Source organism: Bradyrhizobium sp. CCBAU 051011 (genome assembly GCF_009930815.1).
Classification (GTDB): Bacteria; Pseudomonadota; Alphaproteobacteria; order Rhizobiales; family Xanthobacteraceae; genus Bradyrhizobium.
In genome coordinates, this window is record NZ_CP022222.1 from 1546951 (window position 1) to 1659045 (window position 112095).

112 protein-coding genes, 2 tRNA genes and 3 pseudogenes (2 of these 117 cut by a window edge) are annotated in these 112095 nt (G+C 63.4%); 50 read left to right on the top strand and 67 right to left on the bottom strand.

The features are described 5' to 3' along the window. The 6 genes and pseudogenes from ACH79_RS07350 to ACH79_RS07370 all read left to right on the top strand — a co-directional run. Nucleotides 1-480, top strand: the 3' portion of a protein-coding gene (locus ACH79_RS07350; RefSeq protein ID WP_202639195.1) for a hypothetical protein. It extends 273 nt beyond the left edge of the window; only the last 480 of its 753 coding nucleotides appear in the window; its start codon lies off the left edge, out of view; its stop codon occupies nucleotides 478-480. Continuing rightward, a pseudogene (locus ACH79_RS44940) lies at nucleotides 425-592 on the top strand (hypothetical protein); the annotation flags it as partial. The gene ACH79_RS07350 and the pseudogene ACH79_RS44940, both read left to right, overlap by 56 nt. Nucleotides 593-697: 105 nt before the next feature. Then, nucleotides 698-1207: a DUF488 family protein gene (locus ACH79_RS07355; RefSeq protein WP_161850420.1), complete on the top strand. Its 510-nt coding sequence runs from the start codon at nucleotides 698-700 to the stop codon at nucleotides 1205-1207. Nucleotides 1208-1220: 13 nt separating this feature from the next. After that, entirely contained in the window at nucleotides 1221-1952 is a 732-nt protein-coding gene (locus tag ACH79_RS07360; protein ID WP_161850421.1) for a hypothetical protein, read from the top strand. Nucleotides 1953-2257: 305 nt separating this feature from the next. Then, on the top strand, nucleotides 2258-2524 hold the full coding sequence (locus ACH79_RS07365; RefSeq protein ID WP_161850422.1) for a hypothetical protein: 267 nt from the start codon (nucleotides 2258-2260) through the stop codon (nucleotides 2522-2524). 280 nt (nucleotides 2525-2804) lie between these two features. Further along, nucleotides 2805-3104, top strand: a complete 300-nt coding sequence (locus ACH79_RS07370) for a hypothetical protein (protein WP_202639196.1) — start codon at nucleotides 2805-2807, stop codon at nucleotides 3102-3104. A 205-nt stretch (nucleotides 3105-3309) separates the two neighbouring features. On the opposite strand, the gene ACH79_RS07375 is transcribed toward ACH79_RS07370, so the two are convergent. From ACH79_RS07375 to ACH79_RS07445, 15 genes are all read right to left on the bottom strand, one after another. After that, a tRNA-Phe gene (locus ACH79_RS07375) sits at nucleotides 3310-3385 on the bottom strand. A 137-nt stretch (nucleotides 3386-3522) separates the two neighbouring features. Further along, nucleotides 3523-3717 (bottom strand): DNA gyrase inhibitor YacG, encoded by a 195-nt coding sequence (gene yacG / locus ACH79_RS07380; RefSeq protein WP_161850423.1) that lies wholly within the window; start codon nucleotides 3715-3717, stop codon nucleotides 3523-3525. Next, complete coding sequence (locus tag ACH79_RS07385) at nucleotides 3707-4330, bottom strand: Maf-like protein (protein WP_025588490.1); 624 nt, start codon at nucleotides 4328-4330, stop codon at nucleotides 3707-3709. The genes yacG and ACH79_RS07385 overlap by 11 nt, the downstream gene beginning before the upstream one ends. A gap of 293 nt (nucleotides 4331-4623) precedes the next feature. After that, complete coding sequence (locus ACH79_RS07390; RefSeq protein ID WP_161850424.1) at nucleotides 4624-5088, bottom strand: low molecular weight phosphatase family protein; 465 nt, start codon at nucleotides 5086-5088, stop codon at nucleotides 4624-4626. An 83-nt stretch (nucleotides 5089-5171) separates the two neighbouring features. Continuing rightward, entirely contained in the window at nucleotides 5172-5675 is a 504-nt protein-coding gene (locus ACH79_RS07395; protein WP_161850425.1) for a UPF0262 family protein, read from the bottom strand. Further along, nucleotides 5672-6967 carry a histidinol dehydrogenase gene (hisD, locus tag ACH79_RS07400; protein ID WP_161850426.1) on the bottom strand — a complete coding sequence of 432 codons (1296 nt, stop codon included), beginning with the start codon at nucleotides 6965-6967 and terminating at the stop codon, nucleotides 5672-5674. Before hisD ends, ACH79_RS07395 begins: the two co-directional genes overlap by 4 nt. A 161-nt stretch (nucleotides 6968-7128) precedes the next feature. Further along, on the bottom strand, nucleotides 7129-7581 hold the full coding sequence (locus ACH79_RS07405) for a DUF2948 family protein (RefSeq protein ID WP_161850427.1): 453 nt from the start codon (nucleotides 7579-7581) through the stop codon (nucleotides 7129-7131). A 75-nt stretch (nucleotides 7582-7656) separates the two neighbouring features. Beyond that, a complete protein-coding gene (gene murA, locus ACH79_RS07410) occupies nucleotides 7657-8946 on the bottom strand; it encodes a UDP-N-acetylglucosamine 1-carboxyvinyltransferase (RefSeq protein WP_161850428.1) in 1290 nt (429 codons plus the stop codon). Between the two features lie 216 nt (nucleotides 8947-9162). Continuing rightward, nucleotides 9163-9822: an NAD(P)H-binding protein gene (locus ACH79_RS07415; protein WP_161850429.1), complete on the bottom strand. Its 660-nt coding sequence runs from the start codon at nucleotides 9820-9822 to the stop codon at nucleotides 9163-9165. A gap of 17 nt (nucleotides 9823-9839) precedes the next feature. After that, a complete protein-coding gene (locus ACH79_RS07420) occupies nucleotides 9840-10664 on the bottom strand; it encodes an alpha/beta fold hydrolase (RefSeq protein ID WP_161850430.1) in 825 nt (274 codons plus the stop codon). A 122-nt stretch (nucleotides 10665-10786) separates the two neighbouring features. Then, nucleotides 10787-11299 (bottom strand): hypothetical protein, encoded by a 513-nt coding sequence (locus tag ACH79_RS07425; protein ID WP_161850431.1) that lies wholly within the window; start codon nucleotides 11297-11299, stop codon nucleotides 10787-10789. An 843-nt stretch (nucleotides 11300-12142) separates the two neighbouring features. Then, nucleotides 12143-12325, bottom strand: a complete 183-nt coding sequence (locus tag ACH79_RS07430; RefSeq protein WP_161850432.1) for a hypothetical protein — start codon at nucleotides 12323-12325, stop codon at nucleotides 12143-12145. Between the two features lie 83 nt (nucleotides 12326-12408). Continuing rightward, a complete protein-coding gene (locus ACH79_RS07435) occupies nucleotides 12409-12720 on the bottom strand; it encodes a UBP-type zinc finger domain-containing protein (protein WP_161850433.1) in 312 nt (103 codons plus the stop codon). Between the two features lie 27 nt (nucleotides 12721-12747). After that, nucleotides 12748-14454, bottom strand: a complete 1707-nt coding sequence (locus ACH79_RS07440) for an FAD-dependent oxidoreductase (RefSeq protein ID WP_161850434.1) — start codon at nucleotides 14452-14454, stop codon at nucleotides 12748-12750. Nucleotides 14455-14533: 79 nt separating this feature from the next. Further along, nucleotides 14534-14734: a hypothetical protein gene (locus ACH79_RS07445; protein WP_161850435.1), complete on the bottom strand. Its 201-nt coding sequence runs from the start codon at nucleotides 14732-14734 to the stop codon at nucleotides 14534-14536. Nucleotides 14735-15068: 334 nt separating this feature from the next. Here ACH79_RS07445 and ACH79_RS07450 point away from each other — a divergent pair. After that, nucleotides 15069-15143, top strand: a tRNA-Thr gene (locus tag ACH79_RS07450). 50 nt (nucleotides 15144-15193) lie between these two features. Here ACH79_RS07450 and ACH79_RS07455 read toward each other — a convergent pair. Both ACH79_RS07455 and ACH79_RS07460 read right to left on the bottom strand, forming a co-directional pair. After that, on the bottom strand, nucleotides 15194-16225 hold the full coding sequence (locus ACH79_RS07455; protein ID WP_161850436.1) for a hypothetical protein: 1032 nt from the start codon (nucleotides 16223-16225) through the stop codon (nucleotides 15194-15196). A 185-nt stretch (nucleotides 16226-16410) separates the two neighbouring features. Next, the gene (locus ACH79_RS07460) at nucleotides 16411-17397 is read right to left on the bottom strand and encodes an HD-GYP domain-containing protein (RefSeq protein ID WP_161850437.1); all 987 of its coding nucleotides are present in this window, start codon (nucleotides 17395-17397) and stop codon (nucleotides 16411-16413) included. A gap of 313 nt (nucleotides 17398-17710) precedes the next feature. Here ACH79_RS07460 and ACH79_RS07465 point away from each other — a divergent pair, with 313 nt between their 5' ends. Together ACH79_RS07465 and ACH79_RS07470 are read left to right on the top strand one after the other, a co-directional pair. After that, the gene (locus ACH79_RS07465) at nucleotides 17711-18730 is read left to right on the top strand and encodes a family 16 glycosylhydrolase (RefSeq protein ID WP_371419371.1); all 1020 of its coding nucleotides are present in this window, start codon (nucleotides 17711-17713) and stop codon (nucleotides 18728-18730) included. Nucleotides 18731-18742: 12 nt separating this feature from the next. Continuing rightward, complete coding sequence (locus ACH79_RS07470) at nucleotides 18743-20206, top strand: GH1 family beta-glucosidase (RefSeq protein WP_161850438.1); 1464 nt, start codon at nucleotides 18743-18745, stop codon at nucleotides 20204-20206. A gap of 6 nt (nucleotides 20207-20212) precedes the next feature. Here the strand turns inward: ACH79_RS07470 and ACH79_RS07475 are convergent, their stop codons facing one another. Beyond that, nucleotides 20213-20446 carry a hypothetical protein gene (locus ACH79_RS07475; RefSeq protein WP_161850439.1) on the bottom strand — a complete coding sequence of 78 codons (234 nt, stop codon included), beginning with the start codon at nucleotides 20444-20446 and terminating at the stop codon, nucleotides 20213-20215. Between the two features lie 102 nt (nucleotides 20447-20548). Between ACH79_RS07475 and ACH79_RS07480 the strand changes: the two genes are divergently transcribed. From ACH79_RS07480 to ACH79_RS07510, 7 genes are all read left to right on the top strand, one after another. After that, on the top strand, nucleotides 20549-20869 hold the full coding sequence (locus ACH79_RS07480; protein WP_161850440.1) for a DNA-binding transcriptional regulator: 321 nt from the start codon (nucleotides 20549-20551) through the stop codon (nucleotides 20867-20869). Nucleotides 20870-21091: 222 nt separating this feature from the next. Further along, the gene (locus tag ACH79_RS07485) at nucleotides 21092-21817 is read left to right on the top strand and encodes an outer membrane protein (protein ID WP_161850441.1); all 726 of its coding nucleotides are present in this window, start codon (nucleotides 21092-21094) and stop codon (nucleotides 21815-21817) included. Nucleotides 21818-22040: 223 nt separating this feature from the next. Then, on the top strand, nucleotides 22041-24167 hold the full coding sequence (locus tag ACH79_RS07490; RefSeq protein ID WP_161850442.1) for a methyl-accepting chemotaxis protein: 2127 nt from the start codon (nucleotides 22041-22043) through the stop codon (nucleotides 24165-24167). A gap of 257 nt (nucleotides 24168-24424) precedes the next feature. Continuing rightward, nucleotides 24425-25486 (top strand): MBL fold metallo-hydrolase, encoded by a 1062-nt coding sequence (locus ACH79_RS07495; protein ID WP_161850443.1) that lies wholly within the window; start codon nucleotides 24425-24427, stop codon nucleotides 25484-25486. 15 nt (nucleotides 25487-25501) lie between these two features. After that, nucleotides 25502-26158: a HEAT repeat domain-containing protein gene (locus tag ACH79_RS07500; RefSeq protein ID WP_161850444.1), complete on the top strand. Its 657-nt coding sequence runs from the start codon at nucleotides 25502-25504 to the stop codon at nucleotides 26156-26158. 284 nt (nucleotides 26159-26442) lie between these two features. Further along, nucleotides 26443-27672, top strand: a complete 1230-nt coding sequence (gene hemA / locus ACH79_RS07505; RefSeq protein WP_161850445.1) for a 5-aminolevulinate synthase — start codon at nucleotides 26443-26445, stop codon at nucleotides 27670-27672. 109 nt (nucleotides 27673-27781) lie between these two features. Continuing rightward, the gene (locus ACH79_RS07510) at nucleotides 27782-31291 is read left to right on the top strand and encodes a hybrid sensor histidine kinase/response regulator (protein ID WP_161850446.1); all 3510 of its coding nucleotides are present in this window, start codon (nucleotides 27782-27784) and stop codon (nucleotides 31289-31291) included. 344 nt (nucleotides 31292-31635) lie between these two features. On the opposite strand, the gene ACH79_RS07515 is transcribed toward ACH79_RS07510, so the two are convergent. The 3 genes from ACH79_RS07515 to ACH79_RS07525 form a co-directional block, all read right to left on the bottom strand. Continuing rightward, the gene (locus ACH79_RS07515; protein WP_161856257.1) at nucleotides 31636-32307 is read right to left on the bottom strand and encodes a response regulator transcription factor; all 672 of its coding nucleotides are present in this window, start codon (nucleotides 32305-32307) and stop codon (nucleotides 31636-31638) included. A gap of 249 nt (nucleotides 32308-32556) precedes the next feature. Further along, the gene (locus tag ACH79_RS07520; RefSeq protein ID WP_161850447.1) at nucleotides 32557-34689 is read right to left on the bottom strand and encodes a DUF294 nucleotidyltransferase-like domain-containing protein; all 2133 of its coding nucleotides are present in this window, start codon (nucleotides 34687-34689) and stop codon (nucleotides 32557-32559) included. Between the two features lie 70 nt (nucleotides 34690-34759). Continuing rightward, nucleotides 34760-35410, bottom strand: a complete 651-nt coding sequence (locus ACH79_RS07525) for a hypothetical protein (protein WP_161850448.1) — start codon at nucleotides 35408-35410, stop codon at nucleotides 34760-34762. Between the two features lie 252 nt (nucleotides 35411-35662). On the opposite strand from ACH79_RS07525, the gene ACH79_RS07530 reads away from it, so the two are divergent. The 6 genes from ACH79_RS07530 to ACH79_RS07555 all read left to right on the top strand — a co-directional run bounded on the left by ACH79_RS07530 (nucleotide 35663) and on the right by ACH79_RS07555 (nucleotide 41053). Beyond that, a complete protein-coding gene (locus tag ACH79_RS07530) occupies nucleotides 35663-35941 on the top strand; it encodes a DUF4212 domain-containing protein (protein WP_161850449.1) in 279 nt (92 codons plus the stop codon). A gap of 13 nt (nucleotides 35942-35954) precedes the next feature. Next, a complete protein-coding gene (locus ACH79_RS07535) occupies nucleotides 35955-37931 on the top strand; it encodes a sodium:solute symporter family protein (RefSeq protein ID WP_161850450.1) in 1977 nt (658 codons plus the stop codon). A 70-nt stretch (nucleotides 37932-38001) separates the two neighbouring features. Continuing rightward, the gene (locus ACH79_RS42900; RefSeq protein ID WP_202639197.1) at nucleotides 38002-38421 is read left to right on the top strand and encodes a hypothetical protein; all 420 of its coding nucleotides are present in this window, start codon (nucleotides 38002-38004) and stop codon (nucleotides 38419-38421) included. Then, nucleotides 38418-38741, top strand: a complete 324-nt coding sequence (locus ACH79_RS07545; protein ID WP_161850451.1) for a hypothetical protein — start codon at nucleotides 38418-38420, stop codon at nucleotides 38739-38741. Before ACH79_RS42900 ends, ACH79_RS07545 begins: the two co-directional genes overlap by 4 nt. A gap of 97 nt (nucleotides 38742-38838) precedes the next feature. Continuing rightward, nucleotides 38839-39207 carry a hypothetical protein gene (locus tag ACH79_RS07550; RefSeq protein ID WP_161850452.1) on the top strand — a complete coding sequence of 123 codons (369 nt, stop codon included), beginning with the start codon at nucleotides 38839-38841 and terminating at the stop codon, nucleotides 39205-39207. A 223-nt stretch (nucleotides 39208-39430) separates the two neighbouring features. Beyond that, nucleotides 39431-41053, top strand: coding sequence for an MFS transporter (locus ACH79_RS07555; protein WP_371419451.1), 1623 nt, complete (start codon nucleotides 39431-39433; stop codon nucleotides 41051-41053). Between the two features lie 68 nt (nucleotides 41054-41121). Here ACH79_RS07555 and ACH79_RS07560 read toward each other — a convergent pair whose 3' ends face one another. The 3 genes from ACH79_RS07560 to ACH79_RS07570 all read right to left on the bottom strand — a co-directional run bounded on the left by ACH79_RS07560 (nucleotide 41122) and on the right by ACH79_RS07570 (nucleotide 42935). Continuing rightward, nucleotides 41122-41595, bottom strand: coding sequence for a secondary thiamine-phosphate synthase enzyme YjbQ (locus ACH79_RS07560; protein WP_161850454.1), 474 nt, complete (start codon nucleotides 41593-41595; stop codon nucleotides 41122-41124). Nucleotides 41596-41710: 115 nt separating this feature from the next. Then, nucleotides 41711-42250, bottom strand: a complete 540-nt coding sequence (locus ACH79_RS07565; protein WP_161850455.1) for a hypothetical protein — start codon at nucleotides 42248-42250, stop codon at nucleotides 41711-41713. Between the two features lie 61 nt (nucleotides 42251-42311). Further along, complete coding sequence (locus tag ACH79_RS07570; protein ID WP_161850456.1) at nucleotides 42312-42935, bottom strand: 2-hydroxychromene-2-carboxylate isomerase; 624 nt, start codon at nucleotides 42933-42935, stop codon at nucleotides 42312-42314. Nucleotides 42936-43210: 275 nt separating this feature from the next. Here ACH79_RS07570 and ACH79_RS07575 point away from each other — a divergent pair, with 275 nt between their 5' ends. The 5 genes from ACH79_RS07575 (at nucleotide 43211) to ACH79_RS07595 (ending at nucleotide 45805) form a co-directional block, all read left to right on the top strand. Further along, on the top strand, nucleotides 43211-43582 hold the full coding sequence (locus ACH79_RS07575) for an AtpZ/AtpI family protein (protein WP_161856258.1): 372 nt from the start codon (nucleotides 43211-43213) through the stop codon (nucleotides 43580-43582). Between the two features lie 69 nt (nucleotides 43583-43651). After that, nucleotides 43652-44407 (top strand): F0F1 ATP synthase subunit A, encoded by a 756-nt coding sequence (locus ACH79_RS07580; RefSeq protein WP_161850457.1) that lies wholly within the window; start codon nucleotides 43652-43654, stop codon nucleotides 44405-44407. A gap of 56 nt (nucleotides 44408-44463) precedes the next feature. After that, complete coding sequence (locus tag ACH79_RS07585; protein WP_016847054.1) at nucleotides 44464-44694, top strand: F0F1 ATP synthase subunit C; 231 nt, start codon at nucleotides 44464-44466, stop codon at nucleotides 44692-44694. A 57-nt stretch (nucleotides 44695-44751) separates the two neighbouring features. Beyond that, complete coding sequence (locus tag ACH79_RS07590) at nucleotides 44752-45315, top strand: F0F1 ATP synthase subunit B' (RefSeq protein ID WP_161850458.1); 564 nt, start codon at nucleotides 44752-44754, stop codon at nucleotides 45313-45315. A 4-nt stretch (nucleotides 45316-45319) separates the two neighbouring features. After that, the gene (locus tag ACH79_RS07595; protein ID WP_161850459.1) at nucleotides 45320-45805 is read left to right on the top strand and encodes an ATP F0F1 synthase subunit B; all 486 of its coding nucleotides are present in this window, start codon (nucleotides 45320-45322) and stop codon (nucleotides 45803-45805) included. A gap of 52 nt (nucleotides 45806-45857) precedes the next feature. On the opposite strand, the gene ACH79_RS07600 is transcribed toward ACH79_RS07595, so the two are convergent. From ACH79_RS07600 to paoA, 9 genes are all read right to left on the bottom strand, one after another. Further along, nucleotides 45858-46496 (bottom strand): hypothetical protein, encoded by a 639-nt coding sequence (locus ACH79_RS07600; RefSeq protein ID WP_161850460.1) that lies wholly within the window; start codon nucleotides 46494-46496, stop codon nucleotides 45858-45860. Between the two features lie 99 nt (nucleotides 46497-46595). Beyond that, on the bottom strand, nucleotides 46596-47183 hold the full coding sequence (locus ACH79_RS07605; RefSeq protein ID WP_161850461.1) for a GNAT family N-acetyltransferase: 588 nt from the start codon (nucleotides 47181-47183) through the stop codon (nucleotides 46596-46598). Nucleotides 47184-47244: 61 nt separating this feature from the next. Then, nucleotides 47245-48534 carry a pitrilysin family protein gene (locus tag ACH79_RS07610; RefSeq protein WP_161850462.1) on the bottom strand — a complete coding sequence of 430 codons (1290 nt, stop codon included), beginning with the start codon at nucleotides 48532-48534 and terminating at the stop codon, nucleotides 47245-47247. Continuing rightward, nucleotides 48531-49949, bottom strand: coding sequence for a threonine synthase (gene thrC, locus ACH79_RS07615; protein WP_161850463.1), 1419 nt, complete (start codon nucleotides 49947-49949; stop codon nucleotides 48531-48533). Before thrC ends, ACH79_RS07610 begins: the two co-directional genes overlap by 4 nt. A 393-nt stretch (nucleotides 49950-50342) precedes the next feature. Continuing rightward, complete coding sequence (locus ACH79_RS07620) at nucleotides 50343-51614, bottom strand: lipoprotein-releasing ABC transporter permease subunit (RefSeq protein WP_161850464.1); 1272 nt, start codon at nucleotides 51612-51614, stop codon at nucleotides 50343-50345. A gap of 135 nt (nucleotides 51615-51749) precedes the next feature. Continuing rightward, entirely contained in the window at nucleotides 51750-52145 is a 396-nt protein-coding gene (locus ACH79_RS07625; RefSeq protein ID WP_161850465.1) for a cupin domain-containing protein, read from the bottom strand. A 140-nt stretch (nucleotides 52146-52285) separates the two neighbouring features. Then, nucleotides 52286-54490, bottom strand: a complete 2205-nt coding sequence (gene paoC, locus ACH79_RS07630) for an aldehyde oxidoreductase molybdenum-binding subunit PaoC (protein ID WP_161850466.1) — start codon at nucleotides 54488-54490, stop codon at nucleotides 52286-52288. Nucleotides 54491-54493: 3 nt separating this feature from the next. Then, the gene (locus ACH79_RS07635) at nucleotides 54494-55444 is read right to left on the bottom strand and encodes a xanthine dehydrogenase family protein subunit M (protein ID WP_161850467.1); all 951 of its coding nucleotides are present in this window, start codon (nucleotides 55442-55444) and stop codon (nucleotides 54494-54496) included. Then, nucleotides 55441-56085: an aldehyde dehydrogenase iron-sulfur subunit PaoA gene (gene paoA, locus ACH79_RS07640; protein ID WP_161850468.1), complete on the bottom strand. Its 645-nt coding sequence runs from the start codon at nucleotides 56083-56085 to the stop codon at nucleotides 55441-55443. The genes ACH79_RS07635 and paoA overlap by 4 nt, the downstream gene beginning before the upstream one ends. Before the next feature lie 223 nt (nucleotides 56086-56308). Between paoA and ACH79_RS07645 the strand changes: the two genes are divergently transcribed. Continuing rightward, the gene (locus ACH79_RS07645; RefSeq protein WP_161850469.1) at nucleotides 56309-57202 is read left to right on the top strand and encodes a LysR family transcriptional regulator; all 894 of its coding nucleotides are present in this window, start codon (nucleotides 56309-56311) and stop codon (nucleotides 57200-57202) included. A 63-nt stretch (nucleotides 57203-57265) separates the two neighbouring features. Here ACH79_RS07645 and ACH79_RS07650 read toward each other — a convergent pair whose 3' ends face one another. The 4 genes from ACH79_RS07650 to ACH79_RS07665 form a co-directional block, all read right to left on the bottom strand. Then, nucleotides 57266-57481, bottom strand: a complete 216-nt coding sequence (locus ACH79_RS07650; protein ID WP_161856259.1) for a hypothetical protein — start codon at nucleotides 57479-57481, stop codon at nucleotides 57266-57268. Nucleotides 57482-57599: 118 nt separating this feature from the next. Then, nucleotides 57600-57812 (bottom strand): hypothetical protein, encoded by a 213-nt coding sequence (locus tag ACH79_RS07655; protein ID WP_161850470.1) that lies wholly within the window; start codon nucleotides 57810-57812, stop codon nucleotides 57600-57602. Nucleotides 57813-58120: 308 nt separating this feature from the next. Next, complete coding sequence (locus tag ACH79_RS07660) at nucleotides 58121-58291, bottom strand: hypothetical protein (RefSeq protein WP_161850471.1); 171 nt, start codon at nucleotides 58289-58291, stop codon at nucleotides 58121-58123. Between the two features lie 95 nt (nucleotides 58292-58386). After that, complete coding sequence (locus tag ACH79_RS07665) at nucleotides 58387-59031, bottom strand: response regulator transcription factor (RefSeq protein WP_161850472.1); 645 nt, start codon at nucleotides 59029-59031, stop codon at nucleotides 58387-58389. A gap of 85 nt (nucleotides 59032-59116) precedes the next feature. On the opposite strand from ACH79_RS07665, the gene ACH79_RS07670 reads away from it, so the two are divergent. Further along, nucleotides 59117-60463, top strand: coding sequence for a histidine kinase (locus tag ACH79_RS07670; RefSeq protein WP_161850473.1), 1347 nt, complete (start codon nucleotides 59117-59119; stop codon nucleotides 60461-60463). 58 nt (nucleotides 60464-60521) lie between these two features. On the opposite strand, the gene ACH79_RS07675 is transcribed toward ACH79_RS07670, so the two are convergent. The 9 genes from ACH79_RS07675 to coxB form a co-directional block, all read right to left on the bottom strand. After that, on the bottom strand, nucleotides 60522-60875 hold the full coding sequence (locus ACH79_RS07675) for a nuclear transport factor 2 family protein (protein WP_371419452.1): 354 nt from the start codon (nucleotides 60873-60875) through the stop codon (nucleotides 60522-60524). Between the two features lie 207 nt (nucleotides 60876-61082). Continuing rightward, nucleotides 61083-61853, bottom strand: a complete 771-nt coding sequence (locus tag ACH79_RS07680) for an SURF1 family protein (RefSeq protein ID WP_161850475.1) — start codon at nucleotides 61851-61853, stop codon at nucleotides 61083-61085. Next, nucleotides 61850-62236 (bottom strand): DUF983 domain-containing protein, encoded by a 387-nt coding sequence (locus ACH79_RS07685; RefSeq protein WP_161850476.1) that lies wholly within the window; start codon nucleotides 62234-62236, stop codon nucleotides 61850-61852. The genes ACH79_RS07680 and ACH79_RS07685 overlap by 4 nt, the downstream gene beginning before the upstream one ends. An 84-nt stretch (nucleotides 62237-62320) precedes the next feature. Further along, on the bottom strand, nucleotides 62321-63211 hold the full coding sequence (locus tag ACH79_RS07690) for a cytochrome c oxidase subunit 3 (RefSeq protein ID WP_161850477.1): 891 nt from the start codon (nucleotides 63209-63211) through the stop codon (nucleotides 62321-62323). A gap of 101 nt (nucleotides 63212-63312) precedes the next feature. Then, nucleotides 63313-63957, bottom strand: a complete 645-nt coding sequence (locus ACH79_RS07695) for a cytochrome c oxidase assembly protein (RefSeq protein WP_161850478.1) — start codon at nucleotides 63955-63957, stop codon at nucleotides 63313-63315. Nucleotides 63958-63962: 5 nt separating this feature from the next. After that, complete coding sequence (locus tag ACH79_RS07700) at nucleotides 63963-64127, bottom strand: CoxF protein (protein ID WP_161850479.1); 165 nt, start codon at nucleotides 64125-64127, stop codon at nucleotides 63963-63965. 18 nt (nucleotides 64128-64145) lie between these two features. Then, nucleotides 64146-65105: a heme o synthase gene (locus ACH79_RS07705; RefSeq protein ID WP_161850480.1), complete on the bottom strand. Its 960-nt coding sequence runs from the start codon at nucleotides 65103-65105 to the stop codon at nucleotides 64146-64148. A 59-nt stretch (nucleotides 65106-65164) separates the two neighbouring features. Beyond that, the gene (ctaD, locus tag ACH79_RS07710; protein ID WP_161850481.1) at nucleotides 65165-66784 is read right to left on the bottom strand and encodes a cytochrome c oxidase subunit I; all 1620 of its coding nucleotides are present in this window, start codon (nucleotides 66782-66784) and stop codon (nucleotides 65165-65167) included. A gap of 83 nt (nucleotides 66785-66867) precedes the next feature. Further along, entirely contained in the window at nucleotides 66868-67704 is an 837-nt protein-coding gene (coxB, locus tag ACH79_RS07715) for a cytochrome c oxidase subunit II (RefSeq protein ID WP_161850482.1), read from the bottom strand. A gap of 490 nt (nucleotides 67705-68194) precedes the next feature. Here coxB and ACH79_RS07720 point away from each other — a divergent pair, with 490 nt between their 5' ends. After that, on the top strand, nucleotides 68195-68731 hold the full coding sequence (locus ACH79_RS07720) for an invasion associated locus B family protein (RefSeq protein WP_246738463.1): 537 nt from the start codon (nucleotides 68195-68197) through the stop codon (nucleotides 68729-68731). A gap of 15 nt (nucleotides 68732-68746) precedes the next feature. On the opposite strand, the gene ACH79_RS43750 is transcribed toward ACH79_RS07720, so the two are convergent. Together ACH79_RS43750 and ACH79_RS07735 are read right to left on the bottom strand one after the other, a co-directional pair. After that, nucleotides 68747-69862 carry a redoxin domain-containing protein gene (locus ACH79_RS43750; RefSeq protein ID WP_246738464.1) on the bottom strand — a complete coding sequence of 372 codons (1116 nt, stop codon included), beginning with the start codon at nucleotides 69860-69862 and terminating at the stop codon, nucleotides 68747-68749. A gap of 10 nt (nucleotides 69863-69872) precedes the next feature. Next, complete coding sequence (locus ACH79_RS07735; protein ID WP_161850485.1) at nucleotides 69873-70265, bottom strand: DoxX family protein; 393 nt, start codon at nucleotides 70263-70265, stop codon at nucleotides 69873-69875. 135 nt (nucleotides 70266-70400) lie between these two features. Between ACH79_RS07735 and ACH79_RS07740 the strand changes: the two genes are divergently transcribed. Continuing rightward, complete coding sequence (locus tag ACH79_RS07740) at nucleotides 70401-70796, top strand: helix-turn-helix domain-containing protein (RefSeq protein WP_161850486.1); 396 nt, start codon at nucleotides 70401-70403, stop codon at nucleotides 70794-70796. Nucleotides 70797-70803: 7 nt separating this feature from the next. Here the strand turns inward: ACH79_RS07740 and ACH79_RS07745 are convergent, their stop codons facing one another. Continuing rightward, nucleotides 70804-71298, bottom strand: coding sequence for a GNAT family N-acetyltransferase (locus ACH79_RS07745; RefSeq protein ID WP_161850487.1), 495 nt, complete (start codon nucleotides 71296-71298; stop codon nucleotides 70804-70806). Nucleotides 71299-71386: 88 nt separating this feature from the next. Between ACH79_RS07745 and tldD the strand changes: the two genes are divergently transcribed. From tldD to ACH79_RS07765, 4 genes are all read left to right on the top strand, one after another. Next, a complete protein-coding gene (gene tldD, locus ACH79_RS07750) occupies nucleotides 71387-72811 on the top strand; it encodes a metalloprotease TldD (protein ID WP_161850488.1) in 1425 nt (474 codons plus the stop codon). Next, a complete protein-coding gene (gene lepB, locus ACH79_RS07755; RefSeq protein WP_371419372.1) occupies nucleotides 72811-73599 on the top strand; it encodes a signal peptidase I in 789 nt (262 codons plus the stop codon). Before tldD ends, lepB begins: the two co-directional genes overlap by 1 nt. A 114-nt stretch (nucleotides 73600-73713) precedes the next feature. Then, complete coding sequence (locus ACH79_RS07760) at nucleotides 73714-74055, top strand: MmcQ/YjbR family DNA-binding protein (protein WP_161850489.1); 342 nt, start codon at nucleotides 73714-73716, stop codon at nucleotides 74053-74055. Nucleotides 74056-74152: 97 nt separating this feature from the next. Continuing rightward, nucleotides 74153-74719, top strand: coding sequence for a nucleotidyltransferase family protein (locus ACH79_RS07765; RefSeq protein WP_161850490.1), 567 nt, complete (start codon nucleotides 74153-74155; stop codon nucleotides 74717-74719). A 99-nt stretch (nucleotides 74720-74818) separates the two neighbouring features. Here ACH79_RS07765 and ACH79_RS07770 read toward each other — a convergent pair whose 3' ends face one another. The 3 genes from ACH79_RS07770 to ACH79_RS07780 all read right to left on the bottom strand — a co-directional run bounded on the left by ACH79_RS07770 (nucleotide 74819) and on the right by ACH79_RS07780 (nucleotide 77478). Next, nucleotides 74819-75376 carry a PAN domain-containing protein gene (locus tag ACH79_RS07770; RefSeq protein ID WP_161850491.1) on the bottom strand — a complete coding sequence of 186 codons (558 nt, stop codon included), beginning with the start codon at nucleotides 75374-75376 and terminating at the stop codon, nucleotides 74819-74821. Between the two features lie 146 nt (nucleotides 75377-75522). Beyond that, on the bottom strand, nucleotides 75523-76893 hold the full coding sequence (locus ACH79_RS07775; protein WP_161850492.1) for a glutamate--cysteine ligase: 1371 nt from the start codon (nucleotides 76891-76893) through the stop codon (nucleotides 75523-75525). A gap of 96 nt (nucleotides 76894-76989) precedes the next feature. Then, a complete protein-coding gene (locus ACH79_RS07780; protein ID WP_161850493.1) occupies nucleotides 76990-77478 on the bottom strand; it encodes a MarR family winged helix-turn-helix transcriptional regulator in 489 nt (162 codons plus the stop codon). Nucleotides 77479-77599: 121 nt separating this feature from the next. Here ACH79_RS07780 and gstA point away from each other — a divergent pair, with 121 nt between their 5' ends. Next, nucleotides 77600-78214: a glutathione transferase GstA gene (gstA, locus tag ACH79_RS07785; RefSeq protein ID WP_161850494.1), complete on the top strand. Its 615-nt coding sequence runs from the start codon at nucleotides 77600-77602 to the stop codon at nucleotides 78212-78214. Between the two features lie 157 nt (nucleotides 78215-78371). Here gstA and ACH79_RS07790 read toward each other — a convergent pair whose 3' ends face one another. The 4 genes from ACH79_RS07790 to ACH79_RS07805 form a co-directional block, all read right to left on the bottom strand. Then, entirely contained in the window at nucleotides 78372-80585 is a 2214-nt protein-coding gene (locus ACH79_RS07790; RefSeq protein ID WP_161850495.1) for an FAD-dependent oxidoreductase, read from the bottom strand. Between the two features lie 151 nt (nucleotides 80586-80736). Then, complete coding sequence (locus tag ACH79_RS07795; RefSeq protein ID WP_161850496.1) at nucleotides 80737-81945, bottom strand: acetyl-CoA C-acetyltransferase; 1209 nt, start codon at nucleotides 81943-81945, stop codon at nucleotides 80737-80739. A gap of 64 nt (nucleotides 81946-82009) precedes the next feature. After that, nucleotides 82010-83800, bottom strand: coding sequence for an acyl-CoA dehydrogenase C-terminal domain-containing protein (locus ACH79_RS07800; protein WP_161850497.1), 1791 nt, complete (start codon nucleotides 83798-83800; stop codon nucleotides 82010-82012). 189 nt (nucleotides 83801-83989) lie between these two features. After that, complete coding sequence (locus ACH79_RS07805) at nucleotides 83990-84376, bottom strand: nuclear transport factor 2 family protein (RefSeq protein WP_161850498.1); 387 nt, start codon at nucleotides 84374-84376, stop codon at nucleotides 83990-83992. Nucleotides 84377-84505: 129 nt separating this feature from the next. Between ACH79_RS07805 and ACH79_RS07810 the strand changes: the two genes are divergently transcribed. The 5 genes from ACH79_RS07810 to ACH79_RS07830 all read left to right on the top strand — a co-directional run bounded on the left by ACH79_RS07810 (nucleotide 84506) and on the right by ACH79_RS07830 (nucleotide 91524). Next, a complete protein-coding gene (locus tag ACH79_RS07810; RefSeq protein ID WP_161850499.1) occupies nucleotides 84506-85102 on the top strand; it encodes a PadR family transcriptional regulator in 597 nt (198 codons plus the stop codon). A 179-nt stretch (nucleotides 85103-85281) separates the two neighbouring features. Beyond that, a complete protein-coding gene (locus tag ACH79_RS07815) occupies nucleotides 85282-88626 on the top strand; it encodes a tetratricopeptide repeat protein (RefSeq protein WP_161850500.1) in 3345 nt (1114 codons plus the stop codon). A gap of 116 nt (nucleotides 88627-88742) precedes the next feature. Beyond that, nucleotides 88743-89546 carry a hypothetical protein gene (locus tag ACH79_RS07820; protein WP_161850501.1) on the top strand — a complete coding sequence of 268 codons (804 nt, stop codon included), beginning with the start codon at nucleotides 88743-88745 and terminating at the stop codon, nucleotides 89544-89546. 272 nt (nucleotides 89547-89818) lie between these two features. Continuing rightward, on the top strand, nucleotides 89819-90745 hold the full coding sequence (locus tag ACH79_RS07825) for a sulfite exporter TauE/SafE family protein (RefSeq protein ID WP_161850502.1): 927 nt from the start codon (nucleotides 89819-89821) through the stop codon (nucleotides 90743-90745). Continuing rightward, nucleotides 90742-91524 (top strand): TIGR02186 family protein, encoded by a 783-nt coding sequence (locus ACH79_RS07830; RefSeq protein WP_202639198.1) that lies wholly within the window; start codon nucleotides 90742-90744, stop codon nucleotides 91522-91524. The genes ACH79_RS07825 and ACH79_RS07830 overlap by 4 nt, the downstream gene beginning before the upstream one ends. A 107-nt stretch (nucleotides 91525-91631) precedes the next feature. On the opposite strand, the gene ACH79_RS07835 is transcribed toward ACH79_RS07830, so the two are convergent. The 3 genes and pseudogenes from ACH79_RS07835 to ACH79_RS07845 form a co-directional block, all read right to left on the bottom strand. After that, entirely contained in the window at nucleotides 91632-92996 is a 1365-nt protein-coding gene (locus ACH79_RS07835; RefSeq protein WP_161850503.1) for an NRAMP family divalent metal transporter, read from the bottom strand. Between the two features lie 92 nt (nucleotides 92997-93088). Next, nucleotides 93089-93867 (bottom strand): annotated as a pseudogene (locus tag ACH79_RS07840) (MBL fold metallo-hydrolase). Beyond that, entirely contained in the window at nucleotides 93864-94796 is a 933-nt protein-coding gene (locus tag ACH79_RS07845) for a DMT family transporter (RefSeq protein ID WP_161850504.1), read from the bottom strand. Before ACH79_RS07845 ends, ACH79_RS07840 begins: the two are co-directional and overlap by 4 nt. Before the next feature lie 96 nt (nucleotides 94797-94892). Here ACH79_RS07845 and ACH79_RS07850 point away from each other — a divergent pair, with 96 nt between their 5' ends. Then, nucleotides 94893-95756, top strand: a complete 864-nt coding sequence (locus ACH79_RS07850) for a LysR family transcriptional regulator (RefSeq protein ID WP_161850505.1) — start codon at nucleotides 94893-94895, stop codon at nucleotides 95754-95756. 12 nt (nucleotides 95757-95768) lie between these two features. Here ACH79_RS07850 and ACH79_RS07855 read toward each other — a convergent pair whose 3' ends face one another. Genes ACH79_RS07855 through ACH79_RS07865 form a run of 3 tightly spaced genes read right to left on the bottom strand, consistent with a single transcriptional unit; the run spans nucleotide 95769 to nucleotide 99495 of the window. Next, nucleotides 95769-96179 (bottom strand): hypothetical protein, encoded by a 411-nt coding sequence (locus ACH79_RS07855; protein ID WP_161850506.1) that lies wholly within the window; start codon nucleotides 96177-96179, stop codon nucleotides 95769-95771. Between the two features lie 10 nt (nucleotides 96180-96189). Then, a complete protein-coding gene (gene pdeM / locus ACH79_RS07860; protein WP_161850507.1) occupies nucleotides 96190-96861 on the bottom strand; it encodes a ligase-associated DNA damage response endonuclease PdeM in 672 nt (223 codons plus the stop codon). Nucleotides 96862-96912: 51 nt separating this feature from the next. Beyond that, entirely contained in the window at nucleotides 96913-99495 is a 2583-nt protein-coding gene (locus tag ACH79_RS07865; RefSeq protein ID WP_371419373.1) for a ligase-associated DNA damage response DEXH box helicase, read from the bottom strand. A gap of 388 nt (nucleotides 99496-99883) precedes the next feature. Here ACH79_RS07865 and ACH79_RS07870 point away from each other — a divergent pair. After that, nucleotides 99884-100824: pseudogene (locus ACH79_RS07870) on the top strand (IS110 family transposase). A gap of 64 nt (nucleotides 100825-100888) precedes the next feature. Here the strand turns inward: ACH79_RS07870 and ACH79_RS07875 are convergent. Further along, the gene (locus ACH79_RS07875) at nucleotides 100889-102118 is read right to left on the bottom strand and encodes an ABC transporter substrate-binding protein (protein WP_161850508.1); all 1230 of its coding nucleotides are present in this window, start codon (nucleotides 102116-102118) and stop codon (nucleotides 100889-100891) included. Nucleotides 102119-102224: 106 nt separating this feature from the next. After that, nucleotides 102225-103151, bottom strand: a complete 927-nt coding sequence (locus ACH79_RS07880) for a class I SAM-dependent methyltransferase (RefSeq protein ID WP_161850509.1) — start codon at nucleotides 103149-103151, stop codon at nucleotides 102225-102227. A 197-nt stretch (nucleotides 103152-103348) separates the two neighbouring features. Here ACH79_RS07880 and ACH79_RS07885 point away from each other — a divergent pair, with 197 nt between their 5' ends. The 5 genes from ACH79_RS07885 to ACH79_RS07905 all read left to right on the top strand — a co-directional run bounded on the left by ACH79_RS07885 (nucleotide 103349) and on the right by ACH79_RS07905 (nucleotide 108522). Then, a complete protein-coding gene (locus ACH79_RS07885) occupies nucleotides 103349-104386 on the top strand; it encodes a ligase-associated DNA damage response exonuclease (RefSeq protein ID WP_161856262.1) in 1038 nt (345 codons plus the stop codon). Beyond that, nucleotides 104383-106038, top strand: coding sequence for an ATP-dependent DNA ligase (locus ACH79_RS07890; RefSeq protein ID WP_161850510.1), 1656 nt, complete (start codon nucleotides 104383-104385; stop codon nucleotides 106036-106038). The genes ACH79_RS07885 and ACH79_RS07890 overlap by 4 nt, the downstream gene beginning before the upstream one ends. A gap of 97 nt (nucleotides 106039-106135) precedes the next feature. Next, nucleotides 106136-106438, top strand: coding sequence for a DUF6460 domain-containing protein (locus ACH79_RS07895; protein WP_161850511.1), 303 nt, complete (start codon nucleotides 106136-106138; stop codon nucleotides 106436-106438). A gap of 25 nt (nucleotides 106439-106463) precedes the next feature. Then, the gene (locus tag ACH79_RS07900) at nucleotides 106464-107198 is read left to right on the top strand and encodes an MBL fold metallo-hydrolase (RefSeq protein WP_161850512.1); all 735 of its coding nucleotides are present in this window, start codon (nucleotides 106464-106466) and stop codon (nucleotides 107196-107198) included. Nucleotide 107199: 1 nt separating this feature from the next. Next, complete coding sequence (locus ACH79_RS07905; protein ID WP_161850513.1) at nucleotides 107200-108522, top strand: MATE family efflux transporter; 1323 nt, start codon at nucleotides 107200-107202, stop codon at nucleotides 108520-108522. 91 nt (nucleotides 108523-108613) lie between these two features. Here the strand turns inward: ACH79_RS07905 and ACH79_RS07910 are convergent, their stop codons facing one another. Together ACH79_RS07910 and ACH79_RS07915 are read right to left on the bottom strand one after the other, a co-directional pair. After that, entirely contained in the window at nucleotides 108614-109711 is a 1098-nt protein-coding gene (locus ACH79_RS07910; protein ID WP_161850514.1) for a quinone-dependent dihydroorotate dehydrogenase, read from the bottom strand. Then, entirely contained in the window at nucleotides 109708-110052 is a 345-nt protein-coding gene (locus tag ACH79_RS07915) for a DUF952 domain-containing protein (RefSeq protein WP_161850515.1), read from the bottom strand. The genes ACH79_RS07910 and ACH79_RS07915 overlap by 4 nt, the downstream gene beginning before the upstream one ends. A 183-nt stretch (nucleotides 110053-110235) precedes the next feature. On the opposite strand from ACH79_RS07915, the gene ACH79_RS07920 reads away from it, so the two are divergent. Together ACH79_RS07920 and ACH79_RS07925 are read left to right on the top strand one after the other, a co-directional pair. Beyond that, complete coding sequence (locus tag ACH79_RS07920) at nucleotides 110236-110889, top strand: helix-turn-helix transcriptional regulator (RefSeq protein ID WP_161850516.1); 654 nt, start codon at nucleotides 110236-110238, stop codon at nucleotides 110887-110889. A 13-nt stretch (nucleotides 110890-110902) separates the two neighbouring features. Then, nucleotides 110903-111406 carry a mismatch-specific DNA-glycosylase gene (locus ACH79_RS07925; RefSeq protein ID WP_202639199.1) on the top strand — a complete coding sequence of 168 codons (504 nt, stop codon included), beginning with the start codon at nucleotides 110903-110905 and terminating at the stop codon, nucleotides 111404-111406. A gap of 161 nt (nucleotides 111407-111567) precedes the next feature. Here the strand turns inward: ACH79_RS07925 and ACH79_RS07930 are convergent, their stop codons facing one another. Further along, on the bottom strand, nucleotides 111568-112095 hold the 3' portion of the coding sequence (locus ACH79_RS07930; RefSeq protein WP_161850517.1) for a class II aldolase/adducin family protein. It continues 255 nt past the right edge of the window; 528 of the gene's 783 nt are visible here — the last part of the coding sequence; the start codon falls outside the window, past its right edge; the stop codon is at nucleotides 111568-111570.

The following is a 112095-nucleotide window of genomic DNA, read 5'->3' on the forward strand; positions in this document are numbered from 1 at the left end:
GCAAAGCTATATTTTTCGCACCTCGCGTTCTTGACCGGGGTTAACCCTCAAGACGTGATTGAAGGAATGATGGCTGCCCAACTCTTTGCCTCGCATTCCGCCTCGATGGAATGTTACCGGCGGGCGATGCTGCCCGATCAATCGCTGGAAGGTCGCACAGCCAACTTAGTACAGGCAGCAAAGCTCACCCGCGCGAATGCGTCTGTTGTGGAAGCGCTGACGAAATATCGAAACAAGGGAAAGCAGAGAATCGTCATCGAGCACGTTCACGTCTATCAGGGCGGCCAAGCGGCCTTCATTGCCACCGGCGCCCCCGGGGAGGGGGTGGCAAAAATTAAGGAGGTTCAACCCCATGCTATTGGACATGCGCCTAGCGCCCCGTTGCGGTGCCAAGACCCGAGCAGGCTCGCCCTGCCAGTCGCCAGGAATGGCAAACGGACGTTGCCGGATGCACGGCGGGCCATCGCCGGGAGCGCCTAAAGGTAATCAGAATGCCCTCAAGCATGGCAGGTATTCGACACAGTCGATCCAGCTAAGGCGCGAGATTGCCTCGCTGATCCGTGAGATGAGGGAGGCCGCGGCTGGGCACTAGGCCGACAATTCGGTTTCATCGCGCAGAGTCTACACAGACAGCGGCGTCCTTACCGCTTGTCAACCTTTGCCGAACATGGTGGAAGCACCGCAGGAGCGTATGCACATGAAGAAGCTTTTTACGGTTGGATACGAGGGCAGCAAACCTTCCGACCTATTTGCGAGCCTCCAAGAGAGCGGCGTTTCCCTGCTGATCGATGTTCGTGACGTCCCGATCTCCCGCAAGCCCGGGTTTTCGAAGACCGCCCTCGCCCGAGGATTGGACGAAGCCGGGATCCGGTACTTGCACTTGAAGGGCCTTGGCGATCCAAAGCCGGGCCGGATCGCCGCACGTGAGGGGCGTTTCTCAGACTTCCGGCGGATTTTCGGTGCCCATATGATGACTACTGCGGCGCAGCAGGGCTTGTCTGAAGCGGTCGCCGCCGCCTCAAAATCCATTGCGTGTTTGCTTTGCTTCGAACAGGATCATACCAATTGCCACCGCTGCATCGTCGCTGAGTCGATGGCCAAGCGCGGAAAATTCAGTTTGGTTCATTTGACCGCCGCGCCGCTCATTGCCCGCACCTCGAAGGTTCGAATTTCCTCGGATGACAGGACACCCGCCTACATCGGGTAGCACTGAGGCCGTCGTGATCGTGAAGGCCGCCCCTCAGGTCGGTCGCCGACACGGTGAAACCGTCTGTTGCGCTGGAATCGATCTGTACGGCAATTGGCTACGCCTCTACCCGGTTTCTTTCCGAACCTTAGAGCAGTCGAAGAAATTCGGTCGCTGGGACCGAATCAAGTTCAACTGGCGGCTGCCGAACGATGATAGGCGTTTGGAAAGTCGGCGCGTTGATCAGCAATCCATCGAAATTGTCGGAAAGCTGCGGAAGCCTGAACGCGAGAAGTTTCTCGGTAAGGCGATCGTCACCAGCCTAGTGCGGGAACGGGAAGCCGGGAAAAGCTTTGCCCTGCTCAAGCCCGAGATAATCGCGTTCAAAATCGAGAAAAAGGACACCGACGAGGTCAAGGCTGAAAAGCAAATGTTCGACGCGATCCGCGCCCAGGACGATCTTTTCTCGAAGCAGGTGACGAACAACTACAACCCGTGTCCGTTCAATTGTAAATATCGATATCGCACCGACGATGGCGTCCGCGAAGGCACCTGCCAAGATTGGGAAATTGAGGCGACCTATCACAACTGGTCGCGAGTGTACGGCGAGCAGAGGACGCTCGCGGACATGGAGCGGGTTTTTGGAAAGGAATACCCTGAAAACGGAATGTTGCTGGCGATGGGGACCCATTCGGTGCATCAGGATACATGGCTGATCAACGGCGTGGTGCGCCAAGACGATATTAGCCAAGGCACCCTCTTCTGACCGCTGGCCGGTGTTGAGTTCATCGCCGAGAATGGCGGGGGCGCTGGCGTGAGGATGATGAAGTAAAAGCGCTGATTTTTTATCAGAAGTACCCCCACCCTTTTGGGGCCCCACGGCTCCGACTACGAATTTGCAAAAGGCGGGTTTCGTGCAGGGAAAGTTGAGCAAGTCAAAAGACGAACTTGAGGAATTGGCACTCAAGCGCATCCGAGCTTGGCCGGGATGCCGCGGAGCCGCGAGAATAGCGCTAACCTTGGACGACGACGGCGAGTGGTCATTCGAGGTGTCCGACGCAGGATCAGCGGATGCTGAAAACGTCCGCCGTGCTGCAATCGCGGTTGGCCACACGATGCACGATGAGTTTGATCTGGCGACGGATCACTAAGCCACCGGACAATGCCGAAAAGGCCAATCAAAATCGAGTTATCCAGGAAGGCGACGAGCGCTTTCTGCTGAAGGGGTACGCCGACGGCAGCGAGGAGCGCGTGCCAATCGTGAAGCTCCCAAGGAAACCGCCACGTTATAGGTACCGGACAGTGACCTTAGACAAGAGCAAGAAGAAGGGGTTTTGATTCTTGAAGGTGCCCGCGGGATCTGGCGAGATCGCTTCGTTCCTGGGAAGTACCGCGTTTGCAGGCGATCGGATCAACAATCAGTCCCAGTCCGTGCAGGGAGGGACGTCGTTCGACATGTCGAACGTTGTCCAGGAGTTCCTGCAGCGTTCGAAGCCGTAGCGCCATGAGGTGAGCCAGATACAACGTTCATTCCGGGGTATCACATGAAAGCCGCTGATCCCGGCCGGTGCGCCGCTGGACCATGTTCCTGTTCGGAAAACCTAGCGAGGAGCGGACAATGCGATCAACAACCATCGCGAAGGTGACCCTGGCTGCGACCATTTTTTCGTTGGTCATCACGCCAAAGTCTGCCCGGGCCGACGAAGGAGGTCTCAGCTTCTGGCTGCCGGGCACGTTCGGTAGCCTCGCGGCAACGCCCGGAACACCCGGATGGTCGTGGGCCACGTTTTATATCCACACCGATGTGGCCTCGGCCGCGGGAGCGCAATTCCCACGCGGCGGTCGGGTCGATGTCGGATTGAGCGGCCGAGGTGACCTGGTGGGGTTCGGGCCATGCTGCGGGTTGCGCATCCCATAAAAGCGGAATTTGAATTATCGGCCGATATCGAGAGTTGTGCCTGATTTCAAAGGCCGAATAATTCACCAGAAAATACCCGGAAATTCGAATTTTTCCGCGGCGGATATCAAATCGCCTACTTGCGTCCCCAGTGCGTCCCCATCACGATTTCGTGTCCGCCCCCACAGGCATACTCGGCACCGACCATTGAAATCATTGATGAAAATGGTGCCCAGGGGCGGGATCGAACCACCGACACTGCGATTTTCAGTCGCATGCTCTACCAACTGAGCTACCTGGGCATCTCGAAGGCCCAAAGGCCGCACCGAGCGGGCGGTTTATAGAGAGGTCGGGCGGCCATGTCCACCCGCCTTCGCCTGCGGCTTCGGCGCGGCGGGCCCGGCTGGTGCCCCATCCCCAAGTTATTGGTGGATATCCCTTATTCGGCGTCTTCGGGGTCGGTGGGGCGGCCGGGGATGACGTAGGTGTCGGAGAGCCAGCGGTTCAGGTCAACGTCGCGGCAGCGGCTGGAACAGAACGGCAGTTTGGCAGGGTCGGCCGGCTTGCCGCAGACCGGGCAAGGCTTTGGCGGCGGCTTGGGTCCGCCGGCCTCCTTGGGGCCGTCAACTGGCATTGAGCCAGCCGAACCGGATCGGGAAGCCCTCGCCGCCCATCAGCGTGACCGATTCGTAGAGCGGCAGGCCGACCACGTTGGTGTAGGAGCCGACCATCTTGACCACGAACGAGCCGGCAATGCCCTGCACGGCATAGCCGCCGGCTTTGCCGCGCCATTCGCCGGAGCCGATATAGGCCTGGATGTCGTCCTCGCTGAGCCGCTTGAAACGCACCCTGGTCTCGATCAGGCGCTGGCGGAACGCCTCCTTCGGCGTCACCAGGCAGATCGCGGTGTAGACGCGGTGGTTGCGGCCCGACAACAGCCGCAGGCACTGCGCGGCTTCATCGACCAGATTGGCCTTGGGCAGGATGCGGCGGCCGACCGCGACCACGGTATCGGCGGCGAGGATGAAGGCGCCGCGCAGCTCGTCGTCGAGCTGGACCGATTTCAGCGCCGCGTCGGCCTTGGCACGGGCGAGGCGGTTGGCGCAGGCGCGCGGCAGCTCGCCCCGCTTCGGCGTTTCGTCGACATCGGCCGGGCGTAGCGCGTCGGGCTCGATGCCGGCCTGGTTGAGCAGGCTGAGCCGCCGCGGCGAACCGGAAGCAAGAACGAGTTTGGGACGGCCAAGCATGCTTGATGTGTCGGGATTTTGGGATTCGGATGGACGCGCGCGCGGAACCTATCGGAAGGCACTCCTTTCCACAACCGGGGAACAAGTGATTGTTGCGACTGCGAATCTCTCCGTCGTCCCTGCCTAGTGCGCAATTGCGCACGGGGCGCAGGGACCCATAACCACAGGCGGTTGTCATGGGGATGACAGTGGGTGGCTGGCACTTTCTCGACTTACCCGACCGCAGGGCCGCGATGAGCGCAAGTGCGCTCACGCTCGGGGTTCCTGCTTTCGCAGGAACGACGGAAAGAGCTTTACCCGCTCGCGGCCCCGACCTTGGCAAAGCGGCGGCGGATGCGCATCAACAGGCCGTCGCAGACCTCACGATAGGCGGCGAGTTTTTGGTCACGGCTGCCCTCGGTGCCGGTCGGGTCCGGCGTCGGCCAGTATTCGACATCGGCGGCCATGGTGCGCGTCAGCTCCAGCGCCTTGTGATGGGCCTCCGGCGACAGCGTGATGATGAGATCGAAATTGAGCCCTTCCCAGTCCTCGAGCTCCTCGAACGTCATCGGCTTGTGGCCGGAAATATCCTGGCCGAGTTCGGCCATCACGGCGACCGCGAACGGATCGAGCTCGCCCTTCCTGGCGCCGGCGGATTTCACGTAGAGCGCCTGCGGGAACATCTGCTTGAGCAGGCTTTCCGCCATCGGCGAACGCACGCTGTTCAGCCCGCATGCGAACAGCACGGCCTGCGGGTTGCGCGCGCCGGGCGCATCCATGCGTTACGAGATCCGGCTGCGCGACATCATGCGTTCATTTTTACGCATGATCTTATCCGAAAACCGCTGCGCACTTTTCGGGATCATGCGTCCTGCCCTTTCCAGTGCAGCACGCAGATCAGCGTGAACAGGCGGCGCGCGGTTTCGAAATCGATTCTTACCTTGCCCTTTAGCCGCTCCTGCAGCGTGCGCGAGCCTTCGTCATGGATGCCGCGGCGGCCCATGTCGATCGCCTCGATCTTGTCGGGCGTAGCTGTCCGGATCGCCTGGTAGTAGCTGTCGCAGATCATGAAATAGTCCTTCACGATTCTGCGGAACGGCGTCAGCGACAACAGATGCGCCACCACGGGCGTGCCGTTCTCGTGGCGGATGTCGAACATCAGGCGGTTGCCGGTAATTGCAATGTGCAGCGTGAACGGCCCCTGCTCCGCGCCATCAGGCGCGAACAAATTCTGCTCGATCAGATCGTAGATCGCGATTGCGCGCTCGTGCTCGATATCGGGACCGGAACGCCCGATCGATTCCTCGTCGAGCGTCACCGCGACGATGCGGTTGTGCTGATCATCGTCTGGTGGCGGTTTGTTCATGGCAAATTGAGGCGCAATCCGACGGAGCGTGAATGGGCATCCAGACCCTCGGCCTTGCCCAAGGTCATCGCGGCGGGCCCCAGCGCGCGCAACTGGTCCGGCCCGCATTTGAGAATCGAGGTGCGCTTCATGAAGTCTAGCACGCCGAGCCCGGACGAAAACCGCGCCGAGCGCGCGGTGGGCAGGACATGGTTGGAGCCGCCGACATAATCGCCGATCGCTTCGGGCGTATGGGGCCCGAGGAAAATCGCGCCGGCATTGCGGACTTTTGCCGACAGCGCTTCGGCATCCGCTGTCATGATTTCCAGATGCTCGGCAGCGATGGCGTTCGCCAGCTCGACCGCCTCGTCGAGCTTTTTCACCATGATGACGGCGCCGAAATCGTTCCACGAGGCCCGCGCGATGTCGCCGCGAGGGAGCGTCGCAAGCTGGGATTCCACCGCGCGCTCGACCTCGGCCGCGAGGGCCGCGCTGTCGGTGATCAGGATCGATTGCGCGCTGGCGTCGTGCTCGGCCTGCGCCAGCAGATCGGCGGCGATCCAGCCGGCGTTACCCGTGTCGTCTGATATGACGAGCACTTCCGAGGGGCCGGCGATCATGTCGATGCCGACCTTGCCGAACACCAGCCGCTTGGCGGCGGCGACATAGGCATTCCCCGGGCCGACGATCTTGGCGACCGGCGCGATCGTCGCCGTGCCATAGGCCAAAGCCGCCACTGCCTGCGCGCCGCCGACGCGATAGATCTCGGAGACGCCGCCGAGATAGGCCGCAGCCAGCACCAGCGGGTTGAGCTTGCCGTCGGGCGAGGGCACCACCATCACCACGCGCGACACGCCGGCGACGCTCGCCGGCACCGCATTCATCAGCACCGAGGACGGATAGGCCGCGGTGCCGCCGGGCACGTAGAGGCCGACCGCATCGACCGCGCTCCAGCGCCAGCCGAGTTCGACGCCCAGCGCATCGGTAAAGCGCTCGTCCTTCGGCAGTTGCCTCCGGTGGAAGGCCTCGATCCGGTCGCGGGCGAATTTCAGCGCTTCGACGGTTTTGGGATCGCAGGCCTTCACCGCGGCATCGATTTCGGCCGCGGTCACGCGCAAGCCGGCGGCGTCGACTTCGAGCCGGTCGAATTTTTTCGTCGCCTCGATCAGGGCGGCGTCGCCGCGCGCGGCCACGTCGTCGACGATGGCCCTGGTGGCGCGCTCGACATCGGCCGAAACCTCGCGTTTGGCGGCGAGGAATTCCTTGAATTTCGGCTCGAAATCGGCGCTGCTGGTATCCAGGCGAACGGGCATGGCGGCTTTCTGGGCGAGATCGAAAGGTCCATGCTCAATGGCGCGGCGGCCAAGGGCCGTCAACCCTGTGGGACCGTCATTCCGGGATGGTCCGCAAGGACCAGACCCGGAATCTCGAGATTCCGGGTTCGCTTCGCGCCCCGGAATGACTTCCCCTCACCTCACCTCTCCGGCCCCAGGGGCGCGATGGCGAGGTCGCTGGTGCCGATATCGTCGGTGCCGAGGTCGGTCAGCTCGCATTCCAGGCATTCGACGTCGAGCCGCAGCGCCCCGCCATGGCTGAACAGCAGCAGCGCGCTGCCGCCCGGAGGCTCGGCGGGGTGGAATTCGATCCCGACCAGTTCCAGCACCGCATCCGGCTGGTCCAGATCGATATTGCGGGACTTGCAGGCCAGGACGCGGTCGAAGCGCAGTGCCGCGATCGAGCGGCGCGGTTCGGTTCCGCCCGACAGTGTCTGCTCCCAGTCCAGCCGGTTCATGCCGACCACCAGCCGCTTTTCATCCTGCCGCCAGACGATGTCGGCTGCGAGGACGCGGGCGTCCTGCACATGGGCGGAGATCACCGCGAGATCGTCGGCGTCGAGCGCAATCAGTTTGAGCAGGTCCGCCGGCATTCCCAAAAAGTCCTTCGCTGATGTTTGGACATGATCTCTTTCGGAAAACCGGTTCCCACTTTTCCGGATCATGCTCTAGTCGCTGATGCGCTCGATCGACGCGCCGCAGGCCGAGAGTTTTTCCTCCAGCCGCTCAAAACCGCGGTCGAGGTGATAGATCCGGTTGACCATGGTTTCACCCTCGGCGGCAAGGCCCGCGATGACCAGCGAGACCGACGCCCGCAGATCGGTGGCCATCACAGGCGCGCCGCGCAATTTGGCCGTGCCGTCGATGGTCGCGGTCTCGCCATCCAGCGATATACGCGCACCGAACCGCGCCAGTTCCTGCACATGCATGAAACGATTCTCAAAGATGGTCTCAGTGATCTGCGAGGAACCGCCGGCGCAAGCCATCAACGCCATCAATTGCGCCTGCAGATCGGTCGGAAAGCCCGGGAACGGCGCGGTCGATACCGTCACCGGGCGGATGCCGGCGCCATTACGCGCGACCCGGATACCGTCATTGTTGACGGTGATAACGGCGCCGGCCTGCGTCAGCACATCGAGCGCCGACTGCAATAGTTCAGGACGGGCACCGGAAAGCTGCACGTCGCCGCCGGTCATGGCGACCGCCATCGCATAGGTACCGGCCTCGATCCGGTCGGGCAGCACGGTATGCCGCGCGCCGTGCAGCTTTTCGACGCCCTCGACCACGATCCGCGGCGTGCCGGCGCCGTTGATGCGCGCGCCCATCTTGTTCAGGCAGTCGGCGACGTCTGTGATTTCCGGCTCGCAGGCGGCGTTGGTGATGATTGTGGTGCCCTTGGCGAGCGTCGCCGCCATCAGCGCCACATGCGTTCCGCTCACCGTCACCTTGGGAAAATCGATCGCAGCGCCGCGCAGGCCGCCCGGCGCCTTCGCCACCACATAGCCACCGTCGATGGTGAGCTCGGCGCCGAGCTTTTCCAGCGCCATGATTAGGAGATCGACCGGGCGCGTGCCGATGGCGCAGCCGCCCGGCAGCGAGACTTTCGCCTCATGCATCCGCGCCACGAGCGGCGCGATCACCCAGAAGCTGGCGCGCATCCGTGACACCAATTCATAGGGCGCCGTGGTGTCGATGATATTGGCGGCCGAGATGTGCAGGGTCTGGCCCTGATAGGCGTGGTCGCCCGGCCGCTTGCCGGCCGACATGATGTCGACGCCGTGGTTCCCGAGGATGCGCTGCAGTTGCGCGACATCGGCCAGCCGCGGCACGTTGTCGAGAATGAGGGTTTCCTCGGTGAGCAGGCCTGCGATCATCAGCGGCAGGGCGGCGTTCTTGGCGCCCGAGATCGCAATGGTGCCGTTGAGCTTGCTGCCGCCGACGATACGAATGCGGTCCATGCCATCCCCCTTTCGACGCACAAATTGTGAGCGCGTGCGTCCACGGCAGAAGCGGCGATCTTTGCGGCGATTTGATGGGGTGGGCTCGAAGCCAACGGCAGTCGTTCCGGGGCGCTCACGACGTGAGCGAACTATGGGGCGCGCCCCTCCCTTGCGCCCCTGAGAACCTCGAGATTCCGGATTCAGCCCTGTGGGCTGCTGCGGAATGACATCCAGCTAAATCGAATTAATATCCGCGCTCTCCAGGATCGGCTTCGGATAGCCGTCGCGCGCCACCTTGATCATGGCGCGGCCGAGCTGCTCGCTGGTTGTCATGTGGTTCGGCGTGGCTCGCACCATCCAGGACAGCAAGGGCGCGGTGACGGCATAGACTGCATTCACCCACGCCGTCTTCGACCTGACGCCATGCAGCGGCTGGATGCCGGACGGCCGGAACATGTAGGCCGCCTTGAACGGCAGCTTGAGCAGATCGTTCTCGGTCTTGCCCTTGACCCGCGCCCATCGGAGCGGGCCCTGCTCGGTTGAATCAGTGCCCTTGCCGGTGACGTAGGTGAACACCATGCCGGGGTTAAGCCGCGCCAGCGTGGTCGCCGCCGCCATGGTGACGTCGTAGGTCAGATGCCGGTAGCGCTCGGCATCCATGCCGATCGAGGAGACGCCGAGGCAGAAGAAGCAGGCGTCGTATCCGGTAAGCTCGGATTCGATCTTCGAGAAATCCGTGAAATCTTCGTGCAGGATTTCACGCAGCTTGGCGTGCTGCACCCCGGCCGGGCTGCGTGAGACCGCCAACACGCTTTCAACGTTGGAATCGACCAGGCATTCGCGCAGAACGCCCTGCCCGACCATGCCGGTGGCGCCGAACAGGATCGCTTTCATGTTGGGCTGAGCTCCGCTCATCCCTTGATGAACGCGAGCAGATCGGCGTTGATGGTCGGAGCTTCGGTGGTCGGCATGCCGTGCGGAAAGCCCTTGTAGGTCTTCAGCGTGCCGTTCTTCAGAAGCTTTGCCGACAACGGTGCGGAGTCCTCATAAGGCACGATCTGGTCGTCGTCGCCATGCATCACCAGCACCGGCACGGTGATCTTCTTGAGGTCCTCGGTGAAATCGGTCTGCGAGAAGGCGACGATGCCGTCGTAATGCGCTTTCGCGCCGCCCATCATGCCCTGACGCCACCAGTTCTGGATCACCGCCTCCGACGGCTTGGCGCCCGGCCGGTTATAGCCATAGAACGGACCTGCCGCGATGTCGCGATAGAATTGCGAGCGATTGGCCGCCACCTGCGCCTGGAAATCGTCGAACACCTGTTTGGGCAGGCCGCCGGGATTGGCCGCCGTCTGCACCATCAAGGGCGGCACCGCGGCGATGATCGCAGCCTTCGCCACCCGGCTCTCGCCATGGCGGGCGATGTAATGCACCACCTCGCCGCCGCCGGTGGAATGGCCGACGTGAACGGCACCCTTGAGATCGAGATGCGCCGTCAGCGCCGCGAGGTCGTCGGCATAATGGTCCATGTCGTGGCCGTCGGCGACCTGGCTGGAGCGGCCATGGCCGCGGCGGTCATGGGCGATGACGCGAAAACCGTTGTTCAGGAAGAACAGCATCTGCGCGTCCCAGTCGTCGGCCGACAGCGGCCAGCCATGGCTGAACACGATCGGCTGGCCCTTGCCCCAATCCTTGTAGAAGATCTCGACGCCGTCTTTGGTTGATATGGTGGGCATTACGAATTCTCCTCTTGTGATGCGGTCATTCCGGGACACGCGTTATCGCGCGGATGCGAAATCCGGATGAGATGGAGATTCCAGGTTCGCGCTGACGCGCGCCCCGGAATGACGAAATCGGGTCAGACGTAGGCCGGCGCCGGGCGGAATCGCCTGAGCACACCTGTTATCACGACGACGAAGAACACCAGCACGATGCCCTGGACGACGGCGAACGGCGGCTCGGCCGGCGGCACGCTCGGCGCCAGCGCGTGCAGCGCCGGCACTTTCAGGAACGACTGGATCACCAGCACGAAGACGTTGAGATAGAGCGAGACCAACGCGGTCAGCGCGTAGATCCAGCGCCAGGCGCCGCTAAGCTTCATGACGTAAAGCGCAAAACAGGCGATCGCCAGCAGCACCAGCGAGACAATGCCGAACATATGCGACGGCAGCAGCTTCTCGGACAGCAGCGGCGGAATCAGAAATCCTGAAACGCTGGTGAGGATCGTGAACAGAAGAAAGATCGCGGTCAGGCCCGGCATCCGCTTCGAGCCGAGCATCCCGAACATCACGACAAGGCCCGCAACGATTGCGATCAGGCTGATGATCACATGCACCAGAACGAATGTCGCCAAGCTCATACCTAAAATCATGTGGGCCCCCGTTTTGAAATCTTCTAGAGGTTACGATGCGTCAGCAAAAATTTCCACACGCATCGCGTGCAGCGTCGTCAGGGCAGGCATGTGCGTGAATAAAGGACGCATCAACGAAAGTAGTATGATGCACGAAATCTTTGCACCGCTGTCATAAACCGGGCAGCGCCAGCGCTGAAGAGTTAGATCTAGAGTGTACTCATGAATTCGGGGATGGCGCGGCCGGCCTCCTATCGGCTCTTACGCCCAAGCGACATCAGTCAGACGCGCGTTAGCATGTCCGCCGGGGGCCAGATGCGGTAGTCGGTTGGCTCTGGTAGAGTTGACTCCTGCCGCCGTCATCGCGGACGCTCCAAGTGCCCGAGGGATTTTCGGATGGGGGAAGCGAAACGAACGTCGTTGGTTGTCCTGCTCGCAGGCCTGCTGGGCTTCGCGCTTGGAGCAGCCACGCTTGGATTCGCGGCTCTGTCGATCGGGATATCGTTTCTCGGTCACGCACAGGGCGGTATTCATAGTGATTGGACCCTCGTCGTGCTCTTCGGAACCCTAGTGAGCTTTGGACTGGGTGGAGTTGCAGGGGGCAGAGGAGCCGTCCGCCTTGCCAAATCCTTGCACGGTTAGAAGCAATAGCCTCGATGCTTACAAATGGGAGCTGTTGCGACTATTCCATAGAATCGTCTCTTTGTCCGCTATGGGTGAGGCTCGGAAGTATCTGGCCGCGAGAACTCGTGTCCGCTTCGCCTCAAGGAGCTGATTAGCCACCGCTTTGAAGATGGGCGGCTTAGCGCCAGGAGCTGTCGGAACGAGCTACGTGGCGTAGTTCGTCGGTTGGTGTTCTAGCCATCACGCTAACAGCTTGTGCAAAAAGTGGCCGGTGATTTGCCCGAGCATCAAACCAATAGCCATGATTGCCAGTGCGCCAAGGGAGCGCAGTTGACGGGCAAGCCGACCAAGGTCCGGGTTTCGTAGCGAAAAGAGTTGGTAGCCAACCGCAAAGCCACCAAATCCGCCAATGACTTGAAGCATTGGAAAGGGACCCATCATCACGGCCGATATCTTAGCTTCGCGCTACAGGCGTTACTCTCAGTCCGGCTTTATCAGTACACGTCCTAATAATAGCGGGGTATCGGACCGTTATGCGGCGTCTTGCGGCGCGACAGATCGAACAGCACTTCGTCGACATAGCACCAGCCCCAGCCTTCCGGCGGATCGTAGCCTTCGATCACGGGATGGCCGGTGGCATGAAAATGCGCTGACGCGTGCTTGTTGGGCGAATCGTCGCAGCAGCCGACATGGCCGCAGGTGCGGCAGATCCGCAAATGCAGCCACCGGCTTCCGCTTTTCAGGCACTCCTCGCAACCGAGCGCGCTCGGCGTCACCGTTTGAATGCCGGCGATATGGCTGCAGCCCTTTTTCGTCACGCTTCAACCTCGCGCGTCTCGAAGAATCTAAAGCGCCGGCTTCATGCTATCGGCGAGAAAGCCGTGCAGCGCCGCCACCACCTGCGCGCCCTCGCCGATCGCGCCGCCGACGCGCTTGACCGAGCCGGAGCGCACGTCGCCGACGGCGAACACGCCGGGCACCGAGGTTTCCAGCGGCGAGGCGGACCGCCCGTCCTTCTGGGTGCATTGCGTGCCCGTCACCACGAAGCCGCCGCGATCGACCATGACGCCGCATCCTTCGAGCCATGTCGTTGCCGGATCGGCGCCGACGAACAGAAACAAGTTACGGATATCGAGCGTGTGTTCTTCCGGGGCGAGGCGGCTGCGCCAGCGCAGGCGCGTCAGCGCCGCTTCGGCGTCGCCTTCGAGGCCGACCACTTCGGTATTGAACATCAATTCGATGTTGGGGGTCGCCTCGATGCGCTCGATCAGATAGCGCGACATGCTGGCGCCGAGCCCGCCGCCGCGGATGATCATGTAGACCTTGCGCGCGTGGGCAGACAGGAACACCGCGGCTTGCCCTGCGGAATTGCCGCCGCCGACCAGCACGACATCCTGATCGACGCACAGCTTGGCCTCGATCGGCGAGGCCCAGTACCAGACGCCGCGGCCTTCGAACTTCGCGAGGTTCTCGATCTCCGGCCGGCGATAGCGCGCGCCGCTCGCCACCACGACGGATTTGGCGCGCATCGTTTTCCCGCAATCGGTCGCCAGCGCAAAGACGCCATCGGGGCGGCTGCAATCGAGCGAATTGATCGAGACCGGGATCAGCATGTCGGCGCCGAATTTCTGCGCCTGGGTGAAGGCGCGCCCGGTCAGTGCCTGGCCGGTGATGCCGGTCGGGAAGCCAAGATAGTTTTCGATCCTGGCGCTGGCGCCGGCCTGGCCGCCGAACGCCCGCGAGTCGAACACCGCGACCGACAATCCTTCGGAAGCCGCATAGACGGCGGTGGCAAGGCCCGCCGGGCCGCTGCCGACGACCGCTACGTCGTAAAGCTTTTCATGATTGTGGTCACCGATCATGCCGATCGCGTAGGCGATCGCCGGCTCCGACGGATTGCGCAGCACCCGCCCGTCGGCAATCACGACCAGCGGCAGCTCGGCGCGCGAGCTGGCATAGCGCGCGACGAGGTCGGCGGCGTCCCTGTCGGTGGCGGGATCGAGAACGTGGTAGGGCTGGCCGTTACGCCCCAGAAAATTCTGCAGCCGCGCCATGTCGCCGAGCGAAGGCGGTCCGATCAATACCGGGCCGCCGGCGCCGCCCTGGATCAGGCTGACCCGGCGCAGGATCAGCGCCCGCATGATCCGCTCGCCAAGTTCGGCTTCCGCGACCAGCAGCGCCCGCAATTGATCCGGCGGGATCAACAGCGTCTCGACATCGCCTTCGGCATGGCCGTCGACCAGTGCGGGACGGCCCGAAAGCTGGCCAATCTCGGCCAAAAATTGCCCCGGCCCCTGATCGATGATGGGCGTGACATGACCGAGGCCGTCGCGCTGGGTGATCGCGACATCGCCTGACAGCACAACGAACATGCCGGGCCCCTGCTTGCCGGTCTCGAACAGGGCTTCGCCGTCCTTGTAGCTGCGCAGCTCGCCGAACCGGCGCATGCGCTCGATTTCGGGAGGCGTCAGCGCCGGAAATGTCTGCTCGTAACGTGGAAACGCGTTGGTCGCCGCGCCGGTCGCCGGACCAGCCGTGGTGTCTGCACTCATGATCGCCACCCAAAGTAACAAGGTCTGTGCGATGAGCCGTCAGGCCGCCCGGCGAGCGATCGGGGAATTCCCCTCTCCACTACTGGCCCGTCTTTTCTTCGCTGGCGTCATCTAGGGAGGCATTGGGGCTTTCGGAAGATGCGCCGCCATCGCTACGCCCGCGCGCCTGCGACTTCCGCCGCTTGAGATTTTCGCGCAGCGCCAGCTTCAGCCGGTCGCGTCGTGAATCCTTCACATCCGCAGCCGTCTTGCCCGCGCCCTTGCCTTGATCGCCCGTCATCGCCAATCCGTCGAATATCCTTGCTCGAAACAGAGGCAGCCCAACCCACCGCCCGCTGCCGCCGGAACATAGTGCGTTTCGCGGTCCCTCGCCGCAACGACCCGTATAGCTGCCAAAAGGCAATTGCTGGCGCGACCATGATTCGACGTTCCGGGGAACCGGATTGGCCGGAAGTTGACCGTTTTGAAGGAGTTGGCCGGCGACCCGCGTCGATTTTTGACGATTTTGGGCCCTTCCCGGCCCGCCCGCATGCTTGCGCCAGAGGGGCCCTTGTGGCAAGAACCGGCCGCCTAGTGGGAGGCCGTTTGGGCCGATTCCCAGAGATACCGGGCATGCTGCCGTAGCTCAGTGGTAGAGCACTCCATTGGTAATGGAGAGGTCGACAGTTCAATCCTGTCTGGCAGCACCATTCCTTCCAGTGATAACCGACGTCTTATTACTGTTCTCAGCCGCCCGCGCCTACCGGCCAAAGGTGCGTCGCATATCCTGCTCGAATCTTTCCTGCCGCTCCCTGGCCTCGGCTTCCAGCTTCTTGCTTTCCTCCTTCTGCCGTTTGATCGTCTCCGCCCAGTATTTCTGTTGCTCGCGCGCTTTTGCGCTTTTTTCTGCGCGGGCCTGACGCTCCTGCGCCTGCCCCGGCATCTGCCACAGCCCGGTGAGATTGGTCAGCACGACGGCGATGCCGATCAGCAGGGCAGTGATCTTGACGGTGTCCCAGCGCGAAATGGCCCTTGGGTTTTCTCCCATCGCCACAACGTCCGGCTTCGGCGCGGTGGGAGCCATGATGGCCTTCGCAACACTTGGAGTGCCCGGCGATGCCGTCACACTTGACACGACACTTGACACCACACTTGGCACGCTCGTTCTTGCCGGCCCGGCGGCCGGCGTATCGCGAAAGGCAAGCCAGCGCGCCTCGACCGCTTCGCGGAGCGCCTTTGGCTCGACCGACACGAGCTCGTGGTGCAAGGCCATCTGGACCTGCGAGCCCTTGGGGATGAAGTTGGCGCTCCAGCCGGGGCCGCGCAGGATGGGCGAGTCGACGAAGATCCGCTGGTCGTAAAATGACTTCGAAAGCAGAACCACGGTGACGTCGCGCAGGATCATTAAATTGCGTGTCGCGACATTGCCGAACTGGAAGAACGACCAGTACGTCGCTTCAACATCGATCGTGCCGATAGCCTGAATTTCGCGCCAGGGGATCAGGACCTCCTTGACGAAGGGGATGCGGTAATGGATGCCCGCGGGCGAAAGCGTGAATAATGGTTTGCCGGGATTCGAGCGCCGCCAGAGCGTAACAGCAACCAAGCCAGCGCCGAGCACCCAGCAGAGGACGATTCCGACGATCGTCCACGGCTCGCGGTCGAGATCGACCAGCGCATATATCAGGAGCCCCAGGAAGATCAGCAGGAGACCGGTCGGCAGCAGCCTGACGATGGCCGTGGTTGACCTGAATTCCAGCGTTTGACTGATGTCCTGGCCGCTGACATTCATGGCTTCGGCTCTCTCCACCGCGGGAATGATAGCGAGCAGCTAACCCGCTCAAGACGGACTGCGACGGTCCGGTGCGGAGCAGCGAGGCGCCATGCGCTTATCTGTGGCGAAGAATTGGTCGGGCCGGCGTAGATCGTGGTTCAGCCGCAATCAGGAAAATCAGCGCGGCTTGTGCTCCCGCTGGCTTATTCCGAGCCCAGCGCGACGTTGCGGAACGCCTTGACCAGCGATCCCTCCAGCTTGCCATCCATGCCGCAGAGGATCTGGTAGGCATCGGGCCGCGGCATCGGCGGCCGGTAGGGCCGCGACTCGATGAGGGCGGCGAAGATGTCAGAGATCGTCAGCAACCGGACGAGATCGGAAATCTCCGAGCCTTTCAGCCCATCCGGATAGCCGGAACCATCAAGATATTCGTGATGGTGCCGCACACCGTCCAGAATCTCCGGAGTGATGCCGGCTACGCCCTTCAACAGATCATATCCGATCACGGGGTGCCGCCGGATGATCTCCTCCTCCTCAGGGTCGAGGCGACCCGGCTTGTCGAGGATCGCCAGCGGAATGCGCGCCTTGCCAATGTCGTGCAGGGTCGCCGCCAGCCCGAGCCGCGATACGTCGGCGCCGGAGAAGCCGATATCGAGGGCGAAGCCGACCGCAACGCCGGTGACGAGCAGGCAATGCTGAAACGTGCCCTCGTGATAGCGGCGCACCTCGTCGAGCCATGTCGACAATCCGTCCCGCCCGACACGGTTGATGATCTTCGACGTCGCACGCTTCGCATCGGCGACTTGCACCGGCTTGCCGAGACGCACATTCGAAAACATCGAGGCAAAGGCTGCCACGCCTTCGTCCATATCCAATCCCGGAGCCGCGGCGTTGTCCGCCGCGGCTTCCGCCGCTTCGATCTGCGCAACCTTGAGAATGGCTTCCTTGGGGCGCGAAATGACCGAGGTCGCGCCGAGCGCATGAGCCTGCGCCACCATCGAACGGGAGAGATTGTGAACGACGAACAGCTTCTCAGGGATCGCGGCGAGGTCCTGCAGAATGAACCTGAGTTGATCGACGCGCGGCATCTGCCGCAGGTCGACGTCGACCATCAGCACGCCGTGCGACCGGATCCGAGTGCCGTCACCGCCCAGCAGCCAGGGGACCACGGCATGCTGCGGCTCGAGCATGGCTCGAATCGCAGGCAACTTCGTCGGTTCGTCTGTGACAAAATAGACGAGCATCTCGAGAAAGGTCCGTACGCGCGAATATTGAAGAAATCGTCCCTCGACGCTGAAGAACAGAAAAGAAAAATTGAACAATCTTGCCGGTGTTTCGGAACGCCGAGCCCACACTCGGCGCCATCAGCATCAGGTAGTTTTAACGTATCTCATTGTTGGACATCGGGGCTACCTTGCCGTTAAGCGGCTACCTCGTATAACTACGTACCCCAACTGAGGGACGCGGTTCGGCCTCAAAAGACAGAAATCGAGGACATCGTCAGTGAGTGATCTGTCGTCTCGAAACAATTCGGGAACCGAAAGATCGACGCTGTATGCTTTGCTCTCGGTCGGCTGCCTGTTTGCCGCCGGCCCGGCATCCGCGCAGGCCGATCTCGCCGGCGCGACCACGAAACTCACGCTGCAGGTCGCAACCGCCATCCTCGGCGAAAAATGCCGTCGCGTCGAGGCGCCGAACGCCGCCTCCTTCGCATCGGTAGCACTGCACCGGACCTTTCACGACGATTTCGACGCGCATCCGTTAACGGACGGTAGATGGGCGTCTTACTACGCCGGCGGCGCTGCCTGGCCGGAAGCGCGTTATTGGGGTGGCGAGGGGTCCGATTTCAGGCGCAAGACCAGCTATAATGGCGAACAGCAGATCTATGTCGATCCGCGTTATGGCGGGCGCGAAACGACGCCGCTCGGCCTCGATCCGTTCAAGGTCAGCGACGGCATTCTCTCGATCACAGCCAGCCGCACCCCGCCGGCGCTGAAGGCCGTGCTGTTCAACAATGAATATATCTCGGGCATCCTGACGACCCAGAGCCGGTTTGCCCAGAAGTACGGCTACTTCGAAATCCGCGCCAAGGTACCGGTCGGCACCGGCGTGTGGCCGGCGTTCTGGATGCTGGCCGATGACGGCGGCTGGCCGCCCGAAGTCGACATCATGGAGGGCCGCGGGCAGCGGCCGGGCGACATCGTGATGACGACGCATTGGCGGATACCGGAGACGCAGCGCGTGGAACGCTGCGGGTTTGACTTCATTGTGCCGGACGCCCCGACCGCGTTCCACGACTACGGCGTGCTGTGGCAGCCGGATCGCATCACCTATTTCATCGACCGACAGCCGGTCTCCGAGATCAAGGTCCCGGTCGGCTTCCACGAACCCATGTACATGATCGTGAACCTTGCGATGGGCTCGAAGACTCTCGAGGGCGTGGGCTTCGTCGACGGCGAATCTCCCAATATTGTCGCATTCGAGATCGACAGGATATCCGCCTACCAAATCGACGAACGCTGACCGGAGACCATGATGTTCGGAAAATTCTCGCGCCGGCATTTTGCAAAGCTGGCGGGCCTGTCCGCCCTTGGCATGGCGGCGCGTCCGGCTGAAGCCGCCGCGCAAGCAGCAGCCGACCGGCCCGCGCCGGCGAGCTTTCCGAAAGACTTCGTGTGGGGCACCGCCACCTCGTCCTATCAGATCGAGGGCGCCGTCAATGAAGACGGCCGCGGCCGCTCGATCTGGGACACCTTTTCCCACACGCCGGGCAAGATCGAGGACGGCACCACCGGCGACCGCGCCAACGAACATTATCACCGCTACAAGGAAGACATCGGCCTGATCAGGGAAGTGGGCGCAAAAGCCTACCGGTTTTCGATCGCGTGGCCGCGGGTGTTTCCCGAAGGCACCGGCAAGCCGAACGACAAGGGCCTCGACTTCTACGACCGCCTCATCGACGAACTGCTCAGGCAGGGCATCGAGCCCTACGCGACGCTCTATCATTGGGACCTGCCGCAGGCGCTCGAGGACAAGGTCGGCGGCTGGCGGTCCAGCGAAACGTCAAAGGCATTCGGCGATTACGCCGGCGTTGTGGCGGCGCGTATCAGTGATCGCGTCAGATCGATCTTCACGATCAACGAGGCCGGAAGGTTCGTGAATTTCGGCTACGGCTGGGGCGTCGATGCCCCCGGGCTCAAGCTGCCGGACGCTGATGTCAATCAGGTCCGCCACCATGTGGCGCTGGCGCATGGCCTTGCCGTGCAGGCGATCCGCGCCCATGGGCGCAAAGGCACCAAGGTAGGGCCGGCGGAGAACATCGCGGCCTGCGTGCCGGCGTTCGACACGCCGGAAAACGTCCGCGCCGCAGAGATCGCGACGCGCGAATTGAATTCAGGCTTCCTCGGCGTCATCCTGGAAGGCAAATACGCCGACGGCTTCCTGCAGTTCGCCGGCAAGAACGCACCGAAATTCACCGATGCCGAATTGAAGATCATCTCGCAGCCGAACGATTTCGTCGGCCTCAACATCTACGCGCCGCAATTCTATATCGCCGCTTCCGACAAGGCGCCGGGCTGGAGCGTGCTGCCCTTCCCCGCCTCATTCCCGCACATGAATTCGGAATGGCTGCGCGTCGGCCCGGAGACGATCTACTGGGCGCCGCGGCTAGCGGCAAAGGTCTGGAATATCGAGACGATCTATATCAGCGAGAACGGCACCTCGTCGGAAGACAAGCTTCGCGCCGACGGCCAGGTCTACGACCTCGATCGCATCATGTACTTGCGCAACTACTTGCGGCAATTGCAGCGCGCGACGTCGGAGGGCGTGCCAGTGCGCGGCTATTTCCTCTGGAGCCTGATGGACAATTTCGAATGGATCTTCGGCTACGAGAAGCGCTTCGGGCTCTATCACGTCGACTTCGAGACGCAGCGGCGGACGCCGAAACTCAGCGTCGCCTTCTATCGCGACGTGGTGGCGCGGAACGCGATCGGCGTCTGAACGCTGTCAATACCGCGCGGCTTGCCGCACCGGCGACGAGCCTTCGGAGATCGAGCGCTGCTCGACGTCGGTTGCCACAGTCGTGACGGGTTGCTGCGCGACTTTGCGCGAAGATTCGTGACCGAGAAACATGCCTGCAGCCGTGAACATCAGCACGACATAAAGAGCGAACATGCCGCCGACCAATTTCCAATAAATCTCGCGGGCCTCGGGTGTAAGGCTTTCAAGTAATCGGCGCATGGTTACCCTCCTCATCAGGAAACCTAATAGGCTGCGTATAGACCCCACGCCTGATCTGGTATGTGACGCACTTCACAGAGGTCGATTTGTAATGGAGACGCCGTGACCGGGGCCGAACTGAAGAAACTTCGACAGCATCTCGGCGAGGCCATCGGCCAGCCGCTGTCGGTGGCCGACATGGCCAAGCTCTGCGGACTGCCGGCCGCTGATGGCGCCGACACCATCCGCAAATGGGAGATCACCGGTCCGACCGGGCCGGTCGCCGAACTGCTGCGCATCCTGGCGATGGCCAGCGACCACTATCCGATCCTCGAAATGTTCAACGTGTTCGACCGCCACGACGTGCCGGTGAAAGACCGCCCGGCCCGCCGGCAGGCCTTCCGCGAGCAGATGCGCAGCGACGTGCGCCGCCGCATTGGTTAAGCAAGGCTTGCTCCGAAGCGGTAGAGACTTACCGAAATTAAGCCTTTGCTTACCTTTGATTAGGCCTTCATTAAGTACGAAAAACGTTTGTCGGCCAATGGGTTGGGTTACACCCCGCTGTCACCTCGGAGTGACAGCATTTTAGATAAATGCAGTCTAAGTGCGTGGCCATGTGATGCCCCGCACGAGGGTGTCGCCGAACGGTTTTCGGAGACCAACACCATGAAGAAGATCCTCGCAGCCCTCGTGGCCTTCGTCGCCCTCACCGCCGCCGCGCCCGCCCTCGGTGCCGATCTCGGCGGGCGCTCCTACTACAAGACGCCCCCGGCCTATGCGGCCCCGCTCTATAACTGGACGGGCTTCTATCTCGGCGGCCATATCGGCGGCGCCTTCAGCGGCAGCAACGATTTCAATGGCACAGTGCTGAGCGATTCCCGCGCCCGCCTGCTCGGCGGCGTTCAGGCCGGCCTCGACTGGCAGTTCGCGCCGAACTGGGTGCTCGGCACCGAGGGCCAGTATTCCTGGCTCGGCAAGAACAACCTCACCGCCACCTTCCCCGGCGGCTACGTCTACACCAACGATCAGCGCGGTCTCGGCTCGATCACGGCCCGCATCGGCTACACCTGGGGTCCGGGCCTGATCTACGTCAAAGGCGGTTATGCCTATTCCGACAACAGCGAGCGGGTGACGCTCGGCGGCGTGCCAATCGCCTTCCTGCTCGACGGCAATCACAGCAACGGCTGGACTGTCGGCGCCGGCCTCGAATACATGGTCGCCCCGAACTGGTCGGTCAAAGGCGAGTACATGTATTACGATTTCGGCAGCAGCCGCTTCGTGAGCCCCGTCGCGCTGGCGCCGTTCGGAAGCTTCCACAATGACGACCACACCCTGAAGCTCGGCGTCAATTATCGCTTCAACTTCGCAAGCCCGGTCGTGGCACGCTACTGAGCGCTTTCAACCGCGAATTGCAGAAGGCCGGCTTTCACGCCGGCCTTCTTGTTTTCGTTCTGCGCCTTGCGGTTTTCCGGTCCACGGAAAAATCCGCAGCAAAACGCCGCACAACTAAAATTATGGCGAAAAACGTTCCGTTTTTCCAAACTTGTTAACCGGGTATCGCGATACTGCCGCGCGAGGAAACATCCCAAGGTAGCGTAGACGGGGCAGCGGGCAGATGGCGGTACAATCGACTTTGCGAGACAAGGGTTTTCGCTTCGGCGTCAGGGGCAGTCTGTTTGCCGCATTCGCCGTCATCGCCGGCATGGCGATCGTCATCTCGGCCGGCGCCGGCCTGATGCTCGGGCGGCTCGGCGGGACCATGGTGGACTTGAGCGGACGCGACATTCCCCGCCTCGCCGCCAGCCTGCAACTTTCGGCGCAGAGCGCGAGCCTTGCCAGCCAGGGACCGGCGGTACTGGCCGCGCGCAGCGAACAGGCGCTGAGCGATCGTACCCGGAAAATGAAGGAGACCCAGACGGTCGCGCTGCAGAAGCTCGGCGAGATCGTCGAGCTCGGCGCCGACAAGGCGGTGGTTGCCGCACTCACCGAGAACATGAAAAACCTCGACGAGGTAATCAAGAGCCTCAGCTCGGCCGCGCAGGAGCGGCTCGAACTGGCCGCCCAGCATGAAAGACTGTACGAGGCCGTGCGCAAGGCGCAAAGGCGCTTCATTTCCGCCGCCGGCCCAGCCGCGATCGACGCCCAGACCGAGCTCTACAGCATCTACGCCGCCCCTAGCTTTTCCCAAGCCGATGCCATCAAGGCCCACAAGACGGCTGACCAGCTCGCCGACATCGCCGCCAGCGGCAATATGATGGCGTTCGACATGATCGCCGCGCTGTCGGCGACCAACGGCGATACGCTGGAGACCATTGGCAAGGAATTCCGCACCGCGCAGGCGCGCGTGAAGGCGAATGCCGAGCAGTTGCCGAAGACCACTGCGATGAATGTCGTCCGGAAGGCAACGTTGGACCTGCTGGCGCTCGCCGAGGGCAAGACCGGCGTCTTCAAGGTCCGCCAGCAGGAGCTGGACGCCGACGATTACGGCCAGACCATTCTGGAGGAAACCCGCAAGCTCAATGTCGGTCTCGGCATCAGCGTGCAGCAACTGGTCGACGCCGTGCAGAAGGAAACCAACGCTGCCGCCTGGCAGGCGCGTCAGGATATCTCGTTCGGCACCATGGTCATGCTCGCCCTCGGCGTGATGACGCTGGTCGGATCGGTGCTGTTCGTCTGGCTCTATGTCGGCCGCAACATCCTGCGGCGGATCAGCAACCTGCAGCACTCGATGCAACTGCTGTCCAGCGGCGATCTCGAAACCCAGGTCTATCAGACCCACCACCAGGACGAGATCGGCGTCATGGCGGATTCGCTGCAGGTGTTCCGCGAGAGCATGATCCAGAGCCGCGCGCTGTCCGCCGAACAGGACAAGGACCGCATCGTCAAGGCCGAGCGCGCCAACCGCATGGAAGCCCGTATCGTCGAGTTCGAAAGCACCGTTCGCACGGCGCTCGACAGCCTGCAGACCGCGGCGGGCTCGATGCAGTCGACGGCGCAAAGCATGTCGGCGACCGCCGATCAATCCAGCGCGCTGGTGACCGCGGTGGCCACCGCCGCCGAGCAGACCTCGGCCAATGTGCAGACCGTGTCGTCGGGCACCGAGGAACTGTCCTCCTCGATCGAGGAGATCGGCCGTCAGGTCATCACCTCGTCGGAGATTGCCCGCAAGGCGGTCCAGGACGCCGGCGCCACCGACGCCACCATGCAGGGACTTGCCGACAATGCGGCGCGGATCAGCGTCGTGGTCGATCTGATCCAGACGATTGCCTCGCAGACCAACCTTCTGGCGCTCAACGCCACCATCGAAGCGGCGCGCGCCGGCGATGCCGGCCGCGGCTTCGCGGTGGTCGCATCCGAAGTGAAGAGCCTCGCCAACCAGACGGCAAAGGCCACCGACGAGATCCGCCAGCAGATCGTCAGCATGCAGACGGTGACGGAGAGCGCGGTGTCCGCGATCCGCAACATCAGCAGCACGATCGCCGAGATCAACGAGGTGACCACCGCAATCGCGGCCGCGGTCGAGGAACAGGGTGCGGCGACGCGCGAGATCGCGCGCAACATCCAGCACGCCGCCGGCGGCACCAGCGAAGTCTCCAACAACATCGTCGGCGTCTCCAGCGCCTCGGCGCAGGCCGAGACCGCCGCCGACGAAGTGCTGACCGCCTCCGACGCGCTGCGCCGCGAGGCCGACGTGCTGCGCGCGGAAATCGACGCGTTCCTGTCGAATATCCGGGCGGCGTAGCTGAGGGTGCCGGGTGGCGGCGCCGCCGCCGCCGCGAGCCTGGCCGACAAAAAATGCGAAAACAACCCCATGCAAAGTAGCCGGGCACACCGCGTAGCATCGGGGGCATGCGCCACCGTCGGCCATGCGCGGTGGCACAGGATTGCTCCGTAAACTCATGCATTTGAGCCCGGCGCCTTGCGTTCCCCCGTGCGCGCGGACACCGCCATCGCTCTTTTCGGCTAGCGCGGCGCCGCCTCTACCGCTAAGCCGGTAGCATGCATTCGAAAACCGACACGGTGCAGTCCTCGGCCGAGGCACTGCGATACCCCTTCGAGAGCCATCCCGGCCACGATCAGGTCGTCGAGGTGGTGCCCGGCGTGCTCTGGGTCCGCCTCAAGCTGCCGTTCCGGCTCAACCATGTGAACATCTACCTGCTGGCCGACGGCGACGGCTGGGCGATGGTCGATTCCGGCTTCGGCAATGAGGAAACCATCGCGGCCTGGACCGCCCTGTTCGAGGGGCCGCTCCGGCACGTGAAGGTCACGCGGCTGATCGTCACCCATTCGCATCCCGATCACGTCGGCCTTGCCGGGTGGATCACCGAGCGCTTCGACTGCCCGCTGCAGATGTCGCAGGTCGAATATCTGCAATCGGTCTATCACCAGAACCGCGGCACCGAGGAGCGGCGCAACGCGCAGCGGCTGTTCTTCCGCCGACACGGCATGGACGAGAGCCTGACCGACAAATTGCTCGGCCGCGGCCAGGATTATCTGAAGCGGGTCTCGGTGCTGCCGCCGTCCTATCGCCGCATCTCGCATGGCGACGAGGTCGTGATCGGCACGCGGCGCTTCAAGGTCATCACCGGCGGCGGCCATGCGCTCGACCAGGTGATGCTGTATTGCGCCGCCGACAAGCTGTTCCTCTCCGCCGACCAGGTGCTGAGCAAGATCTCGCCCAATGTCAGCGTCTGGGCGGTCGAGCCCGACCAGAATTCGCTCGGGGAATATCTGGCCTCGCTCGCCAGCCTCACCACCACGCTGCCCTATGACGTGATGGTGCTGCCCGGCCACGGCGTGCCGTTCTATGGGCTGAAGACCCGCATCAAGCAGCTTGCCGATCATCACGAGGACCGCTGCCGCCTGATCGCGGAAGCCTGCCGGGAAGTGCCGCAGACCTCCAAGGAGCTGGTGCCGGTCGTGTTCCACAAGCACGTGCTGGACGAGCACCAGATGGGCTTTGCCGCCGGCGAGCTGGTCGCGCATGTCAATTACATGCTGGTCGAGGGGCGCCTGACCTGCGAGGTCTCAGACGGCATACTGCGATTCCGCACCACCTGAATTCGTGAGGCAATCGTGCCCACCGAACCAACGCAGCCAACGACGCACGAGGATATTCGCAATCTGGCGTCGCGAAACGATGTCGAGGCGATGGATACCCTTCAAAAGTTGACTACGGCAAGCGATCAGTTTCTGCGTCGCACAGCTTTGGAGATCATCGGAAGGCACGCGCGCGGGCGCGAGCTGACCGCAAGCGTTCTTGGCGCGCTTCGTGACTCTTCTGAGTATGTCAGGCGCACAGCTTGTGCGGTTGTAGAACAATGGAAGTTGGTCGAGGCGCATGATCTGCTGCTTCCCCTGCTGGCAGAGCCAGCGGCGTCCACGCGAGAGAGCGCGCTACGAGCTCTGTCCGTGATTTGGGATGACGCAGACTTTCAGGCCGTCCTCGAAATATACAAGAAAGATCCCGAAATCTCCGTTCGGCGGCAAGCTGCCTCGGCCTTGAGGCAGCAGCCTCACGGTGAAAATTGGCGTGTGCTCTTCGCTGACTTTTTCCGTGATAAGCTTCCGCGGCATCGCTCGTGGGCTTGCGAACTGGCGGGGGCTCACGGCGAATCTGACATCTTGCCGCTCCTGGCACCCCTCTTGGATGATCGAGACGGTCACGTCCGAAGAGCCGCTGCGCACGCCAGCCAGGCGATTGCACGCCGTAGCCAACCGTCGGCGAACTGATCGTCACGTCAACTACATGCTGGCGAGGGCCGGCTGACCTGCGAGGTCACGGACGACATATTGCGGTTCCGCACCACCTGACGCGCAATGGCGCCTTGCATTTTCGGAAGCGAAATTCCGAAAGTGCAAATCCCGCCTAGCGCCTTGATCCCGGTCAACATTTGCGCCGGCTAAGTAGCATCCCGGAGGCGCGCGGAAATGTGGGAAATCGCATAGACATCAAAGCTGGAAAGGCTCTAAAAAGGCCTCACGCCAACCCGGCCGGTTCCGTTCCAGGTCTTGTGATGGATTACAGCAAATTTTTCCAAACCGCCCTCAACCGTCTGCATGACGAGCGGCGCTACCGCGTTTTCGCCGATCTTGAGCGGATCGCCGGCCGTTTTCCGCATGCGGTCTGGCACTCGCCAAAGGGCAAGCGCGACGTCGTGATCTGGTGTTCCAACGACTATCTCGGCATGGGCCAGCACCCCAAGGTAGTCGGCGCCATGGTGGAAACCGCGACGCGTGTCGGCACCGGCGCGGGCGGCACCCGCAATATCGCCGGCACCCATCATCCGCTGGTGCAGCTCGAACAGGAACTGGCCGATTTGCACGGCAAGGAAGCTTCGCTGCTATTCACCTCGGGCTATGTCTCGAACCAGACCGGCATCTCGACGATCGCAAAACTCATCCCGAACTGCCTGATCCTGTCTGACGCGCTCAACCACAATTCGATGATCGAGGGCGTTCGCCAGGCCGGCTGCGAGCGGCAGATCTTCCGCCACAACGACCTCGCGCATCTGGAAGAACTCTTGATTGCGGCAGGTCCCGATCGGCCCAAGCTGATCGCCTGCGAGAGCCTTTACTCGATGGACGGCGACGTCGCGCCGCTCGCAAAAATCTGCGATCTCGCCGAGAAATACGGCGCCATGACCTATGTCGATGAAGTCCATGCGGTCGGCATGTACGGCCCGCGCGGCGGCGGTATCGCCGAGCGCGACGGCGTCATGCACCGCATCGACGTGCTGGAAGGCACGCTCGCCAAGGCCTTCGGCTGCCTCGGCGGCTACATCGCGGGCAAGGCCGAGATCGTCGACGCGGTCCGCTCCTATGCGCCGGGCTTCATCTTCACCACCGCGCTGCCGCCGGCGATCTGCTCGGCCGCGACGGCTGCCATCCGCCACCTGAAGGCCTCGAACTGGGAACGCGAGCGCCACCAGGACCGCGCCGCCCGGGTCAAGGCGATCCTCAATGCGGCCGGCCTGCCTGTGATGTCGAACGACACCCACATCGTGCCGCTGTTCGTCGGCGATCCCGAGAAGTGCAAGCAGGCATCCGACCTCCTGCTCGAAGAGCACGGCATCTACATCCAGCCGATCAACTATCCGACGGTCGCCAAGGGCACCGAGCGCTTAAGGATCACACCCTCGCCCTACCACGACGACGGCCTGATCGACGGGCTCGCCGAAGCGCTGCTGCAGGTCTGGGACCGCCTCGGCCTGCCCGTGAAGCAGAAATCGCTCGCGGCCGAGTAACCCTACCCCTGCTAATCCCAGCGAATTGGGCCGGTAGCGCGGTGCGTTGCCGGCCCAAAGCGTTTATACTCTCCTTACGGCTGCTGGCCGTGAAGGGAGATATGCAGCGATGCTGCACGACTGGGGCGTAATCGCCGCCGCGTTCGCCTATATCGGACTGCTGTTCGTCGTCGCCAGCTATGGCGACCGCCTGTCGCCGAGCCAGCGCGGCCGCGCCGGCATGCTGATCTATCCGCTGTCGCTGGCGATCTACTGCACCTCCTGGACCTTCTTCGGTTCCGTCGGCTTCGCCACCCGCACCAGCGTCGACTTCCTCGCAATCTATGTCGGCCCGATCCTGATGATCGGGCTTTGCACGCCGCTGCTGCGGCGCGTGATCCAGCTTGCCAAGTCGCAGAACATCACCTCGATCGCCGACTTCATCGCGGCGCGCTACGGCAAGAGCCAGGCGGTCGCCGGCACGGTGGCGATGATCGCGATCGTCGGTTCCGTGCCCTACATCGCGCTGCAGCTCAAGGCGGTGGCGTCGTCGCTGGAGACGATCCTGAGCGAGGACAAGCTGTTCTCCTCGATCCCGATCATCGGCGACATCGCGCTGGTGGTGACGCTGGCGATGGCGGCATTCGCGGTGCTGTTCGGCACCCGCCAGACCGACGCCACCGAGCACCAGCACGGCCTGATGCTGGCGGTCGCCACCGAATCCATCGTCAAGCTGGTGGCCTTTCTCGCCGCCGGCGCCTTCGTCACCTTCTGGATGTTCACGCCCGTCGAGCTGATCGAACGCGCGATGAAGACGCCGGAGGCGGTGCGCGCCATCAACTATGCGCCGTCGATCGGCAATTTCCTCACCATGACGCTCCTGTCGTTCTGCGCGATCATGCTTCTGCCGCGACAGTTTCACGTCAGCGTGGTTGAGAACTCTAGCCCCGAGGAGGTCAGCCGCGCCCGCTGGCTGTTTCCGCTCTATCTGATCGCCATCAACCTGTTCGTGATTCCGATCGCGCTCGCCGGCCTCGTTACCTTCCCGTTCGGCGCCGTAGACAGCGACATGTACGTATTGGCGCTGCCGATCGAGGCGGGTTCCCCGTTGCTGAGCATTGCCGTCTTCGTCGGCGGCCTGTCGGCCGCGACTGCGATGGTGATCGTGGAATGCGTCGCGCTCTCCATCATGGTCTCGAACGACATCGTCTTGCCGCTGGTGCTGCAGCGCAGCCCCGCGACGCGCCACGGCAGCAAGGATTTCGGCGACTTCCTGCTCAGGATCCGGCGCTTTGCGATCTTCGCCATCATGGTAATGGCGTATTTCTACTATCGCGCGCTCGGCAACGCGCAACTGGCGGCGATCGGCCTGCTGTCGTTCGCAGCGCTTGCCCAACTGGCGCCGGCCTTCTTCGGTGGCCTGTTCTGGCGCGAAGGAACCGCACGCGGCGCCATGACCGGCATGCTGGTCGGCTTTGCCGTGTGGGCCTATACGCTGTTTCTGCCGAGCTTCCTGGAAGGCAATCCCACCGGCCTGCTGCTGCTGCAACACGGACCATTCGGCATCGAGGCGCTGCGTCCGCGGGCGCTGTTGGGCGCCGATCTGCCGCCGCTGATGCATGGCGTGCTCTGGTCGCTCTCGCTCAACATCCTGACCTACATCGTGGTGTCGATCGCGCAACGGCCGTCGTCGATCGAACGGCTGCAGGCGGACCTGTTCGTACCCAACACGCTGACGCCGATCACGCCGACGTTCCGGCGCTGGCGGACGACCGTTACCGTGCAGGACATCCAGAGCACGGTGGCGCAATATCTCGGCCCCGAGCGCGCCGCCCAGGCCTTCCAGACCTTTGCCGCCGATCATCCCGGCACTCTCGATCCGGCCGCGCCGGCCGATTTCGAATTGCTGCAATTTGCCGAACGCCTGATCGCCTCCTCGATCGGCGCGGCCTCCTCGCGCCTCGTGATGTCGCTGCTGTTGCGCAAGCGCACCGTCTCCGCCAAGGCCGCGCTGAAGCTGCTCGACGATTCCCACGCCGCGCTGCATTTCAACCGCGAGATCCTGCAGACCGCACTCAACCATGTGCGCCAGGGCATCGCAGTGTTCGACGCCGATCTGCAACTGATCTGCTCGAACGCGCAGTTCGGCGAAATTCTCGCGCTGCCGCCGCAACTGGTGCAGCTCGGCATTCCCTTGCAGGAAATCCTCGAATTCATGGACGCGGTCAGCCCGTCCGGCGCCGGCGATTCCGATGCGCTATTGGCGCGGCGGCTGGAGGCCTACACCACCGTGGGCGAGCCCTATCTGGAGCGCCTGCCCGACCGTCACATGGTGATCGAGGTCCGTTCCAACCGGATGCCGGGCGGCGGCCTCGTCATCACCTTCTCCGACGTCACCCCGAGCTTCGAGGCCGCCGAAGCGCTGGAGCGCGCCAATGCGACGCTGGAAAAGCGCGTGCGTGACCGCACCGAGGAATTGACGCGCCTGAACTCGGAACTGGCGCAGGCCAAGAGCACCGCCGAGGACGCCAACATCTCGAAAACCCGGTTTCTGGCGGCGGCCAGCCACGACATCCTGCAGCCGCTCAATGCGGCACGGCTGTATGTGACGAGCCTCGTCGAACGGCAGAACGGCGGCGAGGATTCCCGCCTGGTCGAGAACATCGACGACTCGCTGGAGGCGATCGAGGAAATCCTCGGCGCGCTGCTCGACATCTCGCGACTCGATGCCGGCGCGATGGCGACCTCGATCACCAGCTTCAAGATGGCCGATCTGATGCGCTCGCTGGAGATCGAGTTTGCGCCGATTGCCCGCGCCAAGGGGCTGGAGCTGACCTTCGTGCCCTGCTCGCTGCCGGTGCAATCCGACCGCTCGCTGCTGCGCCGGCTGTTGCAGAATTTCATCTCGAACGCGATCAAATACACCCCGCGCGGGCGCGTGCTGGTCGGCTGCCGCCGCCACGGGCAATCGCTGCAGATCGCCGTCTACGACACCGGCGTCGGCATTCCCGTGATGAAGCGCGGCGAGATCTTCAAGGAGTTCCACCGCCTCGAGCAGGGCGCGCGGATCGCCCGCGGCCTCGGCCTTGGATTATCGATCGTCGAGCGGCTGGCGCGCGTACTCAACCACGGTATCGCGATCGACGCCAACGCCAGCGGCGGCTCGGTGTTTTCGGTGACGGTTCCGGTCGCCAAGGGAGTCAACCATACCGCCGCCGTCACCAGCGCGACGCCGCTGTCGAAGACGCCCATGAGCGGCGCCCTGATCGTCTGCATCGAGAACGATCCGGCGATCCTCGACGGCATGAAGACATTGCTGACCGCCTGGGACGCCGAGGTGATCGCGGTGGCCGACCCGGAAGCCGCGATCGCCGCGATCGAAGCTTCCGGCAACAGCGTGACCGGCCTGCTGGTCGACTATCATCTCGACCGCGGCAACGGCGTCGCCGCGATCCGCGAGATCCGCCGCCGCTTCGGCGAAAACATTCCGGCCATCCTGATCACGGCCGACCGCAGCCCGAACGTCCGCGCCGCCGCGCGCGAGGAGAACATCGCGATCCTCAACAAGCCGGTGAAGCCGGCCTCGCTCCGGGCGCTGCTCGGCCAGTGGCGGGCGCAGCAGATGGTGGCGGCGGAGTAGACGCCGACATTGCGGGCCACCGGGTCGCGCCAATGCGCCCGATGACAGGCTCCGCGAAGCAATTCATTATCACCGCACGCACGGAAAGACGCATTGCTTCGCTAGAAGAATGATGAAATTAGGTTTGATTGCGACCACGAAGAAGGTGCGCTCCCTCTCCCGCTTGCGGGGGAGGGTTGGGGTGGGGGGTGTCTCCCCGGGCGAGACTGCCCGAGTGGAGAGAGCCCCCACCCGGCGCTTCGCGCCGACCTCCCCCGCAAGCGGGAGAGGTGAAGCGCGTCTGCGGCCAAATCGATCTGACCAAAAATCATCATGCTCGCTAACGCCCGCAACGACGGTGGGAATCACCCCGTCGGCGTGCCCTGGCGCCACTGGCCGCCGGAGATCTTTGCCGCCGCGATCACCGCCTGCGTCCGGCTTTCGACGCCGAGCTTCTGCAGGATCGCCGAGACGTGCGCCTTGATGGTCGCTTCGGAGACGCCGAGCTCATAGGCGATCTGCTTGTTGAGCAGCCCCTCCGATAGCATCATCAGCACCCGCACCTGCTGCGGGGTCAGCGTCACCAGGCGGTCGCGCAGCCGCGTCATGTCGGGGTCGGTGGCCGAGGAGAGATCGGTGTCCGGCGGCACCCAGACGTCGCCCTCCATCACCTTCATGATGGCGTCGCGCAGCGTCTCGACGCCGAAGCGCTTGGGGATGAAGCCGGAGGCGCCGAAATCGAGCGACCGCCGGATCGTACCCGCATCGTCGCTCGCCGACACGATCACCACCGGGATCGCGGGATATTGCGCCCGCAGGTAGATCAACCCCGAGAAGCCCGAGATCCCCGGCATCGTGAGATCGAGCAGGATCAGGTCGACGTCGGAATCCCGCTCGAGCAGCGCGGTGAGTTCGTCGAACGTGCCGGCTTCGCTGATGGCGGCCGAAGCCACGACACTGGCAACCGCCTGTCGCAGAGCGTCGCGAAAGAGCGGATGGTCATCGGCGATGACAAGGTGGGTATTGGCAGCAGCGATCATCTGTTCCGGGCGCCGACAAGAGGTCGGGAAAGCATGCAAGTCGTTGCTGATTGACAGCAATTTGATTGTCCACTGTCAGGAAGCGACTTGCAAGGCAACCTTTCCCGCGTCCCGCAAAAGCAGTTAATCGGCGCCGATTCCTCGCGAATGGTGCAACGCAAAAAATGAACAATTGAGGATTTGGGCCGCGCCGGCCGAGCCCCAGGGAACTCGGAGAATGCTTCGCTTTCGAAAAGACGCGTAGCGTCAATCCTTGAACAGGAGATCGCGACCGAGCTCATCGATGGTGGAGACAGCATCGAGTGCCGCACGCAGCCGATCGAGGTCACGGCCCGACAATCGCTTCAGGGCAACCGCGTTGGAAGGCGGGATGCCGTGGGCGATGTCCTCAACCTGCTGCGACAGGATGAGATCGAGAAAGGTGCCCTGGGCTTCGCCAAGCGCATCGAGATCGCTCTCGCTGGCCTGAACCCTCGCCTTCACGCCGGCCAGTCGCGCCGACGTCGACCGGTCCATGACGTGATAGCGGATGGCCATCGCGCGCACCCATGCGACGAGACCAAACAGTCCGGCCGCCTTGAGGTCGATACGGCCGGCGACCGTGCGGATCCCGCCGAAAAATTTCAGGCTCGCCGGAACGCTGACGTTCTCGACCAACAGTTTGATAAACGCGACCTGGCCTTCGGCCGCCGCGAAGGCCGCCTGACGCACGGCAACGGCAAGGCCACCGTCGCCGTGAACCGCCCGCAGGTCGAAGAAGATATCGACGGACAACAGATCGGCGGGACTGGAACGTGTGATCCACTTGTCGACGCGATCCCGCCATGTTGCCACCGAGCCGCGCCAAAGCGCGTTCTTGGCCATGACACCGCCCTTGCAATAGGGCACGCCGACCTCGTGCAGGATATCGGCGACGTGCGTCCCGAGTTCGGCAAACCAACGATCCTCCTCGCCATCGGGCCCGCCCTGCGCGAAGATCACGGCGTTGTCCTGATCCATCGCCAACAGGCTCTCGCCGCGTCCAGCCGATCCGAGCACCAGCAGCGCATACTCGCACGGCGGCCCGCCTCGGCCGCTCTCCCGCATCATCCGCTCGGCGATCACCGCGGCCTGACGGGAAAGAGCGCCCAGTTCCAGGGAAATCACTTCGGCGATATCGCGACCGGACAATCCTTCTGCCAGAAGCATTCGCGCGACGCGCGGCAACTGCGCCCAGGCCGCTGACAGCGCGTGCGCGTCGCCAGCATCGTCGATCTCCTCGCCGAGCGATATGGCATCGCCCGCGCGCAGGCGCAGCAGATCGCGCGTCGACAATGCACCCGCCACGTGGCCGGCGTCGTCGACAACACCGAGATGGCGGGTCTTGAGACGATTCATCCGGGCGATCGCGCGATAGACAAGCGCATCCGCCGGGACCGCTGCCAGAGGCGTGCTCATGATCTCGGCGATTGGTCGCTGCAGCGCCGGGGCACCGAGCCGGGAGACGGCGCGCAGCACGTCGCGCTCCGTCACGATACCTGCCTCAGCCGCCCTGACTTCCGGGCCCGGCTGCGGTCCGCGCACGTAAATGGCCGATATCTTCTCGTCCGCCATTTGCGCCAGCGCTTCGCCGACCGTGGCATCCGGAGCGACGAAGACCGCCGGCGTCCGCATGATGCCGCCGACGCGGTGGCGGAACGCATAGCTATCGAAGCGCTGCAGGGTTTGCTCGGAATCGAGGCGGGCCGCTGCGTCGACCGCCTCGATCCAGCCGCTGCGCACCTGATCGTCGAGCACGGCGGTGAGCGCGCGACAGGCGCGTTCGGCTTCGGCAACGGTCCGGATGCCGTGTTCGCGCAGCTTCGGTACCAGCGCCAGGAATATCCGCGCCGTTGTGATTGCATCGCCCAGTGCGGAATGCCGGTCGACCATGTCGATGCCGAGCCAGGCGGCCAGCTTCTCCAGCTCATAGCCGGCCAGGTCCGGCGCGGCGATCTCCGCAAGTAACCTGGTGTCGAGCGTCCGGGGCCGCGACCATGGCAACCCCGCCAGTTCGCATTCGCGCTTCAGCATCGCGAGATCGAAACCGATCATGTGCCCGATGACGACGGCCCGACCGACAGACGCGTCGAAGCGCGGCCAAACCTCCGGAAAACGCGGCGAGCCGGCCACCATGGCATCGTCGATGCCATGGATGCGTGTCGTCTCGGCTGGGATTGTCTCGCCGGCCGGCCGAATCAATTGACGGAACGAACCGTCGGCAACCAGTTTTCCAGCGGTGAGCCGCACGCCGGCAAGCTCGATCACCCGCGCCTTGCGCGGATCGAGCCCGGTGGTTTCGACATCGATGACAACGGCGTCGAGTGACAACAGCGGGACACTGCCAGCCGTCCTGTCCATCACCCTCCTCCCCTCACCGCCGCACCGTAGTACCGGTCGACAAGCTGGCGTTGGCAATGTGCCTGACGCCCTATTCAAGCAGTGCGCTGGTCACGGCAGGCGCATCGATCCGGTCCACCAGTTCGTCATGGATATTACACAGGCTGACACGCAGGTAATTGCGTGTGGTCTGGAAATCGCGCCCGCGCAGCTTTTCGTGGATCGGCATCATGGCAAAGTAGCTCTCGGCCAGCGGTTCGGGAATGTCCATCACCCGCTTGGGCGCGTGCCCGCCGACCAGGTCGAGCCGATGCGCCAGTTCGCGCCGCGCCTCCTGCCAGGCGGCCTCGCCGATCGAGGGCGGCACCGGATAACGGTCGAACACCGAAAGGACGACCGCGATGATCTGGTCGAGCACCGCCCGGCGCTCTTCCCCGGCGTGCGGACGCAATACGACCTCTACCGTCTCGCCGACCATCGACAGCCCGAGCGGAAAGGCCTGCCAGCGTGCGTGTTCGACCGATTTGGCAAAGCCTTCCTCGGCGAACAGCACCTTGGCGTAATGGCCTGCGCGGGCGCGCGAATATTCGTAGATGCCCTTCTGCACGATGTACGCCGACTGCGCATCGACGAAGTCCGCGAGCGCCTCGCGGTCGCGAATCGGCGGACGGGGACGAAACAGTTTTTCGAACAGCTTCATTGCAGTCTCTTCCTGCGCGGCGACCTCGATCAGCTTGTCCAATTATCCGGTACCTGCAAAGCGCAATGATTCCAATGCGGCATCGCTGTTAGCAGTCGCAACATACTCTACCCCCCGAAAGTATTATTAAGAACTGACTGTTCGTGATGTTAGCCTTCGTTAGTTCCAAACCGGCACAAGAGCGGTTGGGACTGCGGCGCAGGGGGGTGCCGCGCTGACGGGATTGCAATCCCCTCGATCGTTCAATCCCGGCACACTTTGCTGACCGGTGTCTTGAGGGAGGATTTGCAACCCATGGCTAACCCCACAGATCTGAAAGCTAAAGAAGAAGCACATTGGGCGAAGACATCACGCCTGATGTTCACGCATCTCGGCATCTGGTTCTTCTTCGGCTTCGTCATCCACATGTTCGTGAAGCCGCTCAACAATATCGTCATTCCGATCCTCGGTTTCCCGCTCGGCTTCTACATGGCCGCGCAAGGATCGCTCATCGCATTCGTTGTCATGCTGTTCATGTTCGCGAAACAGCAGGACAAGATCGATCGCGAATTCGGCTTTGCCGAGGAAGATTGAGGGGAGCATCGACATGGCCACGCAAGGCGCTGCCACTTCGGATTTCATCAAAAATCTCGGCAGGATGTACGGGACCTACACCGGCGGGTTCCTGGCTTTCATCATCTTCCTCGCGATTCTCGAGCAGGTTGGCGTTCCGAACAAGATCCTCGGCTACCTGTTCGTCTTCTTCACGCTTGCGGTCTACGCCATCATCGGCGTGATGACGCGAACAGCAGAAGTCTCCGAATACTACGTCGCCGGAAGACGCGTGCCCGCGTTCTACAACGGCATGGCAACCGGCGCCGACTGGATGTCGGCGGCGTCCTTCGTCGGCATGGCCGGCACCTTATTCCTGCTGGGTTACGACGGCCTCGCATGGGTGCTCGGATGGACCGGCGGATTTGTGCTGGTGTCGATCCTGATCGGGCCGTACCTGCGCAAGTTCGGCGCCTATACCGTGCCTGACTTCCTGTCGTTCCGGTACGGCGGCAACTTCGCCCGCTTTCTTGGCGTGATCGTCCTTGTCGCCTGCTCCTTCACCTATGTGACGGCGCAAATCTACGGCACCGGGATTATCGCCTCGCGATTCCTCGGAATGCAGTTTGAGCTTGCAGTTTTCGCGGGACTTGTCGGCATCCTGCTCTGCGCGATGCTGGGCGGCATGCGGGCGGTGACATGGACGCAGATCGCACAATACATCGTGCTGATCATCGCCTATCTGACGCCGATCGTGATCCTGTCGACCATCAAGTTCGGGATTCCGATCCCCCAACTCACGTATGGTCAGGCAATCGCGGATATTGGCGCGCGGGAACAGCAAATGCTGGCGGCGGGTCTGACGACAGCCGCGGCGTTGAAGCCGCACATCCAGCCCTTCATCAACTATAGCCCGCTCAACTTCTTTGGGATCATCATGTGCATGATGGTCGGCACGGCTTCGTTGCCGCACATCCTGATGCGTTATTTCACCACCCCGTCGGTGCGTGAAGCGCGCCAGTCCGTGGCGTGGTCGTTGCTGTTCATCTTCCTGCTTTACTTCTCGGCGCCGGCCTACGCGGCGTTCTCGAAGCTGGAAGTCTACACCAACATCATCGGACGGGATCTGACGGCCATCCGCCCTTGGCTGTTCAGCTGGGGTGAGCTGGGGCTGATCCAGATCTGCGGCAAGAACGCAGGCAGCATCGACGCCATCGTTGCGGCGTGCAAGGCGATTGCCGATCATCCCGGCGTGGTCCGGCTGCAGGACTTCGTCATCAACACGGACGTCATCGTGCTCTCCACACCGGAGATCGCAGGCCTTCCCTATGTGATCTCGGGTCTGGTGGCAGCGGGCGGTCTCGCCGCCGCGCTGTCCACCGCTGACGGGCTGCTGCTCGCCATCGCCAACGCATTGTCGCACGACATCTACTACAAGATGATCGACCCCAACGCGCCGACCATGCGTCGGCTCACGGTGGCTCGCGCTCTCCTTGTGGTCGTCGCCGTGATCGCGGCCGCGACAGCGGCAACCAAACCCGGCGACATCCTGGCCATGGTCGGCTGGGCGTTCTCGCTTGCGATGGCCGGGAACTTCCCGGCGCTGGTGATGGGCGTCTGGTGGAAACGCACGACGGCGACGGGTGCGGTCTGCGGCATTATTGCCGGCTTCGGCCTCTGCCTGTTCTATCTCGTGACATCGCGGTACTTCCCGGGCGCAGGCGTGAAGTACTTCGGCATGACCTCGCTGACCAACCCGCTGACGGGGGCGCCGCTGGTCGACATCGCGAAAGCCATGGCATTGCCCAATGCCATGGAAAGCTTCCCCACCCTCGCCCACCCGATGGCCAACAAGGTCGGCTGGTTCGACCTCAACAACATCAACTGCGGCTTGTTGGGAGCTCCGCTCGGCTTCGCCGTCATCTACATCGTCAGCAAGCTCGGCAAGGAGCCATCGGCCGAAATGCAGGCCTATGTCGACGAAATCCGCAAACCGCGCGGCAGGACGGTGCTCGAAGAGAAGACCACCTGAGTGCAGCCGGATATCGGCAAACGGGGCCCCTGCGGGCCCCGTTTTGTTTTCGATGAAGCCATGACATCGCTTGCCCGGAAAGTCGCCACTTGCCATTGTTGGGCACGATCGTGATGTCGTTACCGATCCCGGTTCATCGATTGCTGAAGCGCTGCGGGAGCAACGGACTTTGGATACTGCATCTTCGTTTGCCAGCTATTGGTACTTTCATCTGCCAAACTTCATCCTGGCGGCATTGATGTATACGATGCTTGGCCGGTTCCTGCTCGGCCTGATGGTCGACGCGGATTCGCCGAACTATATCTGGCGGTTCTTTTGCCGGATCACCGATCCCGTGATCGGTGTCATTTCGATCTTAACCCCGAAGATCACTCCTCCCGCAGTGCTATGGCTGTTCGGCTTCGTCTGGTTGTTCTGGCTGCGCGTGGTGTTTCACTACACGTTGCTGGTGTTGAACCTCGCCCCCAGGTTCGGCGGAGCGGCATCATGAACCGCAATTTCTATTTCATCGGAATTGCGTTCTTCGGGATGATCAACGGCATCTTCAACCAGCTCGCACTGATTTTCACGCTGCTGTATGTGCAGATGCTCGCCGGTCCGCTGCTGTTTGGCAGCCTGTCCCTGACGCTGATGGTCGCATCGCTGATGGTCTCGACCGCGACCGTCATCCTCGGCGGCATTCCCGCCGCCATCTACGAGCGGGTCACCGGCGCCTCCGAGTCAAACGACATATCGCTCTGGATCTGGCTTGCCGGAACCGCGATTCTCGCGCTTCCCGCCGCCGGTAACTTTCTCAAGATCGGACTGTAACCGCTGTTGCGCGGTATTGAGGGCCGGACGCGCCGGGACTACGCTGTGGCGAGCTTTTGAATCCGGCAGTTTCCCTTCCTCAACGGAGCGGCGGATCATGGAAGAGATGCGCCGTATCGCCTATGAAACGGTGCTGCGCGCCTGCGGATTCGCATCGCTTGCCATATTTTGCATCATGATTGGCCTGTCTTTTCTTCCGCGGTCTGCTTTCCAGGCAGGCGGCTTTCTCAGCATGGCAATGACCCTCGTGCTCATTCTCAAGGCATGGGAAGCAAGAACAAAGGACCACCGCCGGACCGAGATGTGGCTCTATCTGCCCAAGGAGAGCCGACCGCCTCAGGCACTCGCCCAAAAGATGATTTCGACCATCATGCGGGAGACTTACTTGTCGTTCGCGCGATGGACCGCGATCATCTCAATTGTGATGTGGAGCGTTGCGCTCTTTTTCTCTGTTATTGGACTTTAGTTAGAGACTGCGCCGATAACCGGCGGATTCAACGATCGCTGTGGCCCAATCGACGCAAGGCGGTGCTGTGCCCGCCGAAAGTACTATTGGGCCATCGCCCCCGAACATGTAGTGAGGCGCACAATTACGCGTCGAACTGGCGCAACGCACATCTGCGCGAATATAAAAGGGGAGCGAATCCGAAATGTCTACTGTTGCTATCACATCCGGCAAGGCCGCCGGCATGACGAAGGACGAACGTTTCGTCATCTTCGCATCGTCGCTTGGCACCGTCTTCGAATGGTACGACTTCTACCTTTACGGCTCACTTGCCGGCATCATCGGCGCACAATTCTTCTCGGAATATCCGCCAGCGACGCGTGACATCTTCGCACTGCTCGCCTTCGCCGCCGGCTTCCTCGTCCGCCCGTTCGGCGCTATCGTGTTCGGACGTGTCGGCGACATCGTCGGACGCAAATACACCTTCCTGGTCACCATCCTGATCATGGGCCTGTCGACCTTCATCGTCGGCCTGCTGCCCAACGCCGCCACTATCGGCATCGCGGCGCCGATCATCCTGATCGGTCTGCGCCTGCTGCAGGGTCTTGCGCTCGGCGGCGAATACGGCGGCGCGGCGACCTACGTGGCCGAGCATTCACCGCACGGAAAACGCGGGTACTACACGTCGTTCATCCAGACCACGGCAACGCTTGGCCTCTTCCTCTCGCTGCTGGTGATCCTGTTCACCCGTACGGCGCTCGGCGAGCCTGCGTTCGCTGCCTGGGGCTGGCGCATCCCGTTCCTGCTGTCTGTGGTGCTTCTCGGCGTGTCGGTCGTGATCCGCCTGAAGTTGAACGAATCCCCGGTGTTCCAGAAGATGAAGGAGGAGGGCAAGGGCTCGAAAGCGCCACTGACCGAAGCCTTCGCCAACTGGAGCAATGCCAAGATCGTCATTCTGGCACTGATCGGCGGCGTGATGGGTCAGGGCGTGGTCTGGTACACCGGCCAGTTCTACGCGCTGTTCTTCCTGCAATCGATCCTGAAGGTCGACGGCTACACCGCCAACCTGCTGATCGCCTGGTCGCTTCTGTTCGGCACCGGCTTCTTCATCGTGTTCGGCGCGCTGTCCGACAAGATCGGCCGCAAGCCGATCATCCTGGCAGGCTGCCTGATCGCGGCGCTGACCTTCTTCCCGATCTTCAAGATGATCACCAGCAATGCCAACCCAGCGCTGGAAAAGGCCATCGAGTCGGTCAAGGTCGAGGTGGTCGCCGATCCAAAAGGCTGCGGCGATCTGTTCAACCCGGTTGGCACCCGCGTCTTCTCGGCGCCATGCGACACCGCCCGCGCCTACCTGTCCCAGCAGTCGGTCAAGTACTCGACCTCCTACGGCGCAGCAGGCTCCGGCGTGAAGGTCGTCGTCAACGGCAAGGACATTGCTTACGCCGACGCCAAGGCCTCCAACCCGGCGGTGCTGGCGGCGGTTCAAGCGGCCGGCTATCCGAAGGCCGGTGACGCCGGCATCGTGAAGATGTCGCATCCGTTCGACATCTTCAAACCGCAGATCGCGGCGATCATTGGACTGCTGTTCGTCCTGGTGATCTACGTCACGATGGTGTACGGGCCGATCGCGGCGATGCTGGTCGAACTGTTCCCGACCAAGATCCGCTACACCTCGATGTCGCTGCCCTATCACATCGGCAACGGCTGGTTCGGCGGCTTGCTGCCGGCGACCTCGTTCGCGATCGTGGCCTCCACCGGCGACATCTATGCAGGTCTCTGGTATCCGATCATCTTCGCTTCGATCACCGCGGTCGTCGGCTTCTTCTTCCTGCCGGAAACCAAGGACGTCGACATCACGAAGTAACCGGCTCACGTTCATCAATCACGGACCGGCCGCGGAGCAATCCGCGGCCGGTTTGCTTTTGGGGGTTTTCAGTCCGTCGCGCCAGCGAACTGCAGCACGATCTCGCGGCGGTGCGGCCGCGCACGGTGCTCGACCAGATAGATCGCCTGCCATGTGCCGAGCGCGAGCGCGCCCTGCAGCACCGGGACGTGCAGCGAGGTCGCGGTCAGCATGGTCTTGATGTGCGCGGGCATGTCGTCAGGCCCCTCGGTGTCATGGCGCCAGCCGGCGTTTTCCGGCGCGAGCCGGTTCAGCGCCGTCGTCAGATCGACAAGCACGGTCGGATCGGCATTTTCCTGGATCGTCAGCGACGCCGAGGTGTGACGGATGAACAGCGTCACCGCGCCTTCGCGCGCCCGCGCCTCCGCCACGAATTTTGCGACTTCGGCGGTGAGGTCGGTGAAGCCTGTGCCCGACGTCTGCACCGTCAGCAGCGAGGACACGATGGTGTTGGCGGTGACGGCGGAGGGGGACGTGCGGGAGAAGGACTTTGGTGCGGCCATCACTGCGATCTTCGTAGGGTGGGCAAAGGCGCATTTTGCGCCGTGCCCACCAGTTCTTGCTCGATAAAATCGGTGGGCACGCTTCGCTTTGCCCACCCTACAAACTCAATGGCAATCAAATCTTGCCGTTGACGTCCCGCTGCACGCGGTTGGCCATCTCGATCAGGCGCCGCCAGGCCTTCTCCAGGAACGACATCATGCGATCCATGTCGCGGTCGCTCGGCAGCGGGATTTCGATCTTGCGCTCGCCCTCGGCAATCTTCGGCCCGCCCGGCTTCAGCGAGTCCGATTTCGGCAGCGGCTCCTCGATCTTGCCCGGCACGGTGGGTTCGCGCGAGGCGAGTTCCGATTTCAGCTTTTCATTCTCGGCTTGTAACCGGCCAATGTCGGCCTGCAGACGGCCGATTTCCGAATCCATCGCCGAGCGCTCATCGGGCACCGCGTAGCAGGCCCAGCCTGTGCCCGAATTGGTGCAGGTGGAGACCGCGCCGGTCCTGGTGTCGAGCCGCAATACGCCATCGCCGGCCGGCGACAGCGAATAGCGCCCGTTCTCGGTCTCCGGCATCGGCCCTGCGAACGCCTGGCTGCCGGCTGCGAGACAGAGCGCGAGCGCGACGGGGCTTAAAAATCTCGAGGACGATTTCGCTGTGCGCATGGCTTGCTCCCGCCTCAGGAGTTACCGGTTTCTTCGACCGGCGGGGCGCTTTCAAGGCGCCTTACACCTTTGAACTATAGGCCGCCCGGCCGGACTTCAACGCATCGTCCAGCAATTCGATGCGGTCCTGGCCCCAGAACACCTCGCCATCCAGCACATAGACCGGCGAGCCGAACACGTCGGCCGCCAGCGCCTCCTGCCGGTTCTGCTCATACGCCGCCGTGATGTCCTCCGCGCCGGAGCGCTCCACCAATTGCTTGCCGGGCAGCCCCGATTCATCGGCGAGTTTTGCAATCGTTGCGGGATCGGCGAGATTGAGTTGATTTTCCCAGACGCCGGCGAAGGCCCGCCGCAAATACTGGTCGGGGTCGTGGCCAGCCTCGAGCGCCGCGATCACGACGCCGTCGGCGAGCCGCGCGTTGAAGGGCCAGTGGGCCGGCTGCAGATTGAATTTCAGCCCGCGCTTGTCGCGCCAGCGCTGCAGCTCGACCATCCGGTAGCGCTGCCGCACCGGGTGGCGCTTCATCAAGGGCAGGCCACCGGTCTCCGAGAACAGATCGACCAGCACCACCGGCTTGTGATTAACCCTTAAATCGTAAGTACTTACGAGGTCGCGAAAGGCTTGATGCCCGATATAGGCCCACGGCGATTGGATCGAGAAATAGTAGTCGACCTGACGCGGCATGCGCCCTCCGGGAACGCGGATTTTCGTTTCGCGCGAAGCATCCCAACAGACCGCCCAGACGGGTGCAAGATCGATCCTTGCGGGAATAGCTGCTGCACTGCGATGACAGTCCACAGTGCCGCAGATGAACCTCGAATAATTCCAATCAAATCAAAGCACTAACTGGTTAGGGCCTAACCTTGACTTGATTAGACGCGGTAAGTATGGTCCGCGCGGCTTTCAAGGGTGACGGGCGTAATTTCCATCAACCGTTGGCATCGTTTAATGTCTTGGGCATGGCCGAAGACAAAAACGACAACGCAAGTGGGAATCGCGATCAGCCGTCTTCCGACGAAGCTGCGCTTTCCGCAAGGCTCGGAAGTCTGGATCACCGGTTGTCCGAAATTCGTGACAGCCGCAAACCCAGGACTGATCAACCCGGTACCGAAAGCGGAGATACGGCTGCCAGAGCATCTGCGATGGCGCTGGGTTTCCGGCTTTCCTCGGAATTGGTCGCGGGCGTTGTCGTCGGAGCGGCGATTGGCTGGGGGTTCGACCGTTTATTGTCGACATCGCCGTTCGGTTTCATCGTGTTTCTTCTGCTCGGCTTCGTCGCCGGCGTGGTCAACGTGGTGAGAACTGCAGGCGCAGGTCCAGGCAGGCGCTGAGCGTCGTCGGGAAGTCACGACATTTGAAATTCGATTGCCGGCTAGGCCGGTGGATAAAGAGCCGCGCGGATGAAAATCGACCCGATCCACCAGTTCAATATCGAACCCCTCTTCACGATCGGCCACATCGGCAACCAAACGATCGCCTTCACCAACTCGACGCTCTACATGTTCCTCTCGGTAGCGGTGATCTCGCTATTGATGATCGGCGGCATGGCGAGAGGGCAACTGGTTCCCGGGCGGCTGCAGTCGATCGCGGAAATCTCCTACGAGTTCGTCGCGAGCACGATCCGCTCGACCGCCGGCACGGAAGGCATGAAGTTCTTCCCGCTGATCTTCTCGCTGTTCATGTTCATCTGCATCTCGAACCTGATCGGCATTGTCCCCTACACGTTCACGGTTTCGAGCCACATCATCGTCACCGCGGCGCTGGCGCTCTTGGTTTTCTTCACGGTGCTGATCTACGGCCTCTACAAGAACGGCCTCAAGTTCTTCAAACTTTTCGTCCCCCACGGCGTGCCGATCTACATCCTGCCGCTGGTCATGTTCATCGAAATCCTGTCGTTCTTCCTGCGGCCGGTCTCGCACAGCGTGCGTCTGTTCGCCAACATGCTGGCCGGCCATATCGCGTTGAAGGTGTTCGCGGGCTTCGTCGCCATGCTCGGCGTTTCGCTTGGAGCGATCGGCTGGATCGGCGGCGTGCTGCCGCTGGCACTCACGGTGGCGCTGACCGCGCTCGAACTGTTGGTCGCATTCCTGCAGGCCTACGTGTTCGCGATCCTCACCTGCATCTACCTCAACGACGCCATTCATCCGGGACACTAAGCGGTCCGGGGAATTTCCACCCACACTTTGTCTTACCCTCTCAAGGAGCTCTAGAAATGGAACCGGCAGCAGCTAAACTTATCGGCGCGGGCATCGCATGCATCGGCATGGGCGGCGCAGGCGTCGGCGTGGGCATCATCTTCGGCAACTACCTTGCCGCGGCGGTGCGCAATCCTTCGGCTGCCCAGGGCCAGTTCGGCAACCTGATCTTCGGCTTCGCCGTGACCGAAGCGCTCGGCATTTTCTCGCTGCTGATCGCGCTGCTGCTGCTGTTCGTTCCGCTCTGAGCTGAACCTTCTCGCGCCGCCTCCGGGCGGCGCGCCTGATTGCAACAGGAGAACCCCGTGGCTGAAAAAAGTCATGGTACCCCGGCCAAGGGCACCGGCGCCCACACCGAAGCCGACGGCGGACACGGCGGAGGATTTCCTCCGTTCGAGTCGAGCACGTTTGCTTCGCAGCTGGTCTCGCTCGCCATCGCGTTCGTCGCGCTCTACGTCATCGTCTCTCGCATCGCGCTGCCGCGCGTCGAAAGCGTGATCGACGCGCGTCAAAACGCGATCGAGGGCGATCTGGCGGCGGCGCAGAAGTTCAAGGACGAGTCGGACGCGGCGCTGAAGGCGTACGAGACCGAACTCGCCTCCGCCCGCACCCGCGCGCAGGCCATCGGCAACGAGACCCGCGAGAAGCTGAATGCGGCTGCGGAAGCCGAGCGCAAGACGCTGGAAGACCAGCTCAACGCCAAGCTTGCCGCCGCCGAGAAGCAGATCGCGGCGACGCGGCAAACCGCGATGAGCAATGTCCGCGGCATCGCCGCGGATGCGGCCGGCGCGATCGTCCAGCGTCTCACCGGCGTGCTGCCCGACAGCAAGGCGGTGAGCAGCGCCGTCGACGCTTCGTTGAAGGGATAGACCGATGTTCACCCAACCGGAAACCTGGGTCGCAATCGCCTTCATCATCCTGCTGGTGCTGTTTGCCTATCTCGGCATCCACAAGACGGTGCTGACGGCGCTCGATCATCGCAGCGAACGCATCAAGGCCGAACTTGACGACGCCCGCCGTCTGAAAGAGGAGGCCGCCAAGCTGCTCGGCGAGTACCAGACTCGCCGCGCCAGCGCCGAGCGCGAGGCCGAGGAGATCGTCGCCAACGCCAAAGCCGAGGCCGAGCGCATCGCGACCGAAGCCAAGGCCAAGATGGAAGACTTCGTCGCCCGCCGCACCAAGACCGCCGAAGGCAAGATCGCACTTGCCGAGGCCCAGGCTTTGGCTGACGTCCGTGCCGCCGCCGCCAACGCCGCGGTCGAAGCCGCCTCGACCATCCTGTCGAAGTCGGTCAAGGGCTCGGTCGCCGACGACCTGCTCGCCAAGGGCATTGCGGAAGTTCGCGCCAAGCTGAACTGAGCGCTTTTCACCACCAATCAAAAGCCGGCGCGAGACGATCGCGCCGGCTTTTTTATTGCTTCTTCTTTTTCGGCGTCGGGCGCTCGGGCTTCAGGGCCTGCGGGTCGAAGCCGATATAGAAGATGTAGCTGTCGCCGGCGGCGCCGGGGGGCACCGGGTAAGTGAGATCTTCGGCGACCAGCGTGAACGGCTCGCTGCCGCTTTCGGTCATGTTGACCGTGGTCTGGTATGCCTTGGTGGCGATGGTCTTCTCGGACACGCCGCCGTGCACCACCGCGACGCGAATCGGAACCTGGACCGCGGCCGGGGCGCCGGCAGGACCGGCGATGACGCGGCCCTGAATGCCGATCCGTGCCGTGATGAGGCCGCCATTGAGGCTGCATTCGCGGGCCATCTTGCTGATCGTCGCCTGGAAGCGCAGGTCGTTGCCGACCGGCTGCTTGCCGGGCGCTCCGACCGCGTAGGTGGATGCCCCCGCCCTGACCGTGACCGGCGGACAGGTCAGATCGCCCGTATCCTGCGGAGCCGCCGCCGGCGCATTCGCAGCCGGCTCCTCGTCCGACTTGCCGCCGAACAGGCTCTTGAAACGATCGGACAGCGATTGCGCCGATGCCGGCGCAGCCGTCAGGCACGCCAGCCCGCCCGCGACCGCAGCCACCACCGCGATCCTGACCAAACGATTGTCACCCATGCGACGTCCCTGACATCCCATCGTCATTGTTCCCGGCGGCGTTATAGCAGCCCAATGGCGGCGAACCCAAGGCACCAAAACGGCTTAGAAATCAGCGCTTCAGCCGCGAAAATCCTCGTGCAGCAGGCCGAACAGCAGATGGTCCTGCCAGACCCCGTTGATGCAGAGATAGCGCCGCGCCAGCCCCTCGCGGGTGAAGCCGCATTTCTCCAGCACCCGGATCGACGGCGAATTGGAGGGAATGCAGGCGGCCTCGATGCGATGCAAATTGAGCTCGCCGAACAGCGTCGGCAGCAGCACCCGCAAGGCCGCGGTCATGTAGCCGCGATGGGCGTGGGGTTCGCCAACCCAATAGCCGATGGTGCCGGCCTGCACGATGCCGCGGCGGACATTGGCAAGGGTGATGCCGCCGATCATGACGCCATCCGCCTCGCGGAAGATGATGAACGGATAGGACCGGTCGGCGGCGATATCCTCGGCGTAGCGGCGCAACCGGCGGCGAAAGCCGGCGCGGGTCAGATCGTCCGACGGCCAGATCGGTTCCCATGGCGTCAGGTAGGCGCGGCTCGATTCGCGCAATTGCGCCCATTGCGGGAAATCCGACATCTGCGGCGCACGCAGCAGGAGGCCGCGGCCGCGCGGCACAAGCGCGGCAGGTCCGCTGGTTGGCAACCGAAACAGGGCCATGCCCACTCTCCCGCCCGAACTACTCGCCCTCACCCCGCCCCTTGCGGGCAGAGGTCAGGACTTAATGCAGAAGCGTCTTCGCCTTCGACCGCGTCAATCCTTCCGCAAAAGATACCGCCGTGTCCAGACCCCTGCCGCTGCCCAGTGCGACGACCGCCGGCCGGCTACGCGACAATAGCGCGTGGGCTGCGCTTTGGGTGGATTCGACGCTGACGGCGTCGATTCGCGCCACCAGTTCTTCCACCGTCAGGGGACGGCCATAGGCCAAAATGTGCCGCGCCAATTGTTCGGCCCGGGACGAGCAGCTTTCCAGCGCCATCAACAGGCCCGCCTTCATCTGCGCCTTGGCGCGGGCGATTTCGGCTTCGGTGAGGGTTTCCACCGCATCATTGATGACGTCGACGATCACTTCCATCATTTCCGGCGCGTCGCCGGGATCGGTGCCGGTGTAAAGGCCGAAAAAGCCGGTGTCGGCATAGGGCGCGTGGAAGGTGTAGATCGAGTAGCACAGGCCGCGCTTCTCGCGCACTTCCTGGAACAGCCGCGACGACATTCCGCCGCCGAGCATATTGGTGAAGACCTGCAGCGAGAACAGCGACAGGTCGGTCTGCGGCACGCCTTCCAGCGCCAGCGTCAGGTGCGCCTGTTCGAGGTCGCGGTGCACCACGCGCGAGCCGCCCTGGCCGAACATCGCCGGTTGCGGCTTCGGCCCGGGCGTGGCGTCGAAGCTGGCAAATTTCTGCGCTGCTTCCTCCACCACGCGCTTGTGGTCAACAGCACCGGCGGCCGCCACCACCATGTCGGGCCCGCGGTAATGCGTGGAGAGATAGCCGCGCAGCATGTCGCGATCGAATTTCTTCAGCGTCTTGGCGGTGCCGAGCAGCGAGCGGCCCATCGGCTGGTCCGGAAAGCAGAGTTCGTTGAGGTGCTCGAACACGACGTCATCAGGCGTATCCTGCGCCGCGCCGATTTCCTGCACGATGACGCTCTTCTCGCGCTCGAGCTCATCGGGCACGAAGGACGGGTTGGTGAGGATGTCGGAGAGCACATCGAGCGCGAGCGGCACGTCGGCCTTCATCACCCGCGCATAATAGGCCGTGGTCTCGGTCGAGGTGCCAGCGTTGAGATCGCCGCCGACCGCCTCGATCTCCTCGACAATCTCGCGCGAGGAGCGCCGCGTCGTGCCCTTGAAAGCCATGTGTTCGAGCAGATGCGAGATGCCGTGCTCGTTTGGCTTTTCGTCGCGGCCGCCGACACCGGCCCAGACGCCGAGCGCCGCGGTTTCCAGATGCGGCATGGTGTCGGTGACGACGGTCAGGCCGGACGGCAGCTTGGTCACGTCGACACTCATCCGGTTACTCCCTGCTTCGCGGCACGGCTCACCGAGCGCACGAATCGCTCCACTTCGGCTGAATCGTTTTTCATCACCGTGATGTGTTCGGATTTGGTCATCAGGCCGTCGAGCCAGGCCGGCAGTTGCGGCCGCACGCCGCAGGCGGCTTCCACGGCATCGGGGAACTTGGCCGGATGCGCGGTCGACAGCACGATGTTGGGGATCTTCGAATCCGAGGTGTCGCGATCGGCCACCGCCAGCGCCACCGCGGTATGGGGATCGACGAGTTCGCCGGCCTCGCGCCAGGCGGTGCGGATCGCGGCCGAGGTTTCGGTCTCGTCGGCGCGGCCGGCGTCAAACTCCTCGCGGATCGCGGCCAGCATGGCATCCGGCAGCACGAAGCGGCCGGACTGCTTCAGCGAGGCCATCAGCCGGCGGACGCTGTCAGCATCGCGGCGGCTCGCCTCGAACAGCAGCCGCTCGAAATTCGAGGAGACCTGGATGTCCATCGAGGGCGAAGCAGAGGCGTGAACTTCGCGCACTTCATAGATGCCGGTTTTGAGCGTGCGCGGCAGGATGTCGTTGATGTTGGAGGCGATGCGGAGCCAGCGCACCGGCAGGCCCATTTTCTTGGCGACGTAGCCTGCAAAAATGTCGCCGAAATTGCCGGTCGGCACGGTAAAATCAACCGTGCGCGCGGGCGCGCCGAGCGCGACGGCCGAGGTGAAATAGTACACCACCTGGGCGACGATCCGAGCCCAGTTGATCGAGTTGACGCCCGACAGCGAGACCGCGTCGCGAAAGCCGTGATGGTTGAACATCGACTTCAGGATAGCCTGGCAATCGTCGAACGTGCCCTCGATCGCCAGCGCATGCACGTTGGCGGCGCCGGTCGTCGTCATCATCCGCCGCTGCACGTCGGAGATGCGCCCGTTCGGGAACAGCACGACCAGATCGACATTGTCGAGACCCGCGAACGCATCGACCGCGGCGCCGCCGGTGTCGCCCGAGGTCGCAACCACGATGGTGGTGCGCTGGTTGCGCTTGGCCAGCACGTGATCCATCAGCCGCGAGATCAACTGCATCGCGACGTCCTTGAACGCCAGCGTCGGGCCGTGGAACAGCTCCAGCACGAACTGGTTGGGGCTGACCTGATTCAGCGGCACCACCGCGGGATGGCGGAATGTGGCGTAGGCCTCATTCGCCATGCGACCGAGATCGGCGTCGGAGATTTCGCCTGCGGCAAACGGCTTGATCACGTCGACGGCGACTTCCCAATAGGGCCGGCCGAAGAAGGAGGCGATGGCCTCGCGCGATAGTTGCGGCCAGACCTCGGGCACATAGAGGCCGCCGTCGCGGGCGAGCCCGGTCAGCATCACATCGCAGAAACCCAGAACGGGGGCTTCCCCCCGCGTCGAAATATAGCGCGTCAAACCACCCTCCAAAGGCGCCAGCCCTATGCCAAGCCTTTGATACTGATCATGAATTAGATTTCGCCAAGCGCGAGGCGAGGAGTCACCATAAAGCGTTTTTGTGCCGAGGGGAAATGGCTCTTGGGCGAAAAAGGAAGGGCGCAGCTACCGCAAAATGCGCAATTGTCCATATGCGTTATTGCGAGCGCAGCGAAGCAATCCAGGTCCCGGCTCGGGGATGGATGGATTGCTTCGCGGAGCCTGTCATCACTGCGCGAGCGCAATTGCGCTCGTCGCGGGGCGCGCATTCGCGCGACCCGTTGGCTCGCAATGACGGAGGATGCAGTTTCGCGACCTCGCGACCCCTGCGCCCGACGGTTGCATCTCTCATTTGTAGGAGCGGGCAGAGCGCCCTCACCCGTACCGAAGCGCTTCGACCGGATCGAGCCGCGCGGCGCGCCAGGAGGGATAGAGCGTGGCGAGGAACGACAGCGTCAATGCCATGACCACAACGGCGGCGGTCTCTCCAAAATCGATCTCTGCCGGCAGCTTCGACAAGAAGTAGAGTTTTGGCGGAAACAGCTCGGTATTGGTGATCCAGGACAGAAATTGCCGGATCGTTTCGATATTCAGACAAACCAGCATGCCGACGAGCAATCCGGTCATCGTGCCGAGCACGCCGATCGCAGCACCTGCGATCAGGAACACCCGCATGATCGCGCCGCGCGAGGCGCCGACGGTGCGCAGAATGGCGATGTCGCTGCCCTTGTCCTTCACCAGCATGATCAGGCCCGACACGATGTTCAGCGCGGCGACCAGCACGATCAAGGTCAGGATCAGGAACATGACATTGCGTTCGACCTGGAGCGCTGCGAAGAAGGCCGAGGTCCGCCGCCTCCAATCGACCAGGAACACCGGCCGCCCTGCCGCGTCAGCCACCGGCCTGCGAAAACTGTCGACCTTGTCCGGGCTGCCTTCGATGAAAACTTCGATGGCGCTCACGTCATTGCCACGGTTGAAATAGGCCTGTGCCTCGGCGAGCGGCAGAAACACCATGACGGAATCATATTCCGACATGTCGATGCTGAACACCGCCGCAACCTTGTACGGCTTGATACGGGCGTTCGTGCCCTTCGACTTCACGGCTCCATCCGGCGCGACCAGCGTGATGTTGTCGCCGGCACGCAGCGACAATTGATCGGCAAGCCGGCGGCCGATGGCGACCCCCTGCCCCTGATTGAACCCATCCAGCGAGCCCTGCTGGATGTTGCCGGCGATCGCGGCGAGTTTGTTCAGATCATCGGAGCGAATGCCGCGAATGAGGACGCCGGAAGCATTGTGCGCCGACGATGCCAGCGCCGGGCCGTCCACGACGGGAGCGGCGAGCTTGATGTCTGGAACCCGCCTGATGCGCTCCGTAACATCCTCCCAGTCCGTCAGCGGCGACTCCAGCGGCTGCACCAGAAGATGGCCGTTCAGGCCGACGATCTTGTCCACCAGTTCCTTGCGGAAGCCGTTCATGACGGCCATCACGATAATCAGCGTCGCCACGCCGAGCATGATGCCGAGGAAGGAAAAACCGGCGATGACGGAAATGAAGCCTTCCTTGCGCCGCGCCCGCAAGTAGCGCCCGGACACGAGCCATTCGAATGCCGAAAACGGCAGGGGACGCGGGACCTTTTCCATGGTCCATTCATAGCGCGTTTTCGGGACGATTCGTGCGCCAGCTTCAAAGAATGAGCTTCATCCACCGCCATATTCCCGCCATTCCGGGAGCGGCAGCAAAGCGAGCGGCGCTGCGTCAAGCTCTTCTTCGGGACATCAAGTCCGATACTGTTCGTCGCTGACTTTTTCCATCCAGTCGACGGCCTTGCCGTCGAGCCGCTCCTGAATGGCAATGTGCGTCATCGCCGTTGCCGGCGTCGCGCCATGCCAGTGTTTTTCGCCCGGCGGAAACCAGATGACGTCGCCCGGATGAATTTCCTCGACGCGCCCGCCCCAGACCTGCACCCAGCCGCGGCCGGAGGTGACGATCAACGTTTGGCCCAGCGGATGGGTGTGCCATGCCGTGCGCGCGCCCGGCTCGAATGTGACGTGGGCGCCGGCGACGCGCGCGGGATTTGCGGCCTGGAATAGCGGGTCGACGCGCACGCTGCCGGTGAAGTATTCCGCAGGCCCCTTGCCGGACGGCTGTGAGCCGCTTCGCTTGATTTCCATCGTTGCGCTCCTTGCTTTTGCCCGGACAGGGGGCGTGGCGCCAGCCACCAACACGGCGAGGCCGGTGGCTGCGATGAGGCCTCGTCGCGTGATCATGGCGCTCCCAGGATTGGTGTCGGCGGTTCGATATCCTTGGCAGTTCAACCCACGTCCGGCATCTGCTCCAGCAGCTTGTCGAGTGTGATCGGATAATCGCGCACCCGGACGCCGGTCGCGTTGTAGACCGCGTTGGCAACCGCGGCCGCTACACCGCAGATGCCGAGCTCGGCGACGCCCTTGGCCTTCATCGGCGACGACATCGGATCGGTCTCATCGAGGAAGAACATGTCCTGATGCGGAATGTCGGCATGAACCGGCACTTCATAGCCGGCGAGGTCATGGTTGACGAAGAAGCCGGCCCGCTTGTCGACCACGAGCTCCTCCATCAGCGCCGCGCCAACGCCCATCGTCATCGCCCCGATCACCTGGCTGCGGGCCGTCTTCGGATTGAGAATACGGCCAGCGGCGCATACCGCCAGCATCCGGCGCACCCGGATCTCGGCGGTGGCGGCATCGACGCCGACTTCGACAAAATGTGCGCCGAAGGTCGATTGCTGGTACTTCTTGTCGAGATCGCCGTATTCGATGCCGTCTTCGGCCATGAGGGCGGCATCGGCCGCGGCTTGCGCCAACGGCACGCGGCGATTGCCTGCGCGCACTTCGCCATCGGCGAATTCGGCTTCCGCGGAGTTGAAACCGAGTTTCTGCGCGATCGCTTCGCGCAGCTTGACGCATGCGGCATAAACGCCCGCGGTCGAATTGTTGCCGCCGAATTGCCCGCCGGATCCGGCCGACACCGGGAAGGCCGAGTCGCCGAGACGCACCACCACCTTCTCTAGCGGCACGCCCATCATCTCGGCCGCAGTCTGCGCGATGATGGTATAGCTGCCGGTGCCGATGTCGGTCATGTCGGTCTCGACCGTAACAACGCCGCTGCCGTCGAGCCGCACGCGCGCAGCCGACTTCACCAGCAAATTGTTGCGGAACGCGGCGGCCGTGCCGATGCCGATCGCCCAGCGTCCGTCACGGACCCTGCCGGGCTGCGGATTGCGCTTGCTCCAGCCGAAACGTTCGGCCCCGGTGCGGAAGCACTCGGTGAGCTGACGCTGTGAGAACGGCCGATCCGCCTTTTCCGGATCGATCTGGGTATCGTTGAGAATCCGAAACTCGATCGGATCGATGCCGAGTTTTTCGGCCATTTCGTCGATCGCGATCTCCAGCGCCATCATGCCGGAAGCCTCGCCCGGCGCGCGCATGGCGTTGCCTTCGGCAAGATTCAGCGCCGCAAGACGGGTCGCAGTCATCCGGTTGGCCCCGGCGTAGAGCAACCGCGTCTGACTGACGGCGCCCTCAGCCCTGCCGCCGGGCAGATTGCCCGACCACTCTTCATGACCGATGGCCGTAATCTTGCCGTCCCTGTTGGCGCCGATGCGAATGCGCTGGATCGTCGCCGGGCGATGCGTCGTATTATTGAACATCAGTGGGCGCTGCAGCGCCACCTTCACCGGCCGCCCGGCGGCGCGCGCCCCCAGCGCCGCGAGCAACGCATCCGATCGCACGAATAGCTTGCCGCCGAAGCCGCCGCCGACGAAGGGCGAGACCAGGCGCACATTCTCCTTGGCGATACTGAGGGTCTTTGCGACGTCGCTCACTCCCCAGGCGATCATCTGGTTCGAGGTCCAGAGCGTGAGCTTGTCACCGTTCCAGGCGGCGATCGAGGCGTGCGGCTCCATCATCGCATGCGCCTGATCGGGCGTGGTGTAGGTGGCGTCGAGCTGAACCGGCGCTGCCGAGAACGCACCGGAAAAATCGCCGCGCGCAGTATCGGCCGGACCGCCGAACAAGGGTCGCGGCTGACCGGTATCCTTCACCGCCGCGAGGTCGAAGGCGCCTTCCACCCGGACATAATCGACGCGGACGAGTGCCGCCGCAGCGCGTGCCTGCTCAAAGGTATCGGCAACCACAAGTGCGATCGCCTGATGATAGTGCTCGATCTCGGGACCGCCGAGAAGCCTCGCCGTGTTGCGCTCGCCCTTGTCGAGCTTTCCGGCGTTGTCGGCCGTGACGATGGCGCGCACGCCGGGCGCGGCCCTGGCCGCAGCGAGGTCAATCCGGGCAATCCGCCCCTTGGCGATCGCCGAACCGACGACGTAGCCGTAGGCGGGGTTCGAAACGACATCGTGACGCTCATAGGCGTAAGGCGCCGTACCGGTGGTCTTGAGCGGACCATCGACGCGATCGGCGGGCTTGCCGATTACCTTGAGCTGATCGATCGGGTTGGTCGTGGCTGGGGTTTCGAATTTCATGGATCAGCCTTTCGCCTCAGTCAGCACGGCGCCGAGCGTGCGCTCGGCCAGCGACAGCTTGAATGCGTTCTGGCGCGTTGGCCTGGCGTCGGCGAGCAGCTGCGCGGCGACGGCCTTGGCGCCGCGCGGCAGCTGGGCCTCGGCCGCCTCGACCCGCCAGGGCTTGTGGGCGACGCCGCCAAGCGCGACGCGCCCGGTGCCGTCGCGCTGCACGATCGCGGCAACCGAGACCAGCGCAAAGGCATAGGAGGCGCGGTCACGTACCTTGCGATAGATCTGCTTGCCACCGACGGGTTTTGGCAATGTCACCGCCGTGATCAGTTCGCCGGGCATCAAGCTCGTCTCGATATGCGGCGTGTCACCCGGCAGACGGTGCAATTCGGCAATTGGAATGCTTCGCGTCGCACCATCCGGCCGCACGGTTTCCACCGTCGCGTCGAGCGTTCGCATCGCTACCGCCATATCGCTCGGATGCGTCGCGATGCAGGCATCGCTGGCACCAATGACGGCATGCTGGCGGCTGAATCCGCCGATCGCGGCGCAGCCGCTGCCGGGCTTCCGTTTATTGCAGGGCTGGTTAGTGTCATAGAAGTAGGGGCAGCGCGTCCGCTGCAGCAGATTTCCCGCCGTGGTCGCCATGTTGCGCAGTTGTCCCGAGGCGCCCGCCAGCAACGCGCGCGACAGCACGGCATAGTCGCGCCGCACGCGCGCGTCGGCCGCGAGATCCGTATTGCGCACCAGCGCGCCGATCCGCAATCCGCCCTCCGGCGTCGCTTCGATCTTGTCGAGCGCAAGGCCATTGACGTCGACGAGATGCGACGGCGTCTCGATCTCGAGCTTCATGAGGTCGAGCAGATTGGTGCCGCCGGCAATGAATTTGGCGTCCGGCCTGCGCAGGACGGAGGCTGCTGCCTCGGCCGGCGTGCGGGCGCGCTCGTAGCTGAATGACTTCATGCAGGCCTCCCGGCGACTTCAGAGATCGCCTCGGCAATGTTGGAATAAGCGCCGCAACGGCAGATGTTGCCGCTCATGCGCTCGCGCAGTTCGCTATTGGTGAATTGCGGCGCCGCGTTGAGGTCGGCGCTGACATGGCTGGGGATGCCGACCTTGATTTCATCGAGCACCGCGACCGCCGAACAGATCTGCCCCGGCGTGCAATAGCCGCACTGAAAACCGTCATGCTTGACGAAGGCAGCCTGCATCGGATGCATGTTCTCGGGCGTGCCCAGGCCTTCGATGGTCGTGATGCTGTCGCCCTGATGCATGACGGCCAGCGTCAGGCAGGAATTGATCCGCCGTCCGCCAACGATCACCGTGCAGGCGCCGCACTGGCCGTGATCGCATCCCTTCTTGCTGCCGGTGAGATGCAGATGCTCGCGCAGCGCATCGAGCAGCGTGGTCCGGGTATCGAGCGCGATTTCCCGCAGGCTTCCGTTCACGTTGAAGGAGACCTTCGACATGGAGACGGCGTCAGCCTGCGCAGGAACCGCAGGGGTTTGCGCATAGGCAAGGGGTGCTGTGCCGAAAGCCACCGATGCGGCGGTTCCCAGCAATAATTTCCTCCGTGATACCTCGAAGTCGCTCGGACCTTGCATGTCGTGTTCCCATTCTGATGTCGTTCTGAAGCGCTTCGGCGCGCGTACCGGCGTCCGCCTCAAGCATCCTGTAACTGCGCCACGTTTCGGCTGTTCCTTGCCGGCGTTCACGTTTGAAAGAGCGTGAGAAGGACTGCGCCTTGCGGTGCTTCGCAAGCTAACGGCTGCGCGGGGTCGGGATTAGATGGTATAATCAGCTTGCACTTATGAAATGGATTCATGAATGGCGCGTCAGAACATCAACGATCTCCTCGCCTTCCTGGTGGTGGCGCGCGAGCGAAGTTTTACGCGGGCGGCGGCGCAGCTCGATGTTTCGCAATCCGCGCTCAGTCATACGATCCGCGGGCTGGAGGAGCGGCTTGGCCTGCGGCTCCTGACCCGCACCACCCGCAGCGTCGCCCCGACGGAGGCGGGCGAGCGGCTGATGCGAACGCTGGCGCCAAAGCTGGAGGAGATCGACGCCGAACTTTCCGCGCTCACCGAGTTGCGCGACAAGCCGGCCGGCACCATCCGCATCACCGCGGCCGAACACTCGGCCAACACGATTCTGTGGCCTGCACTGTCAAAACTGCTGCCGCGATATCCCGACATCAAGGTCGAGGTGAACATCGACTACGGTCTGACCGACATCGTCGCGGAACGTTACGACGCCGGCATTCGCCTCGGCGAGCAGGTGGCCAAGGACATGGTCGCGGTGCGGATCGGGCCTGATTTCCGCATGGCGGTGGTCGGCGCGCCCAGCTATTTCGCTGTTCATCCCAGGCCCGGCAAGCCGCAGGACCTGACGAGCCATCGCTGCATCAATATCCGCCTGCCGACCTATGGCGGAATCTATGCCTGGGAGTTCGAGAAGCGCGGACGCAGCCTGAAGGCCCGCGTCGAGGGTCAACTGGTGTTCAATAACATGGCGTTGCGGATGAACGCCGTTCTCGACGGGCTTGGGCTTGCCTATCTGCCGGAGGACCAGGTGCAGCCGCATCTCGCCGACGGCCGCCTGATGCGGGTGCTGGCGGACTGGTGTCCGCCATTCCCGGGCTATCACCTCTATTACCCGAGCCGCCGCCAGCCGACCCCGGCCTTCGTCGTGCTGGTCGCGGCGCTGCGCTACAGGGGCTGATGCGGCTCAAAACAAAGAGGGCCGCAGGCGAACCTGCGGCCCTCTCTCCTGGAAGGGTCTGTCTTAGTTGCTTGTGCAGACCTTCATGGTCTTCATGCCGGTTTCGGCCTCCGTTTTGGTTTTGAACGTGCCGTTGTCGACGATGGTGACGGTCGTCGTGGTCGGCTTGGTATCGACCACCGTGCATTTCTTGGTGGTGGCGTCGCGCACCACGTAGAACTCGGCGGCAACCGCGCTTCCGGCGACCGCCGACGCGGCAAGGACAAGCGTTCCGATCATCAGAAATTTCTTCAAGGCGTCCTCCTCGGGATTCCTCCAATGATGCAACCGGCAACGCGCAAAGAAACCGCTTGTTCCAGTTTTTCCCGGATCTCTGGACCTCGGACGAAGCGGCGGGTTAGCTCTCCGGGATCCCTTCCAGTCCCTTGAGATATTTGAGCCCCGCGACCGCCAGCAGCTCGGTGTCGGTTTCGCCCGCCTCGCAGCGCTGCCGGATAAAGCGCTGGAGACCCGTCCGGCGGGCGTCGTTGTCATCGATACCGCTATGGATCAGCCGGTAGACGCTCCACGCCCGCGCAAAGGCTACCGCTACGATATCCGGGCTGTGCATCCAGCTCTCCTTCAGTCGTCAGGGGATCATTTTGCCAGTTTTTCCCAATAGTGACCAAGCCGATCTTTGGCTATCCCTTCCGGCTATCCCGCGGTGCGGGACATCATGCCGCCGGCTTTTCGCCGATCGCAGGCCACGTGATCACGGCATGGAACAAAGTCAATCTCGGGAACTTGTGTCAGGTATCGCGATCAAGCGATTGGGAGGACTCCTGCATGAGACGTATCGTTCTGATTGGCGCGGCATTGATTGCTTCGCTGGCAATGACCCTGTCCGCGTCCGCCAGAATGGGGATCGCATCCTTGACCTCAGAGGACGGCGCCGTAGTCCAGGTCAAGCACGGGCGCGGCCATCACGGGCACAAGCACCGAGGCCGCGGTCATCACTACGGATGGTACAGAGGTCGCGGTCATCACAAGTGGCGCCATCATCGTCGCCATCATCACTGGTAGGTCTTCGCTGAGTTCGCCTATCGTCATCCCATTGCCCGGACGAAAAGCGAATTAGCGGCACGAACGGGTCGCGCCCACGTGGCGCGACCGGTTCAGCAATCATCGAACGGCGCAGACGGCGCTCAGCCCAATCCCATTTCGACGGCGATCCGGATCAGGTCCGAGTGGTTCTTGGCACCGAGCTTCTGCTTGAGCAGCGAGGTGGTGTTGGCCACCGTCTTGTAGGAAATCTCCAGCGCATCGGCCACTTCGACGATCTTGTCGCCACGGCCCAATAGCCGCAGGATTTCCAGTTCGCGCGCCGTCATTTGCGACGCCGGATTGGCCTTGATCGAAGCGCCCGAAAAGGTCACCGCTTCCGCCAGTTGCGGCGAGATGAAATTGTCCCCCGCGGCCACCTTGCGGACCGCCTTCACCAGCATCCTCGGATCGTCGCCCTTCGCGACATAGCCCTGCGCGCCCATCTCGATGGCGCGAACCACGAACGCCGGATCGTCATTCATGCTGAACATGATGATCTTGGCGGCCGGATCGTCCTTGCGGATGCGCCGCATCAGCTCAAAGCCGGAAACGTCGGGAAGCTTGATATCGATCACCGTAACGTCGGGCTTCCTGGTGACATAGGCGCGGTGGCCGGATTTGGCGTCGGTGGCCTCCTCGATCTTCACGGAATTGTCCGACGCAAACAGCGACCGGCAGCCCGACAGCACCACCGGGTGGTCGTCGACGATCAGGACCTTCGTTGCCGATCTGGTAGAATTTTGCATCATCTATCCCCCTTGAGGAATAAATAGGCGGTTGACGGTATTTGAAAAGAGAAATCTTGGGTTGCGGGAACTTAGAATAGCGAAAATGTGGGAAAGATTTTCTCTACGAACACGGTTGCTGCTGCCGCTCGGCCTGACGTTCGTGGCCGCGCTGCTGGCCGGGGCGGTTTCGCTCCAGATCTTCGCCACGGCGCAACTTATGGAGGAAACCGAGCCGGCGGCTCGCTCGGCTAGAGCGGTTGCGGCTGCGCTCAACAGTGCACTTCGCACCTCAGCCAATCCCCAGGAAACGCTCGATGCCTTCGTGCAATCGCTGGGCGCCGCCGAAACCATCCGCTTTCGCGGCCTAGGAACCGGCCCCGATGCTCCTCCGGAGGGGCCCCCCCTGGGAAGAGTGCCAGGCTGGTTCATCCGCCTCCTCGTCATACCCGAATTCAGGGCCGCCTTCCCGGTAACGATTGAGGGCAAGCAGGTCGGCAACATCGTGTTTGCACCCGACATGTCCGCCGACATCTACGAAAAATGGATCGGATTTCTGGCGATCGCCTGCTCCGGAATTGGCCTGATGCTGCTGACGGGGGTCATTGCCCACTTCACGGCGCGCTCCGCCCAGAGGCCGCTGCAAAATCTCGGCGACGGCCTGACCCGCATGCGAACGGGCGATTACGATCAGCTCATTACCCCGTCCGGGCCGCCCGAGATCCGCAGAAGCGCGCAGGAAGCCAATGAACTCGCCCGCACCCTGCATCGCCTCAGCCAGGATAATCGCAGCCTGCTGCGCCGGATCGTATCGCTGCAGGATGACGAGCGACAGGACATGGCGCGCGAGCTTCACGACGAACTCGGGCCGCTGTTGTTCGGGATCCGCGCCAACACGGTGGTGCTGCTGGAATCGATTCCCTCCGGCGAAGCCGAATTGAGGAGCGCCGCCGAGGGAATCCTGCAGTCCGTCGAAACATTGCAGCACGCGAACCGCCGTATCCTCGACCGGCTGCGGCCGCTCTACATTCAGGAGCTTGGGCTAGAGAGGAGCATCCAGACACTGTTGCGGAATGCGAAGGCGCAGGCGGCCGAGCTCAAGGTGACCTCCGAGATCGACGTGACACTGAACGAAGTCGACGGCCTGCTGTCGCAGACAGTCTATCGCGTGATTCAGGAAGCGGTGACGAACGTGCTTCGCCACGCCAAGGCGAATGCGATGCACGTCGCAGCGAGAATCCATGATCGCGAAGTGATCGTGGAAATCTCCGATGACGGCGTGGGCTTTCCGGCGGATCGGATGTTCGGCCGTGGATTGACCGGAATGCTGGAGCGTGCTCGGGCGCTCAGTGGGACGCTCGAACTCTTGCGCGAGGCGGGACGCACCTGCGTTCGTTGCCGGCTTCCGGCGGGCGACGCCGCTTCCAATGCGCGCGGCGCAAAGCAAGTCTGACCGGAGTTTGTGGTCAGGCTTGCCTCAGTTCGGTGCGCTGCAAACAGAGGAACGAAGCCTAACCGGCATAGTCCTGCATGCAAGCAGCGGGCTGCTGCGATTCCACCACCGGCATGCAATGGGACGCTTGAATTTTTCCGTCGCGCGTAAAGGTGAAGGCGATGCGCACCGGCTTGCCTTCGTAGCTCAGATAATCGAGGACGACGCCGTCGGCGGTCGGCCTGATTTCCTCCAGCCCGAATGCGGTAGGTGCGAGCGCACCGAGGCGCGGACGCCAATAGGATTCGAGCTCGGCGCGACCTTCGCTCACCTTGGCCTCGCCGCACTGGCAATTGAGCATCGCGTCGTCGGCATAGAGGTCGAGCAATGTCGACAGGTCGCGATTCCGGCACGCGTCCAGCCAGTCGACCACCAAACCTATTTCATCGAAATCCTCAGCCAAATTCGCAATCCCATCCTCGTCGCGATAGCTGTCGGGTGCCGACGCGGGTGACGGGGTATGACGATCGTCATGAATAGATACTGAACGACCCATTGTCCGATACTCTCACTGTGGAACCGCAACGATTGTGCGGAACAAACGTTCCGAGAGGCTAGACCGGTACAATACGGGGAGTTGCTATCGGGCGCGGCGCTGCCCGCGCCACCACACGCCGAAGGCAATGACGACCGCGAACGCCAGCGTGAACCAGGTAATGGCGTATTGCATGTGATCGTCCTTGAGATGCACGGAGAGCGCGCCAGGCTTCGGGATGCCGCTCTCCGGCACGGGCGCTTCCAGATCGATGTAAAACGGCGCGACGGCCTTGCCGCTCTCGCCCCAGCCCAGCGCGCGCGCCATCGCCAGATGATCGCGGGTGAACCAAAGTCGTTTCGCAACGCTCTCCGCCGGCGTCAGCGCGCCTGCATTTTCGGGAAAGCGGATGTAGCCCGTGAGCTGCGCGGGATCACCGGTGATCAGCCGGCGCACGGCGCGATCCTGCTGATTGCGATCCTGCATGGTGTTTTGGACGAAGCCGGCATTAACCACGATGGTGTTGCCGTCGGCCAGTTGCACCGGCAGGAAAGCCCAGGTGCCGGGGCCCGAGACGTCGTCGCGAACCGCGGAGCCGGCGCTGTAGACCATCGCATCCGGCAAGGGCGCGTAGGTCGCGGTGAAGCTGACGCGGCGGAATTCGTCCTTGACCGGGGTCAGCGAAGGCCATTGCGCCGCTGCCGGCAGGGCTTCGGGCGCGGCCACCAGGCGCTCGTTAAGCCTTGCGATCAGCGCGTGCTTCTCGACGCGGCGCTGCAATTGCCAGATGCCAAGTCCGCTGAAGGCCATCACCATCACAAGCGTGAAAATGGCAAAGCCGGCGACCGCCGGCCGCCGTGACGAGAGCGCTCTCATTTCGGCTCGCGGTCGATCAGGCGGCCGGGCGCGGCCTTGTGATGGAATTGCAGCGCGATCAGAAGCGACTTCATCGAGCGCAACGGCAGCAGCGTGGTTGCCGCGATCAGCGGCAGCCAGAGTGCCGCATGCAGCCAGAACGGCGGTTGATACTTGACCTCCACGATCAGGGCGGCGGTGACGACGATGGCGCCTGCCAGCATGATGATGAAGATCGCGGGCCCGTCGCCGGCATCGATGAAGGCATAGTCGAGCCCGCATGATTCGCAATTCGGGCGCAAGTCGAGGAAACCCGCATAGAGCTTGCCCTTGCCGCAGCGTGGGCAGCGGCAGGCGATGCCGCGGAGTGCGCTCTGGGTGATCGTGGGTTGCGTCTGATCCATCTATCTCCTCCCTTCTCCCTAGCAGGAGAAGGAAAAGCAAAGGGGCGGCCTTCCGACCGCCCCTTCTAGCACGTCAAGCCTGCATCAGTGGCCGGCCACGGGCCCTGCGCCGCGGAACCAGACGTAGATGCAGATGAACAGGAACAGCCACACCACGTCGACGAAGTGCCAGTACCAGGCGGCGAATTCGAAGCCGAGATGCTGCTTCGGCGTGAAGTGGCCGGCATAGGCGCGGAACAGGCAGACCAGCAGGAACACGGTGCCGACTAGCACGTGGAAGCCGTGGAAGCCGGTCGCCATGAAGAAGGTCGCGCCGTAGATGTTGCCGGAGAAGCCGAACGTGGCGTGGGCGTATTCATAGGCCTGCACGCAGGTGAAGGTGGCGCCGAGCAGCACGGTGAGGATCAGGCCGTACTTCAGACCCTGACGGTCGTTCTCGAGCAGCGCGTGGTGCGCCCAGGTGACGGTGGTGCCCGAGGTCAGCAGCAGCAGCGTGTTGAGCAGCGGCAGATGCCAGGGGTCGAAGGTCTCGATGCCCTTCGGCGGCCAGGTGCCCGGCACGCTGCAGGCGCCGGCAGCCGTGCCCGGACCGCAGCCGAACACCGCATCGCGGGTGGCGTGGATCGCGTCCGCCGGGAACAGCGCGGAATTGAAGAAGGCCCAGAACCAGGCGACGAAGAACATCACCTCGGAGGCGATGAACAGGATCATGCCGTAGCGGTGGCTGATCTGCACCACGCGGGTGTGGTCGCCCTTGTACTGGGCTTCGCGGATCACGTCGCCCCACCAGCTCGCCATGGTGTAGAGCACGCCGATGGTGCCGACACCGAAGATGACCGGGGCCGCCGCGGTCATGTGATGCATCCAGGTGATCGCACCCACCGCCATGATGAAGGCCGAGATCGAGCCGACGACCGGCCACGGGCTCGGATCGACGAGGTGGTAGTCGTGGTGCTTCGCGTGCGCCGTAGCCATTGCGGTCTCTCCGTTAGATGTGCCGTTCCCTTCGGCACATATTCGTCTCAAATTTCAAAGCCGAAACCCGTTAGATACGGAATCCAGCGGTCATAGGTTTCTCACAAGTTTCCCTTGCGCTTGTCGCCTTCGCCGGCTGCCACGGGCTTCGGCGCCGGATCGCGCACGGGATAGAAGGTGTAGGACAGCGTGATGGTTTTCAGCCCGTCGTTCTCGCTGTCCTTGGCCAGCGCCGGATCGACGTAGAAAACCACGGGCATTTCGCGCTTCTCGCCCGGACCCATGGTCTGTTCGGTGAAGCAGAAGCAGTTGATCTTCTGGAAATAGGCGCCGACCGTGAGCGGTGCGACGTTGTAGGCCGCGACGCCGGCGGTAGCGCGCGCCGCCTGATTGGTCACGGTGTAGAATACGGTGATGACCTCGCCGATCCGGACCTCGATCTCGTTCTGCTCGGGCTCGAACTTCCAGGGCAGGCCGGGACCAACATTGGCGTCGAACCGCACGGAGATCTTGCGGGCAAGCGGCGCGTCCGACGGCGCCGAGGTCGCAACCTGGGTGGTACCGTTGAAGCCGGTGGCGCGGCAGAACCAGTCGTAGAAGGGCACGGCGGCATAGGAGGCGCCGACCATGAACACCACGACAAAACCGCAGATCGACGCCACCAGCGCATCGCGGGTCAGCGTCCGACGCGCGGCGATCTTTTCGCCTTCCGCCCTGCCCTCGCTGATCTGCGGCTCGTTCTGCATCTCAATCACATCGGCCGGACGAGAACGGCCGGCCCCTTGACCATGGTGACCGCGAAGAACAGCACGACGAGAACGCCGAGCGCGAGCGCAATGGCGATCGAGCGATGACGGCGGCTTCTTTTCTGCGCCTCGGTGAGGACGATTCCATCTGGCTGCTGCTTGTTGTCCATGCGCTCGCCATACGCCCCCTACCCGACCAAAGGCATAACGGCGCGGATCGCCGGTGCGACCGCGCGGACGACGACCTCGAGCAGGAGGGTCGCAAACAGCGCGAACAAATATAGGATCGAGAAGGCAAAGAGCCGGCGCGTCGCGCGGCCCGCCTGCTTGCCCACGCGGTGGCGGTAGACGTCGATGGCAAGCCACATCATGCCGGCGCCAAGCACGAGTGAGACGACACCGTAGACCGCGTCGAAATAGCCGAGCGGCCAGGGCGCAAACGCGGTCGCGACCAGCACGACGGTGTAAAGCAGGATCTGCAGGCGCGTCGCGTCGGGACCGGCGACGACGGGCAGCATCGGCACGCCGGCGCGGGCGTAATCGTCGGAACGGAACAGCGCCAGCGCCCAGAAATGCGGCGGCGTCCAGAAGAAGATGATGAGGAACAGGAGCACCGGCTCCATCGACAGCGAGCCGGTGGCGGCGGCCCATGCCACCACAGGCGGCAGCGCGCCGGCGGCGCCGCCGATCACGATGTTCTGCGCAGTCCAGCGCTTTAGCCACATGGTGTAGATCACGACATAGAAGAAGATCGTGAACGCTAACAGCCCGCCGGCCAGCCAGTTGACGAGGACGCCGAGCGTCATCACAGCGAAGAACGAAAGCGTCAGGCCGAACGCCATCGCTTCGCCGGCGGTGATGCGGCCGCGCGGGATCGGCCGGTTCGCGGTGCGCGACATCTTGGCGTCGATGTCGCCCTCAAGCGCCATGTTCAGCGCGCCCGAGGCGCCGGCACCGACCGCGATGCAGAGGATCGAGGTGAACGCCAGGATTGGATGGACGTAGCCCGGCGCGATCACGAGGCCGACCAGCGCGGTGAAGATCACGAGGGACATCACCCGCGGCTTCAAGAGCGCAATGTAGTCGCCGACTTCCGCCTCGGAAATCCGAGGCCGAACATCGATGGCGTTATGGTCGACTACCGACAAGATCTATCTCGCTTCATCAAGGCCGCGGCGCGCAACGGATGCGCGCCGCGAATAACCGTTTACTGTACGCGCGGCAGCACTTCGAACTGGTGGAAGGGCGGCGGCGACGTCAGCGTCCATTCCAGCGTGGTGGCGCCCGCGCCCCACGGATTGGCCTCCGCCGCCTGCTTCTTCACGAAGGCGTCGATCACGCCCCAGATGAAGATCAGCACGCCGAAGCCCGAAATGTAGGAGCCGACCGAGGACACCAGGTTCCAGCCGGCGAACGCGTCTGGATAGTCGACATAGCGGCGCGGCATGCCCGACAGGCCGAGGAAGTGCTGCGGGAAAAACACCAGGTTGACGCCGATGAAGGTGATCCAGAAGTGCAGCTTGCCGATGAATTCCGAATACATGTAACCCGACATCTTCGGGAACCAGTAGTACCAGCCGGCGAAGATCGCGAACACGGCGCCGAGCGACAGCACGTAGTGGAAGTGCGCGACGACGTAGTAGGTTTCCTGCAGCACGCGGTCGACGCCGGCATTGGCCAGCACGACGCCGGTGACGCCACCGACCGTGAACAGGAAGATGAAGCCGATCGACCACAGCATCGGGGTGCGGAATTCGATCGAGCCGCCCCACATCGTGGCGATCCAGGAGAAGATCTTCACGCCGGTCGGCACTGCGATCACCATGGTAGCGGCGACGAAATAGGCCTGCGTCGCCGACGACATGCCGACGGTGTACATGTGGTGCGCCCACACCACGAAGCCGATGCCGCCGATCGCGACCATGGCGTAGGCCATGCCGAGATAGCCGAACACAGGCTTGCGCGAGAAGGTCGAGACGATCTGGCTGACCATGCCGAAGCCGGGCAGGATCAGGATGTACACTTCGGGATGGCCGAAGAACCAGAACAGGTGCTGGAACAGCAGCGGGTCGCCGCCGCCGTCGGCAGCGAAGAAGGTGGTGCCGAAATTGCGGTCGGTCAGCATCATGGTGATGGCGCCGGCCAGCACCGGCAGCGACAGCAGGAGGAGGAACACCGTCACCAGGATCGACCACACGAACAGCGGCATCTTGTGCAGGGTCATGCCCGGCGCGCGCATGTTGAAGATCGTGGTGATGAAGTTGATGGCGCCGAGGATCGAGGAGGCACCGGCCAGATGCAGCGACAGGATCGCGAAGTCGACCGCCGGTCCCGGATGGCCCGATGTCGACAGTGGCACATACATGGTCCAGCCCGCGCCGACGCCGTTGGCGCCCGGTTCACCTTCGACGAAGGTGGACATCAAGAGCAGCGCGAAGGATGCCGGCAGCAGCCAGAACGAGATGTTGTTCATGCGCGGGAACGCCATGTCGGGCGCGCCGATCATCAGCGGCACGAACCAGTTGCCGAAGCCGCCGATCATCGCCGGCATCACCATGAAGAAGATCATGATCAGGCCGTGCGAGGTCACGAACACATTGTAGGTGTGGGATTCGTGGAAGAGCTGGACGCCGGGATACATCAGCTCGACGCGGATCGCGATCGACATCGCAGCCCCGATGATACCCGCGAAGATCGCGAAGATAAGGTACATCGTGCCGATGTCCTTATGGTTCGTCGAATAGACCCAGCGCCGCCATCCGGTCGGATTGGCATGCGCATGGTCGTCATGGGCGTGATCGTGATGTGTCGCAGCGGTCGTTGCCATTTTGAAATCCTGCCTTGCAGTCCCTTTGCGGACCTTTTCAGGTCCCGTCGCCCTTGTCCCTTGCTTACCCCTTGGCCCGCGCCTTACTGCGCGGCCTGGCCACCAGCCGAAGCGTAAGTGTTCGCCGGGTTGGTCGCATATTTCTTCTTCGCCGCCTCAACCCAGGAAGCGAATTCCTGGTCGGTCACCACCTTGACTGCGATCGGCATGAAGGCGTGATCCTTGCCGCACAGTTCGGAGCACTGGCCGTAATACATGCCGACCTTGGTCGCCTTGAACCAGGTCTCGTTGAGCCGGCCGGGGATCGAGTCGATCTTGATGCCGAACGAAGGCACGGCGAACGCGTGGATCACGTCGGCGCCGGTGGTCTGGACCCGGATCACCTTGTTGACCGGCACCACCATCTCGTTGTCGACGCCGAGCAGGCGCGGCTGCTTGTCCTGCGCCATCAGCGAATCGAACTCGAACTTGCCGTTATCCGGGTAAGCGTAGCTCCAGTACCACTGCTTGCCGGTGACCTTCACGGTAAGGTCGGCCTTGGGAATGTCGAGCTGCTGGAACAGCAGGCGGAACGACGGCACCGCGATACCGACCAGGATCAGCACCGGGATCAGGGTCCAGGCCACCTCGATGAGCGTGTTGTGGGTGGTCTTGGAGGGAACCGGATTAGCGTTGGCGTTGAACTTCACGACCACGATAACCAGCAGCGCCAGCACGAACAGGGTGATCAGCGTGATCAGCACCAGCAGCAAATTGTGGAAGCTGATGATGTTTTCCATCACAGGGGTCGCGGCTTCCTGCAGCGTGATTTCCCACGGCTTGGGCTGTGCCGCAAACGCCGCCCCACCGGCGACGAGCGCCATGCCCGCCACCGTCAACCCCAGCAACCGCCGGCCCATCTGGCCACTCGACATCTTCATGCCGCTCGCGCTCCTTTAGAAAAAATCCCCAAAGCATTCCCACCGGATGGCCGGGAATGCCGCACGATCCGCCCTCACAAACGGCCTACCGGAGGTACTATACCTCGGGCCAGATCGTTAGAACGCGTCGAAATCCAGCCTCTCAAACCATAATTCTAAGGCTCTCGCAATGCAGTAGTAGGGTGCAAAGCCATGCGTCACCTGCTATTCGCCGGACGCCGGATTTTCCAGCTAAATCAGCAAAAACCCGCCGTTTCGCAAGCTCGTGCCGCTTGACAGCCGGTTTGCCGGATGTAGGCACAGTCACGGCGATCCCGGACGACCTGATTCGCTTGGGCCAGCCCAATCCTTGACGGCATGGATTGGCTCTCGGCTGCCTTTAAGGCGCCGTCATTGCGTATCAGTCCGGATGAACCCAGTTACAACGCGTGCTGCCAGCCCGGCCGGAAACGTCACCGGCCGCTGCCGGAAACCAAGAGGATCGACCCGGATGGGGCGTTCGAAACATCAGGCAGGATTTGGCCTGGAACCGGCCCGCTGGCTCGGCGGCCTGCTCGCCGTGGCCTTCCTGTTCGGCCTGACCCAGGCGGCGAGCGCGCAAGGCGCCGTGCGGTCGGTTCATGGCGACTGGCAGATCCGCTGCGACACCCCGCCGGGTGCCCAGGGCGAGCAATGCGCGCTGATCCAGAGCGTGGTCGCCGAGGACCGCTCCAACGCCGGCCTCACCGTGATCGTGCTGAAGACCGCCGACCAGAAGAGCAAGTTGATGCGGGTAGTGGCGCCGCTCGGCGTCCTGCTGCCCTCCGGCCTCGGGCTGAAGCTCGACAACCAGGACGTCGGCCGCGCCGGCTTTGTTCGCTGCCTGCCCAATGGCTGCGTCGCCGAGGTCGTGATGGACGAGAAGCTGCTCGGCCAGCTCCGGGGCGCCAAAACCGCGACCTTCATTATTTTCGAGACGCCCGAAGAGGGCATCGGCTTCCCGCTCAGCCTGAACGGGCTGGGCGAAGGATACGACAAGCTGCCGTGACGCCGAGCCGACAGCTCAACCGGCGCTGGCGTAATAATCGAGCAGCCGGCGCGCCTCGGTAGAGAGCCAGTCCGCTTCGCCGCTGATATAGCCTTCGACTTGCCCGGTGACGCCGATCAGGAAAGTGATCGGCATGGCGTACAGCGCGAACGGCGTGTCGGCCTGCCCGCCTGCGCCGGTTCTTGCCACGAGGCCATCGGGATCAAGACCGATTGCGAGGCGGCGAAGCTTCAACGCTTTCACAAACGGCGCAACGACCGATCGGTCGCGATCCGTCGCCACGGCGATCACCTCAAAATCCCTGCGGTCGCTCGCCGCCAGCCGGTCCAGCATCGGCAGTTCGGTCCGGCAGGCGGGGCACCAGGTCGCCCAGAAATTGACGAGCGCGACTTTGCCCCGCAGGGACGTCAAATCGATCGCGCCGCCGGACAGACGCGGAATTGGTACCGATGGCACCGGCCTTGCGCCGCGAAGCTGGATGAACTGATGCCGGACGGTTGCGAACGGCGGCGGCCCATCGGCCCGGACACGAGCCGACATCGCGGCCAAGGCGCCAGCCCCGAGCAGCCCTGCAACGAGGGTGCGGCGTGTTAGTCTGCGATGTGGCGTCATGGCCGATATCCGCTTGTCATGACCGGATGTAGGACCAGCCGGCTTCCTGTAGTTCGATATGCGCCCGGGCCCGCTCGGCACAAGATCGACATTGTCAATCAGTGTGATCGGACGGCCCTCTTGGCGTTCCATGCCGAGCTTGGTTGCCTCGCAGACCACGAATCGGATGTTCGAATTGACCGTCCTCAATACGCGCAGCATGTCTTTCACCGGCGAGGTATCGGCGCGCAACATGTGAACGCCGGCATTATAGGCGACCACCTCGATCGTGAACGGTTCGTTCCGTTCCTGGTAGTATTTCGGGAGGTTGAGCGAGGTCGAGATCAAGGCGCGCATCGTGGTGGGATCGTCGGTGTTGATCGGCAGCACCAGCCGATGCATCGGCGGCGAAGCTGGCTTCGTCTGCGGTTTTGAGGTCGCCGCTTCGGATCCTGTCAGTAACAGGGTCACCGTCAGCGGCAGCACGAAGGCCAGCACAAGCCCTGCAACGGCCGTCAATTCGCGGCGAGAAATGCGCATCGCAGCAGCCTCACGAAGTCTCGGCAAGCAATGCGATCTGGCCACGCTCCGCATAGGCAACCACAGCGTTCAGCGCCAGAAGAACAATGGCCGGCACCGGCGAGCCGCCGATGACGAATAAATGGGTGATCACCGCGCCGATCATGATGCAGATCAGCAGCAGCGCGCCGAGGGCGGCCTTCCGGGGCAAGAGCAGCAGGATCGCGCCCATGATTTCGAGACCGCCGGTGACATAGCGAAACCATTGGCCGAGCCCGATATGCTGAAACTCCTCGACCAGCATGGGGACGCCATAGAGCTTCGCCCCGCCGGCCGCCACAAAGGCGAGCGCAAGCAATCCCCTGACCACCCACAGGGTGGCAGACGTCCAGTACGGTCTGGTTGGCGCAACAATCGTAGACATCGAGAAAACTCCCGAAATGGTGAAAGCGGCGGTGGACAGCAGTGCCATCCGCCGGCGGAGCCCCTAAGGGGCTGTCAAACCCAAAATTCGGGACTAAGATGAAATTGACAAGTAGGATGATTTTTCTGGGGTAGTATGGAAAAACAGACTAATGAGAATGAAGGGCAGGAATGCCCGTCCGAACGGGCCAGAGCGCAGTTGCATCGGGCGCTTCGCCTGCTCTCAGGCAAGTGGAAGGGCGAAATCCTCTGGCAGCTTGTCGACGGCAAGCAGCGGTTCGGCCAATTGCGGCGCGCCATCCCGGATGTGACTCAGCATATGCTGACGACCCAGCTCCGCGACCTCGAAAGCGAGGGCTTGGTGAAGCGCACAGTATTTCCCGAAGTGCCGCCGCGGGTGGAATACGAGATGACCCCGGCGGCCCGAGCGTTGCGGCCCGTGTTCGACGAGCTGTTCCGCTGGGCCAATGCACACGTCAGGCCGGAGCCCGGCGCGGACACTGCCGGCAAAGGGGATGACAAGCTGCCGTGAGGGGTTGCTAGAACAGCAGCCCCATCAGGACCAGGTTTTCGTAACCGCCATCAACGAGAATGCGGTTGCGCTGCAGCCCTTCGATTGCAAAGCCGAATTTCTTGTAGAGCTCGATCGCGCCCGTATTGCTCTCCCGAACCGTCAGTTCGACCCGTCGCAGCCCAAACTCCCGCGCCGCGCCGAGCGTCTGCCGGATCAAACGCCCGCCTATTCCCTGTCGCCGGAATTCCGGCAGCAACGCGATCCCGAGAACGCCGACATGGGCATAGATCGGCCTTGGGTTGGGCACAACATCGCACCAGCCGATGACCCGGCCGGAGGAAACCGCGACCAGTTGCGGATAACCATGCGCGATATTGTCGAGAACGAAGGCCCGCGTCGCTTCGAACGGCGGGGCTTCCAGAAACGCCAGATAGCGCCGCTCCCGCGCGACGAAGTCGAGGGCTCGATGAAAGCTTTCGATATGGTCTTGCGTTATCGGAACAATTTCGACTGCAGCCATCGTCTCGGCAACGTGTTGATTCCGCCCCTCGCGGAATGGCGGGGAAACAACTATCTTGGATGCGCCCCTCCGACAACGGACTGATTTGATGACCAATCCCGCTACAACCTCCCTCCTCGACCGCGCCAATCTCGACCGCGATGCCGTCCGGCGCGAGATCACGCGGGGCCTTTCGGGCGCCGACGACGGCGAGCTGTTTCTGGAATATGGCCAGACCGAAGCGCTCGGTTTTGACAATGGGCGCTTGAAGCAGGCGACCTATGACACCAGCCAGGGTTTTGGCCTGCGCGCGGTGAAGGACGACGCGGTCGGTTACGCGCATTCATCTGATGTCTCGCTGCCGGCGCTGATCCGCGCGGCGGATGCGGTCGCGGCCGTGCGCGGCGGCTACAGCGGCAATTTTGCCGCTGCGCCCGCCCATACCAACGTCCGGCTCTATGGCGACGAGAATCCGCTGGATGCGCCGGGGTTCGAGGCCAAGGTGAAGCTGCTGGCCGAAATCGACGCCTATGTGCGCGACAAGGATCCGCGGGTGCGGCAGGCTTCCATCAGCCTGGGGGCCACCTGGCAGGTGGTGGAGATCTTGCGGCCCGACGGCGAAAGCTATCGCGACATCCGCCCGCTGGTGCGGGTCAATATTTCGGTGGTCGCCGGACAAGGCGACCGGCAGGAAAGCGGCAGCAAGGGCTATGGCGGCCGCGAGGGCTATGCCCGCTTCATTGAGACCAAGGCGTGGCGCGAGGCCGCCGATGGCGCGATCCGCGAGGCGCTGGTCAATCTGGAATCGGTCCCTGCTCCTGCCGGCGAGATGGACGTGGTGCTGGGCGCCGGCTGGCCCGGCGTGATGCTGCATGAAGCGGTCGGTCACGGCCTCGAAGGCGACTTCAACCGCAAGCAGACCTCGGCGTTCGCAGGGCTGATGGGCAAGCAGGTCGCGGCCAAGGGCGTCACCGTGGTCGACGACGGCACCATGGCCTCGCGGCGCGGTTCTCTCTCCATCGACGACGAGGGCACGCCGACCAACCGCACCGTGCTGATCGAGGACGGCATCCTGGTCGGCTACATGCAGGACCGCCAGAACGCGCGGCTGATGAACATGAAGCCGACCGGCAACGGCCGCCGCCAGAGCTACGCCCATGTGCCGATGCCGCGCATGACCAACACCTACATGCTGGCGGGCCAGCGCGACCCCGCGGAAATTTTGGCCTCTGTGAAGAACGGCGTCTATGCCGCCAATTTCGGCGGCGGCCAGGTCGACATCACCTCCGGCAAATACGTGTTCCAGTGCACCGAGGCCTACAAGATCGAGAACGGCAAGCTCGGCGCGCCGCTCAAGGGCGCGATGCTGATCGGCAACGGGCCGACCGACCTGCACAGAATCACCATGGTCGGCAACGACCTGGCGCTCGATACCGGCATCGGCACCTGCGGCAAGAACGGCCAGGGCGTGCCGGTTGGCGTCGGCCAGCCGACGCTGCGGATGGAACGGATCACGGTCGGAGGAACAGGCTAGTGAGCGACGAGAAATTGGTAGGTGGTGACAAGGATGCATCTCCCGGCCAATGGGCGAGCTGGCGCGCGCAAGCCGTGCAGTTGGCGGCAATTGTTGCCGTCGTGTTCGTCGCCAAGGGCGCACTTGCCGAACCGTTTTACGTGCCATCCGGCTCGATGGAGCCGACGCTTCTGATAGGCGATGCGCTAGTGGCGTCGAAATACCCCTACGGCTACGGCGCGGCGTCGCTGCCGATCCAGATCACGCTGCCCGAGACCGGCCGCCTGTTCGGCGATACGCCCAAGCGTGGCGACGTCGTCGTGTTCCGCTGGCCCGGTGACCGCTCGCAGGCCTGGGTCAAGCGCGTGGTGGGATTGCCGGGCGACCGCATCCAGTTGCGTCAGGGCCAGCTCTTCATCAACGACCATGCAGCTGAGCTGAAGCCAGACGGCGTCGGCCAGGCGGAAGACGACCGCGGCAATACCGAACGGGCCTATCGCTTCATCGAGACGCTGCCGAACGGCGTCAGCCACGCGATCTTCAAGATGCGCGACAATGGAAGGCTCGACAACACGCAAGAAGTGACGGTGCCGCCGGGGCAACTGTTCGTGCTCGGTGACAACAGGGACAATTCCGCCGACAGCCGCGTCGCGGTGCGCGATGGCGGCGTCGGCCTGTTGCCGATCGACAATCTGATCGGCCGCGCCGATGCTGTGGTCGGCTCCTGGGATCTCGGCATGCGCAGCCAGCCGGTGTGGACCTGGCTGTCGGGTTTCCGGCTGGCGCGGTTTTTTACCTCGGTGCATTGAGCACTCTCTCCGTCATGGCCGGGCTTGGCCATCCACGTCTTGCTTACTGATGCACTTCTAAGACGTGGATGCCCGGGACAAGCCCGGGCATGACGAAGAAGAGCGTGAGATCGGATGACCTTCGACGACGTCAGAAAAATCGCGCTTCGCTGGCCTGAGGTCGAGGACGGCACTTCCTACGGCACGCCGGCCTTGAAGGTGCGCAAGAAGATGCTGGTGCGACTGAAGGAAGACGGCGACAGCCTGGTGATGCCGGGCGTGCCAAGGGACGAGCGCGAGATGCTGGTGGAAAGCCAGCCGAAGACGTTTTACTTCACCGATCACTACCGCGATTATCCGATGGTGCTGATCCGCCTGTCTAAGGCTCGCAGCGCCACCGTCGAGCCGTTCCTTCGCCGGCACTGGCGTACGCTGGCGTCGAAAAAGGCGGTGAAGGAATTCGATACGACTTTGTAGGGTGGGCAAAGGCGCGCACGCCGTGCCCACCATCTTTCCATGATCGTAAGGGAATGGTGGGCGCGCTGCGCTTTGCCCACCCTACGGCGGCGTGCCTATGGATAAAGACCAATTCCTCACCGCCGCCTTGCAAAATCCCGCCAACGAAAGCATCGCCGAAGAGCTATTTCGGCTCGCGCTGCCCGACGCGTGGCTGGTCTCCGGCTGTCTGGTGCAGACCGCGTGGAACGTGCTGACCAGACGCGCAGTCGACTACGGCATCAATGATTACGACGTGTTCTATTTCGATCCCGATACGTCGTGGGAGGCGGAAGACGCGATTATTCGCAAGCTGGCGGAGCGCTTCACTGAACACGGGATCGCGGTCGAGGCGCGCAACCAGGCGCGCGTTCATCTATGGTACCCAGAGAAGCATGGCCTGCCCTATCCGGAGCTACGCTGTTCGACGCAAGGCATCGACCGGTTTCTGACCAGGAACACGCAGATCGGAATTCGGCGTGTGCGGGATGGCTATGAGGTCTATGCGCCGAATGGTTTTGACGATGTCGCTGGGCTGATCGTAAGGCCCAATCCCGGCGCGAATTTTTCCGCGGCGAATTATGAGGCGAAGGCTGCGCGCTGGAAGGCGCTGTGGCCGGAGATCACGGTGTTGCCGGCGGAATGAAGCCGTAGCCCGGATGGAGCGCAGCGAAATCCGGGAGTGTTGCGGCTGGGTGCGCCCCCCGGATTGCGCTTCGCTCCATCCGGGCTACGGTTCTATACGCTACCGCACCACGCCCGAGGTAAACCCCGCCTTCCGTCGCGGTGGCTTGATGTCCTTCTTCAGGAAGCAATGCGCTTCCTTGCCGGCATAGCCCGGCCGCGCGTAGGTCCAGGCGCGGCATTTGTTGTCGGCGGCGCAGGCGGCCTTGCAGGCGTCGTCGCCACCGTCGCTACTCTTGAGGTCGAAGCTCTTGTAGTCGCCGCCGAAGCGGTCGATCGAAGTTTCGCTTGTCTCGTTGCGCCGCTCGACCACCCCGGCGCCGCGTACGCCGGAAACGCAGCACTCGCTCTGCACCCGCGCCGGCACGTTGCTCTTGAGCCAGCACACCGCGCGGTTGGCGAGGTCAGTCGGATAGTTGAAGCTCCAGGCGCGACAGCGCTTGTCGCGCTCGCAGACCAGCGCGCATTCCGCCGGATCGCCTGAGATCACGGGTGCGCTGAGATAGTCGCCGCCGGGACGGTCGAAATTGGCCTGCGCCAGCGCCGGGCGCGCGGACAGGGCCGCTGCCAAAAAGGCGAGCGTCACCACACACGCCCTGAGCCGGCGAACAGTCCCCATCTGCGGTAGCTTTCGAATTCGCGTTTTCAGGACGGGATGACTTGTCTCAAATCGTCATCACGCCCTGTCTGTTTGATCCGGGCGCCATTTGAGCGCCATCAACCTGTACGGTGGATGAACGGCCCAGAAGCGAAGCACCCATTCAATCAGAACGCGTATTCCTGATAGACAGGCTCGACGGAACCGCCCCAGGGGCCGTTGAATTTGTCCAGCATCTCTTCCGCCGGCGTGCGGCCCGAATCGAGAATCCGCTCCAGGGGTTCGAGGTAACGGCTCTCGTCACGGCCGAGTTGATCGATGCGGCCACGCCGCCTGAGGCCTGAATGCGACAGCTTCAGGCATTCCTTGGCGATCTCGAATAGATAACGATCCTTGATCCTGGCCTTGAAGCCGAAGCGCGGCACGTCGTCGCGCAACGCCTGGCGTTCCTGCGCGGTCCAGTGGCTGACCAGATCCCAGGCCGCATCCAGGCTCTCATTGTCGTACAAGAGACCGACCCAGAACGCCGGCAGCGCCGGCAGCCGGCCCCACGGCACGCCGTCGGCGCCGCGCATTTCCAGATAGCGCTTGAGGCGGACTTCCGGGAAAATCGTCGACAGATGGTTGGCCCAGTCCGACAAGGTCGGGCGCTCTCCGGGCAGCGAGTTGTTGCGGCCCTCGAAGAAGGCACGGAACGACGAGCCGGAAACGTCGATATATTCGTCGCCGCGCTTGACGAAGTACATGGGCACGTCGAGCGCGTAGTCGACCCAGCGCTCGAACCCCATGCCGTCCTCGAATACCCACGGCAGCATGCCGGAGCGGGCATTGTCGGTGTCGCGCCAGATCTCGGAGCGGAACGACAGGAAGCCGTTGGGCTTGCCTTCCGTGAACGGCGAATTGGCGAACAAGGCGGTTGCCACCGGCTGCAGCGCGATCGAGACGCGCAGCTTCTTGACCATGTCGGCTTCCGAGGAGAAGTCGAGATTGGTCTGCACCGTACAGGTCCGGTACATCATGTCGATTCCGTAACTTCCGACCTTCGGCATGTAGTTGGTCATGATCTTGTAGCGGCCCTTGGGCATCATCGGGATCTGCGACCGCGACCAGGACGGCGTCATGCCGAGCCCAAGGAAGCCGATTCCCAGGGGGGTCGCGATCTCGCGGACCTGCGCCAGATGCGCCATCAGCTCGGACTGGGTCTGATGCACGGTCTCGACCGGCGCGCCGGACAGTTCGAACTGTCCGCCGGGCTCCAGCGAAATCGCGCCGCCGCCGGTAACATCATAGAGACCGATGATGTTGCCGCGCTCCATGATCGGCTCCCAGCCAAGCAGGAGCTGCATGCCTTCGAGCAGCGCGCCGATGCCGCGCGCGCCTTCGTAGGGCACAGGCTGACGGCCATCGAGCGTGAACGGGGTCTTCTCGTGCTCGGTGCCGATGCGGAACTCGGACGGCGGCTTGATGCCGGCTTCGAACCACGTGACGAGCTCGTCACGCGATTGCAGCGGCGTCATATCGATCTGGTCACGCGCCATGAAAAAATCCGGATAACTGGCGATTCGACCGAACGCGCCGGGTGGCCAAGGGGATGCGGACGGCCTCGTCCGCACCAACGAAACGTATCAAAGATGTCATCGCGCCGGCACGCCGTCGCGGGCAGCGGCCGTCTTGACGTCGGAACAGGAGCAGCCCAGCCGGTCAAGCAGGCCGCATAGCTTCAGGGCGTCCGCATCGGACAATTTGGAGCCGACGTGCTTTTCGATCGCCGCCGAATAGGCGCTCCACATCTTCTTCTGCAACTCGCGCCCGGCTTCGGTGATCTCCACGAACTGACCACGCTTATCGATCTTGCATTCGCGCCGCGCCGCCAGGCCCTCATCGACCAGCCGGTCGATCAGCCGCGAGGTGGAATATTGCGGGATCAGCATCTGCTTTTCCAGTTCCACGGGGCGCATCTCGCCGGACGGCGCGCGCGACAGTTCCAACAGCGCGTCATACCAGGCCAGCGGCGGAAAGCCGGCCTTCTTTAAGTCCTGCTCCACGGCATCGAGCACCCGGCTCTGCACCCGCATCAGGCGGATCCAGGCAGCGGTCGCCTCGGTCGATGGTTTGCGTTTCATGGTCCGGTCCGTATCTATCACCAATCAGTGTACCGCACTAAATGCAGGTGCATCAATCTTGACTATTTCATGCAAATGCATTTAGTCGGCCCGGCAATAATGTCGAGGGAAGGAAGAACCCATGAAACTGTATTATTCCCCGGGCGCCTGCTCGCTATCCCCCCATATCGCGCTTCTTGAGGCCGGTTTGCCCTATGACCTGGTCAAGGTCGACCTGCGCGCCAAGAAGCTGGAGAACGGTGACGACTTTTTGACGGTCAACCCCAAGGGCCAGGTCCCGGCACTGGCGCTCGATTCGGGTGAACTGGTCACCGAGGGCCCGATCATTGTCCAGATGATCGCCGACAAGGCGGGCAAGAATCTGGCGCCGCCCCGCGATTCCGACGAGCGCTACAAGCTGCTCGAATGGCTGAACTTCATCACCACCGAGCTGCACAAAAATCTCGGACCGATGTTCTCTCCGCTGCTCGCCGACGACGCCAAGCCTTTCTTCAAGGACCGCGCCATGAGCAAGTTCAAGTACCTGGAAACCGCGCTAACGGGGCGCGACTACCTGATGGGCAAGCAGTTCACCGTCGCCGACGGCTATCTGTTCACCATGCTGATGTGGGCGACCGACCGGCTCAAGTTCGATCTGTCTGATATGCCGAACCTGATGGCCTACAAGGCCCGCGTCGCCGCGCGGCCGAAGGTGCAGGAAGCGATGACCAAGGAAGGGCTGCTGAAGGCGGCGTGAGTTCTTGCGAACAACGAATATGAAAGGGCCGGATCGATGATCCGGCCCCTTTGTCGTTGCGTAGCCCGGATGGAGCGCAGCGCAATCCGGGAAAGTGCAGCAAGTGGCGAGATCCCGGAGTTCGCTTCGCTCCATCCGGGGCTACAACCTACAAAGCTTACGCCGCCTGCTTCTTCGGCGGGAAGCGGCCGTAGAAGGTCTCCCCGCTCGCTGCCATGTCTTCCAGCAGTTTCGGCGGGGTGAAGCGCGAGCCGTATTTGGCCTCGAGCTTGTGGCAGAGCTCGACGAACTTCCGCGTGCCCATGAAGTCGATATAGGACAGCGTGCCGCCAGTGAACGGTGCAAAACCGAAGCCGAGGATCGAGCCGACATCGGCCTCGCGCGGATCGGTGATGACGTGGTCCTCCACCGTGCGCGCAGCCTCCACCGCCTGCACCACCAAAAAGCGCTGCTTCAGTTCCTCGATGTCGATGGTGTCAGGGTCGAGCTGCTTCGGCTGCAACGCGGAGAGACCCGGCCACAGGCTCTTCTGGCCCTTGCCCTTCTCGGGATAGTCGTAAAAGCCCTTGCTGTTCTTGCGACCGAGACGGCCCTGCTTCTCGACCAGTTCCACCATCAGCTTCTTCTGATCCGGGTTGATCGAGTTGGGACCGAGATCGGCTTCCGTCGCCTTGATGACCTTCAGGCCGAGGTCGAGGGCAACTTCATCCGACAGCGACAGCGGACCGACCGGCATGCCGGCCATCTTGGCGCAGTTCTCGATCATCGCCGGCGGCACGCCTTCGAGGAACATCTCGTTGCCTTCGGCGATGTAACGGCCGACGCAGCGGTTGGCGTAGAAGCCGCGCGAATCGTTCACCACGATCGGCGTCTTGCCGATGATGCGCACATAGTCGAGTGCGGCGGCCAGCGCGACGTCGCCGGTATTCTTGCCGAGGATGATTTCGACCAGCATCATCTTCTCAACCGGCGAGAAGAAATGGATGCCGATGAACCTGCCCTGATCCTTGAAGTTTTCGGCGAGCGAGGTGATCGGCAGCGTCGAGGTGTTGGAAGCGAAGATCGCGTCCGCCTTGAGGTACTGCTGCGCCTTGGCGAAAGTATCCGCCTTGACCTTGCGGTCCTCGAACACGGCCTCAATCACGAGGTCGCAATCCCCGAGGGCGGCGTAGTCCGCGGTCGGCGCGATGCGCGACATGATGGCGTCGGCCTCCGCCTGCTTGGCGCGGCCCTTGGCAATCAGACCGTCGATGACGCTCTTGGCGTGTGCCTTGCCCTTATCGGCGCTCTCCTGGTCGCGGTCGATCAGAACGACGTCGAGACCCGCGCGGGCCGAGACGTAGCCGACGCTGGCGCCCATGAAGCCGGCACCGATCACGGCGATCTTCTTGATCTTGCTCGCCGGCACATTCTGCGGACGCCGTGCGCCCTTGTTCAGTTCCTGCATCGACAGGAACAGGCTGCGGATCATCGCAGCGGCTTCCTTCGAGCGCAGCACCTGCGTGAAGTAGCGCGACTCCACGCGCAGCGCGGCGTCGATCGGCAACTGCAGGCCTTCATAGACGCAGCTCATGATGGCGCGCGCGGCCGGATAATTGTCGTAGGTCTCGCGGCGGTAGATGGCATTGCCGGCCGGGAACATCATCATGCCGGCCTTGGAGAACACCGGACCGCCCGGCAGCTTGAAACCCTTCTCGTCCCAGGGCGCGACGGCCTTGCCACCGCCCTTGATCCAGTCCTTGGCCGCCTTGATCAGATCGGAAGCCGGCACGATGGCGTGGATCAAATTGAGCGCCTTGGCCTTCTCGACAGTGACGGGATCGCCCTTGAGCAGGATGGTCATCGCATCCTGCGGCGGCACCAGCCGCGGCACGCGCTGCGTGCCGCCGGCGCCGGGGAACAGGCCGACCTTCACTTCGGGCAGGCCGAGGCGAGTTTTGGGATTTTCAGCCGCCACGCGGTAGTGGCAGGACAGCGTCACTTCGAATCCGCCGCCGAGCGCCAGCCCGTTGATGGCGGCCGCCCACGGCTTGCCGCAGGTTTCGATGCCGCGCAGCACCAGTGAGAAGCGGCGGCTCTGATCGAACAACATCTGGTTGGCCGCGACCTCGCCCTTTTCCTTGAAGACTTTGGCGTATTCCTTGTTCATGCCCTCGAGCATGGACAAGTCGGCGCCGGCGCAGAAGGCCTCCTTGCTGGAGGTGATGACGACGCCCTTCACCGCGGCATCGGCCGTGGTCTGCTTCAGGATCTCCTCGAGCTCGGTGGTCGAAGTCTCGTCCAGCACGTTCATCGAACGTCCGGGGATGTCCCAGGTGACGAGCGCAATGCCGTCGGCGTCGGTTTCAACTTTGAAATTCTTGAAGGCCATGTGGTGCTCCCTCGATGCCGGCAGCCGATGTCAGGCGCGGCGGTTAAACTGGACCTCGTAGGGTGGGCAAAGCGAAGCGTGCCCACCATTCCTTGCAGAGCGCGTGATGGTGGGCACGGCGCAGATGCGCCTTTGCCCACCCTACGGCAGCTCAGACTCTTTCGATGATCGTCGCGGTCCCCATGCCGCCGCCGATGCACAGCGTCACCAGCGCGGTCGACTTGTTGGTGCGCTCCAGCTCGTCGAGCACGGTGCCGAGGATCATGGCGCCGGTGGCGCCGAGCGGATGGCCGAGCGCGATCGCGCCGCCATTGACGTTGATCTTCGCATTGTCGATCTCGAACGCCTGGATGTAGCGCAGCACGACGGAAGCAAAGGCCTCGTTGAGCTCGAACAGGTCGATGTCCGACTTCTTCATGCCTGAGCGCTCGAACAGCTTTTCGGTGACGTCGACAGGTCCGGTCAGCATCATCGCGGGCTCCGAGCCGATATTGGCGAAGGCGCGGATTTTCGCACGCGGCTTCAAGCCGTGCTTGGCGCCCGCCTCCTTGCTGCCGAGCAGCACGGCGCCCGCGCCATCGACGATGCCGGACGAGTTGCCGGCGTGGTGGACGTAATTGATCTTCTCGACTTCGGGATGCGACTGGATCGCCACCGCATCGAACCCGCCCATCTGCCCGACCACGGTAAACGACGGCTGTAACTGCGCCAGCGACTGCATCGTCGTGGTGGGGCGCATGTGCTCGTCCTTGGCAAGGATGGTGAGGCCGTTGACGTCCTTCACCGGCACCACCGACTTGTTGAAGCGACCCTCGTCCCAGGCCTTTGCGGCCCGCTGCTGGCTCTGCACCGCATAGGCATCGACGTCGTCGCGCGAGAAACCATACTTTGTGGCGATCAGGTCAGCCGAGACGCCCTGCGGCATGAAATAGGCCGGTACCGCCATAGAGGGGTCCATCGGCCAGGCGCCACCCGAGGCGCCGATACCGACGCGGCTCATCGATTCGGCGCCGCCGCCGATCACGAGTTCATGCTGGCCGGCCATGATCTGGGCGGCGGCGAAATTCACGGCATCGAGGCCGGAGGCGCAGAAGCGGCTGATCTGCACGCCGGGAACGGTCTCGCCGAGCCCCGCCTTCAGCGCCGCGAAGCGCGCGATGTCGGATCCAGCCTCGCCGACCGGATCGACCACGCCGAGCACGACGTCATCGACGACGTCCTCAGCCAGATTGTTGCGCTCCTTCAGCGCCTGCAGCGGCACGGTGGCGAGCGCCAGCGCCGTGACCTCATGGAGCGCGCCATCGGCCTTGCCGCGGCCGCGCGGGGTGCGAACGTGATCGTAGATATATGCCTCAGGCATGACGCCCTCCTGGTATGAGGATCATAATATTATAGGCGAAGGGACGGAGAAACGGTGGAAAATCTCAGAACGCTTCCGCCGCCAATTCCATGGTGGTGGCGCAGCCGCTCTGGATGCGCGCAAGATGAACGTGGGTTTCCGGCAACATTCGCTCCATGAAGAAGCGGCCGGTCACCAGCTTGGTGTTCAGATAGGGCGTGGCGCCGCTGGCGGCAATCTTGTCCTGTGCCACCTTCGCCATTCGCGCCCACATGTAGCCGAAGGCGACGAGGCCGAACAATTGCATGTAGTCGGTGGCGGCAGCGCCCGCATTGTCGGGCTTGGCCATCGCGTTCTGCATCAGCCAGCCGGTGGCCTGCTGCAAATGGCCGAGCGCGGTCGAGAGCGGCGTGACGAACGGCTTCATCGCCTCGTCGGCGCCGTGCTCCTTGGCGAAGCCTGCGACTTCGGCAAAGAACGCCATCGCGGCGCGGCCGCCATTGCGGGGCAACTTGCGGCCGACGAGGTCGAGCGCCTGGATGCCGTTAGCGCCCTCGTAGAGCATGGCGATGCGAGCATCGCGCACGAACTGCTCCATGCCGTGCTCGGCGATATAGCCATGGCCGCCATACATCTGCTGCGCCAGCACCGTGTTGGAGAAACCGACGTCGGTCATCATGCCCTTCATGACCGGCGTCATCAGGCCCATATGGTCGTCGGCTGCATCGCGGTCCTTCGGATCGGAGGAGCGGTGAGCGACGTCGCTCTTCAGCGCCGTCCACACCACCATGGCGCGCGCCGCCTCGTTGAAGGCGCGGATGGTGAGCAGCACACGGCGCACGTCGGGATGCACGATGATCGGATCGGCCGCCTTGTCCGGCTCCTTCGCGCCCGTCAGCGCGCGGCCCTGCAGGCGCTCGCGCGCATACTGGACGGCGTTCTGATAGGCGACTTCGGACTGCGCCAGCCCCTGCACGGCGACGCCGAGGCGGGCCTCGTTCATCATCACGAACATGCCCTGCATGCCCTTGTTCTCTTCGCCGATCAGCCAGCCGGTGGCGTTGTCATAGTTCATCACGCAGGTGGAATTGCCGTGAATACCCATCTTGTGCTCGATCGAGCCGCAGGACACGCCGTTGCGAGCGCCCAGCGAGCCGTCGGCATTGACCAGCACCTTCGGCACCACGAACAGCGACACACCCTTGATGCCGGCCGGCGCACCTTCGATGCGTGCCAGCACGAGGTGGATAATATTCTCGGCCATGTCGTGCTCGCCGGACGAGATGAATATCTTGGTGCCTGATATCTTGTAGCTGCCGTCGGCTTGCTTCACCGCCTTGGTGCGCAACAGACCGAGATCCGTGCCGCATTGCGGCTCGGTGAGGTTCATGGTGCCGGTCCATTCGCCCGCCACCATCTTCGGCACGAACATCTTCTTCTGCTCGGGCTTGCCATGCACCAGAAGCGCCGCGGTCGCACCCATGGTGAGACCGCCATACATTGAGAAGGCCATGTTGGCCGCGCTCTGGAATTCGGTGACGACCTGGCTCAGCGTCACCGGCAGCCCCTGCCCGCCATATTCCGCCGGCGCCGACAGCCCAAGCCAGCCGCCTTCGGCGACCTGCTTGAAGGCTTCCTTGAAACCCTTCGGCGTCGTCACGGAGCCGTCGTCGTGCCGCTTGCAGCCTTCGAGATCGCCGATACGGTTGAGCGGCTGCAAAACCTCTTCGGAGAGTTTTGCGGCCTCGCCCAAAATGGCTTCGCGCACATCGGCGGAGGCATCGGTGAAACCGGGCAGATTGTCGTAGCGATCGATCTGGAATACGTCGTTGAGCAGGAAGGTAACGTCTTCCACGGGGGCTTTGTAGATCGGCATGATGTTCTCCCGGCAGCGGCGAAAGGTGGTGAAGGCGTTTGAAATGAGATTCGTCGTGGGCGTTCCGGAACGCGACCTTATCCGGTTCCGGCAGTCCTAGGGAGTGAGCAGGTGAGCGAAATATCCGGGCAGCCATTGCGACATAAACGGCACCTGATATCGTCGCGGTCTTTGCTCCCTCACCCCTCGTCACGGCTTGGCGAGTTGCTCCCCCATCAAGCGGTGCAGCAGATTGATCCCCTTCAGCGGACGCACCATCACCTTGAAGTGCGTGATCTTATCGTCATCGCTGAAGGTGATGATGTCGACGCCGTTGATCTTGATGCCCTCGATCTCGTTTTCGAATTCGAGGACCGCGCCGTTCGCACTGCGCCATTCGCCTGTGTATTTGAAGCCGGGGCCGCCCAGCACCTTTTCGGCGCTCGCCAGATATTTGAAAGTGATGTCGCGCCCGCGCTGCGGCGTGTGGACGACGGGGCTTTCGAACACCGCGTCCGGATGCAAGAGATCCCACAACGCCGCCGTGTCATGGGACTTCATGTAGCCGTACCACTTGTCGAGGCCGCTCATGGTCATGATGTCTCCTGGTGCGGGCGATGACGGGCTAGCGCGCCGGGGAAGACCTCTCCGGAGCTTATGCGCGTTGACGCATATGCAACTTTATGCATAATGTCAAATCACGATTGAAAGCCGGAGACCTGCGTCTTGGCGCTGGGTGACGCGATCCTTGCCTGCCTGACCGAACGTCCGATGACGGGCTATGAGCTCGCCAAGACGTTCGACAACTCCATTGGATTCTTCTGGAAGGCCGACCACCAGCAAATTTATCGCGAGCTCACCAAGCTTCGTGATCGCGGCCATATTCAGGGCCGCGAGGTGGTGCAGTCCGGCAAGCCCAACAAGCTGGTCTATACGCTGACGCCGGAGGGGCGGGCCGCGCTCCGGCACTGGGCCGCGCGGCCGAGCGTTCCGGCTTCGATCAAGGATGACCTTTTGGTACGGCTCTATGCGCTCGACAGCGTCGATGTCGAACCGTTGCGCACCGACCTGATGGCGCGGCTGGAGCATCACCGCGACCGGTTTGCCCGCTACGAGCGCCTGCTCAACAAACGATTCCCTGATGGCATCGCGCCGCCGGCCGATGTGGGCAAATTGCTCGGGCTTCGCATCGGCCTCGCCCACGAGCGCGCCGTGGCCGAATGGTGCGAAGAGGCGATCGAGGCGCTGTCGCCCCTCTCCTCCGGGGCGGAGCGGACCAACGTTGTGCCCATCGAGGAAAACCAGCGCGAAAACAAAGGTTAGGGCTGACTGATTTGGCTGCCTGGTAACTTTTGCGGCCGTCCGTCCCATTCCTTAACCCGTTATTTACCGTGACGGGAAAAAGTCAGTTCCGAGACAGACAACCTGCGCGAAAATACGATTGGGACGCGCGGGGAGGCTGATGGCGCAGGTGGGGCGCCGTAGCGGAACCGGACCAGAGCATGAATTCGCGCGTATCGTGGAGCGTTGACGGCATCGATCCTTCCGTCCGCGAAAGGGCCGAGGCGGCTGCGCGCCGCGCCGGCATGACACTGAACGACTGGCTTAATTCGACCGTCGGCGATCTGGCTCCGCCCAGTTTCGGCGCACCTTCCGATCAGCGGTCGGCAGGCCGGCAGCTCCCCGATGTAGCCGACATTCACCAACGGCTGGATTCCATCACCAAGCAGATCGAGCAGATTTCGCGGCCTGCGCCCCGCGGCGAGGCCCGTGGCGAGCCGACGGTCGCCCGCCAGCTCAACGACGCCATTTCGCGCCTCGATGCACGGCTGTCGCAGATTTCGAATCCCGCGCCCGCCCGCCAGGTCCAGATGCAGGAAAAGCAGCGCCAGACCGATCTGGTCGAGCGTGCCGCGGCCCAGGTCTATCGCCCGGCGCCGCCGCTCAGCCCGGCGTCGATGGATTTTGCGATCGCCGAAATCGCCGCGCGCCAGAACGAGCTCGACGGCCCGCCACAGCGCCAGACGCCGCCACGTAACGGCCCAACGACGGCCACTTCCGCGCAGACTCATGTTGCGCAGCCGGCGATGCAGGCTGCGCCTGCGGGGCCGGACTTTTCTTCGCTCGAACGGCACCTGCTCAAGATCACGAGCCAGATCGAAGCGCTGCAGCGTCCCGATCATATCGAGCAGTCGATTGCGGCGTTTCGCAGCGAACTCGCCGAAATCCGCCAGGCCATCACCGAGGCGGTGCCGCGCCGGGAGATCGAATCGCTCGAGAACGAAATCCGCTCGCTGTCGCGCCGCATCGACGACAACCGGCAGAACGGCACTGACGGCCAGACCCTTGCCGGCATCGAACGCGCGCTCAGCGAAATCCGCGAAGTGCTGCGCTCGCTGACGCCGGCCGAGCAACTCACCGGCTACGACGAGGCGATCCGCAATCTCGGCGCCAAGCTTGATTTGATCCTGCGCTCGAACGACGATCCCTCGACGGTGCAGCAGCTCGAAAGCGCGATCGCAGCGCTGCGCGGTATCGTCTCCAACATTGCTTCCAACGATGCGCTGGCGCGCCTCGCCGACGACGTGCACACGCTGTCGGCCAAGGTCGACCAGCTTTCCCGTTTTGACGGCAACAGCGACGCGTTCGGTGCTCTCGAGCAGCGCCTGGCTGCGCTGACCTCGACGCTGGAAGGCAGGCAGCCGCCGGCCGCGAGCGAGCATTCCGAATTCCTCGAAAATGCCGTGCGGTCGCTGTCGGAACGCCTCGACCGCATTCCCGTCGGCAACGACAATGCGTCGGCATTCGCCCATCTCGAACAACGCGTCTCGTATCTGTTGGAGCGCCTGGAAGCCTCCAACGATCGTTCCGCCGCGCCCGCCATCGATCTCGGACGGGTCGAGGAAGGGCTGCACGACATTCTGCGCTCGCTCGAACGCCAGCACGCCAGCCTGGTCGCACTCGCCGACTCCAACCGCAATTCAAGCAATGCATCGCAGCCGGCGGATTCAGGCATCGTCGATCTAGTCAAGCGCGAACTGTCCGACATCCGCTTCAGCCAGTCGGAAACCGACCGCCGTACGCAGGACTCGCTGGAGACCGTCCACAACACGCTCGGCCATGTGGTCGACCGCCTGTCGATGATCGAAGGCGATCTGCGCGGCGCTCGCGCGACCCCGGCTGCGTCCGCCCCTCCACCTGCAGCGGCCGAAATGCGCGAGGAAGCGCTGCCCCGTCCGACCACGCCGCTGATGACCTATGCGCAGCAAACGAAGCCGGAATTGCCGAATCCGGCTGCGCTGCAAGGACATCCTCAAGAGCATTTTGAGGCCGCTCCGCGCGATTTCCACGCCGTGCAGCCCGTCGCGCCGGCCGCTGCGCCGGTGCCGCCGCGCGCAATCAGCGAAATCCTCGAGCCGCATGCCGCCGCCCCGCGCACGGCGATTGCGCCGGAATTGCCGCCGGATCATCCGCTGGAGCCGGGCACGCGGCCGCCGCCGCGCGCGGCTTCACCGTCAGAACGGATCGCCGCCTCCGAAAACGCGATCAGCGAGCTTCAATCCGGGCCGAAGGAGCCGGTCAGTTCGTCGAGCTTCATTGCCGCCGCGCGCCGCGCCGCGCAGGCCGCCGCTGCGGCGCCCCCGCCGGAGAAGCCCGGACGTTCGGCTGCGAAGGCCGCAGCGAAGGACAAGGGTGGCGAGAAGGCCAAGGCCGACGACAAGAACGCCTCGAACATTTCTTCCAGGATCCGCTCGCTGCTGGTCGGCGCGAGCGTGGTCGTGATCGTGCTCGGTACCTTCAAAATGGCGATGACGCTGCTCGATACCGGCAGCGTGCTGCAACAGCCGATGGTGGAGCAGTCCAGCGAGCCGCCGCCGCCGGCCCAGGCTCCCGCCCCGGCAGAGAATAGCGCCAGGCCCGCAATGCCCGCGGCACCGGCGCCCTTGATGATTTCGCCGACGCCGGTCGAGAAGCAGTCGAACAATTCTTCCGCCCCGAATACGCTGGATAGCGCCCGGATCGCGGTGCCGCCGCAGGCCCCGGCCGCGCCGGTTGCAGCCAGCGACATCACCGGCACGATTGCGACGCTGCCGGCAACCGGTGGCAAGCTTGCGATGGTCGTGGTGCCGCCGACCGAGCGGCTGCCCGAGACGATCGGCGGTCCGGCGCTACGCAGTGCCGCGATGAAGGGCGACCCAGCCGCGGCCTACGAGATCGGCGTACGGTTTGCCGAGGGCAAAGGCGTCGCCCCGAACCTCGACGAGGCCGCCAAATGGTACGACCGCGCGGCCCAGGCCGGCGTGGTGCCCGCCCTGTTCCGGCTAGGCACTTTCTACGAGAAGGGCCTGAGCGTGAAGAAGGACGTCGATATCGCGCGGCGTTATTATCTGCAGGCGGCCGAGCGCGGCAGCGCCAAGGCGATGCATAATCTGGCCGTGCTCGACGCCGATGGCGGCGGCAAGGGCGCCAACTACAAGAGCGCGTCGATCTGGTTCCGCAAGGCCGCCGACCGCGGCGTTGCCGACAGCCAGTTCAACCTCGGCATTCTCTATGCCCGCGGCATCGGCGTCGAACAGAACCTCGCCGAATCCTTCAAATGGTTCAGCCTCGCGGCCGCCCAGGGCGATGCGGACGCCGGCCGCAAGCGCGACGATGTCGCCAAGCGGCTCGACGCCCAATCGCTGGCAGCGGCCAAGCTGGCGATCCAGACCTTCACCGTGGAGCCGCAGCCCGAAGACGCCGTCAACGTGGCCTCCCCTGCCGGCGGCTGGGACGCGGCACCGGCCAACACGGGCAAGCCCGCCGCCAGGCCGGCTCCGGCCAAGCGCACCGCCGCCGTTAATTAAATTTAATTCCAGCTCGCGATACCACTGGTGTCGCTCTGCCACATCCTCGACCATAAATTCGTACAATGGACCACGCCGGCCCGACCCCAAACGGGTCGGCTGGCAGAGAGGATCGATTGTCAACCGAGGATAGCCAGGACGGCGAAAACCGTTTCCGCAGGTCGCCGACAGGCCCTGCGGTCGTGCCGCCGCGCATTCCGCCTCGTCAGGTCCCGCCGCCACCGGTTCAGGCGCCGCGCCGCGGATGGCATCTCTGGTCGATCGCCATTTTTATCCTGCTGGTCTCCGGCGTCTGTATTCGCGCCTACCGGGACCTGTCGCAGCCGGATGCCTGGCACTACTGGAAGGACCAGTACGTCTCGCCAAGCCTGACGTCCCAGGTGATCGACACGCTCTATCTCGACGGATCGAGCCGGGGACGCCGTGCTCTGTTCGTCAGCGGCACGATCGGCCCCGCTGCCGCGAGCTGGTTTCGCACCAGGCTGGAGCAGGCCAATCTCGCACCTGGCGACATCGTGCTGTTGGCTTCCCCCGGCGGCGATCTGAGCCAGGCCGTGATCATGGGCGAGATCATCCGGTCGCGCTCGCTGGCGACTGCGGTCGGCAGCGCCGACGCCTCCGGCCGCATCAAGCCCGGCTATTGCGCCAGCGCCTGCGTGCTCGCCTATGCCGGAGGCAAGACCCGCTTCGGCGTACTGGGCTCGGCATTGGGCGTTCATCGGTTTGTCACAACCAGGCCCGTGGACGATCCGGTCGCGGAGGCCCAGCGGATATCGGGAGCCGTGCTGGGTTACATGACCAAAATGGGGGTCTCGTCCTCCATCGTGGAAGCGATGTCCGAGACCAGGGACATTCGCTGGCTCAGCCCCAAGCAGGCCCTGGCGATGAATCTCATCACCGAGCAGCTCGGAAAGCCCTGAGCCGGCCAATTCCCTGACACGCCGAGCCGGTCACGGCCTCGGAATAATCCCGCGCGTTCCCGCACGGGCACATCAGGCAAAAATTTGCCTTCCCGGGCATTTTTCGTCCCTCACGCAACCGAATTCAGTTATGCAAAGACGCGGGAACCGGCCCTGCGCACGCAAAGGTGCATGCGCGAACCGGCTCCCCACTGCCGGCAAACACAAGACAACCATGCCCTGAGCGGCCTCCCGGCCGTCTTTTGCGGCAAAGCCACAATAAGCAGGCGCGCGTGCAGCTCTACCTCCCGATCGCCGACATTCCGGTCAATGTCTTCCTCATCCTGGCGATGGGCGCCGCGGTCGGGTTCGTCTCCGGCATGTTCGGGATCGGCGGCGGCTTCCTGATGACGCCGCTTCTGATCTTCGTCGGCATCGCGCCCGCGGTCGCGGTCGCCTCCGTCGCCAGCCACATCGCGGCTTCCTCGTTCTCCGGCGCGATATCCTATTGGCGGCGGCGCGCCATCGATCCGGTGCTGGCGGCGGTGCTATTGACCGGCGGCAGTATGGGCACGGCGCTGGGGGTCTTTACCTTCACGCTGCTCCGCTCGCTCGGTCAGCTCGATCTCATGATCGCGATGTCCTACGTGATCCTGCTGACAACCGTCGGCGGCCTGATGTTCTGGGAAGGGCTGCGGGCGCTCTTGCGGGCCCGCCGCGGCGGCCCGGTCACCACGCGCCGCCCGGGCAGCCATGTCTGGATCCACGGCTTGCCGCTGAAGATGCGCTTCAAGCGCTCGAAGATCTATCTCTCCATCATTCCCGTCGTCGTGATCGGCCTGATCATCGGCTTCATCGGCGCGGTAATGGGCATCGGCGGCGGCTTCATCCTGGTGCCGCTGTTGATCTACGTGCTGCGGGTCCCGACCTCGACCGTGATCGGCACCTCGATGGTGCTCACCCTCGTCACCATGGTGTTCGCCACCATGCTGCACGCGGTCACCAACCATCTGGTCGATGCCGTGCTGGCGCTGATCCTGATGATCGGCGGCGTCACCGGCGCACAGTTCGGCGCCCGCGCGGGGCAGAAAATCCGCGGCGAGCACTTGCGGCTCCTGCTCGGTCTGCTGGTGCTCGCCGTCGGCGTCCGTTTTGCCGTCGAACTGGTGATCCGGCCCGAGGATCTCTTCACCATCCGCGAAACGGGGGTGACGGGATGACCAGGCGCCTCCTCCTCATGCTCGGATGGCTTGCGCTGGGCGCCGTGCTCGCCGCCTCGCCCGCGCAGGCCGAACGGCTGATCGTGTCGGTGTCGAACCATCGCGTTACCGTGACGCCGAACTATTCCGGCGAGGAACTGGTGCTGTTCGGTTCGGTGGAGAAGGACGCCAACACGCCGGCCAATCGCAGTTACGATCTCGTGGTCACGGTCGCAGGCCCGCGCGCCGACATGGTGACGCGCCGCAAGGAACGCCGCTTCGGGATCTGGATCAACACCGACTCCCGGCAATTTCTGAGAGTGCCGACCTACCTGGCGCTGTTTTCCAACCGGCCGTTCGACGCCATCGCGTCGCCCGAAGTGCAGCGGCGGCAGCAACTCGGGCTCAACAACGTGCTCCTGACCCAGCGCGTCGGGGGCGATTACGCCGACGTCGTGCCTGATGACGCGTTCCGCAGCGCCTTCGTGCGGCTGCGCAAGCAGCACGGCCTCTATCGCGAGGAGACCTCGGCGGTGACGTTCCTGACGCCGACGCTGTTCCGCACGGGCATTCCCCTGCCCGCCGAAGTACCGATCGGGCTCTATAATGTCGAGATCAAGCTGTTCGCCGACGGCGCGCTGGTGGCCAAGACCGACACCGCATTTGAAATCGTCAAGGTCGGCTTCGAGCAGTTCGTCGCCACCACCGCGCGGCAGAACGGATTTGTTTACGGACTCGTCACCGCCTTCATGGCGCTGATGACGGGTTGGATGGCGTCGATCGTGTTCAGGAAGGATTGATTCCAACCCGCATGGAGAGTGCGTAGGTTGGGTGGAGCGAAGCGATACCCAACATCGGACATGCGAACCGGCGTGAACATGATGGGTATCGCTGCGCTCCACCCATCCTACGAATTTCCGCCAACAAAAAACCCCACGCCCATCGCGAAGACACTTAACAGCATCGCCACTGTCGACAGCCACCCGAGCCAATACAACGGGCCGCCCTTGACCACGAACGTGCCCATCACGTCCCGGCGGCGCGCCATGAACATCAAGAGCACCATCACCGGCACGGCGAGCACGCCGTTGATGACGGCGCTCCAGTACAGCGCCGAGATCGGGTTGATCGGCGTGAAATTCAGCGCGATGCCGATCCCGGCCGACAACGCCAGCACGGCATAGAAAGCGGCCGCTTCCTTCGGCTTGCGCGCGAGTCCGACCGGCCAGCGCCGCCCCTCGCCGACGGCATAGGCGGTCGCGCCAGCGAGCACCGGAATAGCCAACAACCCGGTGCCGATAATGCCCAGTGCAAAAATCGCTTCCGCAAAGGCGCCGGCGATCGGGCGCAGCGCTTCGGCCGCCTCCGCCGAACTCTTGATGTCGGTCTTGCCGGTCGCGTGCAGCGTCGCCGCGGCGGTCACGATGATCGACAGCGCGATCAGATTGGAGAACGCCATGCCGACGATGGTGTCGGCGCGGATGCGGCTGAATTCCCGCCGCGCCCCGTAGTGCTTTTCGATCAGGGGTCGTTTCGTCGCATCGACGCGCTGGTCCTCGGCTTCCTGCGACGCCTGCCAGAAGAAAAGATAGGGCGAGATCGTGGTGCCGAGGATCGCGACGATGGTGGTGAGATAATCGAAGCTCCAGTCGAGGCGCGGGACAAGGATGCCGGCGAGCGCATCGCCCCACGAGACTTTCGCAAAAGCGAGCGCCGCGACATAGGCGAACAGGCTGAGCGTAAGCCATTTCAGCACGGCGACGTAGCGCCTGTAATCGAGAAAGATCTGCGCCGCGACCGATGTCACGCCGAACAGCAGCACATAGATGATGCTATGGCCACCGATCAGCAGCTTGGCGGCGTCTGCCATGGCGCCGAGATCGGCGCCGATGTTGATGGTATTGGCGATGAACAGCAACGGTACCACCACATTCAGCAACCACGAGGAATAGTGCCGGCACACATTGCCCGCGATCCCATGTCCGGTGACGCGGCCGACTCGCGCGGAAATTTCCTGGATCGCCGCCATCAGCGGAAAGGTCAGCAGCATGGTCCAGCCGATGCCGTAACCGAGCTGGGCACCGGCCTGGCTGTAGGTGCCGATCCCCGACGGATCGTCGTCGGACGCGCCGGTGATCAGGCCGGGGCCGAGCGCCTTCAGCGCGTCGCGGAAACGAAACGGACCGGCTTGCTCGGCCTTCGCGGCCGGCTCGGCATGGCCGGAGTTCGCACGCTTGAGATGCTTCGAATTCGAACCGGTACGATGTGCCATGCCGCGCGTTTCCACCGCGCAACAACAAAGCTGGCGAGGACAAGTTCCTGACAAGGAACTTGTCCCGCATGCTTGGCGGACAAGCGGCGAAGTCAGGCGGCGCGTAACGGCTCAATGATGGTCGCAACACCCGGCTCCAAAATCCGCAATCGCGATCCAAAACCCAGCGTGTCGAAGGTGACGCGCAAATCTTCCGCGTTCTGGCGGAAATGCTTCCATCCATCGGTATGCACGGGCACGATCATCGCATCCGCAAAGGCCCGCGCGGTCTCGATGGTGTCGTTGGTGTCCATGGTGAGATGGAACGGACCGCGGGTTTGCGCCGCGCCGGCGAACGGCAGCACCACACCGCATTTGAAGCGCCTTGCCACTTCCGCAACGCCGTCGAACCAGGTGGTGTCGCCGCTGATGTAGACCGCGCTGCTGCCCGGCTCGATTCCACCACGAAGCCGATGACATCGCCCGACAGCGGCTCGATGCCGGCCGGCCCGTGACGGGCCGGCGTTGCGGTGATGGTCAAGGACTGGCCACCTTTCTTCAACGCGGTCGACGCCCAGGGCGCAAAGCCTTCGGTATTGCCGCCGAGCCGCTTGGCTCCCGCCTCTGTTGTCAGCACGCGCTTCGCGTCCTTGAGGAAATCGCGGCCGGAATGGTCGAGATTGTCCGAATGCTGGTCGTGGCTCAGCAGCACCGCGTCGATCGCGCCGACGTCGCGTGCGCTCATCGCGGGGCCGACGAGTTTTTCCAGTTTCACATGCGGCAATTGATACTCTTCGCCGGGCGCATCGAAGGTCGGATCAGTGAGGAGGCGAAAGCCGTCGATCTCAATGAGCGCGGTGGGACCGCCGATCAGGGTGATGGATAGGCTCATGCCGCACTCCTCTTGTTGGCCGATACGGTGGCCGCAGGCCGCGTCACCAGATAGATGCCGAGCGCGACGGGAACGATGCCGAGCAGATCGCGAAACTCGACATGCTCGCCGAGCACAAGGAACCCGAACAGCATGCCGAGCGGCGGCATCAGGAAATGATAGGCGCTCGCAGCGGTCGCGCCACACACTTTCAGGAGATGAAACCAGAGCAGATAGGCGAGGATCGAGCCGCCGAGCACCAGGAAAGCGAACGCACCGAGCAAGCGTGTGCTGGGCACGATGTCGCTGACGCTGGAAAGCGTAAAGGCGAACGGCATCACGGCAAGGCCGCCGGCGATGTTCTGGATGCCGTTGCCGATCCAGAGCGAGCCCTTCGGCGCCAACACCTTGAACAGGATGGTGCCGGCCACAATCGAGGCCAATGACGCCAGCGTGAACAGGATGCCGTGCCAGTCATCGGTACCGACCGACATCCGGTGCCAGACGATGAAGGCGACGCCGGCCATGCCGAGCACGAGGCCCGTCACCTTGCGCCAGGTCAGGGCTTCGCCGAGGAACAGCGCCGCCAGTATCGCGATGAAGACCGGATTGGCCGACACGATCAGGCTGCCGAGACCGGCGGACACCGTCTGCAGCCCGGTATAGCCGAGGCCGAGATAGAGCGCATTGTTGGCAACGCCGAGCACCGCGAATACGGCAGCATCGCGCCACGACAGATTCCATTCCTCGCGGCGCAACGCAGAAATACCGAGGATCAAAATGCCGGCCAGCGAGAACCGCACGGCGAGCAGGATCAGCGGCGGACAATCGGTGACGCCGATCTTGCCGGCGACGAAGGCAAAACTCCAGAGCAGGCAGAACAGGCCGATATAGAGCGGGAGCGGATTGAAGGCGGCGCGGGGAACCGCGACGGAAGGCGCGAGCGACATGGAAGTCTCCTTTGCCCCTGATCTAGGCTCTCGCCTTGATATTTGGAAATTAAATGATAAACTAATATCCAGTGGATTTATAAATGGAGCATTCATATGCTCGATCTGGAGCTCCTGCGCAGCTTCGTTTCCGTCGTCGATGCCGGCGGCTTCACCCGCGCCAGCGAGCGCGTCCATCGCACGCAATCGACCGTGAGTCAGCAGATCAAGCGGCTGGAAGACGATGTTGGCCAGCCGCTGCTCAACCGCAACGGCAAGGACGTGACGCCGACGGAGGCCGGCGAGCGGCTGTTGTCCTATGCGCGACGGCTGTTGTCGCTCGCGGAAGAAGCCCGCGACGTGGTGGCGCGTCCCGAAAGCGAGGGCGCGGTACGGCTCGGCATTCCCGAGGACTTTGCGGCCTATCGGCTCGCGAAACTATTGGCGACCTTTGCGCGCTCGCGCCCCGGTCTGCGGCTCGATGTGCGCGCCGACCAGAGCACATATCTCAAGCGCGACATCGAGCGCGGCGATCTCGATCTGGCGCTGCTCAAGCGCGACGCCGGCGGGAACGGCGCGATCGCGGTGTGGCCCGAGAAGGTGCATTGGGTCACCAGCAAAACGCACCCCGTCGACATCAACTCCGGCTCGGTGCCGTTGATCGGTTTTCCCTCCGGTTGCCTCTATCGATCCCGCGCCATTCATGCGCTGGAAAGCACAGGCCGCTCCTGGCACATGGCCTATACGAGTTCAGGTCTCGCCGGCATCCAGGCCGCGGTCGCCGCGGGATTGGGCCTCAGCATCCTCTCCGACATCGCGATTCAGCCCGGCCACCGCGTGCTCTCGGCGAAGGACGGCTTTGCCCCGATCGACAAGACGGAAATCGCATTGATGGCCTCGCCCGATGCGAGCCCCGCGACGCTGCGGCTGGCAGACCGGCTGGCCGAGTTCTGCGACAGTGTGGAAGTAAAGGCGGCGTAGTCGAGCCAGCGGCTACGCCGGTTCGACCAAAGCTTCTTTGGCTAGCACCCAACCGGAAAGGCCATATGACGAACTTAAAACGAAGCCTTGAACGCCCTTTGCCGCGAGCACTTGCGGGGCAGACGAGAGATCAGCCGCCCACGGTCCTGGGGCACCTGCCCAATGATAGGACTCCGCGATCCGAGAACCATATTCGGCGAGCAGTTTCTCCACGGAAATCGTTTCTAGCGAGGAGATAATATTGCCGAATGCATCGTTTTCGAACTGGTATCCCTCGACGCCGTTGAAAACGATAATGCGTGTCAGCTGCTCTTTGTTTACTGCTGGAATCCTCGGATCGCGCTTTGCGCGGATTTTGATTTGGCGCGTCTCGCAATTCACTTCGTACGAAACAAGGAAATCGTCGTGGAGTGACGGCAGCATAGCCGCTCCTTCAATAGCACCGTGACGCGACGATCGAGTGCAGCCGGTTGTCGCCGAGCACATGTGCCATGAAGCCTGGCGTTGCGAAAATCTTCGCGAACGCCGGATCACGGATGCTCAGGCCGCCGGTATAGGCACCGAACGCCGGCATCACCGCGCGCTCGCCGTCGCTCGCAAAACATCGCCGCTCCATCGAGCGGCCGCGGGTGGCGACGCGGGCCTTCGGATGCAGATGGCCAGCGATTTCGCCAGCGGCACCCGTCGGCTCATGGCGGAATGCAATCGGGCCGATCGCGACTTCGTTCGCCACCGTGCCGCCGAGATCGGGTGGCAGCGCCGGATCGTGATTGCCCGAGATCCAGATCCAGTCGCGCCTCGCCTGCATTGCCGAGAGCGCGTCGCGGTCGAGCTCCGACAGCCGTTGATGCGCGTCGCGATCGTGAAAACTGTCACCGAGCGCGATCACCATCCGCGGATCGTGCCGCGCGATCACGGCAGCGAGCCGGCTCAGCGTCGCCACCGTGTCGTAGGGTGGCAGCAGCACGCCACGCTTGGCGAAGCTGGAGCCTTTTTCCAGATGCAGGTCGGACACGACGAGCAGACGTTGCTCCTGCCAGAACAGCGCGCCGGACAGGTCGGCAACGAACCTGACGTCGGCAACCATGACCTTCGAGGCGCGCATCTCTTGATCGTCTCCCGAAGATTGCGCCCCCGCCGTCACGTGCCTTCCCGCCTATCGCATCGCCTCTTTGACGAGTTCATCGGCGGCTTCCGCCAGCAACTCGTCGCCCGCTTCGCCATAAACTGACTCGCGACCGATTTCCAGCATCACAGGCACCGCCAGCGGTGAAACATGTTCGAGTTCCCGATGGGTGATTCGCCCCTGGATGCGCGAGAGCATATCACCCAATCGCTTCAGATCGAGCAGGCCAGTAGCCGCGTCAGCGCGCGCGGCACGCAGCAGCACATGGTCGGCCTGATGCTTGCGCAAGACGTCGTAGATCAGGTCGGTCGAGAACAGCACCTGGCGGCGGGATTTCTCCTCGCCGGTGAAACGTCTCGCGATCAGGCCCGAGATGATCGCGCAGGTGCGGAAGGTGCGCTTCATCAGCGCGGATTCGGCGAGCCACGCCTCGAGGTCGTCGCCCAGCATGTCCGGATCGAACAGCGCGTTGAGATCGAGCTTGCCGTGGCGGATCATGAACGAGATATCGCCGAGGCCCCACACGGCCAGTGCATACTCATTGGCGACAAAGCCGAGCGGCCGGACCCTTGCGCGCTCCATCCGTCGCGTCAGCAGCATGCCGAGCGTCTGGTGCGCCAGCCGTCCCTCGAAGGGATAGCAGACGAGATAATGCTTGTTGGCGCGCGGAAAGGTTTCAATCAGCAGCTCGCGCACCCCCGGCACGCGAGAAAAATCCTTTTGCAGCGACAGCCAATCGCGCACCTGCTCCGGCAACGCGTTCCACTGTCGTCGATCGTCGAGCAGTTTGCGAACGCGTTCGGCGAGATAGGTCGAGAGCGGAAATTTGCCGCCCATGTAGGACGGCACCTTGGCGTCCTTGTCATTGGCGCGGGAGACGTAGACCACGTCCTCCGCGAGCGCCTCGTAGCGCACGACTTCACCGCCGAATACAAAGGTGTCGCCGATCACGAGGCCTTCAATGAAGGCTTCCTCGATCTCCCCCAGCATCCGCCCGCCGCGGCCGAGCGCGCCAGTCGAGCCGGAACCGCTGCCGCGCGAGCGCACCAGGCGGACTTTCAGCATGGTGTCCTCGACGATGGTGCCGACATTGAGGCGATAGCTCTGCCGCACCTTTGGGTTGGCGACGCGCCAGCGCCCCTGCTTATCCTGCTTGATGCGCGCAAAGCGTTCGTAGGTTTTCAGCGCGTAGCCGCCGGTAGCGACGAAATCGACCACGTCGTCGAAATCGCTGCGCGTCAGCGACGCATAGGGTGCTGAGGTCAGTACTTCCGCGTAGAGCTCATCTGAAAAAAACGGCTCGCCGCAGGCGCAGCCGAGCACGTGCTGCGCCAGCACATCGAGCGCACCGGTGCGCAGTGGCGGGGTATCCTGGGCGTTTTCGGCGATCGCATCGATCGCGACGCGGCACTCCAGAACTTCGAAACGGTTGGCCGGGATCAGGACCGCGCGCGAGGGTTCGTCGAGCCGATGGTTGGCGCGGCCGATCCGCTGCATCAGCCGCGAGGCGCCCTTGGGCGCGCCGACATTGATGACGAGATCGATGTCGCCCCAGTCGATGCCGAGGTCGAGCGAGGAGGTACAGACCACGCCGCGCAGTTTTCCGGCGGCCATCGCATCCTCGACCTTGCGGCGCTGGGCGACGTCGAGCGAGCCGTGATGGAGGGCAATGGCGAGGCCATCATCGTTCATGCGCCAGAACTCCTGGAACAGCATCTCGGCCTGGCTGCGGGTGTTGACGAAGATCAGCGTCGTCTTGTTGCGCTTGATCAGATCGTACATTTCGCCGAGTGCGTGGCGCGCGGTATGGCCGGCCCACGGCAATCGCTCCTGGGTGTCGAGCATTTCGACAATGGGCGCCGCCGCGCCACCAGCCACGACGATATCGGCGGACACCTCCTTGCCGTCGCGCTGCGGCATCAGAAACCGCGCCAGCGATTCCGGCTCGGCCACCGTCGCGGAAAGCCCGATCGCGCGCATCTCGGGCGCCAGCCGCCATAGCCGCGCGAGACCGAGCGACAGCAGATCGCCGCGCTTGGAGGTGACGAGCGCGTGCAACTCGTCGAGCACGATGCGTTTGAGCGAGGAGAACAAAAACGGCGCGTCGTCCGATGATAGCAACAGCGCCAGTTGTTCCGGAGTGGTGAGCAGGATGTCCGGCGGATAGCGCCGCTGCCGCTGCCGCCGCGACACCGGCGTGTCGCCGGTGCGGGTCTCGACCTTGATCGGCAGCCCCATCTCGGCGATCGGCGTCTCCAGATTGCGCGCGATGTCGACGGCAAGCGCCTTCAGCGGCGAGATGTAGAGGGTATGGAGGCCGCCGGTGCGTTTTACGGTGCGGCCGGTGGAAATGAGGTTCCTCTTGTCACCTCCCGCTTTCGGATCGGAGGGAGAAGAAAGCTCCACCAGCGTCGGCAGAAATCCGGCCAGCGTCTTGCCGGCGCCGGTCGGCGCGATCAAGAGCGCCGATCGATCCTCACGAGCCCTGGCCAATAGCGCGAGCTGATGCTCGCGCGGCGACCAGCCGCGCGACACGAACCAGCGGCGGAAGCGCTCGGGCAGCAACGCAGCCGTTTCAAGCGGCGTGAAGGGCAAGGGGGCGGATGACGGCACGGCAAAGAGGTAAGCCGTCGGGGCGGGTTCGTCGAGGGGCCCCAGAAGTCACCTCGCCCCGCTCTTCGCGGGGAGAGGCGCAGGCCTCCTTCGGAGGCCGTTCTTAAGAAAGAGACGCCGAAGCGAAGCTTCGGCTACGGCGCAGCGCCGGGTGAGAGGCTATTTCCGCGAGCTCAGTGCGCGGAAAGAGCCCCTTGTATCTGCACGGCCAAGATTTGTGCGATGGAAGCGACTTAGCGTCTTGGCCGGTGGCCACCGGCCAAGACGCGTGGCGATGTCGCCCGTTCCCCCTCCGGCTACAACCGTGGGTGAGCTTTGGGATCTTCGCCATGTCACGCACGACCGAACAGTCGCTTGAGCTCCGATCGCATGGACAAGGCAGGTTACCGTGAAGAACACAATTTGTGGAGTGGACGTTTCGAAAGCCAAGCTCGATGTCTGCATCGAGCCCGGGCATCGGCTTGCGAGCTTCAATAACGATACGGCAGGCATTGCGGAACTGGCCGCGTTCTGCCGTGAACATGCCGTCACGCTGGTGGTGATGGAGGCCAGTGGCGGGTACGAGCGACGGGCATTCGTCGAGCTGTGGGAAAAAGGCATCAGCTGCGCGCTGACCAATCCACGCAACGTCCGCCGCTACGCCGAGGCGATGGGCATTCTGGAAAAGACCGACCGGATCGATTCCTCCGTCATTGCCCGCTTCGCCCATGCCAAGAACCTGGCTCCGACCCCCTTGCCAAGCCAAGTCTAGCAGCGCCTGAAGGCGCTTGTGGCAAGGCTCCGGCAGGTCACCGACGATCTCACCGTGCAGAAGCAGCGTCGCGCAAGCCTGCTCGATAACCCCGAGATGCTGGCCAGCCTCGACGAAGTGATCGCCCTGCTCAAGCGCCAATCCCGCTCGCTCGAGGGGGAAATCGCCTCCATGATCGATGACGATCCGCTGTGGGCAAAGCTCGCCGAGACCTGGCGCGAGATGAAGGGCGTCGCCGGGCGGACCGTTGCGCGCCTTCATGCCGAACTACCGGAAATTGGCACGCTCTCCAACAAAGCCATTGCCAAGCTTGCCGGCCTTGCCCGATCGCCAATGACAGCGGTAAGCGAAAGGGCAAGCGACCCACCCGCGGTGGTCGCGCCGGCGTCCGCTCGATCCTCTTCCTCGTCGCGGCCATCGCCGCCCGCTACGACAAAAGCCTTGCCGAGTTCCGCGACAGGCTGCTCAAGGCCGGCAAGGAGAAAATGGTCGTTCGCATTGCCCTTGCCCGCAAGCTCCTCGTCAGGCTCAACGCAAAAGCTCGCGACGCGCGAACCGCGTATGCCAATGCAACTTGACAAACCAGATAGTCGCTCACCCCTGCCCTCTCCCCGTGAAGAACGGAGAGAGGGAGAAGACCTCCTACTCCGTCACCGGCTTGTCGGAGATATCCCAGTCCTTGCCGTTGAAGATCGAGATGTAGAGCGTCTTCATCGGCGTGTAGTCGTCGGGCGTGTAGCTGTAGGTGATGCCGTCCAGCATGTAGGGCGAATGGAAGCCCGCCAGCGTCGTGGCCTGCTTCAGAACGTTGGCGCGGGTGAGCTCGTCGCCGCAGCGGCGCAGGATCTCCGCCATCGCCACCACCTGGCCGTAACCGGCAAAGGCGATGGTGTTATCGGGGTCGACATTGGGCAAATACTTTTTGCGCAGCTCCTCGAACGCCATCACGTCGGGATCCTTCTCGAAGCGCGGCACGCCGACCTCCTTGGCGTAGCGGATCGCGACGATGCCCGTGCAGTTCTCGAAACCGGCGGCGCTGAGAATCGAGCGGCCCGTCGATCCCGCTGACAGCAGATGCAGCGGCTTCCAGCCGAGTTCGGCCAATTTTCGGATCGACTGTGATGACGCCTTGCCGGTCGAGATATTGTAGAAAACGTCAGCGCCGGATTTCGAGAGATTGATGATCTGCGAATCGATCGTCGGCTCGGTCAGATCGTAAGTCTGCTCCATGATCACCTTGGCGGTGCCGCCGGCATCCGCCAGCACCTTCTTGAAGGGCGCGAGGAAATCACGACCGAAATCGTCGTTCTGGTAGAGGATGCCGATCTTGGCGTTCGGCTTCACGCCCACGACATGCTTGGCGAGAATGCGCGCTTCGGTCGGATAGAGCGGCAGGCCCGCCATGGTCCATTTGAAATTCTTCGGATCGTTCCATTTCGACGCGCCGGTGTTGAGCAATAGCTGCGGCACACCCTTCGAATTGAGATATTTGTGCACGGCGGTCTGCGGCGCGGTGCCGAGCGAGCCGTACAGCGCCAGCACTTCCTCCTGCTCGACCAGCCGCCGCGTCGCCTCAACGCATTTCGGCGCGCTGTAGGCGTCGTCCATGGAGAGGAATTTGACCTTGCGTCCGTTAATGCCGCCCGTCTCGTTCAGCATCTGGAAATAAACCTCGCCGACCCGCCCTAGCACGCCATAGAGCGAGCCGGGACCGGAATGCGGCACGGTCTGCCCGATCTTGATTTCGGTATCGCTGGCGCCCGGATCATACTTTTTCTCGGCCGCCCAAACGAAGGGCGCCGGCATGGCGGAAGCGAGGGCGGAGGCAAGCACGGTGGCGCCGAATTCGCGCCGGGTTTGTTTGTTCTTCATTGTTGTTCTCCCTTATCGGAGTCTTGATCAGCCATTCCGACGCAGGTGGCAATAGCTCACATGTCGCACGCAATGCCGCTATTCGGGCATTGCGTAGCGTCTAGACTCAAGTCTTGGCGGCGACGACGACGAGACCCGGAACCGGCGTATTGTCCTCGTTACGGGCGGAGCGATCTTCGAGCAGGGACAATTTGAGGTCGGCGCTCTCGACCGCGTCGCGCACGTACGCGGCGGCATGGGCGTAACGCAGTCCCTGGCCGATAATGACGCCTTCGCCGTCATGGGTCTCGGCGGTGAAGGCGAGCAGGCCACCCGGCGCAAGCACGCGCGCGGCTTCCATCAGCACCGGCGCGAGATCGGCGACGTACACCATGGCATCAGCGGCAAGAATGAGATCGGCGCTGGCATCCAGCCGTGCGCGCAGACCGTGCAGCATGTCGGCGACCTCAAGCTCGGCGTAGAGGCTGGTGGCGCGCGCCCGTTCGATCATGCGTGGCGACAGATCGACACCGATGAAATGATCGGCGTTCCTGGCGAAAGCCGACGCCGCAAGCCCGGTGCCGCAGCCGAGGTCAATCGCGCGCTTGAAGAACGCCGGCTTGCGCGCGGCCGATCGCACCGACAGCACCGCCTTGAACAGCAGCGCCGGACCGCGATAGCCGAGGTCGCCGACCAGCGAGGATTCGAAGCGCGGCGCATATTGGTCGAACAGGGTTTGCACATAGGCCTGCGACATCCCGGCCAATGGCGCGGCGCCAAGCCGCATCAATCGAAGCCCGGCGCCGTGACGATCGCCGGGATCGCTGGCCCGCGCCTTTTGAAACGCCGAGACGGCCGCCTCATGCTCGCCGAGTTCTTCGCGGATGCCGCCGAGCGTGAACCAGGCAGACGTGAAATCCGGCGCCAGCTCGATCGCCTGCAATAGCAGATCGGCCGCGGCCGGCAGATCGCCCTTCAATTGCAGATCGCGCGCGAATTCGAACCGGCGGTCGGCCATCAGATCGCCGGAAGAGAGAAAAAGGCGGGCGGGCATGGGTTCCGAAATCTGTCATTGCCGGGCTTGCCGACTTCGCTGAAGCTACCCGGCCTGACACTGGAGTGCCCGACGAAGCCTTGGCGTAGCCGGGACCCGGCAATCCATCAAAAGAGAGATTCTTGAGAAGATGGATGCGCGGGTCAAGCCCACGCATGACAGCTAAAAGTCTGGACGAAACGTCCTATATAACCGACATGCGCCCGCACGAGATCCTGTTGCCAGTTGCTGCCGGCCTGTGCTGCAAGCCGGGCGGCTTCCACATAGACCCGGTTCGCCCGGTCGAGCGCGCCGTGATTACCCATGGCCATTCCGACCATGCTCGGCCCGGCCATGGCGCTGTTCTCGCCACGCAGGAAACGCTCGACATGATGCGGCTGCGCTACGGCGACAATTTTGCGCGTTCGACGCAGGCTATCCGCTACGGCGAGGAGATCCGGCTCGGCGACGTCAAAGTCAAATTTCATCCCGCGGGCCATGTGCTGGGCTCGGCGCAGATTGCCGTCTCCTGCAAGGACACCTGCATCGTCGCCTCCGGGGACTACAAGGATGCCACCGACCCGACATGCGCGCCGTTCGAGGTGGTGCCCTGCGACGTCTTCATCACCGAGGCGACGTTCGGCCTGCCGGTGTTCCGCCACGGCGATGCGGCGGACGAGGTGAAGAAACTGCTGGCGTCGGTCGCACTGTTTCCGGAGCGCGCGCATCTGGTCGGCGCCTATTCGCTCGGCAAGGCGCAACGCGTGATCGCGCTGCTCCGCGAGCAAGGCTATGACCCGCCGATCTATCTGCATGGCGCGATGGAAGCGATCACGCACTACTACGAAAGCCGCGGCATTGCGCTCGGCGAGCTCCGCCCTGTGAAGGGCATGAAGAAAGCCGATCTTGCCCGCACCATCACACTGGCGCCACCACAGGCCACCTCCGACATCTGGACCAGACGCTTTCCAGATCCGGTCACGGCATTTGCCTCGGGCTGGATGCGGGTGCGGGCGCGCGCCCGCCAACGCGGAGTCGAACTGCCGCTGGTGATTTCAGACCATGCCGACTGGGACGGGCTGACCGCAACCATCGCGGCCACCGGCGCCGGCGAGGTCTGGGTCACGCATGGTCAGGAAGACGCACTGGTGCATTGGTGCAAGTCGCGCGGGCTCGCCGCGCGGCCGCTCGACCTGGTCGGTTATGGCGATGAGGAGGAGCACGAGGTGGTCGCGGCTGACGAGGCCGAGGCATGAACCGCTTTGCGGAATTGCTTGACCGACTCGCCTATGAGCCGGGCCGCAACAACAAGCTGCGGCTGATCACGGCTTATTTCCGCGACACGTCCGACCCCGACCGCGGCTACGCGCTGGCGGCGCTGACCGGCGCGCTGTCGTTCAAGCACGCCAAGCCGGGACTGATCCGAGACCTGATTATGGATCGCGCCGATCCGGTGCTGTTCGGGTTGTCGTATGATTATGTCGGCGATTTATCCGAGACGGTTGCGCTGATGTGGCCGAAGGGGGAATTGGCCGGCCACAACAACCCGCCGCCCCCCACCCTCTCCGAAGTCGTCACCACCCTTCGTACCCTCGGCAAGACCGATCTCCCAAAACAACTCGCGCGCTGGCTCGATGAACTCGACGAGACCGGCCGATGGGCGCTGTTGAAACTCGTCACCGGCGCGATGCGGATCGGGATTTCGGCGCGGCTGGCCAAGACCGCTGCGGCCGCACTTGGGGATAAGGATCCGCACGAGATTGAGCTGATCTGGCCGGGGCTCGCGCCGCCCTATCTGGAGTTGTTCGCCTGGCTGGAAGGCCGCGGCGACAAGCCGGTCAACCGCGATCCGGCGCCGTTCCGTCCCGTGATGCTGGCGCATGCGATCGAGGATACGGATTTTGCCAGTTTGGATCCTGCCGATTTCATCGCGGAATGGAAATGGGACGGCATCCGCGTGCAGGCGGTCGCCGGCCGCGATGAGCGCGGGCAGATGCAGGCGCGGCTCTATTCACGCACCGGCGAGGACATCACAAAGAGCTTTCCCGATCTGGTGCCGTCGCTGCATCTGCCCGGCGCCATCGATGGCGAGCTGTTGGTGCTCCGCGAAGGCCGCGTGCAGACGTTCAACGTGCTGCAGCAGCGGCTGAACCGAAAGGTCGTCTCGCCAAAACTGATCAAGGATTTTCCGATCCACCTGCGTGCTTATGATTTGCTCGGCGACGACGAGAACGACCTGCGCGAGCTGCCGTTTGCCGAGCGGCGCGCGCATCTGGAGACCTTTGTCAAAAAGCTCGACGACCCGCGCATCGATTTATCGCCGACAGTTGCCTTCGACAGTTGGGAGGCGCTGATGGCCGCGCGCGCCGATCCCGCAAGCGCCGGCGCGGGCGAGGATGCCGAGGCGGTGGAGGGCGTGATGCTGAAGCGGCGCGACGCGCCCTATCTGCCGGGGCGCCCCAAGGGCCAGTGGTGGAAGTGGAAGCGAGATCCGCACATCATCGACGCCGTCTTGATGTATGCCCAGCGCGGACACGGCAAGCGCTCGTCCTATTATTCGGATTACACGTTCGGCGTCTGGACCAAGGGCGAGGATGGCGAGCAACTGGTTCCGGTCGGCAAAGCCTATTTCGGCTTCACCGACGAGGAGCTGCTACAGATCGACCGCTTCGTTCGCCGCAACACCACCGAAAAATTCGGACCCGTCCGCCATGTCGTGCATGAGCCGGAGCAGGGGCTGGTGCTCGAAGTCGCCTTCGAGGGGCTGGCCCGCTCGCCACGGCACAAATCCGGCGTCGCGATGCGGTTTCCCCGCATCAGCCGCCTGCGCTGGGACAAGCCGCCGCGCGAGGCCGACCGGCTCGAGACGCTGGAACGGATGCTGAAGCAGGAAATGACGACAAATTAAGTTTCCCGGAGCGCATGGCGGCCATTGACCGGCACAAGCGGGTTCCCCATGTGCCCCGCCGTGCCGTATAATGCGCGCGACACGCGAGGAGAAACCGATGCCCAACGACGTCAGAGACCTGCCGGCCGGCAATGACGGCCTGTACCGCTTCCTCGGCGGCTCGCCGCTGTCGGTGGCGTTCCGGCTGATCCTGCTGTCGATCCTGGTCGGCGTGGTGCTCGCGGCCATCGGCTTCGATCCCTGGAATATCCTGCACAGCATTCAGACGCTGTTCCGGCGGCTGTGGGATCTCGGCTTCGACACGGTCAACTGGCTGTGGCGCTACTTCCTGCTCGGCGCCGTGCTCGTGATCCCGATCTGGCTGCTGTCGCGGCTGTTCGGCAGCTCGCGCGGGCGATAATCCCTCAACAGGCGGTGAGCGGCCGATGCAATTACGATTTGTCGGCTGCGGCGACGCGCTCGGCTCCGGCGGCAGGTTCAACACCTGCTTCCACGTCACGGGCAGCAGCGTCAACTTCCTGATCGATTGCGGCGCCTCCTCGCTGCCGGCGCTCAAGCGCCTCGGCATCTCACGCGACGCGATCGATCTGATCCTGATCACGCATTTCCACGGCGACCATTTTGGCGGCCTGCCGTTCCTGTTGCTGGATGCGCAGTTCACGCGCCGCACCCGTCCGCTCGTCATCGCCGGCCCGCAGGGGATCGAGACCAAACTGCCCAACTTGATGGAAGCGCTGTTCGAGCATTCATCCAAGACCAAACAGCGCTTCGATCTCTCGGTCGTAGCCCTTGAACCGGAGCAGAGCCGGGCTTTTGGCGAGGTCAAGGTGACGCCCTATCCTGTCGTCCATGGCGAATCCGGCGGACCGTTCCTGGCCTATCGTGTCGAGGCCGAAGGCCGTGTCATCACCTACAGCGCCGACACCGAGTGGACGGAGACGCTGATCCCCGCCGCACGCGGCGCTGACCTGTTCATTGCGGAAGCCTATTATTACGACAAGATCGTCAAGAACCACCTCAGCCTGAAGACGCTGGAAGCGCATCTGGGCGAGATCAACGCCAAGCGGCTGGTGCTGACGCATATGAGCGACGACATGCTCGGACGATTGGGCGAACTGCCCTACACGGCCGCCCATGACGGCATGATCGTCGAGCTCTAGGATGCATTCGCTCAATCCTGCTTCCAGGGTCACCACAGCCCAGGTGTTTGCCATCGCGGGTCCCGCGATGGTCGCCAACCTGACGACGCCGCTGATCGGCATCGTCTCAACCACTGCGATCGGACGGCTCGGGGACGCCACGCTGCTCGGCGGCGTGGCGATGGCATCCGTGCTGTTCGACTGCATGTTCTGGCTGTTCGGTTTCCTGCGCATGAGCACGGTCGCGTTCACCGCGCAGTCGCTGGGATCGGGCGAGTTCGCAGAACTGCGCGCTATCCTGCTGCGCGGGCTGATCGTCGCCGCGCTGATCGGCGGAGCGCTGATTGCGCTGCAGGTGCCGCTCGCGGCGATCTTGCTCGGCGCCATGGGCGGCAGCGAAGGCGTCACGCGCGCGGCAAAAACCTACTTCACCATCCGGATCTGGTCGGCGCCGCTGGCGCTCGGCAATTATGTCGTTCTGGGATGGCTGATCGGGCAGGCCCGCGCCAAATTGGCACTCGGCATGCAGATCACCATCAACCTCATCAACGTGGCGGCGGCCGTCGTGCTGGTGCTCGCGCTCGACTTCGGAATTGCCGGCGCTGCCATCGCCGCGCTGATCGCGGAAGCCGCAGGCCTCGCGCTCGGATTGCTGATCGCGCGTCACCTTTCGAAAGAGCAGTTCGCGGCATCCCGCGCGTTGCTATTCGATCGGACCAAGCTGATGCGGATGCTTTCGGTCAATCGTGACATCATGATCCGAACCGCATCGCTGATAGCGGCGTTTCTGTTCTTCACTGCACAGGGCGCGCGTGCCGGCGATACGACGCTCGCCGCGAATGCGGTGCTCAACAATTTTCTGCTATTCGGTGCCTTCTTCCTCGACGGCCTCGCCAACGCCGCCGAGCAACTCTGCGGCCGCGCCTATGGCGCCCGCGACAAGGCGGCCTTTGCAGGCGCCGTGAAGCTCGTTGTGATGTGGGGCTTTGGCTTTGCGCTTGCGGTCGCCGCCAGTTTCCTGCTGTTTGGGCCTGCGTTTATCGACATCATGACGGCTAGCGTGGAGGTGCGGCGCATCGCGCGAGACTATTTGCCCTTTGTGATCTTCGCACCGCTGCTTGGCGTGTTCGCCTTTGCCTTTGACGGCGTCTATATCGGCGCCACCTGGGCGCGCGACATGCGCAATCTGATGGTGGCCTCGCTGGTGATCTTTCTCACCGCGTGGTTCGCACTGCGGTCGTTCGGCAATGCCGGACTATGGGGCGCGCTGTTGGTGCACTACGCCGCGCGTGGCGGGCTCGAGGCGCTGCGGTATCCGGCGCTGTTGAAGAAGTCGTTTGGTTAGCAGCCCGGATGCAGCGAAGCGAAATCCGGGGTCTTCGTGCAAGCGGGTAAAATTGTCCCGGATTGCGCTGCGCTTCATCCGGGCTACGGTTCTACCGCACCGGCCAGTCTTCGGCGGTGATCGTCGCGGCATCCGCGCCGACGATTTCCGATAGCGAGTCGCGCCCCGTGCGCAACAGCGTCGAGGCGAGATCGTTCTTGATGCTATCCACCAACCCCAGCCCCTTGTAAACCAGTGACGAATAGAGCTGGATCAGGCTGGCGCCGGCGCGGATCTTCGTCAGCGCCGCGCCGCCCGAATCGATGCCGCCGACGCCGATCAGCGGAAACGCGCCTTCGGTGCGCACATAGGTCTCCGCCACCATACGGGTCGACAATCGAAACAGCGGCCGGCCGGATAGGCCGCCCTGCTCTTTCGCCCTTGCCTGTTCGCGCAAGCTCGAGGGCCGCGCCAGCGTGGTATTGCCGACGATCATGCCATCGATACCGCGCGAGCGTGCGATGTGCACGACGTCGTCGAGTTCGGTCAGACTGAGATCCGGCGCGATTTTGAGCAGCACCGGCGAATCGCCGGCGTTCTTCCGCACCCGTTCGCGCGCATCGATCACCTTGGCCAGCAGTTCGTCCAGCGCCGCCGATTGCTGCAGATTGCGCAGGCCCGGCGTGTTCGGCGAGGAGACGTTGACGGTGAAATAGCTCGCGACCGGCGCAAAGGTCTCGATCAGCTTGACGTAATCGGCGATGCGATCAGGCGAATCCTTGTTGGCCCCGACATTGACGCCGACGATGCCGCCATGATGGGCGCGCGCTGCCAGGCGTCGCAGCGCGGCTTCAGCGCCGTCATTGTTGAAGCCCATGCGGTTGATCACGGCCTCATCCCGCTCCAGCCGGAACAGCCGCGGCCGCGGATTGCCGCCCTGCGGCTTCGGCGTCACGGTGCCGATCTCGACGAAGCCGAAGCCGAGCCGCAACAGCCCGTCGGGCGCCTCCGCGCTCTTGTCGAAGCCCGCCGCCATCCCGATCGGGTTGGGAAAATTCAGGCCGAAGGCGCGCACCGCCAGCTTGTGGTCATCCGCCCGTGGCCTGACCGGCGGCAACAGCCGCAGGCCATGGATCGCCATGCGATGCGCGTCCTCCGGGTCGAACCAGCGCAGCAGCGGCAGCGAAAAGGCGTCGAAGGCGCGGATCACGGTATAAGCTCCGGAATGTCGTGCGTGCCGTCGGACCGCGCGCGCATGTCGAGGATGGCGATCACTGCGCCGAGATCGAGCTCGCCATAGAGATGCGGGAACAGTTCGTCGTTGCGCGAAGGCTCCCAGCGCAACGCATCGCCCAGCGCGTAGGCGTCGACCGCAACCAGGAATAGGCCGGTCTGGCCGAAATAATGCTTTCGCGCCGTCTCGGCGACCTGGGCGGCGGTTGAGAAATGAATGTATCCATCGCGCAGATCGTCCGCGCTGCCCCGATAGACGCCCTGCCTTTCGGCCTCGCGCCAGGCCGAGGCGGGGGTGATTTTGTAGATCGTAGGCACGGCTGTCCGGGCTTCCCCTACTTGTCGTTGACTCTCTTGGGATTTCCCGGAAATGGCCGGGCTGGCGGCCGACCGTAAAGGCGGCGGGCTGCCAACTCAAGCGCTGCCGCGGCAGGTGTGCGCGAAGATTGCGCAAAGGGGCCGGATCAGGCAATAATTCCTAGACCGCTCCAGGGATTTTCGATGGCCAGGCACGCCAAGGCGCAACGGCTTCTGACCCACAGCCAGATCTGGACCGCGCTCGACCGGCTGGCGGAACGCGCCGGCATGTCGCCCTCAGGGCTGGCAAAGCGCGCCGGCCTTGACCCCACTACGTTCAATAAATCCAAGCGCATCACCGCCGACGGGCGCGAGCGCTGGCCTTCGACCGAATCGGTCTCCAAGGCGCTGGCCGCGACCAATTCGTCGATCGACACCTTCGTGCAGTTGATCGGCGACGGCGCGCGCAGCCTGCAATCGGTGCCGCTGCTTGCACTGGCGCAAGCCGGCAGCGGCGGCCATTTCGACGAGAGCGGCTTTCCCGCCGGCAAAGGCTGGAACGAGGCGAAGCTGCCATCGGCCAGCGACGAGTACGCCTACGCGCTGGAAATCTCGGGCGATTCGATGAGGCCGACCTATCGCGACGGCGACATCATCGTGGTATCGCCGGGCATGCCGATCCGGCGCGGCGATCGCGTGGTGCTCAAGACCTCGGACGGCGAAGTGATGGTCAAGGAATTGAAGCGGCGGACAACGAAGACGCTGGAGCTACAGTCGCTCAATCCGGCGCAGGCCGACCGCACGCTGGATGCCGATGACGTCGCCTGGATCGCGCGCATCGTTTGGGCGAGCCAGTAGGATTGCCGCTGCCGTGACGGACGTGCTGAGCGACCTGCTGCAACATTCCCTCCGCATCGTGCTGTGCGGGACCGCCGCCGGGACGACTTCCGCGGCCGAGCGAGCCTACTACGCGCACAAGCAAAACAAGTTCTGGACGATATTACACGAGACAAAGCTGACGCCGGAGCGGCTGCAGCCGCATCAATATCGCGACCTGCTGCAACAAGGGATCGGCCTGACTGATCTCGTGAAAGCGGGCGCGGGGATGGACCGAGCGACGCTGCCAAAATTGACGACGGCGGATCGCGCCCGGCTGCGCAGTGCGATCGCGACATTTCGTCCGCGATTTCTCGCGTTCACCAGCAAGACGGCCGGACAGAAATTCTTCGATACCAAACGAGATTACGGCGAGCAGCGTGAACTGATCGGCGATACCCGTGTGTGGATCTTGCCGTCGACTTCGGGCGCGGCCAATGGAAGCTGGCGGCCGGAAGTCTGGCACCGGTTTGCGAGTGAGGCGAGAGCAGCGGGCTGACGGAGTCGGGCGCGCGGATCTTCCCTTCTCCCCTTGTGGGGGAAGGTGCCTTGCTGAAGGCAAGGCGGATGAGGGGTTCTCTCCGCGGAAGCAGACCCCTCATCCCGCTGCCGCTACGCGCCAGCGATCCACCTTCTCCCACAAGGGGAGAAGGAAGGAAGTCACGTCGCGTAGTCCGGCTCTTTCCGGTCCAGCATCCGCTTCAAGGCATCGAAATGCCGCTGGGCCGGGGTCGGTCCCTTGTAGAGATGATCGTCCTTGTAATCGCGCTTGGTTTTCTCCACCACAGGCGCGGGAAGCTGTTTCAGCCTCTGCCCGGTCCACATCGCATAGATCTGCACCTGGGCGGCCCGCTCGACGTAATAGAGCATGTCATAGGCTTCCGCGACGGTCGCGCCGACGGTGGAGATGCCGTGATTGGCCATGAACAATACGGTCTTGTCGCCAATAACTTTTGCCAGCCGCGCGCCTTCGGCGGGATCGAGGGCCGGGCCAGTATATTCGTCGTCATAGGCAATCGCGCCTGACAGCCCGACCTCGGTCTGTCCGATCTCCTTGATGCGGGGGTCCTCGAGCCGCGTCAGCGCGCTGGCGTGCGGCATGTGGGTGTGAAACACCGCCTTTGCCTGCGGGAGCGCCTTGTGGATCGGCGCATGGATGCAATAGCAGGAGCGCTCGACCTCGCCCTC

Excerpts from the sequence above, each read along its gene's own strand:
- ACH79_RS07355 (WP_161850420.1), top strand. The coding sequence starts at position 698 with ATGAAGAAGCTTTTTACGGTTGGATACGAGGGCAGCAAACCTTCCGAC.
- ACH79_RS07365 (WP_161850422.1), top strand. The coding sequence starts at position 2,258 with ATGCTGAAAACGTCCGCCGTGCTGCAATCGCGGTTGGCCACACGATGC.
- ACH79_RS07370 (WP_202639196.1), top strand. The coding sequence starts at position 2,805 with ATGCGATCAACAACCATCGCGAAGGTGACCCTGGCTGCGACCATTTTT.
- yacG (WP_161850423.1), bottom strand. The coding sequence starts at position 3,717 with ATGCCAGTTGACGGCCCCAAGGAGGCCGGCGGACCCAAGCCGCCGCCA.
- ACH79_RS07385 (WP_025588490.1), bottom strand. The coding sequence starts at position 4,330 with ATGCTTGGCCGTCCCAAACTCGTTCTTGCTTCCGGTTCGCCGCGGCGG.
- ACH79_RS07390 (WP_161850424.1), bottom strand. The coding sequence starts at position 5,088 with ATGGATGCGCCCGGCGCGCGCAACCCGCAGGCCGTGCTGTTCGCATGC.
- ACH79_RS07395 (WP_161850425.1), bottom strand. The coding sequence starts at position 5,675 with ATGAACAAACCGCCACCAGACGATGATCAGCACAACCGCATCGTCGCG.
- hisD (WP_161850426.1), bottom strand. The coding sequence starts at position 6,967 with ATGCCCGTTCGCCTGGATACCAGCAGCGCCGATTTCGAGCCGAAATTC.
- ACH79_RS07405 (WP_161850427.1), bottom strand. The coding sequence starts at position 7,581 with ATGCCGGCGGACCTGCTCAAACTGATTGCGCTCGACGCCGACGATCTC.
- murA (WP_161850428.1), bottom strand. The coding sequence starts at position 8,946 with ATGGACCGCATTCGTATCGTCGGCGGCAGCAAGCTCAACGGCACCATT.
- ACH79_RS07415 (WP_161850429.1), bottom strand. The coding sequence starts at position 9,822 with ATGAAAGCGATCCTGTTCGGCGCCACCGGCATGGTCGGGCAGGGCGTT.
- ACH79_RS07420 (WP_161850430.1), bottom strand. The coding sequence starts at position 10,664 with ATGCCCACCATATCAACCAAAGACGGCGTCGAGATCTTCTACAAGGAT.
- ACH79_RS07425 (WP_161850431.1), bottom strand. The coding sequence starts at position 11,299 with ATGATTTTAGGTATGAGCTTGGCGACATTCGTTCTGGTGCATGTGATC.
- ACH79_RS07430 (WP_161850432.1), bottom strand. The coding sequence starts at position 12,325 with ATGCTTCAAGTCATTGGCGGATTTGGTGGCTTTGCGGTTGGCTACCAA.
- ACH79_RS07440 (WP_161850434.1), bottom strand. The coding sequence starts at position 14,454 with ATGAGTGCAGACACCACGGCTGGTCCGGCGACCGGCGCGGCGACCAAC.
- ACH79_RS07445 (WP_161850435.1), bottom strand. The coding sequence starts at position 14,734 with ATGACGGGCGATCAAGGCAAGGGCGCGGGCAAGACGGCTGCGGATGTG.
- ACH79_RS07455 (WP_161850436.1), bottom strand. The coding sequence starts at position 16,225 with ATGAATGTCAGCGGCCAGGACATCAGTCAAACGCTGGAATTCAGGTCA.
- ACH79_RS07460 (WP_161850437.1), bottom strand. The coding sequence starts at position 17,397 with ATGCTCGAGCCGCAGCATGCCGTGGTCCCCTGGCTGCTGGGCGGTGAC.
- ACH79_RS07470 (WP_161850438.1), top strand. The coding sequence starts at position 18,743 with ATGTTCGGAAAATTCTCGCGCCGGCATTTTGCAAAGCTGGCGGGCCTG.
- ACH79_RS07475 (WP_161850439.1), bottom strand. The coding sequence starts at position 20,446 with ATGCGCCGATTACTTGAAAGCCTTACACCCGAGGCCCGCGAGATTTAT.
- ACH79_RS07485 (WP_161850441.1), top strand. The coding sequence starts at position 21,092 with ATGAAGAAGATCCTCGCAGCCCTCGTGGCCTTCGTCGCCCTCACCGCC.
- ACH79_RS07490 (WP_161850442.1), top strand. The coding sequence starts at position 22,041 with ATGGCGGTACAATCGACTTTGCGAGACAAGGGTTTTCGCTTCGGCGTC.
- ACH79_RS07495 (WP_161850443.1), top strand. The coding sequence starts at position 24,425 with ATGCATTCGAAAACCGACACGGTGCAGTCCTCGGCCGAGGCACTGCGA.
- hemA (WP_161850445.1), top strand. The coding sequence starts at position 26,443 with ATGGATTACAGCAAATTTTTCCAAACCGCCCTCAACCGTCTGCATGAC.
- ACH79_RS07510 (WP_161850446.1), top strand. The coding sequence starts at position 27,782 with ATGCTGCACGACTGGGGCGTAATCGCCGCCGCGTTCGCCTATATCGGA.
- ACH79_RS07520 (WP_161850447.1), bottom strand. The coding sequence starts at position 34,689 with ATGGACAGGACGGCTGGCAGTGTCCCGCTGTTGTCACTCGACGCCGTT.
- ACH79_RS07530 (WP_161850449.1), top strand. The coding sequence starts at position 35,663 with ATGGCTAACCCCACAGATCTGAAAGCTAAAGAAGAAGCACATTGGGCG.
- ACH79_RS07535 (WP_161850450.1), top strand. The coding sequence starts at position 35,955 with ATGGCCACGCAAGGCGCTGCCACTTCGGATTTCATCAAAAATCTCGGC.
- ACH79_RS07545 (WP_161850451.1), top strand. The coding sequence starts at position 38,418 with ATGAACCGCAATTTCTATTTCATCGGAATTGCGTTCTTCGGGATGATC.
- ACH79_RS07550 (WP_161850452.1), top strand. The coding sequence starts at position 38,839 with ATGGAAGAGATGCGCCGTATCGCCTATGAAACGGTGCTGCGCGCCTGC.
- ACH79_RS07555 (WP_371419451.1), top strand. The coding sequence starts at position 39,431 with ATGACGAAGGACGAACGTTTCGTCATCTTCGCATCGTCGCTTGGCACC.
- ACH79_RS07560 (WP_161850454.1), bottom strand. The coding sequence starts at position 41,595 with ATGGCCGCACCAAAGTCCTTCTCCCGCACGTCCCCCTCCGCCGTCACC.
- ACH79_RS07565 (WP_161850455.1), bottom strand. The coding sequence starts at position 42,250 with ATGCGCACAGCGAAATCGTCCTCGAGATTTTTAAGCCCCGTCGCGCTC.
- ACH79_RS07570 (WP_161850456.1), bottom strand. The coding sequence starts at position 42,935 with ATGCCGCGTCAGGTCGACTACTATTTCTCGATCCAATCGCCGTGGGCC.
- ACH79_RS07575 (WP_161856258.1), top strand. The coding sequence starts at position 43,211 with ATGGCCGAAGACAAAAACGACAACGCAAGTGGGAATCGCGATCAGCCG.
- ACH79_RS07580 (WP_161850457.1), top strand. The coding sequence starts at position 43,652 with ATGAAAATCGACCCGATCCACCAGTTCAATATCGAACCCCTCTTCACG.
- ACH79_RS07585 (WP_016847054.1), top strand. The coding sequence starts at position 44,464 with ATGGAACCGGCAGCAGCTAAACTTATCGGCGCGGGCATCGCATGCATC.
- ACH79_RS07595 (WP_161850459.1), top strand. The coding sequence starts at position 45,320 with ATGTTCACCCAACCGGAAACCTGGGTCGCAATCGCCTTCATCATCCTG.
- ACH79_RS07600 (WP_161850460.1), bottom strand. The coding sequence starts at position 46,496 with ATGGGTGACAATCGTTTGGTCAGGATCGCGGTGGTGGCTGCGGTCGCG.
- ACH79_RS07605 (WP_161850461.1), bottom strand. The coding sequence starts at position 47,183 with ATGGCCCTGTTTCGGTTGCCAACCAGCGGACCTGCCGCGCTTGTGCCG.
- ACH79_RS07610 (WP_161850462.1), bottom strand. The coding sequence starts at position 48,534 with ATGAGTGTCGACGTGACCAAGCTGCCGTCCGGCCTGACCGTCGTCACC.
- ACH79_RS07620 (WP_161850464.1), bottom strand. The coding sequence starts at position 51,614 with ATGGAAAAGGTCCCGCGTCCCCTGCCGTTTTCGGCATTCGAATGGCTC.
- ACH79_RS07625 (WP_161850465.1), bottom strand. The coding sequence starts at position 52,145 with ATGGAAATCAAGCGAAGCGGCTCACAGCCGTCCGGCAAGGGGCCTGCG.
- paoC (WP_161850466.1), bottom strand. The coding sequence starts at position 54,490 with ATGAAATTCGAAACCCCAGCCACGACCAACCCGATCGATCAGCTCAAG.
- ACH79_RS07635 (WP_161850467.1), bottom strand. The coding sequence starts at position 55,444 with ATGAAGTCATTCAGCTACGAGCGCGCCCGCACGCCGGCCGAGGCAGCA.
- paoA (WP_161850468.1), bottom strand. The coding sequence starts at position 56,085 with ATGCAAGGTCCGAGCGACTTCGAGGTATCACGGAGGAAATTATTGCTG.
- ACH79_RS07645 (WP_161850469.1), top strand. The coding sequence starts at position 56,309 with ATGGCGCGTCAGAACATCAACGATCTCCTCGCCTTCCTGGTGGTGGCG.
- ACH79_RS07650 (WP_161856259.1), bottom strand. The coding sequence starts at position 57,481 with ATGATCGGAACGCTTGTCCTTGCCGCGTCGGCGGTCGCCGGAAGCGCG.
- ACH79_RS07655 (WP_161850470.1), bottom strand. The coding sequence starts at position 57,812 with ATGCACAGCCCGGATATCGTAGCGGTAGCCTTTGCGCGGGCGTGGAGC.
- ACH79_RS07660 (WP_161850471.1), bottom strand. The coding sequence starts at position 58,291 with ATGACGATAGGCGAACTCAGCGAAGACCTACCAGTGATGATGGCGACG.
- ACH79_RS07665 (WP_161850472.1), bottom strand. The coding sequence starts at position 59,031 with ATGCAAAATTCTACCAGATCGGCAACGAAGGTCCTGATCGTCGACGAC.
- ACH79_RS07670 (WP_161850473.1), top strand. The coding sequence starts at position 59,117 with ATGTGGGAAAGATTTTCTCTACGAACACGGTTGCTGCTGCCGCTCGGC.
- ACH79_RS07680 (WP_161850475.1), bottom strand. The coding sequence starts at position 61,853 with ATGAGAGCGCTCTCGTCACGGCGGCCGGCGGTCGCCGGCTTTGCCATT.
- ACH79_RS07685 (WP_161850476.1), bottom strand. The coding sequence starts at position 62,236 with ATGGATCAGACGCAACCCACGATCACCCAGAGCGCACTCCGCGGCATC.
- ACH79_RS07690 (WP_161850477.1), bottom strand. The coding sequence starts at position 63,211 with ATGGCTACGGCGCACGCGAAGCACCACGACTACCACCTCGTCGATCCG.
- ACH79_RS07695 (WP_161850478.1), bottom strand. The coding sequence starts at position 63,957 with ATGCAGAACGAGCCGCAGATCAGCGAGGGCAGGGCGGAAGGCGAAAAG.
- ACH79_RS07700 (WP_161850479.1), bottom strand. The coding sequence starts at position 64,127 with ATGGACAACAAGCAGCAGCCAGATGGAATCGTCCTCACCGAGGCGCAG.
- ctaD (WP_161850481.1), bottom strand. The coding sequence starts at position 66,784 with ATGGCAACGACCGCTGCGACACATCACGATCACGCCCATGACGACCAT.
- coxB (WP_161850482.1), bottom strand. The coding sequence starts at position 67,704 with ATGAAGATGTCGAGTGGCCAGATGGGCCGGCGGTTGCTGGGGTTGACG.
- ACH79_RS07720 (WP_246738463.1), top strand. The coding sequence starts at position 68,195 with ATGGGGCGTTCGAAACATCAGGCAGGATTTGGCCTGGAACCGGCCCGC.
- ACH79_RS43750 (WP_246738464.1), bottom strand. The coding sequence starts at position 69,862 with ATGCGCATTTCTCGCCGCGAATTGACGGCCGTTGCAGGGCTTGTGCTG.
- ACH79_RS07735 (WP_161850485.1), bottom strand. The coding sequence starts at position 70,265 with ATGTCTACGATTGTTGCGCCAACCAGACCGTACTGGACGTCTGCCACC.
- ACH79_RS07740 (WP_161850486.1), top strand. The coding sequence starts at position 70,401 with ATGGAAAAACAGACTAATGAGAATGAAGGGCAGGAATGCCCGTCCGAA.
- ACH79_RS07745 (WP_161850487.1), bottom strand. The coding sequence starts at position 71,298 with ATGGCTGCAGTCGAAATTGTTCCGATAACGCAAGACCATATCGAAAGC.
- tldD (WP_161850488.1), top strand. The coding sequence starts at position 71,387 with ATGACCAATCCCGCTACAACCTCCCTCCTCGACCGCGCCAATCTCGAC.
- ACH79_RS07760 (WP_161850489.1), top strand. The coding sequence starts at position 73,714 with ATGACCTTCGACGACGTCAGAAAAATCGCGCTTCGCTGGCCTGAGGTC.
- ACH79_RS07765 (WP_161850490.1), top strand. The coding sequence starts at position 74,153 with ATGGATAAAGACCAATTCCTCACCGCCGCCTTGCAAAATCCCGCCAAC.
- ACH79_RS07770 (WP_161850491.1), bottom strand. The coding sequence starts at position 75,376 with ATGGGGACTGTTCGCCGGCTCAGGGCGTGTGTGGTGACGCTCGCCTTT.
- ACH79_RS07775 (WP_161850492.1), bottom strand. The coding sequence starts at position 76,893 with ATGGCGCGTGACCAGATCGATATGACGCCGCTGCAATCGCGTGACGAG.
- ACH79_RS07780 (WP_161850493.1), bottom strand. The coding sequence starts at position 77,478 with ATGAAACGCAAACCATCGACCGAGGCGACCGCTGCCTGGATCCGCCTG.
- gstA (WP_161850494.1), top strand. The coding sequence starts at position 77,600 with ATGAAACTGTATTATTCCCCGGGCGCCTGCTCGCTATCCCCCCATATC.
- ACH79_RS07790 (WP_161850495.1), bottom strand. The coding sequence starts at position 80,585 with ATGGCCTTCAAGAATTTCAAAGTTGAAACCGACGCCGACGGCATTGCG.
- ACH79_RS07795 (WP_161850496.1), bottom strand. The coding sequence starts at position 81,945 with ATGCCTGAGGCATATATCTACGATCACGTTCGCACCCCGCGCGGCCGC.
- ACH79_RS07800 (WP_161850497.1), bottom strand. The coding sequence starts at position 83,800 with ATGCCGATCTACAAAGCCCCCGTGGAAGACGTTACCTTCCTGCTCAAC.
- ACH79_RS07805 (WP_161850498.1), bottom strand. The coding sequence starts at position 84,376 with ATGACCATGAGCGGCCTCGACAAGTGGTACGGCTACATGAAGTCCCAT.
- ACH79_RS07815 (WP_161850500.1), top strand. The coding sequence starts at position 85,282 with ATGAATTCGCGCGTATCGTGGAGCGTTGACGGCATCGATCCTTCCGTC.
- ACH79_RS07830 (WP_202639198.1), top strand. The coding sequence starts at position 90,742 with ATGACCAGGCGCCTCCTCCTCATGCTCGGATGGCTTGCGCTGGGCGCC.
- ACH79_RS07835 (WP_161850503.1), bottom strand. The coding sequence starts at position 92,996 with ATGGCACATCGTACCGGTTCGAATTCGAAGCATCTCAAGCGTGCGAAC.
- ACH79_RS07845 (WP_161850504.1), bottom strand. The coding sequence starts at position 94,796 with ATGTCGCTCGCGCCTTCCGTCGCGGTTCCCCGCGCCGCCTTCAATCCG.
- ACH79_RS07850 (WP_161850505.1), top strand. The coding sequence starts at position 94,893 with ATGCTCGATCTGGAGCTCCTGCGCAGCTTCGTTTCCGTCGTCGATGCC.
- ACH79_RS07855 (WP_161850506.1), bottom strand. The coding sequence starts at position 96,179 with ATGCTGCCGTCACTCCACGACGATTTCCTTGTTTCGTACGAAGTGAAT.
- pdeM (WP_161850507.1), bottom strand. The coding sequence starts at position 96,861 with ATGCGCGCCTCGAAGGTCATGGTTGCCGACGTCAGGTTCGTTGCCGAC.
- ACH79_RS07875 (WP_161850508.1), bottom strand. The coding sequence starts at position 102,118 with ATGAAGAACAAACAAACCCGGCGCGAATTCGGCGCCACCGTGCTTGCC.
- ACH79_RS07880 (WP_161850509.1), bottom strand. The coding sequence starts at position 103,151 with ATGCCCGCCCGCCTTTTTCTCTCTTCCGGCGATCTGATGGCCGACCGC.
- ACH79_RS07885 (WP_161856262.1), top strand. The coding sequence starts at position 103,349 with ATGCGCCCGCACGAGATCCTGTTGCCAGTTGCTGCCGGCCTGTGCTGC.
- ACH79_RS07890 (WP_161850510.1), top strand. The coding sequence starts at position 104,383 with ATGAACCGCTTTGCGGAATTGCTTGACCGACTCGCCTATGAGCCGGGC.
- ACH79_RS07895 (WP_161850511.1), top strand. The coding sequence starts at position 106,136 with ATGCCCAACGACGTCAGAGACCTGCCGGCCGGCAATGACGGCCTGTAC.
- ACH79_RS07900 (WP_161850512.1), top strand. The coding sequence starts at position 106,464 with ATGCAATTACGATTTGTCGGCTGCGGCGACGCGCTCGGCTCCGGCGGC.
- ACH79_RS07905 (WP_161850513.1), top strand. The coding sequence starts at position 107,200 with ATGCATTCGCTCAATCCTGCTTCCAGGGTCACCACAGCCCAGGTGTTT.
- ACH79_RS07920 (WP_161850516.1), top strand. The coding sequence starts at position 110,236 with ATGGCCAGGCACGCCAAGGCGCAACGGCTTCTGACCCACAGCCAGATC.